Consider the following 90,542-nt stretch of genomic DNA (forward strand, 5'->3'; position numbering starts at 1 on the left):
CTGCGGCATATCGCCCAGGGAGGATCGGAGAAAAAGACGACGGTTGGCTGGTCCGTGTTGATCCCCTCGCCACCCGCCTGAAACTTCCTTACACACGGGTGGCCGAGCTCATTCAGTACGGTCGAAAGGACGCGCCACTGCACTCGGCGGGACGGCCTGCGGAAAGGTTCCTTTCGAGCTTGACCGAAGAGGAAGGCTTGAGCCTGCTGAAGGAAGTTGGGGTTAGCCTGCCAGAACAGAACGACGGGTTTATGGGACGTCCTGAGAGCTGGTGGAATGGCCAAGGAACTGATGCTTCAGCGTTTACGATGCTCCGCACAGAGCAGGCGGACCTGCGTAGCCACCTGCTGGGCAACCGGGTGACGGCGCTCTGCGCCGTCTGCGGCGAATCCTATCCTCGGCGTCTTCTCATCGCAGGCCATATCAAGCCGCGCAGCCTTTGCAATAACGCTGAACGCACGAACTTCAACGCCGTCGCTATGCTGGTCTGCTCCCTTGGGTGCGACTCACTCTTCGAATGGGGCTACATCTTGGTGGACGGAGCAGGGACAATCCACGCAGGCAGAAAGCCGGAGACCACGGCCGTTGCAGACGCTGTGGCCGCCTTGCAGGGAAAGCTCTGTCTGGCATTCAATCCGGAAACAGCCACTTCCTTCAAGGAGCATTCCGTCCTTCATAGCTAGTGCTTGCCCCTAGCGTCCGTCAGGGAATTGGCCTCACGACGCAGCGACGTTCGCTGCCAGCTTGCACGTAACGGAGCAGCACCCTCGGCCGCGCAGGAAAGACCCGCAGATGCCACGGCAGAAAAGGGAACTTCTACGCTGTGTGGATAGCGCCTGCGCCAGTGACGGGGTCCGGGTTTGCAAGTTCCAGCGCAAGTGTCAATGTCAGTCGATCGGGTCGCGGATGATCGGGCAGGTCATGCAGTGCCCGCCGCCGCGGCCCCGGCCGAGCTCGGCGCCCACAATGGGGATGACCTCGACGCCGGCGTTGCGCAGCGCCGCGTTGGTCTGGGTGTTGCGGTCGTAGGTGAACACCACGCCCGGTTCCAGGGCGACGGCGTTGTTCGCGCTGTCCCACTGCTGGCGTTCGGTGGCGTGGTAGTCCCCGGCGGTCTCCACCAGGCGCAGCTGCTTGTAGCCCATGGCTTCGGCGACGACGTCGACGAAGCGGCGGTCGCGCTCGTCGCGCACTTCCAGACCCAGTGGCTTGTCCGAGGGATGAATGGTGAAGGGGTGGATGCCGTCCACGATGGCCGGGTGGATGGTGGCCAGGTCCCGATCGGCGAAGGTGAAGACGGTGTCCAGGTGCATGGCGGCGCGCAGCTTGGGCATGCCCGCGACGACGATCCGCTCGGCGGCTTCGTCCTGAAACAGGGCCTGCGCGAGCTGGGTGATGGCCTGCCGGGAGGTCCGCTCCCCCATGCCCAGCAGCACGGTGCCGTTGCCCACCGGCATGACGTCGCCGCCCTCCAGGTAGGCCTGGCTCCAGTCCTTTTCCGCGTCGCCCCACCAGATCTTCGAGCCGGTGTAGTCCGGATGGAACCGGTAGATGGCCTGCATCAGCAGGGTTTCGTCGTGCCGAGCCGGCCAGTACAGCGGGTTCAGGGTCAGCCCGGAGCCGATCCAGCAGGTGGTGTCCCGGGTGTAGAGGGTGTTGGGCAGCGGCGGCAGCAGGTACTCGGGCCGGCCCTGCGATTCCCGGACCAGGCCCACGTAGCCGGAGAGATAGTCATCGGGAAGGTCCGACGTCGTCAGCCCGCCGATGAGGATCCGCGCCAGTTCCGCACCGGTCAGTGAATCCAGGAAGGCCCGGGTGCCGGGCACCAGGCCGAGGCCGACGCGGTTGGCGATGATTTTGCGGTCCAGCAGCCAGGTCCGCGCCTCGGGGATGTCCATAGTCTGCCCGAGCAGGTCGTGGAGTTCGACGACGTCGACCCCGCGGCTGGTCATCTTGGCGACGAAGTCGGCGTGGTCGCGCTGGGCGTTTTCCACCCACATCACGTCGTCGAAGAGCAGATCTTCACGGTTGGTGGGGGTGAGCCGTTCATGGGCCAGGCCCGGCGCGCAGACGAGGACCTTGCGCAGCTTGCCGACCTCGGAGTGGATCCCGTAGGACGCGGCCTTGCCGGTGGAGGTTGGGGAAAGCATGCGGTTCTCCTTGATTCTTGGCACGAGGATCATTCCTGGAACCAGTGTCCCAGTTCAGTCTGCTCGCGGATCGATCTGTTCGCGGTTCAGTATGTTCGGGGATCGATCTGTGCGCGGCGGCGGAGCGCTTCGTTGACGGCGGGGTCGTCCAGGGCGCGGAGCCAGGTCAGCAGTTCGGGTCCGGCGGCCGGGTTGGCGGCGACGGCGGGGCGTGCGATCGGCTGGTCGGTGGCCAGTTCCTGCAGTCGAAGGTTCGGGGTGCCGGGATCTTCGGCTTCGGCCAGGATGGCGACCTCTGCGGGATCGACGTCCCGGGGCTTGGCTGCTGATGCTCCGGCGTTCACGATCTCCGCCGCCGGGATGTTCATCAGCGGGGCGGTGCGCCGGGTTGTTGTCTCGGGGGTGGACAGGGCATTCTCGTCAGCGGGATGTTCCTGCGTTTCGTTCTGCACGGGATTCTCCTTTGTAAGTAGCCTTATAAACATCCTTCCAGAAGGAGCAGCGGTCTCCGAATCGTCGGCTGAAGCGCGTCCCGGTATGGCGCCGAGCCTTCGGCGTATGAGTCCATAAACCGAAAGCAGCCACGCGCGGGGCGCGCCACCGACACCCGGCCGGTATTGCGGGCCACTGGCGGCGCGACTCTCGGAATCGTGGCGACCCCGCAACCTGCTGCGGATGCCACCATGTTAGGTAGCATGGTCTTTGAATCTCGAGTCGTAGCGCTGGATCCTTGCGCCCGGAGATGGAAAACCCATGGATCCAGATCCTACCCAGAACGAGGCCAAGAAATTCCCCTATCAACCTTTCCCCAACCCAATAACTCCCTCCTTTACGATCAGCTGTGTTTACTCGGATACAGTGGCACAAAAGAGGGCGTCGTCTCGAAAATATACGCCCATGGTTATGTCGTATCGGTGGACCTCGGAAAGACACCAGCCACGGTGGACTATGGCAACAAGATTCAGATCGGAAGACGAACCACTTCGAATTTGGGTCAGGCAGAATCCCTGGTTGTCCTTGAATGTGTTAATAGGCTACTGGAACAAGGATATAATCCCAACTCCATCCTACTGGAAAAGGCATTCAGGGTCGGACGCAACGATAAGTACCTTGATATTCAGGTGCTTGATGAGCGTTCGAAGTCTTACATGCTGATTGAATGTAAGACTTGGGGTGAAGAGTACAACAAAGAAAAAGAGCGCTTGCTCCAGCCCAACGGCGGTCAGGTGTTCTCATACTTCATACAGGAGCGAGACACGCGCATATTCGTGGTTTATGCGTCCCGAATTCGTTTGGACGGGACAGAATTACAATATGAAGCGGTCGACACTGTCGGTATCACCGGCTCCAACCTTCAGCAAGTCTATGATTCATGGACGAAGGAAACCTTTTCGAGTGGACTTTTCGATGCCCTCCCATATGAACGCATTGAAACGCGGCTCCGCATTTCGGATCTTCGAGACATGTCCGAAGCTGATGGCGGACGTATCTTCAATGCTTTCACAGAAATACTCCGCAGACATACAGTATCCGACAAGCCGAACGCTTTTAATAAAATCTTTAACTTATTCATATGCAAGATAAACGACGAAGAAAAAACAGGCCACGAATTTCTGGAATTTCAATGGGGTGGACAGGAAACAGCAGTAATTGTTTTAGACCGCCTAAATAACTTGTACCAGAGAGGCCTCAAGCAATACTTGGAATTGGACGTCGAGGATCTCAGTTCGGAAGGCCTTCACGGCGCAATAGAAAATCTTAGTCACGAACAACAATCTCAGCTCCGAGCAATGTTTTCGAAGCTCAGGCTTTTCAAAGACAACGACTTTAACTTTATTGAAATATACGATGACCGTTCTTTCGAAAGAAATGCAAGTATCGTTAGGGATGTCGTGCGCTTACTACAAGGCATTAGACTGCGATATACGCATAAACATCCGTTTATGGGGAATTTCTTTGAGCGGTTGCTAAACACCGGTGTAAAACAGGAATCCGGACAATTTTTCACGCCTATCCCGATCGCCCGCTTCATCACAGATAGCCTGCCATTTGAGGAGATGATTGAAAAGAAAATAACCGCCGGAGAGTCCAACTTTCTTCCCTACATTATTGACTATGCCTCCGGCAGCGGCCACTTTCTTACGGAAGGAATGGAACGCCTTGAACAAATACTGCAGAACTTGCGATCTTCGGAGTCCGTAAACCTCAACCGGTCACAATCATCGAATTTGTTGAGCTGGTCTCACGACTATGCTTGGGCCCGCGAGTTCGTCTACGGCGTAGAAAAGGACTATCGGCTTGCAAAAACCGCGAAAGTTAGTTGCTTCCTGAATGGCGATGGACTAGCCAATGTTATCTGTGCAGACGGATTGGGTAACTTTGACACTGATCCCGATTACATCGGGCATCAGGGACTGCTCCACAGGAAGGTGAACCCCACAGGCAGGTCCAAACGTGATAACCAGGTGTTTGATGCCGTCATGGCGAACCCACCGTTCTCAGTGAAACAATGCAAGATGATGACGGTGGATGTCAGCACTTCTTTTCAGCTCGCCTCAAGGCTGACAAACGAATCTGACGAAATCGAATGCCTGTTTCTGGAACGGACTGCGCAGCTGCTGAAAGTCGGCGGAGTTGCCGGAGTTATTTTTCCAACGTCTCTTCTTTCGAATAATGGTATTGAGACCGATGCTAGGCGCATCCTCATTGATCAGTTTGAAATCCTAGGGATCACCTCATTTGGCAGTTCAACCTTTATGATGACGGGCACACCCACGAGTTGCCTATTTCTTAGGAAACGCCCCGGCGATGCGGGCCACCTGGCAGACATGGCGGTGGAAAAGTTCCTAACAAGCCGCAAGGATCAACAAAGGGACAATATGTTCCATGTTTTCCTAGGTTACGTCAAGCAGGTTACGGGAGTCGACACATTAGAGGATTATTTCGGGATTGTTGATAATCCCTCAGACTATAGTGATATTCGACTAATCAGAGACTACGCTTTTGCGTTTGAACAGAGTTCGGTCATAAAGAAAATGAGTAAGTCAAAAGGGTATCGCGATGGATCTAAGGTAGCGCAAAAACTCTTAGAGAGAGAGTTGTTTCGATCGTTTATCCAAGCTTCAGAAAGGGACAGGCTAAGGGTTTGGTATTTGGCGGCGGGCCAGAACGTTGTAACATCAATTGCCCCTGCACCCAAGGCACAACAGGAGGCCTTTCTAGGATATCGATTTAGTGACCGTAGCCGCCATGAGGGCATGATGTATCTGTCCGGTTCTGATGTCATTGACAGCCCGCTTTTAGATCAAGAGCAGAGAAACAATCCCGATAAGATCAGTAGTCTGATTCGCGACAATTTTCTCGGCAAGCTCGATCTTGCCGTGCCTTCGACACTTCAGGCTCACACGACGATTTTACCTTTATGTGATCTCATTGAATTCGACGCAATGCCCTTCCAGGTATCGCTGAGGACGGCGCGTCGAGCGGATAGAGAGGTTTACTCTGCGAAGACAGTCAAACTGGGCCACATCGCGGAGGTCGTAATCGGTGGCACTCCGTCCACGCAAAAACCCCAGTACTATAGGGGCGGCACAAATACATGGCTGAGCGTAGCGGACCTCAAGAAGGGGGGTGTTGTTTCCTCCTCAACAAGAATGATTACAGACCACGGAGTTGCGGACTCTAATGTGAAGCTCATTCCAGCAGGAACGGTTTTACTCAGCTTCAAGCTGACTATTGGTGCTACTGCAATTGCCGGAAAAGATCTCTATACAAATGAGGCTATCGCTGGACTCATTATTCGACCAGCGTGGGTAAGTCCAGGAACCGATAAAGATATTCACGTCACGCCAGAGTATTTAAACGCTTTGTTTACTTTGTTCCCGGAGGAAGTATTGAAGCACGGAGACAGCGGAAGTAAAAAAATTGGAAAGAGTCTGAATAGTTCATACCTTATGCAGCTAGATATTCCTGTGCTTCCAGCGCATAACCTCCGCGGTTTCATGAGGATATTTGAGGATTCAGCCCTCAGCCTTGATGTAAAACGTGACAAGCTCAGAACGGAATTGTGGTGAGACTGGGGGCAACGCACCATCACGCCCGACGGGTTGTCGGGCACCGGCTCACACTTGGAGACGCCAGCTGCCTGCGTTGGTGTCCCGTGGATCCCACAACGCCGTCAGGCATCGGGCATCGTCAACCAGCCGTTGCACACTGCCCGAGCAAATCCTCCTCTAAGTGGGTAGAAAGACGTTCCCAGCAAACATCCACTGATCCATGATCACCTTGACAGGACGCCGTGCCTGTGACGTCTCCACTGCTTCATCTGTCTTGAGGATCCACTGCTGGGGCTGGGCGGCTGTCAACATGCGTCTGTCACTGAGCGTCGCTATGATTAAGAAGCAGAGAATCCGAGCATAGGTAAACACTTTGCATCGCCCAGGAGACGAAAGATATGAACCCCACCAGCAAAGAACATCAGCGCGCCGAGCTTCACAAAACCATTTGGCGCATCGCTAATGATCTACGGGGTTCGGTTGACGGGTGGGATTTCAAAAGCTACGTACTCGGGGTGCTCTTCTATCGGTTCATTTCCGAGAACCTCACTGCATACATCAATAATGGTGAGCACGAGGCCGGCAACTCGCGCTTCGACTATGCTCTGCTGCCGGATGAGGAGGCAGAGCTCGGCCGCGCGGTAACTGTGGAGGATAAGGGTTTCTATATTCTGCCGTCGGAGCTGTTTCGGAATGTGCGTAGGCATGCAGTCCATGACGAGAACCTGAACGAAACACTCGCCCGCGTATTTAGGAACATCGAAGGCTCGGCCGTTGGCAGTGATAGCGAGTACGATCTCAAGGGTCTCTTCGATGATCTGGATGTGAACAGTTCTAAGCTGGGCAACACTGTTGCCAAGCGCAACGAGAAACTTGTCAAACTCCTGGACGCCATCGGAGACCTACCCTTGGGGAACTTCGAGGAACATTCGATTGACCTGTTCGGCGACGCGTACGAGTACTTGATGCAGATGTATGCCTCCAGCGCGGGCAAGTCCGGTGGCGAATACTACACACCGCAGGAAGTCTCCGAGCTCCTGGCCCGTATCACCGTCGTTGGAAAGACCTCGGTGAATAAGGTGTACGACCCGGCCGTAGGTTCGGGATCTTTGCTGCTGAAGTTCGACAAGATCCTGGGTAGAGGCAACGTCCGCCAGGGCTTCTACGGCCAGGAGATCAACCTAACCACCTATAACCTGGCCCGGATCAACATGTTCCTGCATGACGTGAACTACGAGAAGTTCAACCTCGCCCACGGCGACACTCTCCTGGAACCAGCACATTGGGATGACGAACCGTTTGAGGCGATTGTCTCTAACCCGCCCTACTCCATCAAATGGGACGGTGACGCGAACCCGCTGCTGATTAACGACCCGCGCTTCGCCCCGGCGGGTGTGCTGGCCCCAAAGTCGAAGGCAGACCTTGCCTTCACGATGCATATCCTGTCTTGGTTGGCAGTTGACGGAACCGCAGCGGTAGTTCATCTCCCCGGGGTGCTCTACCGTGGAGGTACCGAGGCTAAAATCCGTAAATACCTAGTCGATAACAACTATGTCGATGCCGTGATCCAGTTGCCGCCGGACCTGTTCTTCGGCACCACGATCGCCACCTGCATCATCGTGCTTAAGAAATCCAAGAACGATAACTCCGTGCTTTTTGTCAATGCCTCCGGTGAGTTCACGCGTGTAGGTAACAAAAACAAACTCGTTACAACTCATCAGCAGGCGATCCTTTCTGCCTTCACTGGCCGTGGGGATGCCGAGCATTTCGCCAAACTCGTACCGAACGAAGTCATAGCCAACAAGGACTACAACCTCGCTGTCTCCACCTACATCGATGAGAGGGATACACGCGAATTAATCGACATCTTAGAAATTAACGCGAATATCTCAAAGATCGTCTCGCGCCAGGCTGAGTTGCGAACTGCTATCGATTCCGTCGTCACCGACTTGGAGAAACAACTGAACCTCATTGACGACTTGATCGACCGAGCCTCCTCCGACCGTGTCCAATTCGTGCCCCTAGGCGAACTTCTGGACTACCAACAGCCCACGAAGTATCTAGTGGAGTCGACGGAGTATGATGATACGTTCACGACCCCAGTCCTCACTGCCGGGCAAACTTTTATCTTGGGTTACACCGACGAGGTCGACGGAATTTACCCCGCTTCGCCAGAAAGCCCTGTGATGATATTCGACGACTTCACTACCGCATTTAAATGGGTGGATTTCCCATTCAAGGCGAAATCCTCGGCGATGAAGATGCTCAGGCCAAAGCCGGGAGCACCAATTGACTTCCGCTTCGTATATTTTGCAATGAGTAGAATTCGCTTCAGGCCGCAAGATCACGCCCGTCACTGGATCTCCAAATACTCAAGGTTCCGAATTCCTGTACCCCCTCTTGATGTACAGCGGGAAATCGTGCGGATACTGGATCAGTTTACGCAGTTGGAGGCGGAGCTAGGAACCGAGATTGAATCCCGTCGGTGCCAATATGAGCATTGCCGTGAACGGTTACTCACCTTTACCGAGCCCGACGTATGACTGTGTCTCCCCCACGCAAGTACGATCCGATAGCCGTCTCGAACGAAAGCACGGTCGTTGCCGAGTACGTTCCTGACTCGAAAGCAGAAAGCGCGTATCAGTCGGAGGCCGACCTCGAACGTGAGCTGATCCGTCTGCTTCAATCCCAGGCCTACGGGTATCTACCCATTACGTCCGAGGAACAGCTCACTGCCAATCTCCGGACCCAACTTGAGGCCCTCAACCACATCTCTTTCTCGGACAGCGAGTGGCAGCAATTCTTCGCGGAGCGCCTCGCCGGGGCGAATGAGGGCATCGCTGAGAAGACGGTCCGTATCCAGGAAGACCACGTTCAGCTGCTGACACGAGACGACGGCTCGGTCAAGAACATCCTCCTGATCGACAAGCAGAATGTTCACAACAACCGGCTCCAAGTCATCAATCAGTACGAAACCCCTCAGGGTGAGGGTGCCGGGAACTACGCAAACCGCTACGACGTAACCGTTCTGGTTAACGGGCTGCCAATGGTCCACATCGAACTCAAGCGTCGCGGTGTGGACATCCGCGAGGCCTTCAACCAGATCGATCGGTACCAGCGCGACAGCTTCTGGGCGGGCTCCGGCCTTTTCCAGTACGTACAGCTATTCGTCATCTCCAACGGCACGCTAACCAAGTACTACTCCAACACCACGCGCCGCCAACACATCAGCGAGATGACGGGCAAGAAGCGCGTGCGCAAAACGTCGAACTCCTTCGAATTCACGTCATGGTGGGCCGACGCCCAGAACAAGCCCATCCAAGACCTGACGGCCTTCGCCAAGACGTTCTTCGCCAAGCACACGCTGCTCAACATTCTGACCAAATACTGTGTGCTCACGGCCGACCGCATGCTGCTGGTCATGCGCCCGTACCAAATCGTCGGGACCGAACGGATCCTGCAAAAGATCGAGATCTCCACCAATTACAAACAGCTCGGTACGACGGCGGCCGGCGGGTACGTCTGGCACACCACAGGGTCGGGTAAGACGCTGACGTCGTTCAAAGCAGCCCAGCTCGCGTCCAAAATGCCGTCGGTGGATAAGGTGCTGTTCGTCGTCGACCGCAAAGACCTCGACTATCAGACGATGCGCGAGTATGACCGCTTCGAGAAGAGCGCCGCAAACTCGAATACCTCCACGGCTGTGCTGAAGAAACAGCTCGAGGACCTCGGCGCGAGGATCATCATCACGACGATCCAGAAGCTCTCCACCTTTATCAACGCCAATAAGGGCCACGCCATCTACAACGGGCACGTGGTCATCATTTTCGACGAATGCCACCGCTCCCAGTTCGGTGACATGCACACCGCTATCACTAAAGCCTTCAAGCGCTACAACCTGTTCGGCTTCACCGGGACGCCGATCTTTGCCGAGAACGCCGGCAGCGGCGGAAACCCGAAACTGCGGACCACCGAGCAGGCGTTTGGTGAGAAGCTTCACACCTACACCATCGTCGATGCCATCACGGACAAGAACGTCCTGCCGTTCCGCATCGACTACGTGAACACGGTCAGGGTCGGCAATGTGGCCGACAAGCAGGTCTCGGCCATCGATACGGAGACCGCGTTGCTTGCCCCTGAGCGGGTCCGCAAGATCGTGGAGTACACCCTCGAGCACTTCGACCAAAAGACAAAACGAGACGAGGCCTACACGCTGGGCGAGAAGCGGGTTCGCGGATTCAATGCCCTGTTTGCAACCGCGTCAATTCCCGCGGCTCGACGGTACTACCAGGAGTTCCAGGCCCAGCAGAAGGGGCTACCTTCAGACCGGAAGCTGAAGATCGGCCTGATCTACTCCTATGGTGCGAACGAGGCCGTGGAAGACGGTGCGCTCGACGAAGAGGAGTTCGACACAGGACACCTGAGCAATGATGCTCGGTCTTTTCTAGAGGACGCCATCGCCGACTACAACGCGATGTTCGGCACTTCGTTCGACACCACTGCCGACCGGTTCCAGAACTACTACAAGGACCTTTCACTTCGGCTCAAGCAGCGGGAGATCGACGTCGTCATCGTCGTCAACATGTTCCTGACAGGGTTCGACGCGACGACGATGAACACCTTGTTCGTGGACAAGAATCTCAGGGCCCACGGGCTGATACAGGCCTTCTCGCGAACCAACCGGATCCTCAACTCCGTCAAGACGTACGGCAATATCGTCTCGTTCCGTGACCTTGAGCAGCAGACCAACGACGCCATTGCCCTTTTCGGCAATAAGGATGCGCGCGGCGTCGTCCTCCTGAAGCCGTACCCGGAGTACTACAGCGAATACCAGGAGAAAGTGGACGAGCTTCTCGCTGCCTATCCCCTCGGGTCGCCGATCATCGGAGAGTCTGCGCAGAAAGAGTTTATTGCCCTGTTCGGCGCTATCCTGCGCTTGCAGAACATCCTGACCTCGTTCGACGAGTTCACCGGTAACGAGATCCTCACGGACCGTCAGGGCCAGGACTACCGCAGTGTGTATCTGGACCTGTACGCGGAGCTCCGCAAGGAACAGACCGCTGACAAGGAGCAGATCAACGACGACGTCGTCTTCGAAATCGAGTTGATCAAGCAGGTAGAGATCAACGTTGATTACATCCTTATGCTCGTCCAGAAGTACCGCGAGCAGCGTGGTGACGGTGAGGACAAGGAGATACGGGCCGAGATCACCCGAGCCGTGGATGCCAGCCCAACTCTGCGCAATAAGAAGGACCTGGTGGAAGCCTTCATCGACCGGGTGTCTATCACCGGAGAAGTCGATGAGGATTGGAAAGCCTTTATCGAAGAACGCCGCGAAAGCGAGCTCGAGAAGATCATCGAGGCGGAGAACCTACGTCCCGAGGCCACTCGTACTTTTGTTGACATGGCTTTTAGCGATGGGAGTATTCAGGTGGCTGGTCCGGCGATCACTAGGGTATTGCCTCCGGTGTCTCGCTTCACTCCCACCGGTGGTCTCGGTGAGAAGAAGCAGCGGGTTTTGGTGAAGCTCGGCGAGTACTTCGATCGTTTCTTTGGACTCGTCTCGGCTCGAAGCGACTGACGCGCCACACATTTTAGGTAGTGGCAGACCTGCGTCCTGCGTGATCTGGGCAGGCGGCGATTCATCTGTGATGAATACTTGTGCCCGCAGAACATCCAGCGGGAACCAGCCAGTTCCAGCGAGGACACTGTCCGCTTCCCGACGCCCTGGTGTCCGCAGGCGTCAGATCCCAGTCAGGGTTACGGAAGCAGACGGGGCTCTCCACCGGTTTGTTGATGTCGCGCACAAGGATGAGCTCCCCCACAAAGTTACTATGGGTGCGGCTAGCCGCAATTCTGTGCGTCGCACTTTATTAGCAGGGGGATCTTAACGTGAGCGATACATCAAAGAGTGAGGGAACCTTCTTCTCACGCGCATTCTGGCATGGAGGGGCCGACGGTCGACAAGTGGGCGACTTTCTCATCCCAGGAATTGAAGTACCAGGTTACAAGAATATTTTGCAAAAGAATGTCCAAGGAGATGCTCACGGAGTATCGACCTGACTTCGTATACATCACCACCGATAAGGACCTCGCTTTCGACTATGCCGTTCAGTTCAGCCAGCTGGGACCTGCTGCCCTCTATAAAGTTGTTCCCGAGCGCGTTGACCATGACCCTGATTACCCGCTTGGTATCTGTTCCGCTGTTCTCGCGCGCAAGTCGTCTCTCTAGAAGAGCACGAGTTCTCGCCTGACACCCCGCTCTCCGGGGCGAGTTTGCGGCATCAAACTTGGAGCGATGGATCTAGGCTTTACTCCGATGATGGGTTTTCTCTTCCCAATAGAGCGCAGTCAAGCCTCGGCGTCACGCCCGAAGACTTGCGCGGCCTCGGATACAACGCAGATTTCACGGACATCAGTAGCCAAATCTCGAAGGTTGTCGCGGAACGAAATCCTGGAATCACACGCGATGTCATCATGAAAGTGATGCGGGACGTCGGAGATCCCTCCGTTTCGAAGTAGCTCACCGCGGATTCGGACCACGAGCCATCAACCTGCGCAGGCTTACACGGTCCGTAACGCGCGGATGACGGGCCTTAGCGAGCCACCGCGCTGGCATCGACGTATACATCCGCCGGCATCGGCCGCTGCAACTTCCACGTGATCGCGATGGGTTTCGATCCAGTGTGCTGCATGTAGTCCAGCTGGCCCAGGCAGACATACGGCATCGTCATTCCCGAATCATCGTTTTCGCGCGTCCGGGTAAACAGCAGGATCTGGGTGCCGGCAGCCTTGTGGTCCAAATACCGCTGGCCCACGGGGCTGGAGGGAGACGTGCTGTTCTGTGATTCCCAGTGGAACACGTTGGGGCCCATCGCGTAGTCCTTGTACATAATGCTTGCGGCGCGGTCCTTGGCGTCCTTGTCCACGGTGACGAAGAAGGCATCCGTCTGGGTTTCTTCACACCAGGCCACGCCTTCGCGGTGACGCGCTTTCCGGCCGTCCACCGACAAGTACCCCAGAGCAGCCAGAACTTCTTCACGCCGGTAGGTTGCGTGCGAGTGCAGGGGCACCTGCTGCAGTCCGCGGCCCAGGCCCTTTGGCGAGTAGCGGGACCGTGCGACGCCGAGCGCCACCAGCTGCCGGATTTCTTCGCACACATCCGGGAAACCGCGCAGGAAATCCAATCCGGCGTCATAGGACGTGAACTTGAGGCCTTCCGGCCACAGCACGAAAAAGAGCATGCGAGCAAAGGTCTGCTCGCGCGGACCCAGGTCTTCGTATCGAGGGGCCTTCTGGGATACCAGCATGGCGTACGCGTCCGCGCGTTCCGGATCATCCACGCACAGCAGCGTGGTCATGCGGCGCAACAACAGAGTCTCTTCGGCGACGGACCGCTGCTCCCCGTTGGCCAGGGCAGGCACCGGGATGGAAGGTGCTTCCTGCAGGCCCGCTGTCCGCACCAAAGAAGTCCAGGACTCGCCCGTTTTCCGGTAGACGTCTTCAAGCTCAAGTTCGGATTTCTCCAGGAAATTCGCCAGCAGCGTTTCTCCGTGGAAGCGGATGTCGGCAATGAGCCGGGGCCGGTTGGTGCGCAGCTGGTCACGCAGATTATCCAGAATGATTTGCTGGGAAACCCTGTCCAGGACGATCTGTGAGCCGGACGGCAGGAACGGAAAGCCAGTCACAAGTGCTTTTTGAAGGCCCTTCCGTCGGAGTCCGGTAATGGCATGGAGTTTGTTGTCAAAGCGGAACTCACGCCGCTGCTGACCGATGAAATCCAGCACTGTGAGCACCGCTTTGTCTTTGAACCGGCGCAAACCCCGACCCAGCTGCTGCAAGAAGATGGTGGAGCTTTGCGTGGGACGCAGCATTAGGATGGTGTCGATCTCCGGAAGGTCGAGTCCTTCGTTGAAGACGTCCACGGCGAAAATGCAGTTGATCTCTCCCTTGCGCAGCCGGCGAAGGGCAGCTTCGCGGTCCTCTTCCGGCGTCTGGCCCGACACGGTGAGCGACGGGATTCCCGCCCGGTCGAACACATCGGTCATGTAGTTTGCATGCTGGACGGAGACGCAGAAGCCCAGCGCTCTCATCTCTCCAACGTTCGTGACGGTGCGCTGGAGTTCGGCGATAACCTTCGCGGCGCGCGCGTCGTTCCCGGTGTAGAGGTTGCTAAGCTGCGCCGTATCGTAACTGCCGCGTTTCCATTCCAACTGGCTCAGATCGACGTCGTCCGCCACGCCAAAGTAATGGAACGGAACCAGCAAATTTGCTTCCAGGGCATCCCAAAGCCGCAGTTCGCTGGCCACCCGGCCGTCAAAGAACTCGTCGGCAACGTTGATGCCGTCGCCCCGTTCGGGGGTTGCCGTCAGTCCGACAAGCTCGGCCGGTTCCAGGCGGTCCATGATGCGGCGGTATGTGGGCGCGTCGGCATGGTGAAACTCGTCAATGACGACGACGTCGAAGCTGTCCGGGCTGAGCGTCTCCACACGCTTGGACGCCAAAGACTGCACACTGGCGAAGACATGTTTCCATTCAACTGGCTTGTGTTTTCCCACGAAAAGCTCACCGAAGTTACCGTCCTGCAAAACGTTGCGGAAAGTGGTGAGGGACTGGGCCAGGATTTCCTTGCGGTGGGCCACGAACAACAACGAAAGCCTCCGCCCGGCCGCTTCACACAGGCGTTTGTAGTCAAGGGCAGCGAGAACGGTTTTTCCGGTTCCGGTTGCTGCAACAACCAGGTTGCGGTGGTGACCGTGAACTTCCCGTGCCGCGTCCAGCTCTTCCAGCATTCCCTCCTGGTGCGGGTGCGGCTTAAGTTCCAGGCCTGTGGCACCCTGCGGGATGAAGGTTTTCTTTCCGTTGTTCGCCGCCAGCGCTGCGTCCAGCTTCTCGCCGTCCCGGTCCGGGTCATAGGGCTGAAACTCGGGCCGCTCCCAGTAGCTGTCGAACGTTGCTTCAAACTTCTGCAATACCTCGCGCGTTCCCACGGAGGACAGTTTGACGTTCCATTCCAGTCCCTCAAGCATCGCCGCGGAGCTAAGGTTGGAGCTGCCCACGTAGGCAGTATCAAAGCCGGAATGTCGGCGGAAAAGCCAGGCTTTGGCGTGCAGCCTGGTGGCGTGGATTTCGTAGTTGATGCGTACTTCGGCGCCGTACGTGAGGACGAGCTCATCGATGGCGCGACGTTCGGTGGCACCCATGTAGGTGGTGGTGAGAACCCGCAGCGGAATCCCGCGCTCTTTGAGCTCTTTGAGGGATTTGTCCAGCAGCCGCAGGCCGGACCATCTGATAAATGCGCACAGCATGTCCACGCGGTCGGCGGATCCCAGCTCGGCATTGAGCTCCGATGAAAGGCTGGGATCATCTCTGCCGTTGGTCAGCAAGGCAGCGTTGCTGAAAGAGGTTGACGGGCGGCGCAGCTGACGACGTCGCAGCCCGTCCGGAGCGAACAGCGACGTCAGCTGCTGAGGTCCGGGCTGAACCGTTGAAGCGCCGTGGACACCAGTAAGGATGCTGTTGGCCAGGGCTACCCGGTCTTCAGGCTTGGCTGCGGTCAGCGCCTGCCGTGCCTGAGCCGCAATGTAGGTTGCCAGAACCTCGGGCGACGAATCTTCCGGCACGCTCTCGAAAGCTGGTTGCAGCTCCGGAATTGTCGTAATCCGTTTCGTGAGTTCATCGGTGCGCAGTGATTCGTAGAGACCTTCCGCCAGAAACTCCGGCTCTCCCCCATTGGTGTTCAGCAATTCTTTCCAGCCTCTTGTCGTAACCTGCAGCCTCTGAAGGAGCTGTTTCTCCGATGAGCTTATCCTCACGTCATTCACCATCACTCGGAAGCTCATCAACAGGCCACATAGCTCAGGGCAACCGGTGGCTCAGCTGGCTCCTTATTTCCTCCGTACCCCAAATAACCGTGCGAGGCGTGCCCAGAATCCGTCCTTGTGGGAGGGAATACCGCCTTCACTCGCCACTTGCGAAACAGGCTCGCCCTCAACGAATTCCGAAGCGCTGCGTCTGCTCCCTCCGGACGGCTCCTCGCGGTGACCGATAGGAGCTGCGTCTACCAAACCGGCACGGTCTGCATTGCGGTCATCCGGTGCGGGAGTGGCAGCTGCGTTGTGCAAGGCCATTGCAGCCACCGGCGCCTCGGCGAGGAGTAAGCCTCCTGCGGTGCTCGCTTCCGTTTTGACTACCTCGAACGGGTCACCCGTAAACGCCGAAGGGACAGCATGTATCAACTCCAGGAAGTCCGCTTCCGTCAGAACTGTGATGTCTTGTCCTGCTGCCATATAGGCGGCGGCTTTGCGTTCCTTTGTCGTGCCATTTTCAAGATCAATGGCGTCGTGATCTTTAACTTCACCGATGACCAGAAATCCGGTCTTCTTAGTCACGCCCTTCCCATTAGTGCCTCCAACAGCAGCGATTCGTTCCATCGCCTCCCACCGTTCGAGGGAGTCCAGATCGCCGGACATAATGATCTGCCGGCCGTAGAACGGGTGGGAGGGATCTGCCGTCAAATCGGGCTGGGGAAGGTCAGCTAGTGCACTCCGGTGTCCGAGGCTGAAGGATGACGACTTTACCGAGCCACCCCCCGAAGTCGCTTTGGCTTCCGCCACCGGCCAGAGGGCGAACAAGTCGTTCAGTCCATGCTGCTTGGCGAGCGCCAGAACCACCTGCGCACAAGCCGCCGAATCGGCGCCCGCACTGTGATGGTCAAATGGATCTACTCCCAGTTCAGCGGCCACGAGGGGAAGGCTGTACTTTTCCATCACCATAAGCCGCCTCGACAGTGCCAGAGCGCAGTGAAAAGCGTTGGCAGGAGGAGTGAGCGAGCTGAGGCGGCTTGCTTCCAGTATTGCGGATTTGTCGAACGGAGCGTTGTAAGCAACCAGAGGAAAGCCTTCTGCCAGAGTCTCGATGGCATCGAGGGAGTCTTCCCAGGTGTTCGCATTCTTCACCATTTCCGGCGTTATCCCGTGAATCTCGATATTCCGAGGCTCAAAAGAATCCAGCCCTGTGGGAGGCTGAACGTGCCATTCCAATGACCTGGTGATCTCACCGTTCCTGACCAGCGTCAGTCCGACAGCGCAGACTGATCCACGCTGACGGTTTGCGGTTTCCACGTCAATGACAGTGAAGTTCAGACTGCCCAAGGTTCCTCCTGTGATGTCTCATCGATACCGGGACACCTGCATGTTGGAGGGCGCTCGTCAATGGGGCTACCAGTTTATGGCATGGCAGACCATGGCCAGGTTCAGCTGGCTTCTGGCCGGCTCACGCCGCAGGTGCTGCGAGCAGCGCGGCCAGCGGAACCTCCATCACCCCGCCGTTCAGCACACGGATACTGCTGACCTGTGAGCTCGGAGAGGGTGAGCCGGAGCCAAGCCAACCCTGTCCGAACACTCCCGAATCTTGTACTGGCCCCTTATTCAAACTTCCGGAAAATAAACAACAGCACTTCCTCCAACCCGGCCAAATTCCGTCCACAACGGTTGACCATGGCCAGCCACCCCCTTAGCGTCCCTTCTACACTCGCGCCGCCGCATCACCACTAGGTGCGGCACAGACACGGCTGGGTGCCCGGCTCGATGACGGCCGGGCACCACCAGCTGCATCACCGCATGTTTCCGATGCGCTGATTATGAGCAGCACCCTGCCGCGGCCAGAGGTGGCCGCGGCCCGTATGAGGGATCATCCATGCAGATAAGGAACAAAACTGCCACAGCCCTTCTCGCCTCCATAGCCCTGCTGGGCGTGGCCATCTCACCGGCCGCCGGGTACCGCGGTGACGCGCCACCGGGCAGCAAACTGCCAAACCTCCCTGCCCCCGCCGAGTACTTCGGCTTTGAAATGGGCGACGAGGGGCGGCTCGCATCGTTCGCGGACATCAGCGACTATTTCGAGACAATTGCCGCACAGTCCCCGGAAGTGGACTACGAAGTGGTGGACCGCACCACTGACAACAACGAATATCCCATCCTTCGGCTGAGCAGCGAGGAGAACCTGCAGCGGCTGGATCAAATCCTTGCCACCAATGAGCGCCTCGCCGATCCCGACGCGATGGTCACCGAGGCCGCCGCCGCCGGAATGGAGGAAGAAGACTACGCGCGCAAGGTCGCCGCGGGGACCGTCCCGGTCTATTACATTGAGGCCTCCATCCACGCAACGGAAGTCGGAAACACGCAGGCGCTGGTCGACGTCGTCCACCGTCTGGCCACCGAAGACTCCGCGGCCATGAACAAGATCCTGGACGAGATGGTGGTGCTGATCGTCCCCTCCGCCAACCCCGACGGGCAGCAGATGGTGGTGGACTACTTCAACGAGACCGCTGGTACGGCCTACAACCGGGTGTATCCGGATCTGTACCACACCTATGCGGGGCACGATAACAACCGTGACTGGTTCATGTTCACGCAGAAGGAATCCCGGACCCGGGTGATGCTGGAGCAGAAATACCGTCCCGTGGTGCAGCACTACATGCACCAGGCCGGGACCAACAGTCCCCGGATCTGGACCCCGCCCTATGACGAGCCGCTGTCCACGGCCGTGGATCCCATCGCCATCTCCTCCTCGAACGCGCTGGGCCAGTTCACCCAGCGTGACCTCGTGGCTGAAGGACTGAAGGGCGTGAAGTCCGACGATGCGTACGGCATCCTCTGGAACGCCGACGTCGCCGGCTACGGGACGTTCCTGGGCACCTCCACTTTCCTGACCGAGATTGCTTCCGTTAGCGACCTGGCCTATCCCTTCACCGGGGAAGGCGTGCTGGAACCGGTCGACAAAACCATGCGCTCTCCCCTGCCCTACGATTCCAACACCTGGACGCTGAAGCAGATTGTCCGGTACGCCACCGCGGCGGCCTTCTCCGGAATGAACACGGTCGCCTCGGATCCCCAGTCCTGGCTGCTGAACAACCTCTACCGTGTGAACAGGAACAGTGTTGACTGGGAGGGCGGCCCGTACGCCTATGTGGTGCCCAGCGGCCAGCGCGACCCCTACGCGGTGTATGACATGATGCGGATCTTCGACATCGGCGACGTCGAAATCGAGCAGGCCAAGGCCCCCTTCACCGCTGAGGGCCAGGAATTCGCCGCCGGTTCCTACATCCTGCGGACCCAGCAGCCGCTCGGCCGCTGGGTGGACCAGCTGCTGCGCATCGACGAGTATCCGGACAGTGCCCGCAAATGCGACGACTGCCCGCTGATCATGCCGTACAGCGAAACGACCGACAACATCGCCCTGTTCATGGGCGTGAATGTTGCCGCGGTTCAGGAGCCTTTCGAAGCCGCGACCCGGCAGGTGCGCGAGATCCGGCAGGAACGGGTTCAGATGCCCCGTCCGCCGGGTCGAGACGGTGCCTACATCCTCAGTGCCGAGTCCTACGGCCTGGGCCGGATCATTGACGAACTGCAGGACGCAGGCGTGGATGCGTACCGTGCTGCCGGTCCAATCACCGTGGACGGACGGGAATTCGCTCCCGGTGCACTGATGGTTCCCGCCAGCGAGCGCGGTGCCCGCGGTACGCTCACCCGTGCCATCCGCGAAACCAGCCTGCCGGTCTACGCCACGGCGCAGATGCCGGCAACCGACGCGGTCAAGCTCGCGGAAAATACCCGGATCGGCCTGGTCCGGGGCGCCAACAACATGCCCGGCGGCTGGTTGATGTGGATGATGGACCAGTTCGGCACGAACTACGAAGTGGTCGAAGCTGCGGACTACGCCAATCTGTCCGACAAGTTTGATTCCATTGTGCTCGCACCGGGAATCTCGACCGAACGGCTGACCACCGGGCTGGACACCACCAAGTACCCGGAGGAATTCGCGTGGGCTGCAGGGGTGCCGGATGCACCCCAGAAACTCGCCGAGTTCGCCGCACAGGGCGGCAGCATCCTGGCGCTCGGCTCATCGTCCCTCACCGCGGCCTCAGCCATGAGCCTGCCGGTGGAGAACATCACGCCGACGGACCGCGCGTCGTTCATGGTTCCCGGCACCCTGCTGGCCCAGAACTATGACACCTCGGCCCCCGCGGCCTGGGGCATGCCGGCGTCGTGGCCCACGTGGTTCAACAACGACGCCGCCTTCCGCCTTACCGGGGAGGGAACCTCGGTTTCGCAGTACCCGGCCGAAGGCAACCCGCTGGTCAGCGGCTATGCACTGGGCGCAGAAGCGATCAACGGGGCAACGAACATTGCCTCGTTCGACGTCGGCGAGGGTGACGTGACCATCGCCGGCGGACACATCACCTTCCGTACCTGGCCGAGGGCGTCCTGGACGGTGGTCACCAACGCCATCTACAACGGCGCGGGCACCGAACTGACAGCCGAGGAAATGGCAGGAGTATTCGGTAAGGGCGGCCGCTAGCAGCAGCTTCAAAGGATTCCCGGGCCGGGGCAGCAGTCCTCGGCCCGGGAATTCCCGCGTCCGCACCGCCGTCGTAGTTCCAATCCCACTTTCCCGCGCCGGTCACCGCTAGGCTGGCGCTGAAGCATGCATCCGCCCGCAGCGGGCGGGCACACCGCGAGCGCCGTCACGGCGACATGTCTCTAGGGGGAACAACATGAGTGAACCGACGCAGCCCAACAACCAATCCGGGAACAACCCCGGACCGTGGAATCCCGGCCAGCCGGCGCCCGGTCAGGGCGGACAGCCAGGACAGCCGGGTCAGCCGGGCCCGGACCAGGGCGGACAGGCCTACCCCGGCACCCCGGGCAACTACACCTACCCCGGGTCCGGCTCCCCGGCACAGGGCAACTACGCCTACCAGGGCAATCCCTTCGGGCAGACGCCTCCGGCTGAAGATCCCGCCCGTCCCAAGCAGGTGGATCAGGCGTTCTGGCTGCTGATCGCGAGCGCAGTCCTGGGGCTGATCGCCCTGCCGCTTGCCCTGGTGTACGTGAACTCCCCCGAATATCTCGACACCATGGAAGAAACGCTGCGGAACGCCGGACTGGATGTCGATTCCGAGTCCCTGGCCAACGGTGTTGCCGCCGGCACCTTGACAGCCGTGTTCTCCGGCATCCTGGGCCTGGCAGTTCGGGTGGCGCTGGCCTTGCTGGTCCGCGCCGGATACAACTGGGCACGCATCGTCATCACGATCTTCGCCGTTTTCTCGCTCCTTGGACTCATCGGCCTGTTCTCTACCGGGACGCTCTCCGGGATCCTCACGCTGCTGGCCACCCTGGCCACCATCGCCGCCGTCGTGCTGCTGTGGATGAAGCCCTCCGGCGAATACTTCACCAAGAAGAAGGCCTACCGTCAGGCCAAGAAGTTCGGCAACTACTCGGCGTAGTTCAGATCAGTTGCAGGGAGGGGTGCCGGCTGTCCGCAGCCGGCACCCCTCCTTTCTTGTCTGACTCCGCTACCCCACGGCCCGTTTCCCCACCTGCCCAAACGGACCCTCACCCGCAAACGCATACTTGGCAAACCTCTCCCCGATCAGCCGGTGCGTGGCGCTGTCCGGGTGCAGCGCATCGGGCAGCGGATGCTTGTCGGCATCGGCCGCCCCGTACAGTTCAGTCCCGTCCAGGTAATACAGGTTCGCGTCCTCGGACCGGCGCTCCACCAGGGACGCCAGCGCCTCGCGGATCACCCGCAGCGTCAGCTGCCCGGCCGCCACGCCCGCCGGCGACCCGGTGGCAATGAACTTCACCTGGTCCGTGGCGAACGACGCCGGATCAAACGCGCCGGGCCCCGGAGTGTCCTCATGGATCCCGCAGAAAATGGGCGACACGAGCAGCAGCGGCGTCTCCGGATGCCCCTCGCGGATGGTGTCCAGGAACCCGTGCACCGCGGGCACAAACGCCCGCAGCCGCATCGCATCCAGGTTCACCACGTTGATGCCCAGCTTCACGCTGATGACGTCGGCGGGGGTATCGCGCATCACCTGGGCGGTGAAGGGGTCGACGACGGCGCTTCCGCCCAGGCCCAGATTGTGCAGTTCCACGCCGCCCAGCTGCGCCGCCACGGCGGGCCAGATGCCCGACGGCGTTGCCGCGTTGGATCCGTGGCTGATGGAACTGCCGTGGTGCAGCCAGACCGGCCGGTCCGGGCGGTGCGGCTCCACCGGCGCGTCGCTGCGCAGTTCCACCAGCTCCACCGACTCGTTGTGCGGCAGCCAGATTTCCACCAGCTTGGACCCGGCCGGCAGCCGGGAAAACACGCTGGTGTGCGAGGGCCCGTCAACCTGCCGGATGGCCCCGGTGGACATGTTCACCTCGGTAAACGAGCCTCCGCTGAGTTCGTCGCTGTGCATCAGCTCGCCGTCGACCACCAGGTCCACGTGGCCGCGCGGCCGGTCGGCCCCGAGGTAGACCACCCGGGTGGGATGGATGACCAGCTCCAGCTGCTCCGCCGTCGTCGAGAAGACCAGCCGGATGCCGGAGGGCTGTGACTCGGCCATCAGCAGCTGCGGGTCCGGGAAACGCGTGCGCACCTTCGTCGGCAGGCGGTGCGGCCGCAGTCCCCGCGGAGTTGTTTCAAGTTCCGCAGCCCCGTGAACGAGCTCGGGAGCAATGGCAGTGGAAATCATGGTGCCTTTCATGAGGGGTCAGTGGATTGCAGACAGGCAACATTAGTGCATCCGGCCGCCCGGCCTTTCCGGCAGGGAACCTGCCAGTGGACCCGGCGGGAGAGCTGAGAGGAGACTTATGACCCGCCTGCGGACCGCCGGTAACTGCTGGCCGTGAAGCCAAGGACCTCCCGGAACGCCGCCGCCAGATGCGCATGATCGGCGTAGCCCAGTTCGGCGGCGATGTCCGCAATCGGAGTTGCCGGATTCAGCCGCACACGTTCCGCCGCCTCCTGCAACCGGTACCGACGGATCATGGCCAGCGGAGGCAGTCCCACATGCCGCCTGGCCAGTCTCTGCACCGTCCGGACCGAGATCCCCAGCTGCTCGGCAGCCTGGTCCACCCGGAGCAGCGCCGTGTCCGCCTGAATCACGTCCTCCAGCCGGTTGGCCAGCAGTGCGTCGGCACTGGGGGCCGGGACGTTGTCTTGCAGCCAGCGGGCTGCCGCCGCCACCGCGGCAGCACGACGGCGGGACGCGCCGCCATCGTCGTCGCGGGCTTTGCTGTCGGGTTCGTCGTCCGCCGACATGGCAGCTGAGACGGCCGCGAGCAGCTCCGGAGCCTCCACTTCGATTTCGGTATCGCGGAGGCTCCCCGGGTCCTGGACGAACACCGGCACCGCCGCCGGACGCAGTAGCATCCCCACCGCCCAGCCCCGTCCGGACAAATCACGGAACGAACGTCGGGTCGCCGGGCCGGAGAGCGTGACGCCGTCGGGCTGGACCACGAGGTTCAGTGCCGGAAAGGGAAGGACTTCCTGCCGGGACACCCGTCCCGGTGCCAGGTTCCACTCTGGGATCCAGAACCAGCGCACCCGGTCCGCGAGCTCCTCCGCCGGGAGAATACGGTGGAAGACGGGCAGCCGCGCCGGGTACAGCGTGCCCCGCCACTGCTCCTCCACCGCTCCCCCTCCCTCGCTGATACTGCCCGAGCTGTACCTGTCGCGAATCTTCAAGCCCCGCCCCGGAGGCGCTGCCTACTCTGACACCATGACTACAACAAACAGCCCCAGTTCAGCCCCAAGCTCGCCTTCAACCACAGAAACGTCCAACGCTCCGGCTTCCCCGGCCTCCACCACGGCCGGCGTCACCGGTGACCACACCACCGGGGGCATTCCGCACGGCGTCACCGCCCTGACCCCGTTCCTGGCCGTACCGGATGCCCGGGCCGCCATCGACTTCTACCGCGATGTCTTTGGCGCCCGGACGGCGGACGTCACGGAGATGGGAGGTGTGGTGGTGCACGCCGATCTGGACTTCGGCAGCGGCCGGCTGCAGCTGGGCGAACCGAACCCTCAGTACGGGCTGGTTCTGATGCCGGCCGGAGACGAGGACTGCTACTCGATGGGCCTCTACTGCGCCAATGTCGATGAAACGGTGGCCAGGGCCGAGGCCGCCGGTGCAACCATCCGTGAACCGCTGAGCACGTTTGTTTCCGGGGACCGGTTCGCGAGCATCCGCGACCCGTTCGGCGTCCGCTGGTCGATCATGAGCCGTGTCGAGGACCTGTCCGAGGAGGAAAGCGCACGCCGTGTTGCGGAATGGGCTGCGGAGCAATCCGGCTAGGAACTGGTCGGACTAGGAATCCTGCCCTTCGATGCTGATCATCCAGCTGGTGCCGAACTTGTCATTCAGCATGCCGAACATGTCGCCCCAGGGTGCCTTTTCCAGGGGCAGCGTCATCTGGCCGCCGTCGAGCAGCTTGTCCCAGTAGCCGCGCAGCTCCTCGCCGTCGTCGCCGCTCAGGGAAATCGAATAGCTGCTGCCCTCATCCAGCGCCATGCTGGCCGGAGTGTCAGAGCCCATCAGGACAAACCCCTTGTCCGTCTTCAGGGACGAGTGCATGATCTTGTTGGCCTCGGCGGGGTCTTCGGACATGTTCATGTCGCCGAAGGTGCTGCTTTCCAGGGTTCCGCCGAACACGCTCTGATAGAACTCCATCGCCTCCCGGGCATTGTCCCGGAAGCTGAGATAGGGATTCATGGTGCTGGACATGGCGATCTCCTTCAAACTCGTTGCGGTCGGATACCAGCCAGATTAGGCGCGGCATGCGTCGGGAGGAAGAGGTTTGGGATCCGATGGCCGCTCCGGTCGGATGACGGATCGACTACTCACCTCTAGACCGGAGTGCCCTGCGTCACCTTCACGGAAATGCCCTTTAGACTCCCGGCATGGATATCTTGTGGAATGTACTCGCCGCCTCCGGAGCGGCGTTCTTGGGCACCATGGCTGCCTTCTTATCCGAACGATTCCTGCGATTAACCGATGCCAAGCGCGTAGAAGCGGCCGCGCTGAACAACCTCATCACAGATCTCCATCTCCGCCGCTCTCTCGCACCCCTTACACCCGTCGCCAGTTACGCCGAGCCGAACGATGACAGAACCTATGCCACGGAAGCCATTAGGCAGATTCGCAAGGAGATCCGGGAAACGCGTTTGTTGCTTCGACCGAAATCCACCGATCTTTTTAGAGCTTTAGTGCAAATGTCTGCCGCATGCAACGAATATATGGAGAGCGTCCAGAACCATCCTGAGGACTACCAGTTTGAGCTTCATGAACTTCGTGAGGCCTTTTCCGAGGCTGTTGCTACCCTTGGACGCACGAAGGATGTTGAAGTCCGCGAACCAGGGGAAGGCGCATTTAAGCGGACCTCTTACGTTTAACGGCACCCGCAAACCCCCACCCTCACAAAACGGCGGCCGGCTCCCAAAGGAACCGACCGCCGTCGTCGTTCAGTAAAGAGACTTAGCGCGCGCTCTTCCGCCGGCTGAACCCGAACGCCACCGCCGCCAGCAGTACTAGGCCCTTGATGACCTGCTGCCAGGCAGCGTCCACGGACAGGATGGACAGGCCCTGGTTCAGCACACCCATCACCAGGCCGCCGATCACGGCACCGATCACGGTGCCCACACCGCCCTGCACCGAGGCGCCGCCGATAAACACGGCGGCAATCGCATCCAGCTCAAAGCCGCTGCCGGCCGAGGCCACCGCTCCCCCGGCCCGCGCCGTGCTGACCACGCCGGCCAGCCCGGCCAAAAAGCCCATGTTCACAAAGATAAAGAAGTTCACCCACTGCGTTTTCACGCCGGACATCATGGCCGCGTTGAGGTTCCCGCCCATGGCGTAGATGTGCCGGCCGAACACCGTGCGGGTCAGCAGGAAGGAATACGCCAGCACCAGCGCGGCCAGGATGATCAGGATGATCGGCGTGCCGCGGTTGTAGGCCAGCAGGTAGCACAGGTACATGATCGCCACGATGGCCAGGGCAATCTTGAACCAGAAGGACAGGGCCCGCTCGCGCGGCAGCCCCAGACGCGCCAGGTCAGCGCGTCCCTTGACCTGCTGGACAATCAGCCCGATGGAGGCCACCGCTCCGATGCCCAGGGTGACCAGGTCCGGGGTGCCGGTGGAGGGCAGGGTTCCGTTGCCGATGGCCACGAACGGGCGTGGCAGGCCGCTGACCGTGCCGCCGGTGAGCAGCACCAGGGCCAGGCCGCGGAAAATTAGCATCCCGGCCAGCGTGACAATGAAGGCGGGTATCCCCACAAACGCCACCCAGAAGCCCTGCCAGGCGCCAATCAGGGCGCCGACGGCGAGGGCCAGGACAACGGCTCCCCACCAGGGCAGTCCCCAGTCATTCATGGACAGCGCGGCCACTGCACCGACCACCGCGACCACGGAACCCACGGACAGGTCGATGTGTCCGGCGATAATCACCATGACCATGCCGATGGCGAGGATCAGCACATAGGCGTTCTGCTGGATGAGGTTGGATACGTTGCCCGGATAGAGCAGGCGTCCCCCGGTGAGGATCTGGAACAGCACAATGATGACGACGAGCGCGGCAAGGATGCCGTATTGCCGCAGGTCAACGGGCGGCCGGCGCTTCTGTGCCGGTTTGGGGCTCGGAACCGGAGCCTTCTCCGGGGCGGTGGTGGTCACGAGGCTTGTGCTCCTTGGGGTCGGGCGGCGGTCATGTGGCGCATCAGTTCTTCCTGCGTGGCGTCGGCGCGGGGCACTTCGGCGGTGAGCTTGCCTTCGGCAATGGTGTAGATGCGGTCGGCGAGGCCGATCAGCTCCGGCAGTTCGCTGGAAATGACAATCACGGCTTTGCCCTGGGCCGCCATCTCGTTGATGATTCCGTAGATTTCAAACTTGGCGCCGACGTCGATGCCGCGCGTCGGTTCGTCGAGGATCAGCACGTCCGGACCCGAATAGATCCACTTGCTGAGCACGACTTTCTGCTGGTTGCCGCCGGACAGGTTTCCCACAATGGAGGACACCGTGGGCGTCTTGATGTTCATCTGCTGCCGGTACTCGTCGGCCACGCCGTATTCGCGGTTGCGGTCGATGATGCCGATCTTCGCGAGCTTGCGCAGCGCCGCGGCGGAGACATTGACGGTGACGCTGCCGATGAGGTTCAGCCCGTACCGTTTCCGGTCCTCGCTGACATACGCCAGGCCGTTGCGGATGGCCTGCCCCACCGTGCGCGTGGTGATCTCCGTGCCGTCTTTGTAGACGCGTCCGGAAATCCCGGATCCGTAGGAGCGTCCGAAGATGCTCATCGCCAGCTCCGTGCGGCCCGCTCCCATCAGCCCGGCAAATCCCACAATCTCTCCGGCGTGGACGTTGAAGGAGGCGTTGTCCACCACCACCCGGTCGGTGTCCACGGGGTGGTGCACCGTCCAGTCCTCCACCCGGAACTTCTCCGCACCGATGTCCGGCTCCCGGTCAGGGAACTGGCTGTCCAGCGGCCGGCCGACCATGGCCCGGATGATCCGGGTTTCAATGTCGTCCGTGTTCTCCACCGGAAAGGTGTCGATGGTCTGGCCGTCGCGGATGACGGTGACGATGTCCGCGATGGCGCGGATTTCCTTGAGCTTGTGGGAAATGATGATGGAGGTGATGCCCTGCTCGCGCAGCTGATCGATCAACCCGAGCAGGTGCGCTGAATCGCCGTCGTTCAGGGCCGCCGTGGGCTCGTCCAGGATGAGGATTTTCACTTCCTTGGACAGGGCCTTGGCGATTTCCACCAGCTGCTGCTTGCCGACGCCGAGCTCCAGGATTTTGGTTGCGGGGCTTTCATCCAGGCCCACGCGCTCCAGCAGGGCCGCGGCCTGCAGATTGGTCTGGTTCCAGTCGATCACGCCGCCGCGGGAAACCTCGTTGCCCAGGAAGATGTTCTCGGCGATGGACAGGTACGGGCTGAGCGCGAGTTCCTGGTGGATGATCACGATCCCGTCCCGCTCACTGTCATTGATCGTCCCGTAGGACACCTGCTTGCCCTCCAGCGAGATGGTGCCGTCGAAACTGCCATGCGGATACACGCCGCTAAGCACCTTCATGAGCGTGGATTTACCGGCGCCGTTTTCGCCGCAGATGGCGTGTACTCCGCCGCGCTCAATGTCCACCGAAACGCCGTCGAGCGCTTTAATGCCGTTGAACTCCTTCACAATGCCGTCCATGGAGAGGATGACGTCATTCATGCCGTTCTCGTTTCGCTGCAGAAGTGGAAGCCCGACGGCGGGGCGCGGCGGAACCGCGCCCCGCTGCCGGGCAATAGCCGGAACGGGTTAGAGCCCGATGTCCGATGCGGAAACGAAGCCGGAGTCCACCAGGGTGCTCTGCACATCATCCTTGACCACAACCTGCGGCTCGAGGATGTAGGTGGGAACCACCTTGACCTCATTGTCGTAGGTCTCGGTGTCATTCACCTCCGGGTCCTCTCCGGCCACGATCGAGGCGATCATGGTGTCCACCTGGTCACCCAGCTGGCGGGTGTCCTTCCAAACGGTCATGGCCTGCTGGTCGGAGAGCAGCGCCTTGATGTTGGCGACGTCGGCGTCCTGGCCGGTGATCAGCGGCCAGTCGGTGCCGGGCTGGTAACCGGCGGACTGCAATGATGCTTCGATGCCCAGCGCCAGGCTGTCATTGGGCGAGAGCACGACGTCGACCTTGTCACCGCCGGTGTAGAAGGACTGCAGGCGGTTGTCCATTTCCGACTGGGCGTCCGCGGACTCCCAGCCCAGGATGCCGATGGAGGTCCAGCCGGCATTGTCCGCCGGGGACTTGCCGGAGGGAACCACCAGCTGGCCGCTCTGAACGTACGGCAGCAGCACGTCCCAGGCACCGGAGAAGAAGAAGGCGGCGTTGTTGTCATCCGGGCTGCCGGCGAAGGGCTCCAGGTTGTACGGGCCCTTGCCGTCGGCCAGGCCCAGCTGCTCCTCGATGAACTCGCCCTGGAGCTGCCCCACCTGGTAGTTGTCGAAGGTGGCGTAGTAGTCCACAGCGTCGGTGCCGTTGATCAGGCGGTCATAGGCAATGACCTCCACGCCCTGGTCCTTGGCGCTTTCCAGGGTCGGACCGAGGGTCTTGCCGTCGATGGCGGCGACCACGAGGATCTTGGCACCGCCGGCCACTGAATTCTGGATCTGGCTGATCTGCTGGTCGGTCTTGTTGTCCGCGTACTGCAGGTCAACGGCGCAGTCCTTGGCTTCGAGCTTTTCCTTCAGCCCCTCGCCGTCGTTGATCCAGCGCTCCAGGCTGCGGGTCGGCATGGAGATTCCCACGTTGCATTCGACGCCGCCGTCACTCGCATCATCGGAAGCATCGTTGGAGCCGGCGGGGGCGCAGGCAGACATGCCTGCTGCGAGTCCGAGGGCTAGGAAGAGCGAAGAAACATGCTTGATTCGGGTCATGATTGGGCCTTTTGGAAAAGGATCCGGCTGGTGCGGCGGGCTTTCGGCTTAGCGCCGGCGGACGGCGGAAGGCCACTGCGGATTGCCGTGGTACTGGATCGGACGGATACAGCGCTGTAACACCCCGGTGGCGGAAGAACCGCCACCCATTTGCAGGCTGAGAAAACTTATCCGTCCGGACAACCGTCGGACAAGAGTAGTTATCCAATCGCAACGCGGCCCGCCCGGATTAGTGCGGGACGCGGACCGGCCCCTAGCAGTTGCCCGCCCCCCCCCGAGGGCCGGAACGGCAGGGCAGCCCACGGGTCAAAGAGGTCCGTATAACGAGAATTAGAGTGTAAAAAAATCTATTATTTATATGTCACTATTGAGAAATGACAAAATCAGAGCTTCCTGGGGGCAGCTCGCATATCGCTTCGCCCCAGCCGCAACAGCCGATGCCAGAAAACCACGGCAACGGGGCGTCACTGCCCACGCTTTCACCTGAAACAACTAAGCCAAAGAAACAATCAAATATTGTTGGGCTCATCGCCCTCATCGCAGGAGTACTTGGTTTCATTTTCGCCTGCGTACCGGGCGCCCTTATCATCGGCTGGATTCTTTTGCCGATCGCTTTCATCCTGGGCCTTGTGTCCCTCTTCCTCAAGAACAAGTCCAAGTGGATGGGTATTACAGCGCTAATCCTTTCGATCGTGGGAACGATCGTCGGATTCATCGTATTCTTCTCGGTTGTCTCGGATTCCTTCGAGGAAGCTGTTGGCAGCGGCGACACCACCGTCGTCCAGCCGGCAGATGGCACCGCAGCCCAGGAAGGGGCGGCTGAGGAGGAAGGCGCAGAGGCCGGGACGCGCGCAAATCCGTACTCCCTCGGTTCGGTCATCGAGAACGAGGAGTGGCGCGTCGTCGTCAATTCTGTTGATCTGGCCGCTACGGATGCCGTCCTTGCTGCCAACCAGTTCAATGAGCCGCCCGCCGAAGGCTCGGAGTACATTCTGGTGAATTATTCCGCAACGTACCTCGGTGATGATCCCAACGGGCAGATGCCTGCCATGCTGTCCGTTGAGTACGTAACAGCGGACGGAACAACGGTAAACGGCTTCGACAGCATTGCCATCGCGCCGGAACCCATCGATACCACGAGCTCGCTTTACACGGATGGAACCGCGACAGGAAATGTCACCTTCACCGTGCCGACGGCTACAGCCGGACAAGGCGTCCTCGCTGTGCGGCCGGGAATGTTTGACGACAAGGTTTTCGTCGCAGTCCAGTAATGTAAATAACCCTTTCGATACAAGTGAAGCCCCCGGTGATTTCCCGGGGGCTTCACTTGTATCGATTGACGAGGTTATATCGGGAGTGCTCCAACGCGGACGAGGCTATGGTCCGAGCCGAGGCCGCTGGCGCGGTACTCCAGTCCGGGCGAACCCGCTATAGCCTGCGGCTGGCTACTGTGCCTTCGGCTGCCCGCGGACTGCGGACCACTCAGCATTCACCGGCGCGTCCGCCAGCGGTTCCCAGCCGTTGTCCGTCAGCAGCGAGGCCACAGTGTCCCGGTTGAGGTCGCGTTCCTGGCCTTCGATTCCGGAGGGATAGCAAACCCACAGCACTCCGCCGGGCTCCACTGCGTCTGCGGCAGAGGACAGGTCGTGTGCCAGGTCCGCGGCCGAACCGGCAAAGAGCAGCACGACGTCGGCCGGCATCAGCGAGCCCGGCGCCGCCAAGTTCGCCTGGGCCGGCAGAAGCTCGGCAACTTCCGGACGGTCCTGCGCGCCGTAGACCGTGACACGGTTTTCCGGTGAGATTCCGAAGATTCGGGCGGCAGATGAGTCGGATGACATGTGGCGGAGCTCCATTTCCAGGGTGCGGCTGTGTTTGGTAAAAGGTTCCCGGCGGCACACCGAGCCGCCGGACGTTCCATTCTTTCAGGTTTGCCGGACCCGCACCTACGAGGCGGAGCACCATCAGCGCCGCATCGGATCTGAACCTTGCGGAGATGATTAATCCGGCCTGCTTCCGCCCCTCATTCAGCGGTTTACCTCATTGTCACCGACAGCTAGTAATCTCGGGGAGACAATTCAATAGTTGGGGAAAACCTTGCACCACAGTATCGGCGGAGTTCACTGCTCTGCTTTTCGACATAAGCACCTTCCAGCAGCCTGCAAACCGTCCGTCACGGACCGATGCGCGCCTCCCGTAAAGAACCTCCCATGATCGGCGGAGCCAAGGCGGCCATCGCAGCCGCCGCCGTCGTTATTGCCGGCGGAACTACCCTGGCCATCGTTGCCACGGGCAATGCCGATGAAGCCGAAGTCATCCGGGTCATTGACGGCGACACTCTCGTGGTGGATTACGACGATCAGGAACTGACCGTCCGCCTGCTGAACGTCAACACTCCCGAGACCAAGGACCCCGAAAAACCCGTGGAATGCATGGGTCCCGAGGCCTCTGATTTCCTGACCCAGGCCCTGCCTGCCGGCAGCACGGTGACGCTGGCGTTCGACGTCGAACGCGAGGACCGTTACGGCCGCACCCTCGCGGCCGTGTACGACGACGACGATCTCCTCATCAACGCCGAGATTGCCCGCCGCGGGCTCGGCGTTCCCGTCACATACGAGCCGAATGCCAAATTCCGGCCGCCCGTAGATGAGGCGTATCAGGAAGCACAGGAACAGGGCGTCGGGCTCTTCGCCGAAGACGTTGAGTGCACGGTTCCGGCCATGGTCGCCGCTCTGGAGGACACCGCCGCCCAGGCTGCCGCAGAGGGAACAGGGTCCACGGCTGCGTCCGCCGCGGCCGCTGCCACCGCCGTGTATGCGCTGATCAAAACCGTCGATGACGGGTATGACGCCCTCGAGGCGGGCGCCAGGGAAGGCAAATCAATGGTCTGGACCGCGCTCTCAGCAGCGCAGCGGACCGATCTGCAGGCCCGGGTCTCCGCTGCTCGGAGCACGGTGCATTCACGCCACGGCGAGCTGACCACCCTGCAGCAGGAACGTCAGGGTGCCGAGGATGAAGTGGTTCGGCAGGCGGCCGAGGCAAAGGCCGCGGCTGAGCGGCAGGCGGCGGAAGCGAAGGCCGAAGCCGAGCGGCAGGCTGCCGAGGAAGCCCGCAGGGCAGCCGAAGCCGCGCAGGCCGAAGCGGACCGGGTTGCCGCAGTACAGGCGGAAGCGGCGCGCGTCGCAGCTGAGGCCGAGGCCCGGCGGATCGCCGCTGCCCAGGCAGAGGCTGACCGGCAGGCCGCCTACGTTCCGCCGGCGCAGCAGTACGTTCCTCCGGCACAGAACAGCAACCCGCCCGGTTACACCGGTCCGCGCTGCTACGCGCCCGGCGGCAAAACCTGGCGTCCCTGCTAAACCGGCAACACCCCTGACCGGGTAACTGCTGGCGGCGCGGGTGAGGCGGAAAGCTAAACCCCCGCCGCCAGCATGGCGTCGATGCTCTCCGGTGACAGGGCATGCTGGATTGCCAGCATGCCCGCCCCCACCATTCCGGCGTCGAGCCCCGAGGCGGACTGCACAATCTGCAGGTGCTGCGTTGCCAGCGGCATGCTGCGTGAATAGATGACCTCGCGCACCCCGGCGATGAAGTGCTCTCCGGTCAGAGCCATGGAACCGCCGATAACGATCACCGCCGGGTTCATCATGCTCAGGCAGGCGGAGAGGACATCGCCCACATCCCGCCCGGCCTGCCGGACCACCCGGACGGCTTCCGGGTCGCCCTGCCTCACCAGATCCACCACGTCGAGGCTGTCCTCGGCGGCCCGTCCCAGCGCCTGCAGCTTCAGGGCCACCGCCGGACCCGATGCCACCGCTTCCAGGCACCCGTGGTTTCCGCAGCGGCAGGGCAGGTCCTCCCCGCGGGGCACCCGGATGTGCCCGATGTCCCCGGCCACTCCGTCCGCGCCGCGCAGCAGCGTTCCGTTGGAGATGATGCCCGCGCCGATGCCCGTGGCCACCTTCACGAAGATCAGATCCTGAACGCCGGGCCAGGCCAGCTCGCTCTCCCCCACGGACATCACGTTGACGTCGTTGTCCACCAGCACCGGTACCTCAAAGTGCCCCTGCAGATAGCCCGGGACATCAAAACCGTTCCAGCCGGGCATGATCGGCGGGTTGATCGGGCGGCCGGTGACATGTTCCACCGGGCCCGGAACGCCGACGCCGATCGCCAGCAGGTCCGCCGCCGACCGGCCGGCCCGCTTCAGCAGATCGTCTCCCAGTTCCGCCACAGCGTCCAGCACAGCTTCCGGACCGTCAGTGACCCGCACGTTCCGGGAGCCGTCCTGCAGGCGGATGCCGCCCAGATCGGTGAGTCCCACGCGCAGGTGCGAGGCGCCGATGTCCACGCCCAGCACCACTTTGGTTTCGGTGCGCAGCGCAAAGCGCGACGACGGCCGCCCGCCCGTGGAGACGGCGTCGTCCACCGGTGCCACCAGCCCCAGTGCCATCAGCGCTTCCACCCGCAGGGCGATGGTGGAGCGGGCAACACCGAGCACATCCGCGAGTTCGGTGCGGGTGCGCGGCCTGCCGTCGCGCAGCAGCTGGAACAGCTCGCTGGTCCCGGAGACGGCGGGCAGGGGCTTCCGAATATCGATCACCGTGCCATTCAAACATGACTGCAGGTTCCTTATGTCGACCGGGGGCCGAATCCCGGCATTCCATCGGCGGATACTGTTACTGTGACCGCAACCACGCCCGCTGCCCAGCCCAAGGAGAAACCATGACCACTCAAACACCGCTGCGGATAGCCATGGTGGGCCACGGATTCATGGGGGCTGCGCACTCGCAGGGCTGGCGGGGAGCTCCCCGGTTCTTTGACTTGCCGCTGCAGCCGGAGATGGCGTTGCTGGTGGGCCGCGATGCTGCCCGCACAGAGGCTTCCGCGCAGAAATGGGGCTGGGCCGAAGTTTCCACCGACTGGCGGGAAGCCGTCACCCGGGACGATATCGACGTCGTCGACATTGTCACTCCGGGAGCCTCCCACGCGGAGATCGCCGTTGCCGCACTCGACGCCGGCAAGCACGTGCTCTGCGAAAAGCCGCTGGCCAACACCGTGGAGGAAGCCCGCGCCATGGCCGACGCCGCCGAGCGCGCTGCCGCCCGCAGCGTCCGCGCGATGACCGGCTTCACCTACCGGCGGCTGCCGGCCACCACCCACGCGCGGAATCTGGTGGCCGACGGCGCCATCGGCACGGTGCGCCAGGTCCGCGCCCGCTATCTGCAGGACTGGCTGGTGGATGCCGATGCTCCCATGTCCTGGCGGCTGCAGCAGGAGCACGCCGGATCCGGTGCGCTCGGCGACCTGGGCGCGCACATCGTGGACCTGGCCCAGTACGTCACCGGCCATCACCTAACCGAGGTCAGCGGCACCCTGCAGACCCTGGTTCCCACCCGTCCCCTTCCGGCGGACGACGGCGGTTCCGCCGACAGGGCGCCCGTGACGGTGGATGATGCCGCCCAGTTCACCGGCCGCTTTGACGACGGCGTGCTGGGCACCTTCGAGGCCAGCCGCATGGCCACCGGCAGCAAGAACGCCCTGCAGCTCGAGATTTCCGGCAGCCTCGGCGCCCTCCGCTTTGACCTGGAAAACCTGAACTGCCTGGACTTCTATGACACTGCGGCCGCCCCGGACCGCCAGGGCTTCACCCGGATCATGGTGACCGAACCGGAGCATCCCTACGTTTCGGCCTGGTGGCCCGCCGGCCATTCACTGGGCTACGAGCACGGCTTTGTCCACCAGGCCAAGGACCTGGTGGAGGCAATTGCCGCCGGAACCCAGCCCGCGCCGTCGTTCGCTGACGGCCTGCAGGTTCAGGAGGTGCTGGGAGCTGTGTCCCGAAGTGCGGACAAGGCAGGCAGCTGGACGCCCGTCCGCTAACCGCTGGCGGCTAAACGATGCCCGCTGACGCTGCCGGCCCGGGACTATTCCGCCAGCGGCGAGAGGACTTCCACGCGGTTGTTGAAGGGGTCCCGGCAGTGGAACCGGTCATAGCCCTCAAAGGTGTGCCGCTCTTGCCAGGACACTTCGAACCCGCGGGATTCGATCCGTGCGCCCAGCTCTTCGAGTTCTTCAGCGGACGCCACCACCAGCGCCGGGTGGGCTTTCTGAGCCGGAACAAAGGGTGAGTCAACGCCCAAATGGATTTCAGCCACGACGCTGTCGCCCTCGAACGCCCGGAACCAGCAGCCTCCCCGGCCGGCCAGCGACGGCGGTTTGGGAACCTCGGTCAGACCCAGCGCTTCGGCGTAAAAGCTGCGCGCCTGATCCTCTCCGTCTTTCGGAATCGAGACCTGAACATGATGTAGCCGCATTGTTCCCCCGGGTTTCGTGCGTTGTTGAGTGCTTCTGCGTGTGCCGCGGCGGATAGGGCCGCGGTCGCAATCATCATGGCACAGCAAGGCTGACTGGACCTTGCCCCGGCAAAGCGGTTGACTGTGCCTATGCCTCTTACCGGTGAATACGCCCCCAGTGCCAGCAAGTTCGCCCGCCAGCAGGCGGAACTGATCGAAAGCTCCGGCGGAACGGAGGGCACCACCCTCAACGGCCGCCCCGTCATCCTGCTGACGACAGTCGGCGCCAAGTCCGGAAAACTGCGCAAGACTCCGCTGATGCGGGTGGAGCACGACGGCGACTACGCCGTCGTCGCTTCCCTGGGCGGCGCGCCCAAACACCCCGTCTGGTACTTCAACATCCTGGCCAACCCGCACGTGGAGCTGCAGGACGGTCCGCAGAAATGGGACATGCGGGCCCGGGAAATCACCGGCGAGGAGAAGGCCGCCTGGTGGGAGCGGGCCGTGGCTGCCTATCCCCCGTACGCGGACTACCAGGCCAATACGGACCGGGAGATTCCGGTGTTTGTCTTGGAACGGATGGACTAGCCCCTACTAACCGAGACGACGACGGCGAAGCCGCTTGGGCTCCGCCGTCGTCGTTGTCGTTCGAGTGAGGGAAACTCCTGCTCCTCCCCCGGTTCTAGTTGCCGGAGCGCTTCACATACTTGCCCCGGGGCTCGCCCACCATCTGGCCGTCCCCGAAGACCTGGGCGCCGCGCAGGTAGGTGTCCGTAACGGTCGCCGTGAGCTCGAAGCCCTCGAACGGGGTGTAGTCCTGGGTGGACATGGAGTCCTCGGCGCGGACGGTGTACTGCACGGCGTCGTCCACCAGGCAGAAGTCTGCATCGAAGCCCACAGCCAGGTCGCCCTTGCCGGGCATGCCGTAGCGCTCAGCCGGGTTCTTGGAGACCAGCTCCGCGATCCGGTTGTAGGACAGCCCGCGCTTGCGGCCCTCTGAGATCATGCCCGGCAGCAGGTATTCCGCCCCGCCGAAACCGGACTTGGCCAGGAACACGTCATCACGCGGGTCGCCGAACTTGGTCTCGTCCTTGCAGCAGGCGTGGTCGGAGGTGACCCAGGAGAAGTCTCCGGCCAGCAGGTGTTCCCAGAGCGCTTCGACGTCTTCCGGGGAGCGCAGCGGCGGGTTGACCTTGCCGCCCATGTTGGCGGTGTTGTAGTCCGCCAGCAGGTGGCCCACAGTGACCTCGCGGCGGAAGTTGATGTGCGGAAAGGTTTCCTGCATCATCATGGCCGCCTCGATGGCCTTGCGGGAGGACAGGTGCAGCAGGTTGATGTTCGGCAGCTCGGTCTCATACGCCAGGTAGGAGGCGATGGTGATGGCCAGCCCCTCGGAGTGCGGCGGCCGGGACGCACTGTAGGCCTCCAGGCCCTTCAGCTCGCCGGCATCCTCCACCAGCTTGGTGTAGGCCCGCATGATTTCCGCGGTCTCGCAGTGCAGGGACAGGGAGATCTGGTCCGCAATGTCCGCGTACTTCGGATCCCGGCGGGCCTTTTCGATGGCGCGCATGACAAATTCGAAGTGCGCGTAGTCGTAGGAGTCCTCCGGCGGAATCATCAGGAACTTGCCCTGGTCGCTGGATTTGCCGTGGAGGCCGTGGATTCCGTAGAACATGAAGATCTTGAAGGACGGCACGCCCATGTCCAGCAGGTCCGGGATTTCCTCGATGTGTTCCTTGAGGATGGGCGCCACGTGGAAGCCGTAGTCGATGTAGGCCCGGCCGTCCGCGGCCTCCAGGATTTCCGGGAAGATCTCCTTGTAGGGGCCGGACTTGTTCAGGTAGTAGGCGCCGGTGCGGATGTAGGTGATGCCGCTGGTGACACCGCCCTGCGCGCTGGCGCGGCTTTCGGACTCGGTGTCCTCGCCCAGCTCGTTGTAGATGCCCCAGTGCTGGTGGACGTCCACCACGCCCGGGAACAGGTGCTTCCCGCCGCCGTCCACCACTTCGGCGGCGGTGCCGGGATCAATGCCGGCCTCGATGGCGGCGAACTTGCCGTCCTTGATGGCAAGGTCGAGGGCTTCGGCGCCGTTGCCGCCGGGACGGACAACCTGGACGTTCTTTACCAGCAGGTCATAGTTGCTCATTTGTTTCCTCTTTCTACATTGGGGAGGTTTGTGGGGGTGCCGGGCACGGGGGTGTCGGCTGCGGAAAGGTCCTTGAACAGGACGGAGAGGTCGGTGCAGTCCTGCAGCGTCCGGCAGGTCTCGCGCAGATGGTCGCGGGCGCCCGGAGCCAGGGTGCGGCGGGCGTTGTCCTCGAATTTGCGGCCCAGATCCTCAAAGCCCAGCGGACGCTGCGGCCCGCCGCGGGTGGTGAGGACCTTCTCGGTGACGGTGCGGCCGTCGGTGAGCCGGGCGGTCAGCACGGCCGGGAACTGCATCGGGAAAATCGCGGTGCATTCGTCGTCGGGCACCACATCCACGCGGGCCATGATGGCCCGGCGGACGGGGTCCTTGGCGAGCTCGTCTGTGTAGTCGTCAAGGCCCACTTCCAGGCCGCCGCCGCCCATCAACCCGGCGGCCACCGCGTACGGTCCGGAGAACTGGGCCATGTAGCCCGTTTCCGGCTGTTGCTTGACTGCCAGCGGTTCGCCGATGGTGCGCAGGTTCGGTGCCGGCACGCCGAGGGTGAAGGATTCGACGTCGTCGGGCCCGATGCCGGCGCGGCGCAGTGCGGCCGCGGCGTCCACCGCGGCATGGGTGAAGTGGTTGGCCGGATACGGTTTGAAGAAGATGTCCGGCACCTGCCACTGCTCCCCCAGCCCGTCGGTGACGGCTTCCGGGCTGTACTTGCCCTGCAGCCAGGCCTGGAAGAAGCCGAACCTGCCCTCCAGCACAGTGGGCGGGCCAGTGAGCCCGTAGCGGACCAGTTCCACCGCGCTGACGGCGGCGTGCGCGGCCCAGCCGCAGTGGATGCGCTTGACCGTGCCGCCGGTGCGGTTGGATTCAATGATGCCCGAGGCCATGGACGCGGTGACGCCCAGCGCATCGGTGACCAGCTGTCCGTCGCCCAGCAGTGCGGCTACCCCGGCCGCGGCGCCCATGGCCCCGCAGATGGAGGTGGCGTGCTGGCCGTGCTCAAAGAAGGTGGAGTTCTTCGCCTCCACGTCATATCCGGCCATGCCCAGCCGGACGCAGATTTCCAGTCCAATAGCGATCGCACGGATGGTCTCCCGTCCGTCCTTTCCGGCGGCCTGCGCAGCAGCGAGGACCGCCGGGATCACGCTGGCGCTGGGGTGCAGCACGGAGGGCAGATGCGTGTCGTCGTAGTCCAGCGAGTGGGCCAGGACGCCGTTGACAAACGCGGCCTGGCTGGCCGGCAGCTGGTCAGCGACACCCACGGCGGAGGCCGACGGCGTGCCGCCCTGGTCTGCGGCCCAACGCCGGGCAGCCCGGCTGGTGTCCAGTGGGGCCGCGGCGGCGGCGATGCCCAGAATGTCCAGCACCCGGGCCTTGACGCTCTGAATCACCTCGTCGGGCAGATCCTCGTAACGGATTCCCGCGGCGAAATCGCCAAGTTGCTGTGCCAGGGTCCGCTCCCCGGCGTCGACGGCGCTCATGCGCTCACCAGCGCCAGCGGGCGGACGGGGGATCCGGTGGCGCCGAAGATGTTCAGCGGCACCAGGACAAACGTGAATTCGTAGATTCGTCGCTGGGCCAGTTCCTCCAGGTCCAGGGCTTCGATGATGTAGATGCCGTTTTCCACCAGGAACACCCGGTGCGCCGGCAAGGAGGCATGGCCGCCGCCGGGGGCCAGGCGTTCAAAGGTGATGCTGTCCGCGCCGGCGGCGTGGATGCCCTGCGCGGCGAGCCATTCGGCGCCGGCCTCACTGATGCCGGGCACTCCGGAGTCCTTGCCCACGTAGGCGGTGCCTTCGGCGAACCTTTGCCCCCAGCCGGAGCGGATCAGCACCACATCTCCTTCGCGCAGGTCCACCTGCTGGGTGGCCAGGCAGCCTTGCAGGTCTGCCACGGTGATTTCATAGCCGCCCTCCAGCACGTCGTCACCGAGGTAGCCGGCGGCGTCCAAGAGGATGCCGCGGCGGACCATGGGCTCGATCGTGTGCACCCCGTGCTCCACGTATTTGCCGCCCAGGCAGGACTGGCCTGCGTCCGCCCCGCCGAACAGCTTGCCGTCCTGGCTGACATGCGCGAGCGCATCGATGTGGGTGCCCACGTGGGTGCCGGTCGTGATCATGTCATTCGCGGCACTGCCGCCGTCGGCACGGACCATGTCCCCGTGCCGGCGCGGCAGGGTATGCCAGAACTGCGGATGGTTGGGTGACTGCGGCATGCCCACGCTCAGCTGCCGGCCAAGATCCACGAAGGTGATGCCGTTGGTGACTGCTTCCAGCAGTGCATCGCTCATTTGATAACGTCGCTTTCCCTGAGACTGGAGACCTCTGTGTCCGAGTAGCCGATTTCGTGCAGTATGTCCGCGGTGTCCGCGCCGAGGCTGCGCCCGGTGAACCGGATCTGCCCCGGGCTTTTGCTGAGCCGGAACATCACGTTGTGCTGCAGCAACGGGCCGAGTTCCGGGTCTTCCACCTCAAGCAGCATCTGCGTTTCACGGATGTGCGGGTCCTCCACCACATCGCGGGCGTCATAGACGGCGGCGACGGCGGCGCCTGCCGCGGAGAAGGCCGCCAGCACATCCTCCCGGCTGCGGTCCGCGATCCAGCTTCCGACGTACGCGTCCAGCTCCTCCACGTGCTCCACACGGGTGTTCCCGGCGGCAAACCACGGCTCGGCAATCACTTCCGGATGCCCCACCAGTTCCATCACCCGCTCGGCAATGCGCTGCGCGCTGGTGGAGACGGCCACCCATTTGCCGTCCTTGGTCAGGTAGGTATTGCGCGGAGCATTGTTGGTGGACCGGTTGCCGTGGCGCTGTCCAACCTCGCCCAGCTGCTGATAGACGGTGGGGCTGGGCCCCACCGCGGTCATGATGGGTTCCAGAATGCTCATGTCCACCGTTTGTCCTTCGCCGGTCTGATCCCGGTGGCGCAGTGCCATCAGGACGGCTGAGGAGGCCGCGATGCCGCAAATGCTGTCTGCCAGCCCAAAAGCCGGAAGGGTGGGCGGGCCGTCTGCCGGTCCGGTGAGGTGGGCGAAGCCGCTCATGGCCTCAGCCAGTGTGCCGAAACCCGGCCGGTCCTTATACGGGCCGGTCTGGCCGAAACCGGTCAGGCGTACCAGGACCAGTCCGGGGTTCAGCTCCGCCAGCACTTCCGGGCCCAGTCCCCAGCGCTCCAGCGTGCCGGGACGGAAGTTCTCCACCACAACATCGGCCGTTGCGGCCAAACGCCGAAAGACCTCTGCGCCGTCCGGTGTGCTCAGGCTCAGACCGAGGGTGCGCTTGTTGCGGGAAATCTCCTTCCACCAGAGGGAAACCCCGTCTTTGCTTTCTCCGTGTCCGCGCATGCTGTCACCCATCCTCGGGTGCTCAATCTTGATGACCTCGGCACCGAAGTCACCAAGCATCTGGCAGCAGAGCGGGCCGGCAAGAATGGTGGACGCGTCCAGGACCCGCAGGCCCTGCAGCGGACCCGTGCCTGTGCCTGATTGCTCAGGAGATACAACTTGCTCGCTCACGTTGTCTTGTTCCGTTCTCATGGTTGGTTCAAATCTTCGGGTTGCTTAGCCGAAGGGACGGCTGTCATGGCCCCTGCGGGTCCGGACCGGTGCCGGCGGCATCTTCGGCTGCCAGCAACGCCAGTCCCAGGGCCGGCAGCAAACCGTTACCGGCCAGATAGCCGCCCGCCCCGTGGCCGGAGATGCCGTTAGCTGCACCGCCCGAGGCGTAGAGCCCCGCGATGGCGGTGCCGTCGGCTTTCAACACCCGGGCATTGCCGTCCACCCGGAGTCCGCCCTGGGTGTGGAAAAGGGCGGGAACAACCGAGATGGCACCGATTCTTCCGACCAGGGGCTCCTCCCAGTGGGTCCGGCCGTAACTGTCCACGGCCTCTCCGGCAGCGATCCGCTGTGTCTGGTCTAGGGTGTGCTGCAGTCCCGCAGCGCTGATTCCGGTGGCCGCAGCCAGTTCGGCGGCATCATCTGCCCACTTCAGGGCGCCGGATTCGACGGTCGCCTGGAAGTCCGAGAAGCTTCCGCAGGCCTCGAAAATCCGCTGATCAAGCACTATCCAGGCCTGCCCGTTGGCGTGCTTCAGGGATTCCAGGGCGTACTCGGAATACCCCATGGTCTCGTCGCCAAAACGCCGCCCCTCCGCGTTCACCAGGAATCCCCCGTGCATCACGGTGGCCCAGCCGGCCAGCGTTGCCGACGCCGCTGCGAGCGCTGCGTGACCCTGATAGGCATCCAAATAGGCTGTATCGGCGCCAAGCCCGGTGCCGATGCGCAGTGCGTCTCCGCGGGATTCTTCGCTTCCGTAGTACTGGGCGCCGGCAATTTCGGGAAGGTGCTTCCGGACCAGTTCGCTGTTGTTGCCAAATCCGTTGGTCGCCAGCAGGACCGCCCTGGTGGGGATTTCCTCGTTACCGTCCGGGGTCTGCACGACGACGCCGGTGACCGCACCCGACTCGGTGGTCACGTCCATCAGCCGCGCGGGGCTGTACAGGTCAATCAGCGGTTCAGCAGCAACACGTTCCCAGATGGCGTCCAGCAGTGCGGTGCCGATTCGGCCCGGAACGGTATGGCAACGGTGGTTGCTGTGTCCGGGATAGGAGAAATCCGTCACCAGGCTCAGGGGCAGCTTGAGGTCATCGGCCATCCATTCCACCAGCCGGGCGCTGACCTTGGCGAGCGCTGCGGCCAGCACGGGATCCGCGGTTCCCTTGGTCTTTGCCATGATGTCCGCGACAAAGGCCTCCGGTGTGTCCCGGACTCCGGCTTCCGTCTGCCAGCGGGAGCCGGCTCCGGGGATCATGGCGGTGGACATGGCGGTGTTGTTGCCGCGGCGGAAATGTTCATTGGCTTCAACCACCAGAACGGACTGTCCCAGTTGGGCGGCGCGCAGGGCCGCGATCAGCCCTCCGCCCGCGCCGGCAACCACCAGATCGGGTCCGGCGAAATCATCCTCGCTCATTGGGCTTCTCCTTCCGGGGAGTTCATCGGGGTCATCAAGGTGTTGAGGAGTGCGGCTGCATCGGCTGCTTCCGGCAGGCCGCGGGCTGCCTCATCCAGCCGGCTGGCTGGACCGGCGCCGATCAGGGCGGCCAGTTTGGTGCCGATGCCGGTGCGGTCAAGCGGGAAATGATCGACATCGCCGCGCGGGTTGGGCGACTCGGCGGCGGTAACGGTGCCGTCGGTGAACCGGATCTGCAGCCGGGTGCGCCGCTGGTCCGGCAGCATCCGGTCATACGCCGGATCGGCTGTGACGCTGACCTTGGCGGCCAGCTGCTGCGCGGTGCCGAACCCCGGAGCCTCCGGGGCCATGCTGGCCGGAGAGATTTCCCCGGCCAGAAGAGCGTTGGCCACCACAAACGGAAAGTCGAACATGGCCGCGAGTCGGTTTCGGGGCCCACCGTTGCCGGTCCCCGGGAACAGCGGGGCGGCCAGGGAATGCGTGTGCACCCGCACTTCGGAGATCCGGTCCATATCGAAGGGCTCCGGCCGCAGTTCCAGGGCAAGGTCCACGGCTCCGTGGGTGTAGGAGCAGGAGGAGTGCAGCTTCGCGTAACCCTGCGGAAGCAGCCAGTCCCGGCCGAGTCCTTCCACCATCCGCTCCGGGTCCAGGGTGCCTGCCAGCGTACCCAAGCTCATGGCGGCCGCACCGTCATTGCCCGTCAGCCCGGAAGCGGCCAGCCGAGCGGCGTTCAGCCCTGCCAGGTTGGCGCCGGCGGCCCAGAGGTTGCGGGTGTACTGACCGCCCAGCACCATGTCCCAGGCGGCTACCTGCACCAGCCCGGCGGCGGCGTCAATGGCGGCCGCGATCTGATCCGCCGGCAGCCGGCGGATCAGGGCGGCTGCGCAGGCAGCACCGGTGGCACCCCAGTGTCCGTGGGTGTGCCAGCCCGGGTTACGGGTCAGGGCACGACCGAATCTGGCAGCCACTTCATATCCTGCGGCCACTGCGGTGAGGAATTCCTTGCCGGACACCGGCCGGGACTCTCCCTGGACGGCGGCCATGGCGGCGAAGACTACGTGCACGGCGGGGTGGCCTTGGGCATGTTTGTTGCCCTCGTCCAGTTCCAACTGGCAGGCGGCCACGGCGTTCAGGAACGCAGCAGTCTCCGGTGTGGAGCTGATTCCGCTGCCGAGCACGGGACAATCCCCGGGCACGGCCTGCCAGGCGGTGCACAGCGCCTGCTGCTCCGGAGTGCGGCTGCCGGCCGCCGTGACGCCCCACAGATCCGTGAGCATGAGGGCCAGGCGTTCACGGACCGGTTCGGGCAGTGCCGCGTAGTCCAGGTCCGCTGCGAAACAGGCCAGCTTGTCCACGGCTGAGCCGACGGCGGCAGCAGTTTCGGACAGTTCCGGGCGGGAAGCCAGGCTCATGCCGGGACCTTGCCGACATCGGTGAGCAGGCCCGCCAGCTGCAGGGCCAGGGCGGTGGGATCGACCAGCACCGGGCCGCCGGGGCTCCGGCGGGTCAGGTTCACGGCGGAGCAGGCGTTCAGGACGTAGTCGGCGGAGACCCCGGTTAGAGCGGTGTCCACCGCCCTGTTCCAACCGGAGTCGTCGGCAATGTCTGCCAACGCCAGACCCAGCACGGACACCGGTTCGTACAGGCCCAGCCCGTAGGAGGCGATTTTGCGGTCAAGTTCCCGGGCGATGGCATCGTTGCGAGCCACCGCACCGAGGGAGGCCCCGGCGCCCGCGAGGAAATTCGCCCCCAGCCTGGTCAGGCCGAGGACAGGGCGGAGTTGTTCGCGGGCACCCGGGCCGACGCCGGGATCCAGCACGCAGTCGGGCAGGAACGCGTCCACGCCCTCCGGATCTGCTGCGGCGAACCATTCGGTGACGGCTGCCTCGGAGGCGGCGACGTCGTCGTCGGTCTCCAGCGCGCGCGGCACCGAGGAGCCGGTGCCCAGGTTGTGCAGGCGGACAGTGAGATGGGCCGGGACCAGCCGGTTGTAGCGGTCCTGCCGGCGCCTCAATTCGTCCTCCGGGACAGCGATGGGGGTCACTGCAAGGATCTGCATGGGGTTCCTTTCAATCTGCCGGGTGTGCAAGGTACGGAATGTTCCGGGCTCTACATGCCCAGATAGGCCTTGCGCACCTCGGCGCTGTCAGCGAGTTCGCTGCCAGTGCCCTCCAGGACAATCGCGCCGCTTTCCATTACGTACGCCCGGTCCGAAATAGCCAGAGCCTGGGAGGCGTTCTGTTCCACGATCAGCACCGTGACACCGGTGTCCCGGATCCGGGTGATGGCATCAAGCACCTGGGCCACCAGGTTCGGAGCCAGTCCAATGGACGGCTCGTCCAAGGTCAGGCAGGCCGGCCGTGCCATCAGGGCCCGCCCGATGGCCAGCATCTGCTGCTGCCCGCCGGACATGGTGTCCGCGCGCTGGGTACGGCGTTCCTTAAGGATGGGAAAGAGGTCGAAAACCTGTTCCAGTGAGGAAGCGATGGTGTTCTTGGGCTGGGTGTAGGCGCCCATGGTGAGGTTCTCGAACACCTGCAGGTTGCCGAAGAGCGCCCGGTCCTGGGAGACGTGCACCAGCCCGGAACGCACCAGCTTGTCCGGGCGGGTGTTGTGCACGGGTTCGCCCTTGAATTTGATGCTGCCCTTCGAGGTGGAGATCAACCCGGCTACGGCACGCAGCGTGGTGGTTTTCCCTGCACCGTTGGCTCCGATGATGGAGACGATTTCGCCTTCCTTCACCCCCAGAGTCAGGTTGTGCAGGATTTCCAGCCGCCGGTAGCCGGCGGAGACGGCGTCCAGTTCCAGGATCATGAGTAGTCCTCTCCGAGGTAGGCGTCGATGACCTGCTGGTTAGCAATGACCTCTTGGGGCAGACCGAGGGCCAGCTGGCGGCCCTCGTGCATCACCAGCAGGCGTTCGGACAGGGCCATTACGGCGGCCATGATGTGTTCGACGAACATCACGGTGACGCCTTCGGCATGGATGCTGCGCAGCAGTTCGATGATCGGCGCGCGTTCGGTGGGGACCAGCCCAGCCAGCACTTCGTCCAGCAGGATCATGCGCGGTTCCAGGGCCAGCGCCCGGGCGAGTTCCAGCCGCTTCAGGCCGGCGGTGGGCAGGGTGCCGGACATGGAATACATGTAGGTGTCGAGACCCACCCGTTCCACCACGGCGGCTGCGTGCTCACGCGCCTTGTGCGGGGAGCGGAATTTGTTGTGCGAGGCGATGGTGACGTTCTCCAGCACGGTCATGCTCTCGAACGGGCGCATCAGCTGGAAGGTCCGGACCAGCCCCTGTGAGGCGGTTTTGTCCGCGGACCAGCCGGTGATGTCCACGCCGTCGAACATCATTTGTCCGCTCGACGGCGGGAGCTGGCCGGACAGGACGGAAAAAAGGGTGGTCTTCCCGGCGCCGTTGGGACCGATGATCCCGAAGAATTCGTGTTCGGGGATTTCAAGCGTGGTCTCCCCCAGCGCCTTGAGGCCGCCAAAGGATTTCGAGACACCGTCCAGGGTCAGCAGGCTCATTTGCGCATCCTTTCGCGGATGGTTCCGTAGATGCCCTTGGGCAGGAAGATGACAATGACAATCAGCAGGGCCGCGTACACCGCAACATCCAGTCCGCTGGTGCCCTGCAGGAATTCCAGGAACGGCGGGGGGTTCCGTAGCAGATGGGCAATGAGTTCGGAGAGCGGTCCCACGACGGCGGCGCCGATCAGCGGGCCCCAGATGGTTCCGACGCCGCCGATCACCGCGGGAATGATGGCGTCGGTGGATACGTGGATGCCGAAGGCCTGGTCCGGGCCCACGAAGAGGTAATACTGGCTGTAGTAGGCGCCGGCCACGGCTGTGATCGCGCAGCTCATGGCCACTGTGATGAGCCGGTATTTCATCACCTTGATGCCAAGGGATTCCGCCGCTGTCGCATCATCGCGGATGGCCTGGGCAAACTGCCCGGCACGTGAATGGGCAAAGTAGATGGTCGCGGCCATGGCCAGGCCCAGGATGACCAACGGGATCCAGAAGTACAGCTTGGAATCCTGGTCGAACTGCAGCATGGCCCAGGATTCCTGGGGCAGCAGGGGAACGTTGATGCCGTCGGTCTTGTTCAGAAAGCCCAGGTTCTGGCTGAGCAGATAGAACATCTGCGCGAAGGCGAACGTGGCCAGCGCAAAGTAGGAGCCTGCCAGCTTGTAGCGCAGGCAGAAGTAGGCGATGGTGAGGCCGACGCCTGCGGAGAGGACCGCGCCGATGATCATGGACAGCCAGGGCGAGATGCCGAAGGCGGTCAGCAGGTAGGCGTCGGTGTAGGCACCGACACCGAAGAACACCGCGTGGCCGAAGCTGAACATGCCGCCGAAGCCGCTCATCAGGTTCCAGCCCACCGCCATGATGGCGAAGATCAGAGTGCGGACCGCCACCGGCTGCGCGGATTCGGGCAGGACATAGGGCACAAAGAACAGAGCCGCGAGGACGATCGCTAGGAAGGTGTACTGGCGTTTGGCTCCGGTGGCCGGGCGCAGGGCTTTTTTGGGTGCCTGCGGGGCGGCGGGGGCGTCGGTGGCCGTCATTGTTTTGCTCCGAACAGTCCCTGGGGACGCAGAAAGAGAATAAGGACGAAGATCCCGAAGACCAGGATCAGTGACCCGCTGCCCGGGAGGTACAGGGACCCGACGGTCTGCAGCACGCCGATGAACAGGCCGCCCACCAGGGCGCCCGGGATACTGCCCAGCCCGCCAAGGACCACGATGACAAAGGCGAGGGTAGTGAACTGTTCCCCGGCTGTGGGCACCAGTGTGGTGAACGGGGTGATCAAGCCGCCGGCCACGGCCACTGAAGCCGCACCAAGCCCGAAGGTCACGGCGTAGACACGGCGGACGTTCACGCCCACGAGTGATGCACCGGTGCCGTTGGCAGCCACCGCGCGGATGGCCAGGCCCATGGAGGTTTTACGCAGCACCAGGGTCAGTCCCGCCGCCACGAGCACCGCTCCGGCAAAGGCAATGATCCGCTGAGTGTCAGCGAGCGCGCCGAGGATTTCGATGCTGCCGCTGACCGGGGCTTCCACGCTCTTAGGCCGGCCGCCGAAGATCATCAGCAACACATTCACGATCAGCAGGGACAAGCCCAGGGTCACCAGAAGCGGCCGGTCGTGACTGGCATCTTCGGTGAGCCTGTTGAGCAGGGCTGTCTGCACCAGCCAGCCGAAGCCGAACAGCAGCGGGATGGTCAGCACGACCGCAACGTACAGGTTCAGTCCCAAGCTGCTCTGGAGGACATATACCAGGTACATGGACAGGGTGAGCATGGCGCCCTGGGCGAAGTTCACGATTCCAAGGACACCGAAAATCAGCGTGAGGCCCAGCGAGACCAGGGCGTAGACCCCGCCCAGCAGGAGTCCTGACACCAGATACTGGGTCACCAGGGATGCTTCCCGGTCCCCGAGCAGGTAGATGAGGGCCAGGCCCACCACCGCGATCCCGCCGATGGTGAGGGTGATGCGCACGCCGCCGGCGGTCAGCGGGTTGCTTTTGGCAGCGGGCGCCGCCGGAGCTTCTGTAATAGCCATAAATTCCCTGCTTTAGTTGCCGGAGCCGGTCGGGAAGACAAGGTCCGCCGTGGCGAATTCCTGCGGGAAGACCTGCTCCACCTTGCCGTCCAGGACCTGCATGACAATGACCGTGGCATTGGTGTTCTGCCCGTCCTCACCGAATTCGATGGGACCGTCGAAAGCAAGCAGCGGATCTTCCAGGCTGAGACCGGCGATGGCGTCACGCAGCTCTTCCGGGTCAGCCGAACCGCTCTTCTCCAGGCCTTCGGCGATGACCTCCACCGCTTGGTAGGAGAGCATGGATGCCGTCTCCATGGGCTTGCCGTACTTCGCTTCGAAGCGTTCGCGGATGTCGGCGGCGCGGTCACTGGTGGCGCTGTAGTGGTAGTTGGCGCTGAGGACTTCGGTACCGGCGTCGCCTGCTGCTGCGGGGAAGGACGTGTCGTCAAAGGCTCCGCTGGCAATACCGAACACAGCCTTGGTTTCATTGGCCATGGAGCCCACGGCCTTGGCCACCAGAAGGTTATCCGGGTAGTAGCCGGTCACGGCAATGATGTCCGGGTTTCCGGCCAGGGCTTCGCTGACCTGGGTGGTGGCGTCGGAGAAGTTGCTGCCGGAGTAGGTGATTTCCTTGGTAATGGTGATGCCCTGTTTCTCGGCTTCCTCCTTGAAGGCCGCGAAGACCGAGTCACCGAAGGCGCCTTCAATGTGGATGTAGGCCGCCGAGTCAATCGGCTCGCCGGTCTCCTCCCCCATGGCCACCAGTGCCCTCGCACCAGCCTGGCCCATACTGCTGGCGTCCGGCTGGATGCGGAAAGTGTTCTTATAGCCCTGTTCCAGGATCTTGTCATCCACGGCCACATCGATGACCAGGGGAACCTTGGAACGCTCGGCCACGGAGGCGACATTCTGAGTGACGTCGGACTGATAGGTGCCTACCAGGGCAACAGCGCCCTCACTGATAAGCCGCTGCGCTTCACTCTGTCCCACCTGGGCCTGGCCCTGGCTGTCCCCGTCACTGAGTGTCAGCTGGGCTCCGCCCAGGGATTCGATGCCGCCGGCGGCGTTGATGTCCTCCACGGCCAGCTTCGCGCCGTCGTTCATCAACCCGCCCACACCTGCGAGGCTTCCGCTGAGCGGATGAACGGAGCCGATGGTCACGCTCTCCACGGATTCCGAGCCGGATTCAGCGGATTCGGACGAACATGCTGAGAGCCCGACGAGGCTGGCAACCAGCACCGCTGCGGACAGGGCATTTCTTTTCATGGCGGTATTTCCCTTCATATGCCTGGAAGTCGGTCCGCTGAGCGGAACAAAGGAATGTAGCTTTGTTCCGCTCAACGGACTACCAATGGGGGGTGCAGCAAGGCTTTCGCCCCATTGTGCACGACTGTGACCTGGATTACTAGCTGGTAATCTGATGTTAACCTGTTGGAATCATTCCGCCCACCGGAACAGTAAGATAGAGTGACGTTCCGGAAAGGAAGAAGCATGGCGCCGAATTCAGACTTACAACCCACGGCCGGTGGGACCGAGGCAGCGGATCGGGTGGCCGACGTGCTGCTGCTGTTCAGCCGCGCCGACGGCGCCTTGGGCGTCTCCGAGATTGCCCGCGCCCTGAAGCTCAGCAAGGCGGTGGTCCACCGGATCCTGCAGTCCCTGGGTTCGCGCGGACTGCTCTCCACCGTTGATGCCTCGGGCAGCTATGTTCTGGGACCGGCCGCGATTGGCATGGGCAACAAAGCCTGGGGCCAGCTGGACTTTCGCACCATTGCTGCACCAGTACTGCGCCAGCTGCGTGATGACACCCGGGAAACCACCACACTGTCCGTGCTGATGAATCATTCCCGGCTGTACGTGGACCAATTTGAAAGCCCGCAGGAAATCAAGATGGTGGTGGACATCGGCGCCCGCCATCCGCTTCATTCGGGTGCCTCCAGCCGTGCGATGATCGCTTTCCTGCCCCCGTCCTACGTAGAGGAAGCCGTCTCTGCGCTGAAGCAGTCCAAACCGGATTTCAATGAAGCGGAATACCGGCAGCTGCTGGAGTCCGTCCGGCGCGACGGATACGCAACATCCTTCAATGAACGCAACATCGGTGCGGCCTCCATCGCAGCACCATTCTTCGACAAAACCGGCAATGTCCTCGGAGCCATCAGCTCCTGCGGGCCGATTTTCCGCTTTAGCACCGCGGATACCGTCGGCCATGCCGCCAAAGTATCCGCTGCCGCGCGTGAAATCACGAGGCTGCTGGCCAGATAGGAACACCATGCCCTCCACCCCGCCGGTCCTCCCGCGATCCTTTCTTTATGTCCCCGGCATCAAGCCGGACCTCTTTCCCAAGGCCGCAGCCGGTCCGGCAGACGCCGTGATCCTGGACTTGGAGGATGCTGTTCCGGTGAACCGTAAGGATGAAGCCCGGGCATCAGTGCAATCCTGGCTGCTCGCAGAGCGTGAGCAGCATTCATCCCGTCCGGGTACGGTACGGCAGCAGCAGTGGGCACGGCTCAATGCCGATGACTTCGCAGCCGACCTGCAAAGCATCGCTTCAACAGCATTGGACGGTGTCTTCCTGGCCAAGTGCACGGCCTCCTCCCTGCGGCAAACCGCCGCCCTTTTGGCTGACCTTGAAGATGAAGGCCGTTTGGCTCCCGGGGTTGGAATCATCGGACTGATCGAAGATGCTGCGGCCCTCATGGATCTGGTTGCCATCACCGGTTCCCAGCGTCTGGTCACGCTCGGCATCGGAGAAGTGGACCTCATGGCGGACATGCGGATGTCCCGCGGCGAAACTACCGAACCAGCCCTGGATTCGATTCGCGCCCGCATCGTCATGGCCTGCTCATCCGCCGGGTTGAGTGCCCCGGTGGCGCCCACTTCCACGGACATCAGAGATCTGGAGACCTTCGAGAAAACCGGACGGAAGATGCAGGACTTGGGGTTCCGCTCCCGCACGGCGGTGCACCCCTCGCAGGTCCAGGTGATCAACAGTGTTTTCACACCCGCCTCTGACGCCGTGGATGCGGCACGGGAAGTTCTGGCGGTTTTCGATGGCGGCAGCGACGGTGTCACAGTGGACAGCAACGGCCGCATGATTGATGCTGCAGTAATCCGCTCCGCCCAGGAGACGATTGCGCGCGCGTCGGCGTCCTAGGGTCAGCACAACATCCGGCTAAATTGTGAATGACGTGATCGCGCACACTGTAGGATCACCTTTTCCGATCTAGTGCGGAGGACCCATGCCGGTCATTGACCTGAACAGCGACGTCGGCGAATCCTTCGGCCACTGGCAGATGGGCGACGACGCTGCCATCTTTGAGTCCGTCTCCAGCGCCAATGTGGCGTGCGGCTTCCATGCCGGCGACCCCTCCACCATTGCGCGGACCTGCCGCGACGCCGCGGCCGCAGGAGTCACGATCGGCGCCCACGTCGCATACCGGGATCTGGCCGGCTTCGGCCGCCGCTTCCTGGACTGCTCCTACACCGAGCTGTTCGACGACGTGCTGTACCAGCTCGGTGCGCTGCAGTCCCTGGCACGGGCCGCCGGCGCCGAGGTCCGCTACGTGAAGCCCCACGGCGCCCTGTACAACACGATCGTCCGCCACGAGATGCACGCCCAGGCCGTGGTCGACGCCGTCGCCGCCTTCGACAAGAGCCTTCCCCTGCTGCTGCTGCCCGGCGCCGTCGCACTGGATCTGGCGGGCGACGCCGGACTTCGGGGAGTTGCCGAAGCATTCGCTGACCGCAACTACAACGCGGACGGCACCCTGGTTCCGCGCCGCGAAGCCGACGCCGTCATTCACGACGCCGGCCAGGCCACCGCCAACATGGTCCGTCTTGCCACCGACGGCACCATCACCGCCGTCGACGGCACAGTGCTGCCGATGAATGCTGCCTCCATCTGCGTCCACGGCGACACTCCGGGCGCTGTCGCCATGGCCCGTGCAGTGCGCTCCGGCCTGGAGAACGCCGGCGTCACCATCCAGAGCTTCGTGTGAGGTCATCTCCGATCACCGGCATCCGCCCCGCGGGCACCCGGGCGCTGCTGGTGGAGCTGGATTCGCTGGCCGATGTCACGGCGCTTCATGCGGAGCTGAAGGCCCGCCCGTTCCCCGGGCAGGTTGATGTCCTCGCGGCCGCCGGCACCGTCCTGGTCCGGTTCGCGGGCCGGCGCGAGACGGTTGCCGCTGCCGGACTCCTCGAGGCCCTGGACCTGAAGCACGACGCCGTAATCCCGGACGCCCGCACGGTCACCATCGACGCGGTGTACGACGGCGCCGACCTCGCCGAGGTGGCCCGCCTCACCGGCCTTTCCCCGGACGCCGTCATCACGGCCCACACGGGCACCCCCTGGCTTGGCGCCTTTGGCGGCTTCGCCCCCGGCTTCACCTACCTCACCGGCGGCGATCCGGCGCTGAGCGTCCCCCGCCGCGACAGTCCCCGCACTGTTGTCCCTGCCGGCTCCGTTGCCCTGGCAGGCGACTATTCAGCGGTCTATCCCCGGGAATCCCCGGGTGGCTGGCAGCTGATTGGCCGCACCAATGCCCCGATGTGGGACCTTTCCCGCTCCAATCCTGCTCTCATCCGCCCTGGCGACCACGTCATCTTTCACTCTGTCCGCGAACTGGTTCAGATAACCACCCCCTCCACCGGCGCCAAATCACCTCAAGCCACCGACCAGGCCGCGGACTCTGACCTCACCGTAACGTCAGGTTCCGAGGGGATGGGGAGTCTCGTGAGTCCCGCATCGCCGAGCGAGGAACGAGCGAGGTGTCTAAGGGACGATGAGACTTCTCATCCCAACCAACCCGGTCGCACATCGCTGGAGATCAAAGCTCCCGGCCTGCAGTCTTCGATTCAGGATTTGGGCCGCCCCGGCTATGCCGACCTGGGCGTATCCGCCGCCGGCGCCACTGACACCCGCTCCTCGCGTCAGGCCAACCGGCTGGTCGGCAACCCGCCCGAGGCTGCGGTGATCGTGAGCCCGTTCGGCGGCCTGGAACTGACCGCCCACGGCGACGTGGTGCTGGCCCTGTCCGGCGCAGAGCTGCCCGCTGCCGTCAGTTCGCCGGCCGTCGACCGCAACCGCCCCGCACCGCTGAACACTCCCTTTGCGCTGCTCAGCGGTGAAACCCTGTCGCTGGGTGCTCCGTACCGCGGAGTGCGCTGCTACCTTGCCGTCCGCGGCGGAGTTGACGTTGCCCCGGTCCTGGGCAGCCGCAGCACCGACACGCTGAGCGGTATCGGCCCGCCGCCCCTGGTTGCGGGGGTCAGGCTGCCGGTGGGTGAAGTTTCCCGCCTCATCCCGGTGGGAGCTCCGGAACCCTCCGCGCTCCCTGACACCTTTTCCGCAACCGAGCCGGCACTGCTGCGGATCACGGCCGGTCCGCGGCAGGACTGGTTCGGCGCCGACGCCGTCGAGTCCCTCACCGGGCACCTTTGGCTGGCCACGAGCGAATCCAACCGGATCGGCGTACGTCTGGAGACCGATCCGAAGGACCCGGAGGCCCGCCCGCTGGTACGCGTCCGCGGCGGCGAACTGCCCAGCGAAGGCGTGGTGGAAGGAGCACTGCAGGTCCCGCCGTCGGGCCTTCCCGTCCTCTTCCTTGCCGACCACCCGGTGACCGGCGGCTACCCGGTGATCGCCGTCGTCGTGCCACAGGATGTGCCGGTTGCCGCCCAGCTGCCGCCGGGCCATCCGGTCCGCTTTGTTTTTGTGAACCCCGACAGCCTGGCGCCGCTCTCCCCCGAGGCCGCAGCCGGGATGTTTATGGAAGGAACCCAGTGAACAAGGTCCTGATCGCCAACCGCGGCGAAATCGCCGTGCGAGTGGTGCGTGCCTGTGCTGATGCCGGCATCGCCTCCGCCGCCGTGTATTCGGATCCCGACGCCGATGCTCTCCATGTGCGCCTGGCCGATGAGGCCTTTGCGCTGCACGGTTCCGCCGGTGCGGATACGTATCTGGACATCCCCAAGCTGATCGCCGCTGCCCGGCGGGCCGGAGCTGACGCCGTCCACCCCGGCTACGGTTTCCTTTCTGAGAACGCTGATTTTGCGCAGGCCGTGCTCGACGCCGGCCTCACCTGGATCGGCCCCTCGCCGCAGGCCATCCGCGACCTGGGCAACAAGGTGACCGCGCGCGAGATTGCCGTCCGCGCCGGAGCACCCCTGGTGCCCGGAACCGACGGGCCGGCAGCGAGCTCCGAAGAGGTCCGCGCCTTTGCAGAAGAACACGGTTTGCCCGTGGTCATCAAGGCCGCCTTTGGCGGCGGTGGACGCGGCATGAAGATTGCGCGCCGCATGGAAGATGTGGAGGACGCGTTCGAATCAGCGGCCCGCGAAGCGGTATCCGCCTTTGGCCGCGGCGAGTGTTTCGCCGAACGTTTCCTGGACCGGCCCCGGCACGTCGAGGCGCAGGTACTGGCCGACACGCACGGCAACGTCGTCGTCGTCGGGACCCGTGACTGTTCGCTGCAGCGCCGGAACCAAAAACTTGTGGAGGAAGCTCCGGCGCCGTTCCTGAGCGATGAGCAGCGTGCAACCATCTCTGCATCGGCCAAGGCTATCTGCCGCGAGGCCGGCTACACCGGCGCCGGAACCGTGGAGTATCTGGTCTCCCCCGACGGGCTGATCAGCTTCCTGGAAGTGAACACCCGGCTGCAGGTGGAGCATCCGGTGACCGAGGAAACCACGGGCGTGGATCTGGTCCGCGAGCAGTTCCGCATTGCCGACGGACTGCCGCTGTCCCTGACCGAGGATCCGGTGCCGCACGGGCATGCGTTTGAGTTCCGGCTCAACGCCGAGGATCCCGCCCGGGGGTTCCTGCCCGGTCCCGGCCTGGTGGAGGCCTTCGAGCCGCCCACCGGACCGGGCATCCGGATGGATTCGGGCGTCCGGTCCGGCTCCGTGGTGCCCGCCGAGTACGACTCGCTGATGGCCAAGCTCATTGTCTGGGGCGAGGACCGTCCGCAGGCGCTGCGCCGGGCCCGGGCCGCCCTGGATGAATTGGTGATCCGCGGCGTGCCCACGGTGCTGCCGTTCCACCGGGCCGTGGTTCGCTCAGAGGCATTCACCCGTGCCGGGGAACTGGGGGTTTACACCACGTGGATTGAGTCCGAGTTTGCCGAACCGCTGGCCGCATCACCCGAGATAGCCGCGTCCCAGCCCGGAGCCGAACGCGAGACCCTGACCATCGACGTCGACGGGCGGGCAGTTGCAGTGGGCGTTCCGTCGGCGCTGCTGAATGCTCTGCGCTCCGGCGGAGGTGCGGGCGCGGGAGGTGCCGCGGGCGCAGCGGGCGCTGGAGCCAGCGGCGGGGTCACCGCGGAGGACGCAGATCTGGTTTCTCCGATGTCCGGGAAGCTGGTGAAATGGATGGCCGACGACGGTGCGGACCTGGCCGGGGATGATCCGGTGGCCGTGCTGGAAGCCATGAAAATGGAAACCACGGTCCGTGCGCACCGCACCGGAGTGTTCTCCCGTGCCCCGCTCACACCGGGTAGCGCCGTCGGCCGCGGGGATGTTCTGGGCAGAATCGGCTCCTAACCTTCGGAAGTCCCTTCTGTGCCCCTGTGGTGGTCCTCCGGATCCTTCGTCCATGCCGCTAGATTAGGAGCGTGCTTACTAATATGGGGGATATTAGCGCTGACCGCGCTGGACACGTAAACACCACTGCCTGGGTGGCCGACGTGCTGCGCAGCCGCATAGCTGCCGGAGATCTGCCGCCGGGAACAAAGCTGTCCGAGCAACAGCTCGCGGCGTCACTTCAAGTCTCCCGGAACACCCTGCGGGAAGCGTTCACCATACTCGCCAGCGAATCCATCGTGACGCGCTACCCCAACCGGGGAGTTTTCGTTGCCTCGCCCGGCTCCGATGCTGTGCGGGAAATTTACCAGACGCGTCGGATATTGGAGCCGGCCGCAGTTCTCTGGGGACCTGAACTGGATCTCGCGCGGTTCGATGCGGTGATCAGCGCGGGAGCGGAGGCGAAGTCCTGCGGAAGTATTGCCGACATGGCCACGGCCAATCAGAACTTCCACCAGACAGTGGTTTCCATGTCCGGCAGCCCGCAGCTGCAGCAGGCGATGAGCTGCGTTCTGGCGGAGATGCGCCTGGTTTTCCACGCCATGATCACAAAGCCGGACTTTCATGCCCGCTACGTCGACGAAAATGCGGCACTTGTTGAACTGCTGCGTGCGAGCCGCCGCCCGGAGGCCGCGGAGGCGCTGCGCGGGTATTTGGATGCCGCCGAGGCTGAGCTGTTGGAGCATCTGGAGTCTCTTGAGCATCTGGAGTTTTAGATTTCTTTTGAGCCCAGCACATTCCTGATTCGTTGCAGAAGTTGGGCTTTCCCCGCTGATTGACGACGATTAGCAGTATCGCGAATGCTGCATTAGACTCAGTCAACTTATTGAACACGCTTTACATAGGGGACATTATGAAGAAGACCGCAGCAGGCCTTGGCCTGGCAGCAGTACTGGGACTTTCCATTGCATCGGCAACACCGGCTATGGCCGTTGTCGGAGCCTACGAGAATTGCACCGCAGCTGCAAACGATGGTGTTTACAACATTCCGGTCGGCGCCCCCGGATACGGGCCCCACCTTGATGAGGACAGCGACGGCATCGGTTGTGAAAACTCATCTATTGCATACCGCCCGGCCCCCGAAACGGCTCCTACTCCCGGAGTGGTAACGCCTGATCCGGCAGCAGTAACGCCTAATACCATGGCACCTCAGGTTATTCAGGTGCCCGCGGGCGCCCCCAATACGGGCGTAGTAGAAGAAGGCAACAACACCTCGCTCGTCTTCATGCTCGCTGCCGGCGCAGCCGTGGTGACCGCTGCCGGTGTATCCGTTGCTTCGCGTCGCAAAGCAAGCAACGTTTAGTACGAACAGCTCTTTGAACTGGATTTCATCCAGCTATGAGTAATTTGCTGCATAATCGCCGCAATAGCCCCTTGGCTATTGCGGCGATTGCGCTTTCTCTTTTAACCGGATGCGGCACCACGGCGCAGGTGCCAACTTCAGCGCTTATCTCTGAATCTCCACCTTCCGTAGTGGCAATACCGGAAGCAGCTGCATCTCCGGCGCAGGCGCAGGATAACAACGCCATCCCCATTCCGCCTGCAGTAATGCATAATTCGCGGCCTGTGTCCGTGTCCATTCCGGACATTTCAACAGAATCAATTCTTATTGATCTCGGTTTGAACTCTGACGGAACTGTCGAAGTTCCCCCCGGGGAACCAGGCTCCCCCGCTGGCTGGTATCACGGATCTCCAACACCGGGTGAGCGGGGACCGGCCGTCCTGCTCGGTCATGTAAACGCGACAGACGGCGGCCCTGGCGTCTTTTCCGAGCTTCGGGAATTAGACGAGGGCGATGTCATCAACGTGACCCGCGAGGATGGCAGCATCGCAGCCTTCCGTGTGGTCGCAGGCGAGCAGTATTCAAAGGACAGCTTTCCGAGCAATCTGGTCTACGGCGATACCCCGGGGTCCGAACTGCGACTCATCACGTGTGACGGACACAACTTCTTTACCGGCGCCTACGAGGACAACTATGTCGTCTACGCGAAGCTAATCGCTGAATCATGATTGGTCCTATCGACTGATCCATCGGCGCGTCCTTGGCCGGCTCTCTAAACCAAATACGAGCTGTCCCGGGCATCCGTAATGAGCATGTGCCCCGAAGCGTGGCCGATGGCCAGCGAAGGCTTCGACTCCATGACGGCAGCCTGCGGCGTCACGCCGCAGGCCCAGAACACCGGCACGAAGCCTTCCTCGATCTCCACCGGATCACCAAAGTCCGGGTGTCCCAGATCGGCGATGCCGAGCTCTCCCGGATTGCCTACGTGCACGGGAGCGCCGTGGAGCGAAGGATAGTGCGAGGTGATGCGCACGGCGTCGGCCACTTGGGCAGCCGGAATCGGACGCATGGAAACCACCAGCGGGCCGCTGATTCTCCCTGCCGGCTGGCACCGAATGGACGTGCGGTACATGGGCGCGTTGGTGCCCTGATCGATGTGCGCAATGTGGATGCCGGCTTCCTGCAGGGCCGCTTCGAAGGTGAAGCTGCAGCCCACAATGAAGGTCACCAGATCATCGCGCCAGTACTGCGTGATGTCCGTGGGATCTGCAACCTGCTCCCCGTCCACATACACGGCGTAGCGCGGGAGGTCGGTCCTGATGTCTCCGCCGGCCAGCAGCGGCCCGGACGTTTCACCGGGATTCAGGACACCCAGGATCGGGCAGGGCTTGGGGTTGCGCTGGGCAAAGAGCAGGACGTCAAAAGCCTGATCCTTCGGAACGATAATCAGGTCCGCCTGCACATAGCCGGCCGACCAGCCCGCGGTCGGAGTGGCCAGCCCGCTGCGGAAGAGCAGGCGCGCTTCCGCCGGGGACAGCGCCTCAGTGGATACTGCATCCGCAAGTGGATGCCTCGACTCGCGGACGGAGGTCGACGACTCGCGGACGGGGTTCACCGCCTCGTGGACGAATTTCATCGATTCCTGGACGGAACCAAGAAGGGGTGCTTCGGACTTCAGGGCGCCTGCTTTGGATTTCACAATGACATCCTTTCGGCGGAGCTGCTTGGTGGTGTTACCGCACGGTCCGTCCGTAGGTGGGCTCGGCGAGGCCTCCCGCCGGACCGGTCGCTACGATTCGCCGCTTGGGAACTGCGGCACTGGAGCGGACAGCTCCCACTGCCTGCCGCACCCCAATCCGGACGGCGGGACCATGACCAGGCAGCAGCAGCGAAGCATCCAGCCTGCCAAGCTGCGCCAGGGAGCGGCGAGCGCCGTCGTCGTCGCCCTGAAACATGGAATCGAGCATCTGCGGACCCTTCCGCCGGCTGATCGCGTGGCCCGTGACCAGCGCATCGCCGGTAACAACGGCGCGGGCGGCCGGCAGATAAAAGGCCGTGTGGCCCGGGGTATGACCGGGAGTGGGAACAGCCACCGGCGACCCCGGCAGCGCGGCCAGTTCGACGTCGTCGTTCCACGCCGTGGCGCTGGGAACCACTACCCGGGCGGCGCCGCCGGATGTCAGGACGTACCAGGCCCACTGCGCCACAGCCGGCTGCCATGACCTGCTCAGGATGCGTCCCACGGATACCTGGTCCTTGTCCTCCCCGCGCAGATAGGGAAGCTCAGCAGCACTGCACAGAACGGGAATGCCGTAGGCGGCGGCCAAATAGCCGGCCGTTCCGGCATGGTCCACATGAGCGTGGGTGATCAGAACAGCAGCAGCGTCGGCAGGGTCCAGACCCGCGTCCTGCAGAGACGCCAGCACCAGGGGCAGGTTCCCGGGATATCCGCCGTCAATGAGCGTAAAGGCTTTCCCTTGGCGCAGGATGATCCAGTTGGACGCCGGGCCCTCCGCAAACCACACATCCTGAGCCGGTTCCGTCAGCAAATACCCCCGGCGCCCATGTCCACTGCGCATTCCGCCACCTCCTCTAAAGAGGTATATCCCGGCTTCGGGCGAGCCGCAACGGCGTTTGCTACGGTGCTCGCTACTCGGCTGAGGATTCGTAGAAGTTCCAAGCGGTGACCTGCTCGGGAACCGCCAGCGCGTGCTCACCGGCGGGGATGACCGACTGCAGCCAGCTGAGCTTGGATCCGGGACGGCCGCGGTGGGCCAGGACCATGGAGCCGAGCATGAACATGTCTGCAACAGGGGCGCGGACCGCAACGCCCTGGACCACGAACGGGCCGCCCAGAGCGTCAAACACCGCCGTCACCAGATCTCCGTGCTGAACGCTGCCGAGCAGGACATCCATGAATTCGTTGTCCGGGATGTGGGCGGTCAGGGCGGTCACAAAAGCCGCGTCCTCGTCCTGCAACAGTGCCAGGGAGTGGATGTCCCGCTCGGGCTTGCCGTTGTTTTCTATGCTGCGGTGGCCGAGCATCCGCACCCCGAGCACCGGGGATTTGAAGGTGGTTCCGGCCACCCGGAACACCCCGTAGTGGTCGCTCTTAAAGGTTGCAGCAGCAAGGTCGGCAGGGCACATCATGTCCAGGACGCCGCCCATGCCTTTGACGTCGCGGCGCTTGGGCAGGGCTGGCAGGGTCTCCGCCAGGGACAGCGGCTCGACGGCGGAGGGCAGCAGTGCCGCACCCGCGGCAGCCTCCACAGCAGCGCCGATCTCCACAACAGCGGCAGGCTCAGCGTCCAGAAGTTGCCGGAACGCCGCTTCTCCCATGATGTGCAGGCTCTGTCCCTTGGCCCGCAGGTCCTGGGCCTTCTGGACGGAGCGGCTGACGACGGCGCCGGGCCGCAGCATCTCCGCGTCCCAGTCGCCCACCACCAGCAGCGTGGTGGCGCGCGTCGGGGCATGGTTGTTCAGCGCTCCGCCGTGTTGCAGGACCAGCTGCTGCAGGATCGGGCGTTCCACGGAAAAGTCTCCGGTGAAGGAGACCGTGTGCCCGCCCAGTTTGGCCGAGATCGCTGCCACCGGCTTGGTGCGGTCCAGGGCAGGGCGCGGGGCGTACCGCTGCCCCCGGGTAACTGCCGGAACCGCTGCGACCGGAGTTCCGGCAAGACCTGCCGGAGACGTTGATCCGCAGAGTTGCAGTACGGCGTCAATGTCCGCCAGCCCTTCCCGCAGTGCCAGGCTGATGGTGATGTTGGCGCAGGCCTCAGCATCGGCGAGTCCGTCGTGATGCTGGAAGCTGCCGAAACCCAGGGCTGCGTGGACGGTGGGCAGTTTGTGGTTTTCCAGCGGCAGCAGCATCTGCGCCATTTTCACCGAGCAGCCGTACCGGAAGGCCTTGGAGGCAATTCCGGCAGCTGAGCTGGTTTTGCGGAAAACATCCAGGTCGAAGGCGGCGTTGTGGGCGATCACGGCGTCGTCGGCAATGAACGCAGCAATCTCCGCATGCGCCGCGGCCCAGGTGGGAGCCGTAGCCACCATGGCTTCCGTGATGCCGTGAATGGCGATGTTGCGCGGTTGGAAGCCTCCGCCGTCGATGGGCCGCAGGAGCCACTGTCCCCGGTCGACAATCCGGCCGTCCCGAACCTTCACCATGCCGAGGGCGCAGGCCGAGGCCCGCGATCCGTTGGCTGTTTCAAAGTCGATCGCGGTGAAGTTCAATGTCATGTTGTGTGCAGGTTCCTTGGAATTTCTGACCGAACTCAGCCCGGCAGCGATAACCGCAAATGGCGGCCCTCCACCTTACCTGCAAAGACTCTCTGGCAGACTCGACCCATGACGGATCCCCTGGACCTGGCCTGGCTGACCTCCCCCGGCGAGGTAACACCGGTGCTTCGGCAGCAGCTTGCCGGCTGCTGGCAGGAAGTAGCCAACAGCGGAGGCGCCGTGGGGTTCCCCTTTCCACCGGTCTCCGACTCGGACGTCGCCTCCGCCGTGGCAGACATGATCGGCTCATTGGATCTGCCGGAGAACCGCATCCTGACGGCCGGCAGCAACGGCCGGCTGGCCGGATGGTTGTTCCTGGCGGGCAACTCCGGCAAGCTCACCGCCCACTGGGCGCGGGTCCTCCGGGTGCAAACGGCTCTGGATTCCCGCGGACTCGGCGTAGGACGCACGCTCATGACCGAAGCTGCCCGGGCAGCGGCCGAAGACTTTGCCCTTGAGCAGCTGCATCTGGAACTGCGCTCCGGCCTGGGCCTGGAGGGCTTTTACCGTTCCTGCGGCTGGCGGGAAATCGGACGCTGGCCCGGAGCCCTCCGCCTGCCGGCCGGAGACTGTGACGAGGTGCTGATGGTGCTGGACCTGCAGCGGGCGGCAGAAGTTACCAGTGCAGAAGACCGGCCCTCCACGAAAAGGCGGGACTTGTAAGGTGGGACGGTGACCGCGCCTTCCTCCCCCGCCGCCAGGACCTCGACAGCTGCGGGAGCCGGCCGCTTCGCTCCCAGCCCCACCGGGGATCTGCACGTGGGAAACCTGCGCACCGCGGTTCTGGCCTGGCTTTTTGCGCGGTCCACCGGACGCGCTTTCCTGCTGCGGGTGGAGGACCTTGACCCGGAGCGGTCCCGGACTGAAGCGGGCCAGCTGCGGGACCTCGCCGCCGTCGGGCTCACCTGGGATGCGGCCCCGGTCCGCCAGTCCGAACGCACCGCACTGTACCTGGCCGCCGTCACCCGGCTGGCCGAGGCCGGCAGGGTGTACGAGTGCTTCTGCACCCGCAGCGAGATCGCCGACGCGCCCCGGGCACCGCATGCCCCTCCGGGTGCCTACCCCGGAACCTGCCGCAACCTCAGCGAGGCTGAACGCGCCCGACGGCGGCAGGAACGTCCCGCGGCCCTGCGCCTGCGCGCCGAGGTGGATCACTACACCGTGAACGATCTGCTGCACGGCGCCTACACCGGCCCGGTGGATGATCTGGTGCTGCTGCGCAACGACGGGGTGCCGCCCTACAACCTGGCGGTGGTGATCGACGACGCCGCCTCCGGAATTGATCAGGTGGTCCGCGGTGGAGACTTGCTCACTTCCGCTCCCCGGCAGGCGTATCTCGCCTCGCTGCTGGGCCTGCCGGAAGTGCAGTATGCGCATGTGCCGCTGGTGGTGAACCCGGAGGGGAGGCGGCTGGCGAAGCGCGACGGCGCCATCACCTTGGCGGCAATGGCCCGCAACGGCCTGGATGCCCCCGCAGTGAGGGACCTGATTCTGGCGTCCCTGAACCTCCCGCCGGGAACGCTGGACGAAGCGCTGGAGACGTTCGCACCGGCGTCGCTTCCGCGCGGGCCCTGGATTTTTCGGGCGGCGTCCTAGTTGCCGCCCAGGCGAATGCCTATCGCGACCACGAAGGCCACGAGTCCGATGATTCCCACGACGGCCGCGTCCCGCCGGTGGTGCAGCCACAGCCAGGAGGGTCGCCCGCTAAAGAATGCGTAGAGACCGGTCAGCAAAAGTATCAGCCCCGCCATGCCCACATATCCGGCTGCTCCGGAGGCAACACCCTGGGCGATGACCAGAAGCAGCATGACCAGTCCGAAGATGAAACTCCCCCAGTGAAAGGCCGGCTCGCCGGGGGCATGAGATCGTGAAACCGAGCTAGTCATGGTCTTCCCATCCTTGAGCCGCCGGCCGAAACGCGGATATACAGTCCGCTGGTTGCCCTTTCCATTGTCCGGCGGCAGTCCGTGCGTGTGAATACCGCCGGCAGCACCCCGCGCGGAGGCCGAAGCATTCCTTGGTCCAAAGATGGACTTTGCCCGAACCGTTGACGGTGTTTCCCGGCAGGCGTAGCTTCGTAATCAACCGAGAGGTTGAACAACCAGCACCTTGATTACCGCTGAACAGTGACACTGTTGGACAAAGACACCGTTGAACAGTGACACCGCTGAAGAGAGACACAGAAGCTGACCCACGCCATGAACACTGCGGAGGATGCGGATCTGGACCGGGCCTTCCTGGCCCTGGCTGATCCTGCACGGCGCCGCATCATCGCCCGGCTGTCCCGGGGCCCGGCAACGGTCAACGAACTGGCGGAACCCTTCGAGATCTCCAAGCAGGCCGTCTCGAAGCACATTCAGGTCCTCGAACAGGCGCAGCTCGTCACGCGCAGCCGTGACGCCCAGCGCCGGCCCGTCCACCTGAACCCCGCACGGTTGGAGGCACTCACCGCCTGGATTGACCAGTACCGGTTGATCCGCGAGGAGCAGTTCCGCAGCCTTGATGCCGTGCTCAACGCACAGGCCGCTGGGAAAGGCGGCCCGCAGGCAAAGGATCCATCATGACCAATGCACTGGAACTCAACGTCCCGGACGGACTTCCGTTCATCAACTTCTCCCGCGAGGTCGGCTATCCCGTGGCCTCCGTCTTCCGCGCCTACGCCGAACCGGACCTGATCCTGCAGTGGCTTGGCCCGCGCGGCATGAAAATGGAGATCAACCACTACGACTTCCGCACCGGCGGTTCCTACAGCTACATCCACACCGGTCCGGACGGAGTGCCGTACGAATTCCGCGGCATCTTCCACACGGTGCGCGAGAACGAGTCCGCCATTCAAACCTTCGAGTTCTCCGGGTATCCGGACATCACCAGCCTGGAGTTCATGACGCTCGAAGCGCTCGACGGCGACCGCACGCGGATCAGCGCGCATGCCGTCTATCCCTCCATGGAGGCCCGGGACGGCATGGCTGCCTCGGGCATGGAAGCCGGCGTCGCCGAAGGCTTCGACCGGATGGACGAGCTGCTGGCCCAGCTTCAGCCGGGAGCAGTGCAGGGACGGGATGCGTGATGAGCAATCCCCTGACACTGACTACCCCCGAGGGTGAGCCCCTGATGGAGTATTCCCGGGAGTTCGATTTCCCGGTCCATGACGTTTTCCGCGCCCACATGGATCCGGAAATTTTTGCCCAGTGGATCGGACCGCTCGACGTGGCAACGCGCATCGATCAGTTCGAAGCACGCACCGGCGGCGCCTATCGATTCGTGCATTCCAGGGGCGACGACGAGGAGTACGCCTTCCGCGGGGTATTCCACACGGTGCGCCGGGATGAGTTCGTGCTGATGACCTTCGAGTTTGAGGGCACTCCGGAAGTGGTGACCCTTGAATACACGACGTTCACGCCGCTGCCCGGCGGCCGGAGCCTGCTGACCGGCCGCTCCCTGTACCCCTCGGTGGAATCCCGCGACGAATTCCTGTCCAACGGCATGGAAGCCGGCATGTCCGACGGCTACAACCAGCTGGACGAGCTGCTCATCCGGGCCGGATCCACACCATAGAAAGCAGGTGCATCATGGATTGGACCCTGGAAGTGGTGGTGGTCCCGGTCAGCGACCTGGACCGGGCCATCACCTTCTACCGCGAGCAGGTCGGCTTCACTTTGGATCACCGCACCGTCAACGGGGACATGGACTTTGCCCAGCTGACGCCGCCGGGATCGGGGTGTTCCATCGTGATCGGCAACCTGCCGTCTCCGCAGCCAATGGAGCCCGGATCGATGAACGGGATGCAGCTCGTGGTCTCAGATGCCCGGGCTGCGCGGGAAGAGCTGCTCGGCCGCGGAGTGGAAGCGGGTGAAATTACGGTTTTCGACGAGCGCGACGGCGGTACCTTCTTCTGGTTCTCGGACCCGGACGGCAACACTTGGACGGTCCAGGAAATGAAGGTGCGGGCCGAGCACCCCCTGATTCCGCACAGCAGCCGGACGCTGTGACCCCCATGTCAGGCCGCCGGGGACGCTGATCCATCGACATGCCGGCTTTAACCCACTTGACTGGGTTTCATGCAGGCGGCTCTGGATCCGATGTGGGCAACATATGCGGTGCTGGCGCTGGCCGTGCTGGGCTTCATGACAAACCGGGTTCCGCTCGTCATCGTCGCACTGTTCGTCCCCCTGGCGTTATGGGCCACGGGGGTGCTTCCCCTGGACGAAGCCCTGCAGGGCTTCAGCGATCCCGTTGTCCTGTTCATTGCCTCGCTTTTCGTCCTCAGCGACGCCCTGGACGCCACCGGCATTACGGCCTGGATCGGACAGCAGCTCGAGAGGCGCTCCTCGCTGCGTGGGGCCGGGCTTCTCCTGGCGATCATGGCTGCCGCGGCAGCGCTCTCTGCCGTGATCAGCATCAACGGTGCCGTGGCAGCGCTGCTGCCTGTGGGCATCGTTGCAGCGGGACGGTCCGGCGTCGTTCCCTCACGCATGCTGATTCCGCTGGCCTTCGCGGCCGGCGCGGGTTCCCTGCTGACCCTGACGGGGACGCCGGTGAACATCATCGTCTCCGAAGTCGCTGCTGAATCAGGCGGGCGGGAGTTCGGGTACTTTGAGTTTGCGCTGGTGGGACTGCCGCTCGTCATCCTCACCGCGCTCCTCGTGGTGGCCTTCGGCGGACATCTCCTGCCTGAGCGGATCCCCGAGCGGGTTCCGGGAAACACCGCCGACCCGCGCGAACGGGTGCGGTCCTGGCAGGAAAGATACGCGGCCGACCTTGACGCCGGACGGCTGTTCACCGGCGGTGAGGGAGTGTCCGAGGTTATCGTCGCACCGCACTCGAGGCTGATCGGGCGCACCGTTTTTCCCGGAGAGGTCATCGGGGACGGGGACCTCGTGGTGGTGGCGCTTCGCCGCGGCGGCACGCCGTCAACCGGCCCCGGGGTGCCCGCGGCAACGGGTGAGCTGACCCTCCACACAGGCGACGGCGTGCTGATCCACGGTCCGTGGGATGCCCTGCACCGCTACACCGACTCGTCCGACGTGATCGCCGTCGAGCCGACCCGGAACCTCCAGCGGAGCATACCGCTCGGACGCGGCTGGCGCCGCTGCCTTGCCGTGCTCATCGTCGCTATCGTCCTACTGGCAAGCGGCGCAGTTCCTCCGGCCATCGTGGGACTGCTCGCGGCTGGTGCACTGGTGGTCCTGCGGGTGGTCAGCGTCCCGCAGGGCTTCCGCGCAATTTCATGGGACACCGTGGTCCTGATCGCAGGACTCATCCCGCTCTCCAACGCTTTCGTCTCCTCGGGGGCCGCTGACCAGATTGCTTCATTTGTTGACCGGCTCACCGGCGGAGGGTCCCCCCGCTTCGCCCTCCTTGTGATCTGCGTGCTCACCCTCATCCTCAGCCAGGTCATCTCGAACGTGGCAACGGTGCTGGTGATGGCGCCCGTGGCAGTTTCCTTTGCCCAGTCACTGGACGTCAGCGTGCAGCCGTTCATGATGGCGCTGACCGTGGTGGGCGCCGCAGCTTTTCTTACCCCTATTGCCACACCGGCGAACCTCATGGTGATGCAGCCGGGCGGATACCGCTTTGGCGACTACTGGCGCCTAGGGCTGCCCCTGGCCCTCATCTTCCTTGCGGCCGGGGTGCTTTACGTGCCGCTGATTTGGCCCTTCTGAACCGAATCCGGAGCGGCAGGGGCCGCCGGGGCAGGCGGAGCAGCGTAGGCCGCCGGTGCGGGCGGAGCGGCATAGGCCGCCGGTGCGGGCGGAGCGGCATAGGCCGCCGGTGCCGGAGTCTCAGGCGCAGGCGCCGGGTTTTCGTCCTTCATCTGCCGTACCTCCGACCGGAAAATACGCAGCGACTGGCCGGCGCTGCGGGCCAGACCGGGAAGCCGCGGTGCGCCGAAAAGCAGCAACGCGAGGGCGATCACAATGACAAAATGCCAACCTTCAATTTTCATGGGCACATCCTATCGGCTGCAGCTTTGAACTTCGGGTGAACGAGGAACAGATCAATTGGCGAGCGCGCCCGCGAACCACCCGGTGATGGTGGTCGGGTGGGTGATCGCGGTACCCACGACGACGGCGAACGCGCCGGCATCCAGGCATGCCCGGGCCTGCGCCGGGGTATGGATCCGGCCCTCGGCAATCAGCGGCCGTCCCAGGTCCAGTGCGGCGATCTCCGCGATCAGTTCCAGGTCCGGCCCGTCGGTTTTCGGCCGTTCCCCCGTGTAGCCTGCCAGGGTGGTGCCGATCAGGTCCGCTCCCGCATCGGCTGCGGCCTTCGCGTCCAGGGCGGAACCGCAGTCAGCCATCACCAGCGCCCCGGTCTGCTCATGAAGAGCAGAGATGGTGTCGGCGAGCGTAAGCCCGTCCGGGCGCGGCCGGCGGGTGCCGTCAATGGCCACGATGTCCGAGCCCGCAGCAACACAGGCCAGGGCATGCTTCAGGGTGGGAGTGATGAAGACGCCGTCCGCCCCGTCCTTCCACAGGCCGATCATCGGAACGTCCACCGCGGCACGGGTCTGTTCCAGGTCCGAGATGCCCTGGATCCGCACTGCGGCAGCACCGCCGACCACCGCAGCCTGTGCCATCTGTGCCATGGTCCGCGGGTCCCGCAGGGGTTCGCCCGGATAGGCCTGGCAGGAGACAACCAGCTTCGATTCCAGGGCTGAGAGATCAACGCTCATGTGGCGTGTTGCTTGGGGTTCAGACACGGGTTTCCTCCGGAACATTTACGCGGTCAAAGGCAAGTTTGGCGGCGCCCACCACTGCGGCGTCGGCGCCCAGGACGGCCGGCACCACGGGCAGGCCGGCCAGCGGATCCATCAGCTCGGCACGCAGCGCCGTGAGGAACGGGTTCCACCACAGTTTTCCGGCTGCGGACACGCCGCCGCCGATCACCACGATGGCCGGATCCAGCACGTTGGCCAGTCCGCCCACTGTCTGTCCGGCAGCTTCAGCCCCATGGGTCAGGGCGCGCAGGGCCACCGACTCTCCGGCGGCGGCACGCACCGAAATTTCCCGGGCCGTTGCGGCAGCACCGTCCCCGCCCAGCCGCCGATACAGATTGCTGATGGACGGGCCGGAGGCGATGGCTTCCAGATGCCCGGCGCGCCCGCAGCTGCACGGCAGCGCGCGGCCGGCGTCGTCGTAGGCGTAGGGAGAGGCGAGATGCCCCACGTGCCCGGCCACGGCGCGCTCCCCCGTGTGCGCGGCGCCGTTCAGGATCAGGGAACCGCCGACGCCGGTACCCACGGCCACCAGCAGCGTGGACGACGCACCGGCGGAAGCACCCTGCCAGTGCTCGCCCAGATTGTGGGCGTGCACGTCGTTGACGGCATAGGCGGGCAGCCTGGCCTCCCGGCCCAGGTGTGCGGCCAGCGGGGTGCCGGCCCAGCCGGTGAGGGAATCGGTGGCTGACACCACCGATCCGTTCCGCGCGTCAATCACCCCGGCGGAGCCGATGCCCACGGCCACCGGCAGCAGTCCGGCGGTCCGGGCCTGCGCCAGCAGGGATTCCACCAGCCCGACGGCGGTAGCCAGGATCGCTGCCGGGCCGGCGGTTGCCGGAGTGGGCCGGGAAGCCGATGCATGCAGCATGCCGGCGGCATCCACAATTCCGGCGGCGGTTTTGGTGCCGCCGATATCCACCCCGATGACGCAGTGTTGAACCGGCTGCATCCCTAGATCAGGCCGTTGCGCTCAAGGATGGTGGCGATGGCGGCCGTTTCGGGCTCGTTCAGGGACACCATGGGCGCGGACATGATGTTGGTGTCAATGACGCCCATCAGCATCAGTGCAGTCTTGAAGGCGCCGAGGCCGGCCGCACCGCCGGAGACGCGGCCCGGTGTGGGTGCGTAGACGATGTTGAAGACGTCAGCGAGGCGGTCCTGCTCGCTCGCGGCGGTGGCAAAGTCCCCGCTGGAAGCTGCGTCGTACAGGCGGCGGTAACCGGCCGGATCCACGTTGCCCAGCCCGGGCACCACGCCGTCGGCACCGCCCAGCAGGGCTCCGTCCACCACTACCTCGTGGCCCGTGAAGACCGAGAAGTTGTCGATGCTGCGGGCGGCCAGGCAGAGCTGACGGAAGGAGACGTCATCGCCGGAGGAATCCTTGACGCCGGCAATGACCTGGTCCAGGCCCAGCTGGATCAGCAGGTTCAGGGGCAGCTTGTAATTGGTGCGGACCGGAACGTCGTAGGCGAAGATCGGCACGTCAAGGGCAGCGTGAATGCTGCGGAAGTGGGTGTCGGTTTCCAGTGCATCAGACAGTGCATAGAACTGGGACGTGACCACCAGGGCGTCGGCTCCAAGACCGATCATCCTCCGGCCTTCTTCGATGACGCGGCTGGTGCTCTGCTCGCTGGCACCCACAATCAGGGGAACCTGCCCGGCGTTGACCCCCGCGATGGTGGTGAGCACCAGGTCGCGCTCACTGTTGGTCAGGTACGGGACCTCGCCGGAGGAGCCCAGGACGAACAGTCCGTGGACGCCGCCTTCCAGCAGGTGCTTGGTGACCCGGGTCAGGGAGTGGGTGTCAATGCTGCCGTCCGCGCTGCGGGGAGTGACAACGGGCGGGATGACGCCGTGGAACTGGTGGTTGGGCTGAGAGGCCACAGATATCTCCAAGTGCTGGTAATGGTGTGCGGTGGAACAGATCAGTGCGGTGGAACAGGATGAAAATCAGGGATGCAGCAGGCTGGGCGCGGCGCCCAGGAGCTTGCGGGTGTACTCGTCTTCGGGATGGGTGAAGACCTGTTCGGCCGGCCCTTCCTCGACGATCCGCCCGTAGTACATGACGCAGATCCGGTCGGAAACGTAGCGGACGGTCTGGATGTCATGCGAGATGAAGACCATGCCCAGGTTCAGCTCGCGCTTCAGGTCGGCGAGCAGGTTCAGCACCTGCGCCCGGACGGACACGTCCAGGGCGGAGGTGGGTTCGTCAGCCACGATGACCGCCGGATCCAGGGCCAGCGCCCGGGCAATGGCCACGCGCTGGCGCTGCCCGCCGGAGACCTGGTGCGGCGTGACTTCCGCGGCGGAATACGGCAGTCCCACCAGGGCCAGCAGATCCTTGACCTTGGCCGCCCGGGAGCGAGCATCGCCGATGCCGTGGACCTGCAGCGGATCGGTGAGGATGTCCTGGATGGTCATCCGCGGGTTCAGCGCGGTTGACGGGTCCTGGAAGACGACGGCGACGTCCTGGCCAAAGTGCTTGCGGTCCGCCGCGCGGCGGATGCTGACCGGCTTGCCGTGGAAGAGCACCTGCCCGGCGGTGGGTTCCTGCAGCCCCACCAGCACTGATGCCAGGGTGGACTTGCCGCAGCCGGACTCCCCCACCACCCCCACGGTTTCGCCGCGGCGGACCGTGAAGTCCACGCCGTCCACGGCCTTGACAATGTTGGGCCGGAAGATGGAACCGGTGCGGCTGCGGTGATGGACCTTCAAACCCTTCAGCTCCAGGACCGGCACGTTCCCCATAGTCGTTTCGGTGCTCATGACTGTCCTTCGGCGCTGGTGCCGGCGGCGGCCAGGGCGGCGCCGTCGTCGTTGTGGCTGTCGGCCAGGTGGCTGGCCCAGAAATGGTCGCCCTCGCCCACACGGACAAAGGACAGGACCTGGTCCGGATCGGCGTCCGGGCGCAGTGACCGTTCGGCAAACCGGTCGCCGGCGGCAAATTCGCGCGGCGAGGGAACGGTGCCCTGGATCTGGTGGAGCCGGTCGGCGTCGGATTCGATGGAGAGTACGGCGCCGAGCAGGCCCCGGGTGTACTCATGCTGCGGGTTCCGCATGAGTTCGGAGGCTCCGGCGGATTCCACCACCTGCCCGGCGTACATGACAGTGATCCGGTGTGCCAGCGAGGCAACCAGGGCGAGGTCGTGGCTGACGAACACCATGGCAAAGCCCAGCTCCTCGCGCAGTTCGTTGAGCAGGTCCACCACCTGTTTCTGAACGGTGACGTCCAGGGCGGTGGTGGGTTCGTCCGCCACAATGATCTTCGGCGAGCGGGAGAGCGCCATGGCCACGAGGACGCGCTGGCGCTGTCCGCCGGAGAGCTCGTGCGGGTAGCTCTTGAGCGTCCGGTCCGGATCCAGCTTCACCATTTCCAGCAGTTCGCGCGGCGTCTTGCGGCCGTTGCGGCGGGTCAGCTGCAGGAGCTGGTCCTTGATCAGCATGGACGGGTTGAGTGAGCTCAGTGCGTCCTGATAGACCATGGCGATCTGCTCGCCGCGCAGGCCGCGGTACAGGCGGTCCCGTTGCCGCGGATCGTTGGTGAGCAGTTCCTTGCCCTGGAAGGTGATGGAACCGCTGAGGACCGCGGTGGGCGGCAGCAGGCCCATGATGGCCAGCGAGGTGATCGATTTTCCGCAGCCGGACTCTCCCACCAGGCCCATGGTTTCGCCTTCGCGGACGGTGAAGCTGACCCGGTCCACAATGGCGGTGTCTCCGTAGCGGCCGGGGAACCGGATGGACAGGTCCCGAACCTCAAGGATGACCGGTCCATCCGCGGACACAGCGGGCAGCCGGTCGGTGCGCTGCGCTTCCACCGCCGCCAGCAGCTGCAGTTCCTCGGCCAGTGCGGCCAGGGAGCCGGGCAGGTTGATCCGGGCGGCTGCGGGGTCTGCGGGGCGCTCGGGATCGGCGGGTGCTGTCTCCGGATCGACGACGGCGTCCGCGGCCGGCGGAGCCGACGGCACGGCGGTGGCGGCTGCCAGCTTGACCGTGGCCTCCTTGACGGGAGCGGCACGGCGCATCCGCGGATTCACCATTGCGTCGGTGAGCCCTTCGGCCAGGATGTTCAGCGCCAGGACGGTGAGCAGGATGCTGATGCCGCCAAACGTCGTCGGCCACCAGGCACCGCTGAAGACCACGTTGCGCCCGTCCGCCATCACGTTGCCCCAGGAGGCCGACGGCGGCTGGACGCCGGCGCCGAGGAAGGACAGGGATGCCTCAAGGATGATCGCGTCGGCCACCATGACCGTGGCGAACACCAGCACGGGAGCTGCGGTGTTGCGGATGACGTGCTTGGTCAGGATGAACAGCCGGCCGGCGCCGATCACCCGTTCGGCGCGGACGTAGTCTTCGCCGTACTGGGCGAGCACATTGGCGCGGACCACGCGGGCCAGCTGCGGGGTGTAGACAATGGCGATGGCAAAGATGATCACCGGGACGGTGGAGCCGAAGAGGGTGAGCGAGTATTCCTTGAGCGCAAAGAGCAGGGCAGCGGCCAGGGCGATGCCGGGGAAGGCCATCATGATGTCCAGGACGCGCATGATGCCTTCATTGACCCACTTGCGTGAGGTCGCAGCCAGTGCGCCGAGGATGGATCCCAGGATCACGGCCACGGCCACCGACCCCAGGCCGATGGCGGCCGAGACGCGGGCGCCGTAGAGGAGGCGGGAGAAGACGTCGTAGCTGGAGCCGTCGGTTCCCATCAGGTGGTCGCCGCCGGGAGCCAGCACCGGGGCACTGGACTCATTTTCCCCGAAGGGCGCCAGCGACGGGCCGGCAATGGCGATGAAGGCCACGATGATCAGGAAGGCCAGGGCCAGTTTGGAGCTGAAGTTCAGGGATTTGAAGCGGGCGCCTGAGTTGGCGAGCCGTTCAGCGAGTCCGTTGCGCATGCTTTATACCGTCCGGATCCGGGGATTGATGAGTACGTAGAGGACATCCACCAGGATGTTGACGACCACGAAGGCGACGGCGATGGTCAGCACGGCGCCCTGGACCAGGTTGGTGTCCGAGGTGTTCAGGCCCACGATGATCAGGTCCCCCATGCCGTTGAGGCTGAAGATCTTTTCAATCACGACGGCGCCGCCCAGCAGGTAGCCCACCCGCAGGCCCAGCACGGTCACCGGAGTGACCAGGGCGTTGCGCAGCACGTTCTTGGCCACGACAGTGCGGTAGGGAACGCCGTTGCCGATGGCCGTGCGCACGTAGTCACGGTCCAGTTCTTCGACCATGGAGGTGCGCACCACGCGGATCAGCGACGCGGACACCGGGATGCCCAGGGCCAGGGCGGGCAGCGCCATGGAGTACATCCAGCCCACAAAGCCGTACTGTTCGGCCCAGGCCATTCCGCCGGTGGGGAAAATGGAGCCCGCGGGCAGGGCCAGCCACTGGATAAGCAGGATGGCCAGCCAGAAGGACGGGGTGGCAATGGCCGCGATGGAGAAAACGCGGATGAGCTGGTCCGGCCAGCGGTCCCGGTACAGGGCGCTCGTCACGCCCAGGACCAGGGACAGGACAACGGCGAGCAGGATGCCCAGCAGGGTCAGTTGCAGGGTCACCGGAAAGGCAGTGGCAATTTTGGAAGCCACAGATTCTTCGGGCGGGTTGGTGTAGCCGAAGTCCAGCCGGATAACGCCGCCAAGGTAGCGCAGGAACTGGATGAGCAGTGAATCGTTCAGGCCGCGGGCTTCACGGAAGGCGTCTTTGGCCTCTTCGCTGGCGTTTTCACCCAGGACGGCGGTGGCGCGGTCTGCCGGGATCACGGACAGGACGATGAAGACCATGATGGTCACGCCCAGCAGCATGAACGGCAGGGCTGCCAGCCTGCGGCCAAGCAGTCGCAATAGTGTAGCCATGTTTTTGTTTCTCCAAGTGGTGCGGGCCGCACCACCGGCGCGGGGTTCGTTGGGGGGATGTCCCCGTGCCGGCAGTGCGGGGTGTTACTTCCGGCCGACCCCTACGAAGGAGAGGCCGGTTGTTGGCAGCGGCGCAAAGCCGTCGAGGGTGGCGCTGTCCCAGGCGGTGGGCAGCTGGCGGTGGAACAGCGGGTACAGCGGCGCTTCTTCGGCAACAATGTCGACAACGGAGGCGTGCACCTTCTTCGCTTCGGCCGGGTCCAGCTGCACTGCCTTGTCCAGCTTTGCCTGGACATCGGCGAATTCCGGGGTTCCGGACCAGGCCATGCGGTTCTTAGCCCAGGTGTCGCCGCGGTAGAACCAGCTCAGGAGCAGATCGCCGTCGTTGCCGAAAACGGAGGGATCGCCCGGGGCCACCAGGACGTCGAAGTTCTGGCCGCCCACCTTTTCCGGTGCATAGACGGCGGCGGACTGCAGGGGCTCCAGGGTGGTGGTGATGCCGATGGCGTCCCAGTTCTCCTTGATCAGCGGAGTCACTCGGGTGACCCAGCCGGCGTCGGTGGAGGTCAGCGTGATGGTCATGTTCTCCATCCCGGCTTCCTTCAGCAGCGCCTTGGCCTTCTCCGGGTCATAGCCGTACACCGTGGAGGCTTCCGTGTAGGACGGGTGGCCCTTCTGGAAGTAGGAGGTGGCCGCCGCCGCGTTGCCCAGCAGCGCCTTGGAGATGATGTCCTCGGTGTTCGTGGCATAGTGCAGTGCCTGCCGCACCCGCTTGTCGGCGAACTTCTCCGACGCGCAGTTGAACATCAGGAACAGCAGGCCGAAGGACTGCACGGAGTCGACGTCGAGCTTGGCCTTCAGCTGGTCAACGTCCAGGTAGGGAATGTCTTCGATCGCCTGGACGCGGGACGGGACCGCGGCCACGCGTGCTGCGGGGTCTGCCAGCAGCAGCCAGGTCATGTCCGTGACCTTGGCCGGGTAGGAGCCGTTGTATTCCTCGAACTTCTTGAAGACAATCCGGTCTTCCTTGACCGCGGAGACAAACTTGTACGGGCCGCTGCCCACCGGCGCCAGGTCAAACGCGGCCTGGTTCGAGGCCAGTGCCTTGGGAACAATCTTGACCACGGAGATGCGGGGGCCGAATTCGGCGAAGGGGTACTTCAGCTTGAACTCCACTGCGTCGCCGTCGGCGGTGACGGAGGCGATGAAGGGCACAAAGCCGGCAAAGAGGGAGGCGTTGGCCGGGTCGAGGACCCGCTCAAAGGAGTAGACGACGTCGTCGGCAGTGACGGGTTCGCCGTTGTGGAACGTGGCTCCTTCGCGGAGCGTCACGCGGTAGGTGGTCTCGTCGACTTTCTCGGGCTCTGCGGCCGCCAGCGCCAGGTACGGCTCGCGGGTGGCCGGGTGCAGCTCGGTCAGGCCTTCGAAGATGTGGAGGTTGGCGGCTACCGGGGTTGCACCGGTTGCGGTCATCGGATCGAATCCCGTGGACAGGGAGTAGGAGATCCCCGCCTCGATGGAGTCGGCTGCTGCTTTGCCGCCGCCGGTGGCTGCTGTGGAGCCTCCGGGGCTGCAGGCGGCCAGCGAGCCGGCAAAGGCGGACGCAGTGCCCAGGACCCCGGCAATACGGAGGAAGTCGCGGCGGCTGGCGTTCCGGAGGAATCCGGTGCTTTCAGTGGTTTTGCTCATGGTGTCTCACCAATCGGGGTGGGAGCGGACATCGGACGTAGGACATCCCATGCGGGTTGAGTAGACTGTAGGCTGAATCACACAACCGGGTCAAGCACGTCACACTGTGGCCACTCGGTTCCGCGGCGCAGGACGGCGGGCTGTCTGCCTGCGCACGGAATCCCCGGCACCACCCGTTTCCGAAGGAGTTTCGATTTTGGCGAACGACACCGCCCCGCTGTCCCGCGACTCCCCCGCAGTGGCTGCTTCCGGCCGCGCGCCGCGGTTCAGCGCCCAGGCACGCCTTGCTGCCCTGCAGAAGGACATCATGGACCTGATTTTGGAAAGCAACCTTGAAGCCGGAAGCCCGCTGCCCACCGAAGCTGAGCTCTGCAGCACGCTGGGTGTCGGACGAAATACGCTGCGGGAATCACTGAAGGTCCTGCAGGCCCTGGGCGTGGTGGAGATCCGGCACGGCTACGGCATGTTTGTGGCACCAACCAACTTGGATGCGCTGACCACGGGGCTGACCTTCCGGGGCCGGCTTTCCCTGCGGCAGCAGGGCAAGGAAGCGCTGGAGCTCGTGGATGTCCGGCAAACCCTCGAGTCCGGCCTGATCGGCCAGGCCATGAGCCTGATGACCGAGGAACATTTGGCCCGCATTTCAGACACCGTGCGGGAGATGGAGGCCCTGGCGGATGCGGGCCGCCCGCTGGCAGGAGTGGACTCGGAATTCCACCGTCAGCTTTTTGCACCACTGGACAATGAGCTGCTGACCCACCTCATGTCCGTGTTCTGGGACGTGTACAGCCAGATACATGCCGCCGCCGGCATGAAAGCCGCCAATCTTCACTCCACCGCCCTGCGGCACCGGGAGATCTACGAAGCCGTCCGCAGCGGAGACAAAGCGCTGGCCTCCGACCGCCTCAACAGCCATTTTGACGGCATCCGCGAAGCCATTGCGACGCTGGTCAAGCGATGAACAACCACGGGAAAGGACCCATGGAACTCCTCATCCTCAAAAGCCCGGAAGAAGCCGGAGCCGCTGCCGCCGCCGTCGTGCGCGAATGTGTGCGCGCCCGGCCGGACGCTGTCCTGGGTTTTGCCACCGGTTCTTCACCCCTGCCGCTTTATGATGCGCTGGCAGACTCCGACGCGGATTTCTCCCGCGTCAGCGGCTTCGCGCTGGACGAGTACGTGGGACTTCCGCCCGGGGATCCGCGCAGTTACGCGGCAGTCATTGACGATGAGGTCACCCGTCGGCTCGGGCTGCGGCCCGACGCCGTCCACGTCCCCGATGTGTCGGTGCCGGACCTCGACGCCTCGGCCAAAGACTACGAACAGGCCATCCAGTCTGCCGGCGGGGTCGACCTGCAGATTCTGGGCATCGGCCACAACGGCCACCTGGCCTTCAACGAACCCGGTGCCCCCTTCGATTCGCGGACGCGGGTGGAAACCCTGACGGAGCGCACCCGCAGCGCCAATGCCCGGTTCTTCGATTCCCCGGACGAAGTTCCCACGCTCTGCCTGACCCAGGGCATCGGAACGATCCTGGAAGCACGGCACCTGCTCCTCATCGCGCACGGCGCCGGCAAGGCGGACATCATCGCCCGCGCCCTGCAAGGACCGATCGACCCCGAGTGCCCGGCCTCGGCCCTGCAGCTGCACGGCCGTGTCACCGTAGTCCTGGACGAGGCTGCCGCCGCCGGGCTCAAGCAATGATGCCGGGCAGTCTCCCCCAGCCGGTGACGGTTCTGAGGGGCACGGCGCTGCTGGACTCGCGGCTGGCTGCGGACAGCGCCGTCGCGGTTGCCGGAAGCGAGATTATCTACGCAGGGCCGCAGGCCGGGCTGGCCCGGGTGCTCGCGGACCGGGGAATCGACGTCGACGGCGTAGCTTTACTGGATCTTGCCCCCGGACAGATTGCCGTCCCCGGCCTGGTGGACGTGCACACCCACGGCGGATACGGAACGGATTTTCCCTCCGCTGATGCTGCCTCCGCCCGGAAAGCTGTGCACCGGATGCATGCTGCCGGCACCACCACGCTGCTGGCCAGCCTGGTCACCGCTGCTCCTGCCGATCTGCTCGCGGGGATGGACGTGTTCGCCGGGCTGGCTGAAACCGGTGACATTGCCGGCATCCATCTGGAGGGGCCCTTCCTGTCCGCATCCCGCTGCGGCGCCCAGGATCCGCGCTGGCTGCTGGCACCGGATCCCGGCTTCGCTGCAGCGCTCATCACGGCCGGCCGCGGACACCTGCGCACCATGACCTATGCGCCGGAGCTGCCCGGCGCCGATGACCTCGTGGACCTGCTGGCCGCGCATTCCGTAGTCCCGTCCATGGGGCACACGGCCGCCGCCGCGGACGACGCCGCCGCTTCCCTCGCGCGGGCCGCCGCCGGTCTCCGGTCCCGGCCAGCTGCCGTCCCCACCGTGACCCATCTGTTTAACGGCATGGACCCCATCCACCACCGCTCCCCCGGGGCCGTCACCGCAGCACTGCGTGCAGCCCGGGCCGGTGCCGCCGTCGTAGAACTCATCGCGGACAACACGCACCTGGATCCCTATCTGGTGGCGTCCATGTTCGAGTTGCTCGGCGCGGACAACATCGCCCTGGTGACAGACGCCATGGCTGCTGCGGGTCTCTCAGACGGGCAGTACCGGCTGGGACCGGCCAATGTTGAGGTCCGCAACGGGGTGGCCCGGCTGGAGTCCGGAGCAATTGCCGGCGGCACGGCCAGCATGCTGGACCTGGTGCGCAATGCCGTTGCAGCAGGCGTTCCGGTGGAGGATGCCCTGCATTCCGCCACCGAAGTTCCGGCCCGGGTGCTGGGAATGTCCGGACAGGTGGGAACTCTGTCCGCCGGAGCCCAGGCGGATGTCCTGGTGCTGGATTCGGACCTGCACCTGATCCGTGTCCTGCGCCGCGGTGCCTGGATTAAGGCTGCGTAAAAGCTCCCCTAGTCCTCCCGAAGCACCACCACGTCCTTCGGCGCGAGAGTCAGCGGGGCACCGGCAATGAACACGGCGCCGGTGAGCAGATCGGTACCCGCGGCGTGCGCTGCAACGGTCACCGGGGTATCCGCATGATTCAGCAGGAACGAGATGCGGCCTGCCTCCCCCGTGCGCACTGCGAATTCCAGTTCCGGTTCATCGGCGTATGGTCCCAGGAGACCGTGCTCGGCAATGACGGCGCGGAGGATCGCGGAAATTCCGTCCTGGTCCAACAGCGTGCCCACGTACCAGGCTGAACCACCGGAGGTGGCGGACCGCCGTGTCACGGCCGGACTGCCGGCGTAGAAGTCATCCCCGTAGGTGCCCATCACTTCCGCACCTTCCGAAACAAGGATCTCGAACACGCTGCGGGAATCCGCCGACCCGCTCAAACCGGCACCGGTCAGCGCAATCCGGTTCACGGCGTCGGCAGACAGTGAATCGGTTTCCTCGACCCGCATGCCGAACAGGGAGGCGAACGGCCCCGGCACGTCGCCGGGAAATGCGTTGGTGTCTTCATCCACCCTGCCGGAGAGGAAGGTCGAGACAATCGATCCGCCTCTTTGCACCACGGCATCCAGCCGCTCCGCCAGATTCCCCTTGACCAGGTGCAGGAGGGGCGCAACAACGACGTCGTAATCGGTCAGGGCTGCGTCCACGGGCACGACGTCGAGCTGGACGCCGGCTTCCCAGAGCGCGCGGTGGTAGCCCTGCACAACCTGGGGGTAGGTCACCGTCCGGTTCAACCCGTCCGTAATTTCCGCAGCCCACCAGCTGTCCCAATCAAACAGCAGCGCCGCTCGGGCGGGGGTGCGCGCCCCCAGGACAGCTTTTCCTACACGTGCGAAGTCCGCGCCGAGCTCCGCAACTTCCCGGAAGGCCCGGGTATCCGTGCGGCCGGAATGGTCCAGGACCGCTCCGTGATACTTTTCGCAGGCCCCGCGCGACTGGCGCATCTGGAAGTACAGGACGGCATCCGCGCCGTGCGCCACGGACTGCCAGGACCACAGCCGCAGGACGCCCGGGCGTTTGACCGGGTTAATGTCGCGGCTGGCCGTGATGGTGGGCGTCTGCTCCATGACCCAGAACGGATCCCCGCCCTTGAGCCCGCGCATCAGGTCGTGGGTCAGCGCCATTCGAGCTTCAGACCGGTCAGTGGGCGGATAGTTGTCCCACGACGCGAAGTCGAGGTGCCGGGCCCAGCGGTGGTAATCGATGGGGCGGTACATGCCCATGAAATTGGTGGTTGCCGGGGTGGACGCGTCGTGCTCGCGGATCGCAGCCTTCTCATCCACGAAGTTCTGCAGCATGGCGTCCGAGGTGAACCGCAGGTAATCGAGGGTGATCCCCTGAAACGCCGTGTGGTTGGGCCCGCGCCAGTGCTCGCTGAGGGCGTTGGGCGGCACAATCTCGGCCCAGTCCGTGAAGGTGTGCGACCAAAAGACTGCGTTCCACGCCTGGTTGAGCCGCTTCAGCGTCCGGTACCGTTCCCGGAGCCACACCCGGAAGGCCGCGGCGCAGTTCTCGCAGTAGCAGGCACCGCCGTATTCGTTGCCGATGTGCCAGGCCACCAAACCCGGATGCCCGGCGTAGCGTTCGGCGATCTTTCCGGCCAGACGGGCAGAGAGCCTGCGGAATACCGGGGAGTTGGGGCAGGCGTTGTGCCGCTGCCCATAGGTGTGCCGGCGCCCCTCGAAGTCCGTGCGGTTGACCTCGGGATACGCATGCGCCAGCCAGGGCGGGAGTGCTCCCGTTGCGGTGGCCATGACGAATTTGCGGCCCGACTCGGCGACCCGCCCGACGACGGCATCCAGCAGCTCGAAGTCGTAGTCGTCTTCGCTTTTCGAAATCAGTGCCCAGTCAAAGACGCCAAGGGTCACCGTGTCGATCCCGGCCAGGTCGAAGGCCGCATGGTCCAGCTCCCACACCTCGCGCGGCCACTGCTCCGGGTTGTAGTCACCGCCGTAAAGCACTTTGTCCTGATGGGGCCGGGCGGGGCGGGATGCCGTCACGCGATGTACTTCTCCTCGATGTCGATGGTCAGGGTGTGGGCGTTTTGCAGCACCAGCGCGGCCATGATGGAGCCGAGTGCAAACAGGGCAATTTCGGAGCCGACGGCGACGACGCCGGCACCGGTGATCACGATGGCGGCGGCACCAACAGTGGCCCGCGGCGAGGAACGGATCAGCCGAAGTGCCAGCCGAAGGATGTCACGGGTCCGGAAGTTGTACAGCGAGCCGATCACCAGTGCGTGCAGCGCGGTGAGGGCGGTGAGCAGGAAGACGGCTGCCTGGGCTGCGCCGGCAAGAATCAGCGGAAGCCCGGGCGGGACCACGGCGTCGAGGAACGCGACATTGATACCCAGGATGCCGACGATGACCAGCAGCAGCCACCACCACCGGAGCGTGCCCAGAGCGTTGAGCCGGTAGCCGCGCCGGAAGGACTGCGCGGGTGCAAGATGTTCTTCGGCGGGGCTGACCCGCCACGCGAAGATCATGGCGGAGAACGCGGGCCCAACCGGCAGGAGGCTCAACGCAATCAGGGGTGCGTTGGAGGGATCCGGGGACAGCGTCAGGAGGAGGAGAATCCCGGGTGAGGACGCCGCGAGAAAGAGGATTTCCAGGACGAGGACCCGATAGACCGCGGCAGTAATCCGTCCGAGCGTGCCGGACGTCATGGTGTCTGTCGATGCGGTCATTCCTGCTCCTCGTACGAAAATGCCGGAGCACCGGGGCCCGATCCGGGCCCCGGCGCTGGCTGTTACTGGCTGTTACTTGCTGTCGGCGTAGCGCTGGTAGGCCTCGTTGACCAGGTCCATGTACGTGCCCATGCCCTTGCCTTCGAGTTCCTTGACGTACGCGTCCCATTCGGAAAGGTCGCGGTTGCCGAGGATGAACTGGAGTGTCGACTGCTTCGCCGTATCGGAAAGCGGCGTCACCATCAGCGTGGCCTGCTCGCGCTCAGCTTCTTCCAGCGGATACGGCGGAGCCAGCGGCAGCACGTCCTTCTGCTTCATGGCGTCCTGGAAAGTGAGTTCCTCCTCCGAGAAGGTCGACTCGAGCAGTTCGGTTGCGCCGCCGTAGGCAAAGACGCCGCCGCCGAACCCGAAATCCTTTTGCAGGTGCTTGGGTGCACCCGGGTTCAGCGCGACGTAGTCGACGTCGGCGGCAAGGGTGCGCTTACCGTCCGCGTCCTTGTTGAAAGTGGTGCCTTCAACACCCCATTTGGCGAACTCTGCCCCTTCGTCCGAATACCAGAGCCAGTCGATGAACTGCATCATGGCGGTGAAGTTCTCGCTTTCAGCCGCATCTGCGTTGATCATGATGCCGTTCTCGATGCGGCTGCCTCCCGAGATCACGTTGCCTTCAGGGCCGGCCGGCAGCGGGATCTTGGCAACGGTGGCGCCCGGTACGGTGTCGGCGAGCGGCTGGCGGTAGTCGTTGACGACGCTTTGCGCGTTGGTGCTGATGGCAAAAGACTTGCCGCTCACAAACTTCTGGATGGCGGAGTCATCGTCCTGGGTGAAGCTTTCGGGGTCGAGCAGCCCGTCTTTGACGAGGGCGGCGACAAACTCGACAAAGTCGCGGTATTCGTCGGTGGCTCCGGTGAACTCGAATTTCTCCTCGTCTTCGTTCCAGGTTGCTGCGTCCCAGCCCCAGCCGGCCGAAACACCGTAGGTCATCGCGATGAGGCCAAGGAGGTTGTCGCCCTGGAACCGGTCTGACAGCGGGTAGGAGTCCGGGTATTCGGCTTTGATGGCAACCAGGACATCGCGGAATTCGTCCCAGTCCTTCGGGGCTTCAAGCCCGAGGTCTTCCAGGACGTCGGTGCGGAACGCCACGGTGTAGTCCTGCCAGACGTCTTCATGGACTCCGGGCAGCACGTAGAACTCGCCGTCAGCCTGGCGCAGGCCCTCGAAGTCCGGTTCGAGCTCCCACTTTTCGATCTTTTCCGAGAGGTTCGGCATCAGGTCGAGGTATTTGGAGACGGGGAGGATCGCCCCGGAGGAGACGAAAGCCTCCTCCTGGCCCGGATACGTCTTGGGAATGATCAGGGGTGCGTCACCGGCGCCCACGATCAGGCTGCGTTTCTGGGCATAATCGCTCATCGGCACCACTGTGGGCTCCAGGGTGACGTTGGTGCGGTTGGTCAGCTCCGACCAGAACAGCCAGTCGTCCTTGAGCGGATAGTTGGGGTGGTCGCTGAACAGGATGGAGAAGTCGAGTGCTTCAGTGGCCTTGAACTGGTCGCCGGCCTTGAAATCCGCCATCGCTCCGACATCTTTGCCGGACAGTTCAGCGGCTTCGGACTCACTGTCCGAAGAACAGGACGTCAGACCGGCCACGAGGGCGACGAGCGCCCCGGCGGCCAGGACCTTCTTGGGTAGAGACAACATGCTTTTCCTTTCTGTGCCGACTATCCGGCGTGGAGTGATGGAGAACAGGAACCCCGGACCGGCCGTCAGCCTTTGACGGAACCGAGCATGACTCCCGAGACGAAATAGCGCTGGACAAAGGGGTAGACGCAGAGGATGGGCAGCACGGTGAGCACCATGGTGACCGACTGGATGTTGGACGCGACCTGGGCCAGGTCCGCGCCTCCCGCCGAAGATGCCGCAGTGGACGCTCCGGCGATGAGGTTTCGAAGGTAGACGGTGACGGGAAACAGTTCCGCACGGTCCATGTACAGGAAGGCCTGGAACCAGGAGTTCCAGAAAGCGACGGCGTAGAACAGCACCATGGTGGCCATAACCGCTTTGGACAGCGGCAGGACAATGCGGAACAAAATGCCGAAGGTGGACAGGCCGTCAATTTGGGCGGCTTCCTCGAGTTCCTCCGGCAGGTTCTCGAAGAACGATTTCATCACCAGCAGGTTGAAAACCGAGATGGCATTGGGCAGCACAATGGCCCAGATGGAATTCGTCATGCCCAGACTGGAAATCAGCACGTAGTTGGGAATGAGTCCGCCGTTGAAGAACATGGTGAAAACGGCGATGCCAATGAAGAACTTGCGTCCGCGCAGCCGTTTCTTGGACAGCACATAGGCGTAGCAGGTGGTCAGCACCATGGCGATGGCCGTGGCAACGAGGGTATAGACCACGGTGTTCTTGTAGTTCGTCCAAAACATCGAGTCATTCATCACCAGGTGGTAGGTCGTGGTGTTGAAGCCCTTGGGCAACAGGTTCACCTGGCCGGACCGGATTTCAGACTCACCGCTGAAGGACTGCGCCAGGATATTCACGAACGGGTACAGCGTCACGGCGACAACGCCGAGCAGCACGATCGTGTTGATGACCTGGAAGGTCTTCTCGCCGCGGCTGGTGCGGATCCGGCGGGGCGCCGGCTCCTGCTTTTTCAATCTGGTGGGTGCTTGGGCGGTGGTTACCACAGGCTCGTCCCTACTGTGCGGCGGGAAATGGCGTTGGCGGAAAGGATGAGGGTGAGACCGATGATCGCCTCAAACATGCCAATGGCCGCGGCATAGCTGAAGTTGTTGGCCTCGAGCCCCACCCGGTAGAGGTAGGTGGAGATCACGTCTGCGGTCGGATAAGTAAGCGGGTTGTACAGGAGCAGGATCTTCTCGAACCCGACCGAGAGGAACGTGCCGATGTTCAGGACCAGCAGGGTGACCATCGTGGGCCGGATGCCCGGCAGGGTCACGTGCCAGGTCTGCTGCCAGCGGTTGGCTCCGTCGATGCGTGCGGCTTCGTAGAGCTCGGTGTCGACGCCGGTCAGGGCGGCGAGGTACAGGATGGTGCCCCAGCCAACCGTCTGCCACACCTCCGAGGAGACATAGATGGTGCGGAACCATTCGGGCGCCTGCAGGAAGGGAACGGCGTCCCCGCCGACGGCACGGACAATCTGGTTGACCGTTCCCTCCAGCGAGAGCAGCTGCATGAGCATTCCGGCGATGATGACGATCGACAGGAAGTGCGGGAGGTAGGAGATCGTCTGTACGAACCGCTTGAAATACCGTGACCGGACCTCATTGAGCAGCAGCGCGAGGATGATGGGCAGCGGAAAGCAGAAGAGCAGGGTGAGCCCGCCGATGACGAAGGTGTTGGCGAACACCGCCCAGAACGTCGGGTCGTTCAGGAACATCTCGACGTAGCGCAGACCGACCCAGTCTTCGCCGAAAATATTGCCGCCCGGCCGGAACCGGCGGAACGCAATGACGTTGCCGAGCATCGGGATGTACCGGAAGACGGCGAAGAACAGCAGCGGCACGATCACGAGCACATAGAGCTGCCAGTCACGGCGCAGGGTCTTGCGCCAGGACATCTGGCCGGGTTTGCGCTGGAACAGCCTGCGCCTGCCCGGCGGCGAAATCTCCGTTGCGAGTCCGACGGCGGCCGCGGCTTCCGGCCCCGTTGCACCGGCGCCCGTGGTCGAGACCCCGGTTTGGTTTAGGCTCATAGCGCTCCTTCGAGTTCCGGCCGGGATACGGCAGTGACGGTGCTGATGCTGGTCAGCTCCCTGTCTGCACCTACCTCGCGAAGAGCACCCACGAGCTGGAGCCCGATCACAGCGGAGATGTCAGTGCTTGAGCGGGCCACCCGCAGCTCAACCGCCCCAGGTTCGACGATCAGGGAGCCCGCGATGCCCGTAAACGCGGTGAGGTCGGCGGACGCTGTAATCGCCACGCGGGCCGATTCGCCCGGATCCAGCTCAACGCGGGCGAACCCGAGGAGCCGCTGGACCGGGCGGGTAACCTGGGCGACGGGATCATGCAGGTACAGCTGGACTACGTCCGCCGCACGCATGGTCCCCGTGTTCGTGACGGTCAGCTCAATGGTGATGTCGCCGTCGGTCTCCCAGCTGGTGCGGTCGTAAAGTTCGCGGGCACCGGTCCATTCGAAACTGGAATAGCCGATTCCGTGGCCAAAGGCGAAGGCCGGCGAGGGGTCAAGGTCGGAGACTCCGGACTTTGCCCCCAGAGGCGCTGTCAGGTAGGTGCCCGGCTGTGAACCCGGTTCCCGGGGAATGCTGACCGGCAGGCGTCCGGACGGCGAGAACGCACCGGCCAGCAGGTCGGTGACGGCGCGGGCGCCGCGCTGGCCGGGGAAGAAACCCTGGACGACGGCGGCGGCCCGGGAAGCGGAGTCGCCCAGCGCATAGGGGCGTCCGGCCAGGAGCACCACGACGACGGGCGTTCCCGTATCCAGGAGTGCCGTGAGCAGTTCCGCCTGCATCCCGGGCAGTTTCAGGTCACTTGCGTCGCAGCCTTCGCCGGAGGTACCGCGGCCAAAGAGACCCGCCCGGTCGCCGAGGACCACCACGCACACCTCGGCGTCCCGTGCTGCTGCCACCGCACCGGGGATGCCGGCGCCGTCGGGACCGTCAACAGTGCAGCCCTGCACATGGGTGATGTCCGGGAAGCTGATGCTCATCTCTTCAAACACCGTGGGAAGGTCGATGCCGAGGGCAACCTCCGGATGCTTGCCGCCCACGTGCACGGGGAAGGAATAGCAGCCCAGCACCGCCATCGGATCGTGGGCCAGCGGGCCAACCAGGGCAACCTTCGTTCCGGATCTGAGCGGCAGCGTCCGGTCGGGGTTGGCGAGCAGGACGAACGATTCCCGCGCTATCTGCTCAGCCAGGTCCTGTCCATCCCCGCTGTCCAGTGTCAGCGAATCGACGTCGGCCGGCAGCGCGGACCAGTCCTCGTTGAGCAGGCCGATCGAGATTTTCTGCGTGAGGACCCGCAGGACTGCCCGGTCGACCAGGGCCTCGTCGATGCGGCCGTCCGCTACGCCCTCCAGCAGCGGGGCACCGAAGGTGTCAACGGTGGGAAGTTCGACGTCGACTCCCGCGCTCAGTGCGAGCCCGGCCGCAGCGGTCCCGTCCTCAGCCACGCGGTGCAGCCGCTCGAGGAATCGGATGCCAAAGTAGTCCGCCACCACGGTGCCCTCGAAGCCAAGACGCTCGCGGAGGACCCCGGTCAGAAGGTGCCTGTCAGCAGCGGAGGGTACGCCGTCGATCTCTGTGTAAGAGTGCATCACCGAACGGGCGCCGCCCAGCCGGAGTGCGGCCTCGAACGGAGGAAGGATAACGTCGGCAAGCTCCCTGGAGCCCATCGAAACCGGCGCGAGGTTGCGCCCGGCACGGCTGGCCGAGTAGCCGGCAAAGTGTTTCAGGGTAGAGATGATGCCCGAACCTTCCAGCCCCCGAACGTAGGCAGCGCCGACGGCGGAGACGAGGTGGGGATCCTCGGAAATGGTTTCTTCCGTGCGGCCCCAGCGGTAGTCGCGCGCCACATCAAGGACCGGAGCCAGGCCCTGGTGGATTCCGGCGGCCCGCATCGACCGGCCGATGGTGTTGGCCATGCGTTCGATGAGTGCAGGGTTGAAGGTGGCGCCCCACGCCAGGGGAACCGGATAGGCGGTGGCGCGCCACGCGGCAAAGCCGGCGAGGCACTCCTCATGGACCAGGGCCGGGATGCCGAACCGGCTCCGGGCCACAATGTGCTCCTGCGAGACTGCGAGAGACCGGGCAGCAGCGGCAGGCTCCACCGGAGCCGTGCCGAAAGGCCGGGTGAGCTGGCCGAGCCCGTTGGCGGTGACCGCTTCCCAGTCGATGGGATTAGCGGCCATGTCCTCCTGCAGCGGGGCAACGCCGCCGCCGGAAGCATCGGCGCCCACCCACACACCCACCAGCTGGGCTGCCTTTTCTTCAAGCGTCATCCGGGAGACAAGATCAGCGGCACGGTCTGCCGGCGAGGCGGATTCATCACGCCACAACTCGGCTGTCCCCGGATCGGCGGTGCGCGGCATGGAACTCCTTTGTCGATCAATCGGTTGCCAGTTGCTGGCCCGAAGACGACGGAGATCGCTCGTGCACCACATCGGCGTAGTACTTTCAAGAACGGTAAAACCTACAAATGTTTCGAAAACTCTTACGAAAAGCTTGCCTGAACACTAGCTGTTTCCAACCGGGTGTCAAGAGATTCTCTGAGACATTCCTGTATTGGCTCTAAGGGACGGGTAATTCCAGCCAAAGAACGATGCTCCGCGCGTTAAATCGGGTGCTACGGTGATCCAACGAGTTTCGAAATACCAACAAGGAATTACATGTCCATCGACCCCCCGGCCGTGAGCAGCACCGGATCCCGCCGCATGACCATCTCAGCGATCGCTGCCTCAATCGGAGTCTCCGTTCCGTCAGTCTCAAAGGTGCTCAACGGCAGGTCAGACGTGGCGCCGGCCACCCGGCTCAGAATTGAAAAGGCTCTCCAGGAGCACAACTATCAACGCAGCCCCCGGCAGGCGGGCAGCGGTTCGGCCCGGCTCATCGAGCTGGTCTTCCATGAGCTTGATTCCGCCTGGTCAATTGAGATCATCCGCGGCGTGGAGCAGGCAGCACGGAGATACGGGCTTGGGGTGGTCCTGTCGGACCTCGGCGGGCGGCATACTCCGGACCAGCGATGGGTGCGTGAGGTTATTGCCCGCCGCCCGCAGGGCATCATCCTGGTGCTTTCCACTCTCACGGCTGATCAAAAGCGGCAGCTGGAAACCCGGTCCATCCCGTATGTGGTGCTGGACACCGACGGCGAAACCAAACTTGGGGCACCCGCCGTCGGCTCGAACAACTGGTACGGCGGCCTCTCCGCCACCAGGCACCTTCTCTCTCTGGGCCACCGCAGGATCGCCGTGGTATCCGGACCCGAAGACGTCCTCTGCTCGCGCGCCCGAGTGGACGGCTACCGCGCAGCCCACTCCGAAGCAGGCGTTGTTCCCATGGAGGACCCGGTCCGCTGGGGAAACTTCACCGTCGTCGGAGGCTATGAACACGGGCGAGAGCTCCTCGCCCGTCCGGACCGCCCCACCGCCATTTTCGCCGGCTCGGATATGCAGGCACTGGGTGTGCTGCGGGCAGCCCGGGAACAGGGCATCGATGTGCCCGGGCAACTGTCCGTGGTGGGTTACGACGATCTGCCGCTTGCCGCGTGGGTGGATCCGCCCCTCACCACAGTGAACCAGCCCCTGCTGGCCATGGCCGATGCCGCCGCCAGCATGGTCCTGGGCATCGCCCGCGGCACTGATCCGAAACCCCGGAGCATTGAGCTCGCAACCGAACTCGTTGTCCGCGGGAGCACAAGTCAGGTCCCGGACAGCTATCCAGGAGAACCACATGGCGCACTTTGATCTGCCCCTTGAGCAACTCCGCCACTACCACTCCGATGAGAAGGAACCCGAGGATTTCGACGAGCGGTGGGACGCAACGCTGGCCGCCTCCCGCCGGCACCCGGTGCTCATCTCAGTTCAGGACTATGACAACGGGCTCGCCGGGGTGGACTGCCGGGATGTGAGGTTTGCCGGTTTCCACGGGGATCCGGTGGCCGCCTGGTTCTCGCGGCCGGCGGGCGTGCCGGCAGAAACCCGGCTGCCGGTGGTCGTGGAGTACCTCGGTTACGGGCGCGGAAGAGGCCTTCCCCACGAGCGGCTGCTGTGGGTTTCGGCCGGATACGCGCACCTCCTCGTGGACAGCCGAGGACAGGGCGGCCAGTACGGATCCGGCGGTGACACCCCTGACCCCTGGCCGGTGCCGCCGTCGGCTCCCGGAGTAGTGACCCGGGGCATCCTTGATCACGACCAGCACTACTACCGTCGCCTCATTACAGATGCCGCACGGGCGGTGGACGCGGCACGCGCACTGCCCGGAACCCATGCCGGCGCTGTCATTGTGGCCGGCAACAGCCAGGGCGGACTGCTCTCGCTCGCCGCAGCCGGACTTGTACCCGATGTCGCAGCCTGCCTGACGAGCGCTCCGTTCCTCTGCCACCCCGAACGCGCCCTGCGCATCACCGAGGCTGCGCCGTGGGACGAGCTTGTGCAGTATCTGTCCGTGTATCGGGAGGCCGAAGCCGCGGTGATGCGCACCCTTTCCTACGTGGACGGTGTGGCGTTTTCACGCCGTGCGCTGGCTCCGGTGCACTTTGCCACCGGTCTCCGCGATACCGTATGTCCCCCGTCCACCGTGTTTGCGGCCTATAACGCGTACGGCTCTGCCAGTGATATTGGTCCCGCCAGGGATATAACTGCCGAGCGCCGGATGGAGGTCTATCCGTTCAACCATCATGAGGGCGGCGACGCCGTGAATACCCGCCGGCAGCTGGACTGGCTCAAGACCCTTGGCCTTTCCGCTCCGCAGGTCATCCACGGCGAGGAGTCGGGCGCTGGTGCCGGGACAGTAACCGGTTAAACAAGTAGGGCCCCGCATCAATGCGGGGCCCTACTCTCAAATATTGTCCGGCGGTGACCTACTCTCCCACACCCTCCCGGATGCAGTACCATCGGCGCTGTGGGTCTTAGCTTCCGGGTTCGGAATGGGACCGGGCGTTTCCCCCACGCTATGACCGCCGTAACCCTTGTACCCCGCAACACCGGCTAAACCGGTCCAGGGGAAATCTGTGGGTCACGACCGGAACACCATCCCTGGCATCCCGTCATGAACATGATCGTTCCAAGCAGACACGACACCCGTCAAGGGCACGCACCTGCTCATTTTATCGACCACCCATCACAATCCCCCGTTCAAAGGGGGACAACAATGGTGGTCTGTTCCACGAAAAACAAACCCGTCGGGTTTGTTGTCCGGGAACCACATAGTGGACGCAAGCAGCATGATCTACACAATCCTTGTTTGGCGGGAACGTTTGAAGTCGTTTCCTGCCCAGACTGTGGTGTGGTGTAAGTTATCGGCCTATTAGTACCGGTCAGCTTCACGGGTCTTTAGTCCCCGC

The 90,542-nt window shown here is 63.7% G+C and carries 77 protein-coding genes, 1 rRNA gene and 1 pseudogene (1 of these 79 running past the window's edge); 34 read left to right on the forward strand and 45 right to left on the reverse strand.

The genetic code is table 11. The features are described 5' to 3' along the window. A protein-coding gene (locus tag AC4D2Q_RS09135; RefSeq protein ID WP_490946141.1) for an HNH endonuclease family protein crosses the window boundary here: on the forward strand, positions 1–683 show its 3' portion. It extends 220 nt beyond the left edge of the window; 683 of the gene's 903 nt are visible here — the last part of the coding sequence; its start codon lies off the left edge, out of view; it ends in the stop codon at positions 681–683. A 204-nt stretch (positions 684–887) separates the two neighbouring features. Here AC4D2Q_RS09135 and AC4D2Q_RS09140 read toward each other — a convergent pair whose 3' ends face one another. Next, entirely contained in the window at positions 888–2,150 is a 1,263-nt protein-coding gene (locus AC4D2Q_RS09140) for an arginine deiminase (protein WP_490946142.1), read from the reverse strand. 86 nt (positions 2,151–2,236) lie between these two features. Continuing rightward, a complete protein-coding gene (locus AC4D2Q_RS09145) occupies positions 2,237–2,602 on the reverse strand; it encodes a variant leucine-rich repeat-containing protein (protein WP_490946143.1) in 366 nt (121 codons plus the stop codon). 198 nt (positions 2,603–2,800) lie between these two features. Between AC4D2Q_RS09145 and AC4D2Q_RS09150 the strand changes: the two genes are divergently transcribed. From AC4D2Q_RS09150 to AC4D2Q_RS09165, 4 genes and pseudogenes are all read left to right on the forward strand, one after another. Continuing rightward, positions 2,801–6,223 (forward strand): N-6 DNA methylase, encoded by a 3,423-nt coding sequence (locus AC4D2Q_RS09150; RefSeq protein WP_490946144.1) that lies wholly within the window; start codon positions 2,801–2,803, stop codon positions 6,221–6,223. A 380-nt stretch (positions 6,224–6,603) separates the two neighbouring features. Further along, positions 6,604–8,160: pseudogene (locus AC4D2Q_RS09155) on the forward strand (type I restriction-modification system subunit M); the annotation flags it as partial. A 108-nt stretch (positions 8,161–8,268) separates the two neighbouring features. Further along, complete coding sequence (locus AC4D2Q_RS09160) at positions 8,269–8,748, forward strand: restriction endonuclease subunit S (protein WP_490946224.1); 480 nt, start codon at positions 8,269–8,271, stop codon at positions 8,746–8,748. After that, a complete protein-coding gene (locus AC4D2Q_RS09165) occupies positions 8,745–11,786 on the forward strand; it encodes a type I restriction endonuclease subunit R (RefSeq protein WP_490946145.1) in 3,042 nt (1,013 codons plus the stop codon). Before AC4D2Q_RS09160 ends, AC4D2Q_RS09165 begins: the two co-directional genes overlap by 4 nt. A 1,015-nt stretch (positions 11,787–12,801) precedes the next feature. Here the strand turns inward: AC4D2Q_RS09165 and AC4D2Q_RS09170 are convergent. The 3 genes from AC4D2Q_RS09170 to AC4D2Q_RS09180 all read right to left on the reverse strand — a co-directional run bounded on the left by AC4D2Q_RS09170 (position 12,802) and on the right by AC4D2Q_RS09180 (position 17,608). Further along, entirely contained in the window at positions 12,802–15,918 is a 3,117-nt protein-coding gene (locus AC4D2Q_RS09170; protein WP_490946225.1) for a DEAD/DEAH box helicase, read from the reverse strand. 174 nt (positions 15,919–16,092) lie between these two features. After that, positions 16,093–17,358 carry an exonuclease domain-containing protein gene (locus AC4D2Q_RS09175; RefSeq protein ID WP_490946146.1) on the reverse strand — a complete coding sequence of 422 codons (1,266 nt, stop codon included), beginning with the start codon at positions 17,356–17,358 and terminating at the stop codon, positions 16,093–16,095. A gap of 121 nt (positions 17,359–17,479) precedes the next feature. Next, positions 17,480–17,608, reverse strand: coding sequence for a hypothetical protein (locus AC4D2Q_RS09180; protein WP_490946147.1), 129 nt, complete (start codon positions 17,606–17,608; stop codon positions 17,480–17,482). 294 nt (positions 17,609–17,902) lie between these two features. On the opposite strand from AC4D2Q_RS09180, the gene AC4D2Q_RS09185 reads away from it, so the two are divergent. Together AC4D2Q_RS09185 and AC4D2Q_RS09190 are read left to right on the forward strand one after the other, a co-directional pair. After that, positions 17,903–20,566: a M14 family metallopeptidase gene (locus AC4D2Q_RS09185; RefSeq protein WP_490946148.1), complete on the forward strand. Its 2,664-nt coding sequence runs from the start codon at positions 17,903–17,905 to the stop codon at positions 20,564–20,566. 196 nt (positions 20,567–20,762) lie between these two features. Next, positions 20,763–21,494, forward strand: a complete 732-nt coding sequence (locus tag AC4D2Q_RS09190; RefSeq protein WP_490946149.1) for a hypothetical protein — start codon at positions 20,763–20,765, stop codon at positions 21,492–21,494. Positions 21,495–21,563: 69 nt separating this feature from the next. Here AC4D2Q_RS09190 and AC4D2Q_RS09195 read toward each other — a convergent pair whose 3' ends face one another. Then, positions 21,564–22,745, reverse strand: coding sequence for a GDSL-type esterase/lipase family protein (locus tag AC4D2Q_RS09195; protein ID WP_490946150.1), 1,182 nt, complete (start codon positions 22,743–22,745; stop codon positions 21,564–21,566). Positions 22,746–22,849: 104 nt separating this feature from the next. Continuing rightward, a complete protein-coding gene (locus AC4D2Q_RS09200; protein ID WP_490946151.1) occupies positions 22,850–23,728 on the reverse strand; it encodes a helix-turn-helix domain-containing protein in 879 nt (292 codons plus the stop codon). Positions 23,729–23,762: 34 nt separating this feature from the next. Between AC4D2Q_RS09200 and AC4D2Q_RS09205 the strand changes: the two genes are divergently transcribed. Continuing rightward, positions 23,763–24,338, forward strand: coding sequence for a VOC family protein (locus AC4D2Q_RS09205; RefSeq protein ID WP_490946152.1), 576 nt, complete (start codon positions 23,763–23,765; stop codon positions 24,336–24,338). Between the two features lie 12 nt (positions 24,339–24,350). Here AC4D2Q_RS09205 and AC4D2Q_RS09210 read toward each other — a convergent pair whose 3' ends face one another. Further along, the gene (locus tag AC4D2Q_RS09210) at positions 24,351–24,767 is read right to left on the reverse strand and encodes a VOC family protein (RefSeq protein WP_490946153.1); all 417 of its coding nucleotides are present in this window, start codon (positions 24,765–24,767) and stop codon (positions 24,351–24,353) included. 176 nt (positions 24,768–24,943) lie between these two features. On the opposite strand from AC4D2Q_RS09210, the gene AC4D2Q_RS09215 reads away from it, so the two are divergent. Continuing rightward, positions 24,944–25,435, forward strand: a complete 492-nt coding sequence (locus AC4D2Q_RS09215; protein WP_490946154.1) for a DUF6650 family protein — start codon at positions 24,944–24,946, stop codon at positions 25,433–25,435. Positions 25,436–25,517: 82 nt separating this feature from the next. Here the strand turns inward: AC4D2Q_RS09215 and mmsB are convergent, their stop codons facing one another. The 3 genes from mmsB to chvE all read right to left on the reverse strand — a co-directional run bounded on the left by mmsB (position 25,518) and on the right by chvE (position 29,470). After that, the gene (mmsB, locus tag AC4D2Q_RS09220; RefSeq protein ID WP_490946155.1) at positions 25,518–26,714 is read right to left on the reverse strand and encodes a multiple monosaccharide ABC transporter permease; all 1,197 of its coding nucleotides are present in this window, start codon (positions 26,712–26,714) and stop codon (positions 25,518–25,520) included. After that, positions 26,711–28,258: a multiple monosaccharide ABC transporter ATP-binding protein gene (gene mmsA / locus AC4D2Q_RS09225; protein WP_490926875.1), complete on the reverse strand. Its 1,548-nt coding sequence runs from the start codon at positions 28,256–28,258 to the stop codon at positions 26,711–26,713. The genes mmsB and mmsA overlap by 4 nt, the downstream gene beginning before the upstream one ends. 87 nt (positions 28,259–28,345) lie before the next feature. Next, positions 28,346–29,470: a multiple monosaccharide ABC transporter substrate-binding protein gene (gene chvE, locus AC4D2Q_RS09230; protein ID WP_490946156.1), complete on the reverse strand. Its 1,125-nt coding sequence runs from the start codon at positions 29,468–29,470 to the stop codon at positions 28,346–28,348. A gap of 374 nt (positions 29,471–29,844) precedes the next feature. Here chvE and AC4D2Q_RS09235 point away from each other — a divergent pair, with 374 nt between their 5' ends. After that, entirely contained in the window at positions 29,845–30,741 is an 897-nt protein-coding gene (locus tag AC4D2Q_RS09235; protein ID WP_490946157.1) for a DUF308 domain-containing protein, read from the forward strand. 174 nt (positions 30,742–30,915) lie between these two features. Here the strand turns inward: AC4D2Q_RS09235 and AC4D2Q_RS09240 are convergent, their stop codons facing one another. Continuing rightward, positions 30,916–31,308 (reverse strand): hypothetical protein, encoded by a 393-nt coding sequence (locus AC4D2Q_RS09240; RefSeq protein WP_490946158.1) that lies wholly within the window; start codon positions 31,306–31,308, stop codon positions 30,916–30,918. 369 nt (positions 31,309–31,677) lie between these two features. On the opposite strand from AC4D2Q_RS09240, the gene AC4D2Q_RS09245 reads away from it, so the two are divergent. Beyond that, positions 31,678–32,823 (forward strand): thermonuclease family protein, encoded by a 1,146-nt coding sequence (locus AC4D2Q_RS09245; protein ID WP_490946159.1) that lies wholly within the window; start codon positions 31,678–31,680, stop codon positions 32,821–32,823. A gap of 53 nt (positions 32,824–32,876) precedes the next feature. Here the strand turns inward: AC4D2Q_RS09245 and AC4D2Q_RS09250 are convergent, their stop codons facing one another. After that, positions 32,877–34,067: an ROK family transcriptional regulator gene (locus AC4D2Q_RS09250; protein ID WP_490946160.1), complete on the reverse strand. Its 1,191-nt coding sequence runs from the start codon at positions 34,065–34,067 to the stop codon at positions 32,877–32,879. Between the two features lie 122 nt (positions 34,068–34,189). Between AC4D2Q_RS09250 and AC4D2Q_RS09255 the strand changes: the two genes are divergently transcribed. Then, positions 34,190–35,347, forward strand: coding sequence for a Gfo/Idh/MocA family protein (locus tag AC4D2Q_RS09255; protein ID WP_490946161.1), 1,158 nt, complete (start codon positions 34,190–34,192; stop codon positions 35,345–35,347). 44 nt (positions 35,348–35,391) lie between these two features. Here AC4D2Q_RS09255 and AC4D2Q_RS09260 read toward each other — a convergent pair whose 3' ends face one another. After that, complete coding sequence (locus AC4D2Q_RS09260) at positions 35,392–35,781, reverse strand: VOC family protein (protein ID WP_490946162.1); 390 nt, start codon at positions 35,779–35,781, stop codon at positions 35,392–35,394. A gap of 129 nt (positions 35,782–35,910) precedes the next feature. Here AC4D2Q_RS09260 and AC4D2Q_RS09265 point away from each other — a divergent pair, with 129 nt between their 5' ends. Further along, complete coding sequence (locus tag AC4D2Q_RS09265) at positions 35,911–36,348, forward strand: nitroreductase family deazaflavin-dependent oxidoreductase (protein WP_490946163.1); 438 nt, start codon at positions 35,911–35,913, stop codon at positions 36,346–36,348. A 94-nt stretch (positions 36,349–36,442) separates the two neighbouring features. Here AC4D2Q_RS09265 and AC4D2Q_RS09270 read toward each other — a convergent pair whose 3' ends face one another. The 10 genes from AC4D2Q_RS09270 to AC4D2Q_RS09315 all read right to left on the reverse strand — a co-directional run bounded on the left by AC4D2Q_RS09270 (position 36,443) and on the right by AC4D2Q_RS09315 (position 47,325). Next, a complete protein-coding gene (locus tag AC4D2Q_RS09270) occupies positions 36,443–37,906 on the reverse strand; it encodes a dihydroorotase (RefSeq protein ID WP_490946164.1) in 1,464 nt (487 codons plus the stop codon). Next, positions 37,903–39,381, reverse strand: coding sequence for an MmgE/PrpD family protein (locus AC4D2Q_RS09275; RefSeq protein ID WP_490946165.1), 1,479 nt, complete (start codon positions 39,379–39,381; stop codon positions 37,903–37,905). Before AC4D2Q_RS09275 ends, AC4D2Q_RS09270 begins: the two co-directional genes overlap by 4 nt. Then, positions 39,378–40,190, reverse strand: a complete 813-nt coding sequence (locus AC4D2Q_RS09280; RefSeq protein ID WP_490946166.1) for a cyclase family protein — start codon at positions 40,188–40,190, stop codon at positions 39,378–39,380. The genes AC4D2Q_RS09275 and AC4D2Q_RS09280 overlap by 4 nt, the downstream gene beginning before the upstream one ends. Beyond that, positions 40,187–41,416 carry a CaiB/BaiF CoA transferase family protein gene (locus AC4D2Q_RS09285; RefSeq protein ID WP_490946167.1) on the reverse strand — a complete coding sequence of 410 codons (1,230 nt, stop codon included), beginning with the start codon at positions 41,414–41,416 and terminating at the stop codon, positions 40,187–40,189. Before AC4D2Q_RS09285 ends, AC4D2Q_RS09280 begins: the two co-directional genes overlap by 4 nt. A gap of 64 nt (positions 41,417–41,480) precedes the next feature. Continuing rightward, positions 41,481–42,869 carry an FAD-dependent oxidoreductase gene (locus tag AC4D2Q_RS09290; protein WP_490946168.1) on the reverse strand — a complete coding sequence of 463 codons (1,389 nt, stop codon included), beginning with the start codon at positions 42,867–42,869 and terminating at the stop codon, positions 41,481–41,483. After that, positions 42,866–44,281, reverse strand: a complete 1,416-nt coding sequence (locus tag AC4D2Q_RS09295; RefSeq protein WP_490946169.1) for an MmgE/PrpD family protein — start codon at positions 44,279–44,281, stop codon at positions 42,866–42,868. The genes AC4D2Q_RS09290 and AC4D2Q_RS09295 overlap by 4 nt, the downstream gene beginning before the upstream one ends. Next, positions 44,278–44,928, reverse strand: a complete 651-nt coding sequence (locus AC4D2Q_RS09300) for a hypothetical protein (protein WP_490946170.1) — start codon at positions 44,926–44,928, stop codon at positions 44,278–44,280. Before AC4D2Q_RS09300 ends, AC4D2Q_RS09295 begins: the two co-directional genes overlap by 4 nt. 50 nt (positions 44,929–44,978) lie before the next feature. Beyond that, the gene (locus AC4D2Q_RS09305) at positions 44,979–45,683 is read right to left on the reverse strand and encodes an ABC transporter ATP-binding protein (RefSeq protein WP_400927565.1); all 705 of its coding nucleotides are present in this window, start codon (positions 45,681–45,683) and stop codon (positions 44,979–44,981) included. Further along, entirely contained in the window at positions 45,680–46,399 is a 720-nt protein-coding gene (locus AC4D2Q_RS09310) for an ABC transporter ATP-binding protein (protein ID WP_490946171.1), read from the reverse strand. The genes AC4D2Q_RS09305 and AC4D2Q_RS09310 overlap by 4 nt, the downstream gene beginning before the upstream one ends. Beyond that, positions 46,396–47,325, reverse strand: coding sequence for a branched-chain amino acid ABC transporter permease (locus tag AC4D2Q_RS09315; protein ID WP_490946172.1), 930 nt, complete (start codon positions 47,323–47,325; stop codon positions 46,396–46,398). Before AC4D2Q_RS09315 ends, AC4D2Q_RS09310 begins: the two co-directional genes overlap by 4 nt. A gap of 55 nt (positions 47,326–47,380) precedes the next feature. On the opposite strand from AC4D2Q_RS09315, the gene AC4D2Q_RS09320 reads away from it, so the two are divergent. Further along, complete coding sequence (locus tag AC4D2Q_RS09320; protein WP_400927755.1) at positions 47,381–47,485, forward strand: twin-arginine translocation signal domain-containing protein; 105 nt, start codon at positions 47,381–47,383, stop codon at positions 47,483–47,485. Here the strand turns inward: AC4D2Q_RS09320 and AC4D2Q_RS09325 are convergent. After that, positions 47,439–48,440: a branched-chain amino acid ABC transporter permease gene (locus AC4D2Q_RS09325; protein ID WP_490946173.1), complete on the reverse strand. Its 1,002-nt coding sequence runs from the start codon at positions 48,438–48,440 to the stop codon at positions 47,439–47,441. The genes AC4D2Q_RS09320 and AC4D2Q_RS09325 overlap by 47 nt on opposite strands. Positions 48,441–48,452: 12 nt before the next feature. Then, positions 48,453–49,688, reverse strand: a complete 1,236-nt coding sequence (locus AC4D2Q_RS09330) for an ABC transporter substrate-binding protein (RefSeq protein ID WP_490946174.1) — start codon at positions 49,686–49,688, stop codon at positions 48,453–48,455. 225 nt (positions 49,689–49,913) lie between these two features. Between AC4D2Q_RS09330 and AC4D2Q_RS09335 the strand changes: the two genes are divergently transcribed. From AC4D2Q_RS09335 to AC4D2Q_RS09370, 8 genes are all read left to right on the forward strand, one after another. Beyond that, positions 49,914–50,684, forward strand: coding sequence for an IclR family transcriptional regulator (locus AC4D2Q_RS09335; RefSeq protein WP_490946175.1), 771 nt, complete (start codon positions 49,914–49,916; stop codon positions 50,682–50,684). Positions 50,685–50,691: 7 nt separating this feature from the next. Next, the gene (locus tag AC4D2Q_RS09340) at positions 50,692–51,576 is read left to right on the forward strand and encodes an HpcH/HpaI aldolase/citrate lyase family protein (RefSeq protein ID WP_490946176.1); all 885 of its coding nucleotides are present in this window, start codon (positions 50,692–50,694) and stop codon (positions 51,574–51,576) included. An 85-nt stretch (positions 51,577–51,661) separates the two neighbouring features. Beyond that, on the forward strand, positions 51,662–52,420 hold the full coding sequence (locus AC4D2Q_RS09345) for a LamB/YcsF family protein (protein WP_490946177.1): 759 nt from the start codon (positions 51,662–51,664) through the stop codon (positions 52,418–52,420). Then, on the forward strand, positions 52,417–54,210 hold the full coding sequence (locus tag AC4D2Q_RS09350) for a 5-oxoprolinase subunit B/C family protein (RefSeq protein ID WP_490946178.1): 1,794 nt from the start codon (positions 52,417–52,419) through the stop codon (positions 54,208–54,210). The genes AC4D2Q_RS09345 and AC4D2Q_RS09350 overlap by 4 nt, the downstream gene beginning before the upstream one ends. Then, positions 54,207–55,967: an acetyl/propionyl/methylcrotonyl-CoA carboxylase subunit alpha gene (locus AC4D2Q_RS09355; protein ID WP_490946179.1), complete on the forward strand. Its 1,761-nt coding sequence runs from the start codon at positions 54,207–54,209 to the stop codon at positions 55,965–55,967. Before AC4D2Q_RS09350 ends, AC4D2Q_RS09355 begins: the two co-directional genes overlap by 4 nt. 83 nt (positions 55,968–56,050) lie before the next feature. Next, complete coding sequence (locus AC4D2Q_RS09360; protein ID WP_490946180.1) at positions 56,051–56,722, forward strand: GntR family transcriptional regulator; 672 nt, start codon at positions 56,051–56,053, stop codon at positions 56,720–56,722. 137 nt (positions 56,723–56,859) lie between these two features. After that, positions 56,860–57,309 (forward strand): excalibur calcium-binding domain-containing protein, encoded by a 450-nt coding sequence (locus tag AC4D2Q_RS09365; protein ID WP_490946181.1) that lies wholly within the window; start codon positions 56,860–56,862, stop codon positions 57,307–57,309. Between the two features lie 35 nt (positions 57,310–57,344). Then, positions 57,345–58,016, forward strand: coding sequence for a class F sortase (locus AC4D2Q_RS09370; RefSeq protein WP_490946182.1), 672 nt, complete (start codon positions 57,345–57,347; stop codon positions 58,014–58,016). A 44-nt stretch (positions 58,017–58,060) separates the two neighbouring features. Here the strand turns inward: AC4D2Q_RS09370 and AC4D2Q_RS09375 are convergent, their stop codons facing one another. The 3 genes from AC4D2Q_RS09375 to AC4D2Q_RS09385 all read right to left on the reverse strand — a co-directional run bounded on the left by AC4D2Q_RS09375 (position 58,061) and on the right by AC4D2Q_RS09385 (position 61,524). Continuing rightward, the gene (locus AC4D2Q_RS09375) at positions 58,061–58,987 is read right to left on the reverse strand and encodes a putative hydro-lyase (protein ID WP_490946183.1); all 927 of its coding nucleotides are present in this window, start codon (positions 58,985–58,987) and stop codon (positions 58,061–58,063) included. Between the two features lie 34 nt (positions 58,988–59,021). After that, on the reverse strand, positions 59,022–59,867 hold the full coding sequence (locus AC4D2Q_RS09380; RefSeq protein ID WP_490946184.1) for an MBL fold metallo-hydrolase: 846 nt from the start codon (positions 59,865–59,867) through the stop codon (positions 59,022–59,024). A gap of 70 nt (positions 59,868–59,937) precedes the next feature. Beyond that, a complete protein-coding gene (locus AC4D2Q_RS09385; protein ID WP_490946185.1) occupies positions 59,938–61,524 on the reverse strand; it encodes an exonuclease domain-containing protein in 1,587 nt (528 codons plus the stop codon). Between the two features lie 108 nt (positions 61,525–61,632). Here AC4D2Q_RS09385 and AC4D2Q_RS09390 point away from each other — a divergent pair, with 108 nt between their 5' ends. Together AC4D2Q_RS09390 and gluQRS are read left to right on the forward strand one after the other, a co-directional pair. Then, entirely contained in the window at positions 61,633–62,226 is a 594-nt protein-coding gene (locus tag AC4D2Q_RS09390; protein ID WP_490946186.1) for a GNAT family N-acetyltransferase, read from the forward strand. Positions 62,227–62,235: 9 nt separating this feature from the next. Then, on the forward strand, positions 62,236–63,159 hold the full coding sequence (gene gluQRS, locus AC4D2Q_RS09395) for a tRNA glutamyl-Q(34) synthetase GluQRS (protein ID WP_490946187.1): 924 nt from the start codon (positions 62,236–62,238) through the stop codon (positions 63,157–63,159). On the opposite strand, the gene AC4D2Q_RS09400 is transcribed toward gluQRS, so the two are convergent. Further along, positions 63,156–63,449 carry a hypothetical protein gene (locus tag AC4D2Q_RS09400; RefSeq protein WP_400927610.1) on the reverse strand — a complete coding sequence of 98 codons (294 nt, stop codon included), beginning with the start codon at positions 63,447–63,449 and terminating at the stop codon, positions 63,156–63,158. The two genes, gluQRS and AC4D2Q_RS09400, sit on opposite strands and share 4 nt — an antisense overlap. A gap of 312 nt (positions 63,450–63,761) precedes the next feature. On the opposite strand from AC4D2Q_RS09400, the gene AC4D2Q_RS09405 reads away from it, so the two are divergent. The 5 genes from AC4D2Q_RS09405 to AC4D2Q_RS09425 all read left to right on the forward strand — a co-directional run bounded on the left by AC4D2Q_RS09405 (position 63,762) and on the right by AC4D2Q_RS09425 (position 67,226). Then, complete coding sequence (locus tag AC4D2Q_RS09405; RefSeq protein WP_490946188.1) at positions 63,762–64,127, forward strand: ArsR/SmtB family transcription factor; 366 nt, start codon at positions 63,762–63,764, stop codon at positions 64,125–64,127. Then, on the forward strand, positions 64,124–64,630 hold the full coding sequence (locus AC4D2Q_RS09410) for an SRPBCC family protein (RefSeq protein WP_490946189.1): 507 nt from the start codon (positions 64,124–64,126) through the stop codon (positions 64,628–64,630). Before AC4D2Q_RS09405 ends, AC4D2Q_RS09410 begins: the two co-directional genes overlap by 4 nt. Continuing rightward, the gene (locus AC4D2Q_RS09415; RefSeq protein WP_490946190.1) at positions 64,630–65,118 is read left to right on the forward strand and encodes an SRPBCC family protein; all 489 of its coding nucleotides are present in this window, start codon (positions 64,630–64,632) and stop codon (positions 65,116–65,118) included. The genes AC4D2Q_RS09410 and AC4D2Q_RS09415 overlap by 1 nt, the downstream gene beginning before the upstream one ends. A 14-nt stretch (positions 65,119–65,132) precedes the next feature. Beyond that, positions 65,133–65,552, forward strand: a complete 420-nt coding sequence (locus AC4D2Q_RS09420; RefSeq protein ID WP_490946191.1) for a VOC family protein — start codon at positions 65,133–65,135, stop codon at positions 65,550–65,552. Between the two features lie 69 nt (positions 65,553–65,621). Next, on the forward strand, positions 65,622–67,226 hold the full coding sequence (locus AC4D2Q_RS09425) for an SLC13 family permease (protein WP_490946192.1): 1,605 nt from the start codon (positions 65,622–65,624) through the stop codon (positions 67,224–67,226). Here the strand turns inward: AC4D2Q_RS09425 and tatA are convergent. The 8 genes from tatA to AC4D2Q_RS09465 form a co-directional block, all read right to left on the reverse strand. Then, positions 67,199–67,510 carry a Sec-independent protein translocase subunit TatA gene (tatA, locus tag AC4D2Q_RS09430; protein ID WP_490946193.1) on the reverse strand — a complete coding sequence of 104 codons (312 nt, stop codon included), beginning with the start codon at positions 67,508–67,510 and terminating at the stop codon, positions 67,199–67,201. The genes AC4D2Q_RS09425 and tatA overlap by 28 nt on opposite strands. Positions 67,511–67,561: 51 nt before the next feature. Continuing rightward, positions 67,562–68,239 (reverse strand): N-acetylmannosamine-6-phosphate 2-epimerase, encoded by a 678-nt coding sequence (locus AC4D2Q_RS09435; RefSeq protein WP_490946226.1) that lies wholly within the window; start codon positions 68,237–68,239, stop codon positions 67,562–67,564. A gap of 19 nt (positions 68,240–68,258) precedes the next feature. Further along, a complete protein-coding gene (locus AC4D2Q_RS09440; protein ID WP_490946194.1) occupies positions 68,259–69,233 on the reverse strand; it encodes an ROK family protein in 975 nt (324 codons plus the stop codon). A gap of 2 nt (positions 69,234–69,235) precedes the next feature. Further along, positions 69,236–70,168, reverse strand: coding sequence for a dihydrodipicolinate synthase family protein (locus AC4D2Q_RS09445; protein ID WP_490946195.1), 933 nt, complete (start codon positions 70,166–70,168; stop codon positions 69,236–69,238). A gap of 66 nt (positions 70,169–70,234) precedes the next feature. After that, positions 70,235–71,050: an ATP-binding cassette domain-containing protein gene (locus AC4D2Q_RS09450; RefSeq protein WP_400927634.1), complete on the reverse strand. Its 816-nt coding sequence runs from the start codon at positions 71,048–71,050 to the stop codon at positions 70,235–70,237. Beyond that, the gene (locus AC4D2Q_RS09455; protein ID WP_490946196.1) at positions 71,047–73,176 is read right to left on the reverse strand and encodes an oligopeptide/dipeptide ABC transporter ATP-binding protein; all 2,130 of its coding nucleotides are present in this window, start codon (positions 73,174–73,176) and stop codon (positions 71,047–71,049) included. Before AC4D2Q_RS09455 ends, AC4D2Q_RS09450 begins: the two co-directional genes overlap by 4 nt. 3 nt (positions 73,177–73,179) lie before the next feature. Beyond that, positions 73,180–74,139: an ABC transporter permease gene (locus tag AC4D2Q_RS09460; RefSeq protein ID WP_400927640.1), complete on the reverse strand. Its 960-nt coding sequence runs from the start codon at positions 74,137–74,139 to the stop codon at positions 73,180–73,182. 84 nt (positions 74,140–74,223) lie between these two features. Beyond that, positions 74,224–75,828: an ABC transporter substrate-binding protein gene (locus tag AC4D2Q_RS09465; protein ID WP_490946197.1), complete on the reverse strand. Its 1,605-nt coding sequence runs from the start codon at positions 75,826–75,828 to the stop codon at positions 74,224–74,226. 238 nt (positions 75,829–76,066) lie between these two features. Here AC4D2Q_RS09465 and AC4D2Q_RS09470 point away from each other — a divergent pair, with 238 nt between their 5' ends. The 3 genes from AC4D2Q_RS09470 to AC4D2Q_RS09480 are packed head-to-tail and all read left to right on the forward strand — an operon-like array spanning position 76,067 to position 78,758. Then, positions 76,067–76,789 carry a FadR/GntR family transcriptional regulator gene (locus AC4D2Q_RS09470; protein WP_490946227.1) on the forward strand — a complete coding sequence of 241 codons (723 nt, stop codon included), beginning with the start codon at positions 76,067–76,069 and terminating at the stop codon, positions 76,787–76,789. A gap of 20 nt (positions 76,790–76,809) precedes the next feature. Next, positions 76,810–77,529 carry a glucosamine-6-phosphate deaminase gene (locus AC4D2Q_RS09475; protein ID WP_490946198.1) on the forward strand — a complete coding sequence of 240 codons (720 nt, stop codon included), beginning with the start codon at positions 76,810–76,812 and terminating at the stop codon, positions 77,527–77,529. Between the two features lie 23 nt (positions 77,530–77,552). After that, positions 77,553–78,758, forward strand: a complete 1,206-nt coding sequence (locus AC4D2Q_RS09480; protein ID WP_490946199.1) for an N-acetylglucosamine-6-phosphate deacetylase — start codon at positions 77,553–77,555, stop codon at positions 78,756–78,758. Between the two features lie 8 nt (positions 78,759–78,766). On the opposite strand, the gene AC4D2Q_RS09485 is transcribed toward AC4D2Q_RS09480, so the two are convergent. The 6 genes from AC4D2Q_RS09485 to AC4D2Q_RS09510 all read right to left on the reverse strand — a co-directional run bounded on the left by AC4D2Q_RS09485 (position 78,767) and on the right by AC4D2Q_RS09510 (position 87,573). After that, positions 78,767–80,812, reverse strand: a complete 2,046-nt coding sequence (locus AC4D2Q_RS09485) for a beta-galactosidase (protein WP_490946200.1) — start codon at positions 80,810–80,812, stop codon at positions 78,767–78,769. Next, positions 80,809–81,498, reverse strand: a complete 690-nt coding sequence (locus tag AC4D2Q_RS09490) for a YesL family protein (RefSeq protein WP_490946201.1) — start codon at positions 81,496–81,498, stop codon at positions 80,809–80,811. Before AC4D2Q_RS09490 ends, AC4D2Q_RS09485 begins: the two co-directional genes overlap by 4 nt. Before the next feature lie 72 nt (positions 81,499–81,570). Continuing rightward, positions 81,571–83,196 carry an ABC transporter substrate-binding protein gene (locus tag AC4D2Q_RS09495; RefSeq protein ID WP_490946202.1) on the reverse strand — a complete coding sequence of 542 codons (1,626 nt, stop codon included), beginning with the start codon at positions 83,194–83,196 and terminating at the stop codon, positions 81,571–81,573. Positions 83,197–83,261: 65 nt separating this feature from the next. Then, on the reverse strand, positions 83,262–84,158 hold the full coding sequence (locus tag AC4D2Q_RS09500; protein ID WP_490946203.1) for a carbohydrate ABC transporter permease: 897 nt from the start codon (positions 84,156–84,158) through the stop codon (positions 83,262–83,264). Positions 84,159–84,181: 23 nt separating this feature from the next. Next, complete coding sequence (locus AC4D2Q_RS09505; RefSeq protein ID WP_490946204.1) at positions 84,182–85,216, reverse strand: ABC transporter permease; 1,035 nt, start codon at positions 85,214–85,216, stop codon at positions 84,182–84,184. Beyond that, positions 85,213–87,573: a beta-glucosidase gene (locus AC4D2Q_RS09510; protein WP_490946205.1), complete on the reverse strand. Its 2,361-nt coding sequence runs from the start codon at positions 87,571–87,573 to the stop codon at positions 85,213–85,215. Before AC4D2Q_RS09510 ends, AC4D2Q_RS09505 begins: the two co-directional genes overlap by 4 nt. A 297-nt stretch (positions 87,574–87,870) precedes the next feature. On the opposite strand from AC4D2Q_RS09510, the gene AC4D2Q_RS09515 reads away from it, so the two are divergent. Then, positions 87,871–88,944, forward strand: coding sequence for a LacI family DNA-binding transcriptional regulator (locus tag AC4D2Q_RS09515; RefSeq protein WP_490946206.1), 1,074 nt, complete (start codon positions 87,871–87,873; stop codon positions 88,942–88,944). Continuing rightward, positions 88,931–90,001: an acetylxylan esterase gene (locus AC4D2Q_RS09520; RefSeq protein ID WP_490946207.1), complete on the forward strand. Its 1,071-nt coding sequence runs from the start codon at positions 88,931–88,933 to the stop codon at positions 89,999–90,001. Before AC4D2Q_RS09515 ends, AC4D2Q_RS09520 begins: the two co-directional genes overlap by 14 nt. A gap of 45 nt (positions 90,002–90,046) precedes the next feature. Here AC4D2Q_RS09520 and rrf read toward each other — a convergent pair. Further along, positions 90,047–90,163 (reverse strand): 5S ribosomal RNA (rrf, locus tag AC4D2Q_RS09525). Positions 90,164–90,542 lie beyond the last annotated feature (379 nt).

It is taken from the genome of Arthrobacter sp. TJ-178 (assembly GCF_058269275.1).

Bases quoted from the DNA above. Each gene is read 5' to 3' on its own strand.
- AC4D2Q_RS09140 (WP_490946142.1), bottom strand. From the start codon at position 2,150: ATGCTTTCCCCAACCTCCACCGGCAAGGCCGCGTCCTACGGGATCCAC.
- AC4D2Q_RS09165 (WP_490946145.1), top strand. From the start codon at position 8,745: ATGACTGTGTCTCCCCCACGCAAGTACGATCCGATAGCCGTCTCGAAC.
- AC4D2Q_RS09185 (WP_490946148.1), top strand. From the start codon at position 17,903: ATGCAGATAAGGAACAAAACTGCCACAGCCCTTCTCGCCTCCATAGCC.
- AC4D2Q_RS09190 (WP_490946149.1), top strand. From the start codon at position 20,763: ATGAGTGAACCGACGCAGCCCAACAACCAATCCGGGAACAACCCCGGA.
- AC4D2Q_RS09195 (WP_490946150.1), bottom strand. From the start codon at position 22,745: ATGAAAGGCACCATGATTTCCACTGCCATTGCTCCCGAGCTCGTTCAC.
- AC4D2Q_RS09205 (WP_490946152.1), top strand. From the start codon at position 23,763: ATGACTACAACAAACAGCCCCAGTTCAGCCCCAAGCTCGCCTTCAACC.
- AC4D2Q_RS09210 (WP_490946153.1), bottom strand. From the start codon at position 24,767: ATGTCCAGCACCATGAATCCCTATCTCAGCTTCCGGGACAATGCCCGG.
- AC4D2Q_RS09215 (WP_490946154.1), top strand. From the start codon at position 24,944: ATGGATATCTTGTGGAATGTACTCGCCGCCTCCGGAGCGGCGTTCTTG.
- mmsA (WP_490926875.1), bottom strand. From the start codon at position 28,258: ATGAATGACGTCATCCTCTCCATGGACGGCATTGTGAAGGAGTTCAAC.
- chvE (WP_490946156.1), bottom strand. From the start codon at position 29,470: ATGACCCGAATCAAGCATGTTTCTTCGCTCTTCCTAGCCCTCGGACTC.
- AC4D2Q_RS09235 (WP_490946157.1), top strand. From the start codon at position 29,845: ATGACAAAATCAGAGCTTCCTGGGGGCAGCTCGCATATCGCTTCGCCC.
- AC4D2Q_RS09240 (WP_490946158.1), bottom strand. From the start codon at position 31,308: ATGTCATCCGACTCATCTGCCGCCCGAATCTTCGGAATCTCACCGGAA.
- AC4D2Q_RS09245 (WP_490946159.1), top strand. From the start codon at position 31,678: ATGATCGGCGGAGCCAAGGCGGCCATCGCAGCCGCCGCCGTCGTTATT.
- AC4D2Q_RS09255 (WP_490946161.1), top strand. From the start codon at position 34,190: ATGACCACTCAAACACCGCTGCGGATAGCCATGGTGGGCCACGGATTC.
- AC4D2Q_RS09260 (WP_490946162.1), bottom strand. From the start codon at position 35,781: ATGCGGCTACATCATGTTCAGGTCTCGATTCCGAAAGACGGAGAGGAT.
- AC4D2Q_RS09265 (WP_490946163.1), top strand. From the start codon at position 35,911: ATGCCTCTTACCGGTGAATACGCCCCCAGTGCCAGCAAGTTCGCCCGC.
- AC4D2Q_RS09270 (WP_490946164.1), bottom strand. From the start codon at position 37,906: ATGAGCAACTATGACCTGCTGGTAAAGAACGTCCAGGTTGTCCGTCCC.
- AC4D2Q_RS09275 (WP_490946165.1), bottom strand. From the start codon at position 39,381: ATGAGCGCCGTCGACGCCGGGGAGCGGACCCTGGCACAGCAACTTGGC.
- AC4D2Q_RS09280 (WP_490946166.1), bottom strand. From the start codon at position 40,190: ATGAGCGATGCACTGCTGGAAGCAGTCACCAACGGCATCACCTTCGTG.
- AC4D2Q_RS09290 (WP_490946168.1), bottom strand. From the start codon at position 42,869: ATGAGCGAGGATGATTTCGCCGGACCCGATCTGGTGGTTGCCGGCGCG.
- AC4D2Q_RS09295 (WP_490946169.1), bottom strand. From the start codon at position 44,281: ATGAGCCTGGCTTCCCGCCCGGAACTGTCCGAAACTGCTGCCGCCGTC.
- AC4D2Q_RS09300 (WP_490946170.1), bottom strand. From the start codon at position 44,928: ATGCAGATCCTTGCAGTGACCCCCATCGCTGTCCCGGAGGACGAATTG.
- AC4D2Q_RS09305 (WP_400927565.1), bottom strand. From the start codon at position 45,683: ATGATCCTGGAACTGGACGCCGTCTCCGCCGGCTACCGGCGGCTGGAA.
- AC4D2Q_RS09310 (WP_490946171.1), bottom strand. From the start codon at position 46,399: ATGAGCCTGCTGACCCTGGACGGTGTCTCGAAATCCTTTGGCGGCCTC.
- AC4D2Q_RS09325 (WP_490946173.1), bottom strand. From the start codon at position 48,440: ATGGCTATTACAGAAGCTCCGGCGGCGCCCGCTGCCAAAAGCAACCCG.
- AC4D2Q_RS09330 (WP_490946174.1), bottom strand. From the start codon at position 49,688: ATGAAAAGAAATGCCCTGTCCGCAGCGGTGCTGGTTGCCAGCCTCGTC.
- AC4D2Q_RS09335 (WP_490946175.1), top strand. From the start codon at position 49,914: ATGGCGCCGAATTCAGACTTACAACCCACGGCCGGTGGGACCGAGGCA.
- AC4D2Q_RS09340 (WP_490946176.1), top strand. From the start codon at position 50,692: ATGCCCTCCACCCCGCCGGTCCTCCCGCGATCCTTTCTTTATGTCCCC.
- AC4D2Q_RS09345 (WP_490946177.1), top strand. From the start codon at position 51,662: ATGCCGGTCATTGACCTGAACAGCGACGTCGGCGAATCCTTCGGCCAC.
- AC4D2Q_RS09360 (WP_490946180.1), top strand. From the start codon at position 56,051: ATGGGGGATATTAGCGCTGACCGCGCTGGACACGTAAACACCACTGCC.
- AC4D2Q_RS09365 (WP_490946181.1), top strand. From the start codon at position 56,860: ATGAAGAAGACCGCAGCAGGCCTTGGCCTGGCAGCAGTACTGGGACTT.
- AC4D2Q_RS09370 (WP_490946182.1), top strand. From the start codon at position 57,345: ATGAGTAATTTGCTGCATAATCGCCGCAATAGCCCCTTGGCTATTGCG.
- AC4D2Q_RS09380 (WP_490946184.1), bottom strand. From the start codon at position 59,867: ATGCGCAGTGGACATGGGCGCCGGGGGTATTTGCTGACGGAACCGGCT.
- AC4D2Q_RS09385 (WP_490946185.1), bottom strand. From the start codon at position 61,524: ATGACATTGAACTTCACCGCGATCGACTTTGAAACAGCCAACGGATCG.
- AC4D2Q_RS09390 (WP_490946186.1), top strand. From the start codon at position 61,633: ATGACGGATCCCCTGGACCTGGCCTGGCTGACCTCCCCCGGCGAGGTA.
- AC4D2Q_RS09400 (WP_400927610.1), bottom strand. From the start codon at position 63,449: ATGACTAGCTCGGTTTCACGATCTCATGCCCCCGGCGAGCCGGCCTTT.
- AC4D2Q_RS09405 (WP_490946188.1), top strand. From the start codon at position 63,762: ATGAACACTGCGGAGGATGCGGATCTGGACCGGGCCTTCCTGGCCCTG.
- AC4D2Q_RS09410 (WP_490946189.1), top strand. From the start codon at position 64,124: ATGACCAATGCACTGGAACTCAACGTCCCGGACGGACTTCCGTTCATC.
- AC4D2Q_RS09415 (WP_490946190.1), top strand. From the start codon at position 64,630: ATGAGCAATCCCCTGACACTGACTACCCCCGAGGGTGAGCCCCTGATG.
- AC4D2Q_RS09420 (WP_490946191.1), top strand. From the start codon at position 65,133: ATGGATTGGACCCTGGAAGTGGTGGTGGTCCCGGTCAGCGACCTGGAC.
- AC4D2Q_RS09425 (WP_490946192.1), top strand. From the start codon at position 65,622: ATGCAGGCGGCTCTGGATCCGATGTGGGCAACATATGCGGTGCTGGCG.
- tatA (WP_490946193.1), bottom strand. From the start codon at position 67,510: ATGAAAATTGAAGGTTGGCATTTTGTCATTGTGATCGCCCTCGCGTTG.
- AC4D2Q_RS09435 (WP_490946226.1), bottom strand. From the start codon at position 68,239: ATGAGCGTTGATCTCTCAGCCCTGGAATCGAAGCTGGTTGTCTCCTGC.
- AC4D2Q_RS09440 (WP_490946194.1), bottom strand. From the start codon at position 69,233: ATGCAGCCGGTTCAACACTGCGTCATCGGGGTGGATATCGGCGGCACC.
- AC4D2Q_RS09450 (WP_400927634.1), bottom strand. From the start codon at position 71,050: ATGAGCACCGAAACGACTATGGGGAACGTGCCGGTCCTGGAGCTGAAG.
- AC4D2Q_RS09455 (WP_490946196.1), bottom strand. From the start codon at position 73,176: ATGCGCAACGGACTCGCTGAACGGCTCGCCAACTCAGGCGCCCGCTTC.
- AC4D2Q_RS09460 (WP_400927640.1), bottom strand. From the start codon at position 74,139: ATGGCTACACTATTGCGACTGCTTGGCCGCAGGCTGGCAGCCCTGCCG.
- AC4D2Q_RS09465 (WP_490946197.1), bottom strand. From the start codon at position 75,828: ATGAGCAAAACCACTGAAAGCACCGGATTCCTCCGGAACGCCAGCCGC.
- AC4D2Q_RS09475 (WP_490946198.1), top strand. From the start codon at position 76,810: ATGGAACTCCTCATCCTCAAAAGCCCGGAAGAAGCCGGAGCCGCTGCC.
- AC4D2Q_RS09490 (WP_490946201.1), bottom strand. From the start codon at position 81,498: ATGACCGCATCGACAGACACCATGACGTCCGGCACGCTCGGACGGATT.
- AC4D2Q_RS09495 (WP_490946202.1), bottom strand. From the start codon at position 83,196: ATGTTGTCTCTACCCAAGAAGGTCCTGGCCGCCGGGGCGCTCGTCGCC.
- AC4D2Q_RS09505 (WP_490946204.1), bottom strand. From the start codon at position 85,216: ATGAGCCTAAACCAAACCGGGGTCTCGACCACGGGCGCCGGTGCAACG.
- AC4D2Q_RS09510 (WP_490946205.1), bottom strand. From the start codon at position 87,573: ATGCCGCGCACCGCCGATCCGGGGACAGCCGAGTTGTGGCGTGATGAA.
- AC4D2Q_RS09515 (WP_490946206.1), top strand. From the start codon at position 87,871: ATGTCCATCGACCCCCCGGCCGTGAGCAGCACCGGATCCCGCCGCATG.
- AC4D2Q_RS09520 (WP_490946207.1), top strand. From the start codon at position 88,931: ATGGCGCACTTTGATCTGCCCCTTGAGCAACTCCGCCACTACCACTCC.